Annotated in this window: 97 protein-coding genes, 9 tRNA genes, 3 rRNA genes, 2 pseudogenes and 3 riboswitches (2 of these 114 cut by a window edge); of the genes and pseudogenes, 93 read left to right on the top strand and 18 right to left on the bottom strand. The window is 31.6% G+C overall.

The window, feature by feature from the left end; genetic code table 11:
- Positions 1-292, bottom strand: partial view of a tRNA 2-thiocytidine biosynthesis TtcA family protein gene (locus tag CC89_RS16350; protein WP_035293983.1) — the start only. 425 nt of this gene lie to the left of the window's left edge; the window shows 292 of its 717 coding nt (coding positions 1-292); it begins with the start codon at positions 290-292; its stop codon lies beyond the left edge, outside the window.
- Between the two features lie 274 nt (positions 293-566).
- Between CC89_RS16350 and CC89_RS16345 the strand changes: the two genes are divergently transcribed.
- The 12 genes from CC89_RS16345 to prfB all read left to right on the top strand — a co-directional run bounded on the left by CC89_RS16345 (position 567) and on the right by prfB (position 12,148).
- A tRNA-Thr gene (locus tag CC89_RS16345) sits at positions 567-642 on the top strand.
- A gap of 5 nt (positions 643-647) precedes the next feature.
- A tRNA-Tyr gene (locus CC89_RS16340) sits at positions 648-732 on the top strand.
- Positions 733-751: 19 nt separating this feature from the next.
- Positions 752-827: transfer RNA gene (locus CC89_RS16335), tRNA-Val, on the top strand.
- A gap of 6 nt (positions 828-833) precedes the next feature.
- Positions 834-909 (top strand) — tRNA-Thr (locus CC89_RS16330).
- A gap of 5 nt (positions 910-914) precedes the next feature.
- Positions 915-999 (top strand) — tRNA-Tyr (locus tag CC89_RS16325).
- 147 nt (positions 1,000-1,146) lie between these two features.
- A riboswitch (SAM riboswitch) is annotated at positions 1,147-1,257 on the top strand.
- 251 nt (positions 1,258-1,508) lie between these two features.
- On the top strand, positions 1,509-2,684 hold the full coding sequence (metK, locus tag CC89_RS16320; protein WP_035293982.1) for a methionine adenosyltransferase: 1,176 nt from the start codon (positions 1,509-1,511) through the stop codon (positions 2,682-2,684).
- A gap of 326 nt (positions 2,685-3,010) precedes the next feature.
- Positions 3,011-5,218 (top strand): SF1B family DNA helicase RecD2, encoded by a 2,208-nt coding sequence (recD2, locus tag CC89_RS16315; RefSeq protein WP_035293981.1) that lies wholly within the window; start codon positions 3,011-3,013, stop codon positions 5,216-5,218.
- Between the two features lie 264 nt (positions 5,219-5,482).
- Entirely contained in the window at positions 5,483-6,505 is a 1,023-nt protein-coding gene (locus CC89_RS16310; protein WP_051931918.1) for a hypothetical protein, read from the top strand.
- Entirely contained in the window at positions 6,478-7,158 is a 681-nt protein-coding gene (locus CC89_RS16305; protein WP_035293980.1) for a ComF family protein, read from the top strand. Before CC89_RS16310 ends, CC89_RS16305 begins: the two co-directional genes overlap by 28 nt.
- 484 nt (positions 7,159-7,642) lie before the next feature.
- Complete coding sequence (hpf, locus tag CC89_RS16300) at positions 7,643-8,179, top strand: ribosome hibernation-promoting factor, HPF/YfiA family (protein WP_035293979.1); 537 nt, start codon at positions 7,643-7,645, stop codon at positions 8,177-8,179.
- A 191-nt stretch (positions 8,180-8,370) separates the two neighbouring features.
- Positions 8,371-10,905: a preprotein translocase subunit SecA gene (secA, locus tag CC89_RS16295; RefSeq protein ID WP_035293978.1), complete on the top strand. Its 2,535-nt coding sequence runs from the start codon at positions 8,371-8,373 to the stop codon at positions 10,903-10,905.
- Between the two features lie 141 nt (positions 10,906-11,046).
- Positions 11,047-12,148 (top strand): peptide chain release factor 2 gene (gene prfB / locus CC89_RS16290; protein ID WP_185750790.1). Its coding sequence is split into 2 segments (ribosomal slippage): positions 11,047-11,124 and positions 11,126-12,148, totalling 1,101 coding nucleotides; the frame shifts between segments, so codons are not numbered across the junction.
- 69 nt (positions 12,149-12,217) lie between these two features.
- Here the strand turns inward: prfB and CC89_RS16285 are convergent.
- Positions 12,218-13,594, bottom strand: coding sequence for a M28 family metallopeptidase (locus CC89_RS16285; protein ID WP_035293977.1), 1,377 nt, complete (start codon positions 13,592-13,594; stop codon positions 12,218-12,220).
- Positions 13,595-13,766: 172 nt separating this feature from the next.
- Here CC89_RS16285 and CC89_RS16280 point away from each other — a divergent pair, with 172 nt between their 5' ends.
- Positions 13,767-15,923, top strand: coding sequence for a Tex family protein (locus CC89_RS16280; RefSeq protein WP_035293976.1), 2,157 nt, complete (start codon positions 13,767-13,769; stop codon positions 15,921-15,923).
- Between the two features lie 51 nt (positions 15,924-15,974).
- Here the strand turns inward: CC89_RS16280 and CC89_RS16275 are convergent, their stop codons facing one another.
- Entirely contained in the window at positions 15,975-16,820 is an 846-nt protein-coding gene (locus CC89_RS16275; RefSeq protein WP_035293975.1) for a YitT family protein, read from the bottom strand.
- A 453-nt stretch (positions 16,821-17,273) separates the two neighbouring features.
- On the opposite strand from CC89_RS16275, the gene pckA reads away from it, so the two are divergent.
- The 10 genes from pckA to CC89_RS16225 all read left to right on the top strand — a co-directional run bounded on the left by pckA (position 17,274) and on the right by CC89_RS16225 (position 30,072).
- Positions 17,274-18,848 (top strand): phosphoenolpyruvate carboxykinase (ATP), encoded by a 1,575-nt coding sequence (pckA, locus tag CC89_RS16270; protein ID WP_035293974.1) that lies wholly within the window; start codon positions 17,274-17,276, stop codon positions 18,846-18,848.
- A gap of 86 nt (positions 18,849-18,934) precedes the next feature.
- The gene (locus CC89_RS16265; RefSeq protein WP_051931916.1) at positions 18,935-20,074 is read left to right on the top strand and encodes a transglutaminase domain-containing protein; all 1,140 of its coding nucleotides are present in this window, start codon (positions 18,935-18,937) and stop codon (positions 20,072-20,074) included.
- A gap of 189 nt (positions 20,075-20,263) precedes the next feature.
- Positions 20,264-21,082, top strand: coding sequence for an undecaprenyl-diphosphate phosphatase (locus CC89_RS16260; protein WP_035293973.1), 819 nt, complete (start codon positions 20,264-20,266; stop codon positions 21,080-21,082).
- A gap of 969 nt (positions 21,083-22,051) precedes the next feature.
- Positions 22,052-23,562 (top strand): 16S ribosomal RNA (locus tag CC89_RS16255).
- 271 nt (positions 23,563-23,833) lie between these two features.
- A tRNA-Ala gene (locus CC89_RS16250) sits at positions 23,834-23,909 on the top strand.
- Positions 23,910-23,912: 3 nt separating this feature from the next.
- Positions 23,913-23,989: transfer RNA gene (locus tag CC89_RS16245), tRNA-Ile, on the top strand.
- Positions 23,990-24,204: 215 nt separating this feature from the next.
- Positions 24,205-27,109 (top strand): 23S ribosomal RNA (locus CC89_RS16240).
- Positions 27,110-27,264: 155 nt separating this feature from the next.
- Positions 27,265-27,381, top strand: a 5S ribosomal RNA gene (rrf, locus tag CC89_RS16235).
- Together the 16S, 23S and 5S rRNA genes with 3 tRNA genes alongside form the textbook arrangement of a ribosomal RNA operon.
- Before the next feature lie 7 nt (positions 27,382-27,388).
- A tRNA-Asn gene (locus CC89_RS16230) sits at positions 27,389-27,463 on the top strand.
- Between the two features lie 155 nt (positions 27,464-27,618).
- Complete coding sequence (locus tag CC89_RS16225; RefSeq protein WP_035293971.1) at positions 27,619-30,072, top strand: ABC transporter substrate-binding protein; 2,454 nt, start codon at positions 27,619-27,621, stop codon at positions 30,070-30,072.
- Between the two features lie 397 nt (positions 30,073-30,469).
- On the opposite strand, the gene CC89_RS16220 is transcribed toward CC89_RS16225, so the two are convergent.
- Complete coding sequence (locus CC89_RS16220; protein ID WP_035293970.1) at positions 30,470-31,384, bottom strand: ComEC/Rec2 family competence protein; 915 nt, start codon at positions 31,382-31,384, stop codon at positions 30,470-30,472.
- A 269-nt stretch (positions 31,385-31,653) separates the two neighbouring features.
- On the opposite strand from CC89_RS16220, the gene CC89_RS16215 reads away from it, so the two are divergent.
- Both CC89_RS16215 and CC89_RS16210 read left to right on the top strand, forming a co-directional pair.
- Positions 31,654-32,370 carry a lysophospholipid acyltransferase family protein gene (locus tag CC89_RS16215; RefSeq protein ID WP_035293968.1) on the top strand — a complete coding sequence of 239 codons (717 nt, stop codon included), beginning with the start codon at positions 31,654-31,656 and terminating at the stop codon, positions 32,368-32,370.
- A 333-nt stretch (positions 32,371-32,703) separates the two neighbouring features.
- Positions 32,704-32,819, top strand: a riboswitch (FMN riboswitch).
- Between the two features lie 85 nt (positions 32,820-32,904).
- The gene (locus tag CC89_RS16210; RefSeq protein WP_051931914.1) at positions 32,905-33,546 is read left to right on the top strand and encodes an ECF transporter S component; all 642 of its coding nucleotides are present in this window, start codon (positions 32,905-32,907) and stop codon (positions 33,544-33,546) included.
- A 348-nt stretch (positions 33,547-33,894) separates the two neighbouring features.
- On the opposite strand, the gene rimI is transcribed toward CC89_RS16210, so the two are convergent.
- From rimI to CC89_RS16190, 4 genes are all read right to left on the bottom strand, one after another.
- On the bottom strand, positions 33,895-34,338 hold the full coding sequence (gene rimI / locus CC89_RS16205; RefSeq protein WP_035293965.1) for a ribosomal protein S18-alanine N-acetyltransferase: 444 nt from the start codon (positions 34,336-34,338) through the stop codon (positions 33,895-33,897).
- Position 34,339: 1 nt separating this feature from the next.
- Entirely contained in the window at positions 34,340-35,038 is a 699-nt protein-coding gene (tsaB, locus tag CC89_RS16200; protein ID WP_035293962.1) for a tRNA (adenosine(37)-N6)-threonylcarbamoyltransferase complex dimerization subunit type 1 TsaB, read from the bottom strand.
- The gene (tsaE, locus tag CC89_RS16195; protein WP_035293959.1) at positions 35,035-35,493 is read right to left on the bottom strand and encodes a tRNA (adenosine(37)-N6)-threonylcarbamoyltransferase complex ATPase subunit type 1 TsaE; all 459 of its coding nucleotides are present in this window, start codon (positions 35,491-35,493) and stop codon (positions 35,035-35,037) included. Before tsaE ends, tsaB begins: the two co-directional genes overlap by 4 nt.
- An 89-nt stretch (positions 35,494-35,582) precedes the next feature.
- A complete protein-coding gene (locus CC89_RS16190) occupies positions 35,583-36,836 on the bottom strand; it encodes an HD domain-containing phosphohydrolase (protein WP_035293957.1) in 1,254 nt (417 codons plus the stop codon).
- A gap of 301 nt (positions 36,837-37,137) precedes the next feature.
- On the opposite strand from CC89_RS16190, the gene CC89_RS16185 reads away from it, so the two are divergent.
- The 25 genes from CC89_RS16185 (at position 37,138) to CC89_RS16065 (ending at position 58,126) form a co-directional block, all read left to right on the top strand.
- Positions 37,138-38,082 carry a metal ABC transporter substrate-binding protein gene (locus CC89_RS16185; protein WP_035293954.1) on the top strand — a complete coding sequence of 315 codons (945 nt, stop codon included), beginning with the start codon at positions 37,138-37,140 and terminating at the stop codon, positions 38,080-38,082.
- Between the two features lie 47 nt (positions 38,083-38,129).
- Positions 38,130-38,756, top strand: a complete 627-nt coding sequence (locus CC89_RS16180) for a CBS domain-containing protein (protein ID WP_035293951.1) — start codon at positions 38,130-38,132, stop codon at positions 38,754-38,756.
- A gap of 268 nt (positions 38,757-39,024) precedes the next feature.
- The gene (locus CC89_RS16175) at positions 39,025-40,167 is read left to right on the top strand and encodes a 1-propanol dehydrogenase PduQ (RefSeq protein ID WP_035293947.1); all 1,143 of its coding nucleotides are present in this window, start codon (positions 39,025-39,027) and stop codon (positions 40,165-40,167) included.
- 121 nt (positions 40,168-40,288) lie between these two features.
- Positions 40,289-41,119: a MerR family transcriptional regulator gene (locus tag CC89_RS16170; RefSeq protein WP_035293945.1), complete on the top strand. Its 831-nt coding sequence runs from the start codon at positions 40,289-40,291 to the stop codon at positions 41,117-41,119.
- Between the two features lie 485 nt (positions 41,120-41,604).
- Positions 41,605-42,714 carry a DMT family transporter gene (locus tag CC89_RS16165; protein ID WP_035293943.1) on the top strand — a complete coding sequence of 370 codons (1,110 nt, stop codon included), beginning with the start codon at positions 41,605-41,607 and terminating at the stop codon, positions 42,712-42,714.
- Positions 42,701-42,967 carry a hypothetical protein gene (locus tag CC89_RS16160; RefSeq protein ID WP_035293940.1) on the top strand — a complete coding sequence of 89 codons (267 nt, stop codon included), beginning with the start codon at positions 42,701-42,703 and terminating at the stop codon, positions 42,965-42,967. Before CC89_RS16165 ends, CC89_RS16160 begins: the two co-directional genes overlap by 14 nt.
- A gap of 126 nt (positions 42,968-43,093) precedes the next feature.
- Entirely contained in the window at positions 43,094-44,191 is a 1,098-nt protein-coding gene (locus tag CC89_RS16155; RefSeq protein ID WP_035293939.1) for a DMT family transporter, read from the top strand.
- 3 nt (positions 44,192-44,194) lie between these two features.
- Positions 44,195-44,461 carry a hypothetical protein gene (locus CC89_RS16150; RefSeq protein WP_035293937.1) on the top strand — a complete coding sequence of 89 codons (267 nt, stop codon included), beginning with the start codon at positions 44,195-44,197 and terminating at the stop codon, positions 44,459-44,461.
- Positions 44,462-44,779: 318 nt separating this feature from the next.
- Positions 44,780-45,076 (top strand): BMC domain-containing protein, encoded by a 297-nt coding sequence (locus tag CC89_RS16145; RefSeq protein ID WP_035293935.1) that lies wholly within the window; start codon positions 44,780-44,782, stop codon positions 45,074-45,076.
- Between the two features lie 24 nt (positions 45,077-45,100).
- Positions 45,101-45,409, top strand: a complete 309-nt coding sequence (locus CC89_RS16140; protein WP_035293933.1) for a BMC domain-containing protein — start codon at positions 45,101-45,103, stop codon at positions 45,407-45,409.
- A gap of 35 nt (positions 45,410-45,444) precedes the next feature.
- Positions 45,445-46,935, top strand: a complete 1,491-nt coding sequence (locus CC89_RS16135; protein ID WP_051931912.1) for an aldehyde dehydrogenase family protein — start codon at positions 45,445-45,447, stop codon at positions 46,933-46,935.
- A gap of 49 nt (positions 46,936-46,984) precedes the next feature.
- Positions 46,985-49,525, top strand: a complete 2,541-nt coding sequence (cutC, locus tag CC89_RS16130) for a choline trimethylamine-lyase (protein WP_035293931.1) — start codon at positions 46,985-46,987, stop codon at positions 49,523-49,525.
- A gap of 130 nt (positions 49,526-49,655) precedes the next feature.
- Positions 49,656-50,609 carry a choline TMA-lyase-activating enzyme gene (cutD, locus tag CC89_RS16125; protein WP_035293929.1) on the top strand — a complete coding sequence of 318 codons (954 nt, stop codon included), beginning with the start codon at positions 49,656-49,658 and terminating at the stop codon, positions 50,607-50,609.
- Between the two features lie 39 nt (positions 50,610-50,648).
- Entirely contained in the window at positions 50,649-51,002 is a 354-nt protein-coding gene (locus CC89_RS16120) for a BMC domain-containing protein (protein WP_035293928.1), read from the top strand.
- Positions 50,999-51,445 (top strand): EutP/PduV family microcompartment system protein, encoded by a 447-nt coding sequence (locus CC89_RS16115; RefSeq protein WP_035293926.1) that lies wholly within the window; start codon positions 50,999-51,001, stop codon positions 51,443-51,445. Before CC89_RS16120 ends, CC89_RS16115 begins: the two co-directional genes overlap by 4 nt.
- 6 nt (positions 51,446-51,451) lie before the next feature.
- Positions 51,452-52,135 carry an ATP--cob(I)alamin adenosyltransferase gene (locus CC89_RS16110; RefSeq protein WP_035293924.1) on the top strand — a complete coding sequence of 228 codons (684 nt, stop codon included), beginning with the start codon at positions 51,452-51,454 and terminating at the stop codon, positions 52,133-52,135.
- Positions 52,117-52,962 (top strand): ethanolamine utilization protein EutJ, encoded by an 846-nt coding sequence (eutJ, locus tag CC89_RS16105; RefSeq protein ID WP_035293922.1) that lies wholly within the window; start codon positions 52,117-52,119, stop codon positions 52,960-52,962. The genes CC89_RS16110 and eutJ overlap by 19 nt, the downstream gene beginning before the upstream one ends.
- A gap of 18 nt (positions 52,963-52,980) precedes the next feature.
- Positions 52,981-53,283, top strand: a complete 303-nt coding sequence (locus CC89_RS16100; protein ID WP_035293920.1) for a BMC domain-containing protein — start codon at positions 52,981-52,983, stop codon at positions 53,281-53,283.
- Positions 53,280-53,543, top strand: a complete 264-nt coding sequence (locus CC89_RS16095) for a EutN/CcmL family microcompartment protein (RefSeq protein WP_035293918.1) — start codon at positions 53,280-53,282, stop codon at positions 53,541-53,543. Before CC89_RS16100 ends, CC89_RS16095 begins: the two co-directional genes overlap by 4 nt.
- A gap of 79 nt (positions 53,544-53,622) precedes the next feature.
- On the top strand, positions 53,623-54,285 hold the full coding sequence (locus CC89_RS16090) for a cupin domain-containing protein (RefSeq protein WP_035293916.1): 663 nt from the start codon (positions 53,623-53,625) through the stop codon (positions 54,283-54,285).
- Between the two features lie 20 nt (positions 54,286-54,305).
- Positions 54,306-55,001, top strand: a complete 696-nt coding sequence (locus CC89_RS16085) for a BMC domain-containing protein (protein ID WP_035293914.1) — start codon at positions 54,306-54,308, stop codon at positions 54,999-55,001.
- A 40-nt stretch (positions 55,002-55,041) separates the two neighbouring features.
- A complete protein-coding gene (locus CC89_RS16080; protein WP_035293912.1) occupies positions 55,042-56,649 on the top strand; it encodes an acetaldehyde dehydrogenase (acetylating) in 1,608 nt (535 codons plus the stop codon).
- On the top strand, positions 56,649-57,299 hold the full coding sequence (locus CC89_RS16075) for a phosphate propanoyltransferase (RefSeq protein WP_035293910.1): 651 nt from the start codon (positions 56,649-56,651) through the stop codon (positions 57,297-57,299). The genes CC89_RS16080 and CC89_RS16075 overlap by 1 nt, the downstream gene beginning before the upstream one ends.
- A 105-nt stretch (positions 57,300-57,404) precedes the next feature.
- A complete protein-coding gene (gene eutM / locus CC89_RS16070) occupies positions 57,405-57,695 on the top strand; it encodes an ethanolamine utilization microcompartment protein EutM (RefSeq protein WP_035293908.1) in 291 nt (96 codons plus the stop codon).
- A 355-nt stretch (positions 57,696-58,050) separates the two neighbouring features.
- A tRNA-Trp gene (locus CC89_RS16065) sits at positions 58,051-58,126 on the top strand.
- 154 nt (positions 58,127-58,280) lie between these two features.
- Here the strand turns inward: CC89_RS16065 and CC89_RS20095 are convergent.
- A complete protein-coding gene (locus tag CC89_RS20095; protein WP_286161397.1) occupies positions 58,281-58,430 on the bottom strand; it encodes a DUF3955 domain-containing protein in 150 nt (49 codons plus the stop codon).
- A 480-nt stretch (positions 58,431-58,910) separates the two neighbouring features.
- Between CC89_RS20095 and lplA the strand changes: the two genes are divergently transcribed.
- The 3 genes from lplA (at position 58,911) to CC89_RS16050 (ending at position 61,947) form a co-directional block, all read left to right on the top strand.
- Positions 58,911-59,897 (top strand): lipoate--protein ligase, encoded by a 987-nt coding sequence (gene lplA, locus CC89_RS16060; protein WP_035293906.1) that lies wholly within the window; start codon positions 58,911-58,913, stop codon positions 59,895-59,897.
- A gap of 99 nt (positions 59,898-59,996) precedes the next feature.
- The gene (gene lipA, locus CC89_RS16055) at positions 59,997-60,860 is read left to right on the top strand and encodes a lipoyl synthase (RefSeq protein WP_035293904.1); all 864 of its coding nucleotides are present in this window, start codon (positions 59,997-59,999) and stop codon (positions 60,858-60,860) included.
- Between the two features lie 100 nt (positions 60,861-60,960).
- Positions 60,961-61,947: an NAD(P)/FAD-dependent oxidoreductase gene (locus CC89_RS16050; RefSeq protein WP_051931910.1), complete on the top strand. Its 987-nt coding sequence runs from the start codon at positions 60,961-60,963 to the stop codon at positions 61,945-61,947.
- A gap of 36 nt (positions 61,948-61,983) precedes the next feature.
- Here the strand turns inward: CC89_RS16050 and CC89_RS16045 are convergent, their stop codons facing one another.
- Positions 61,984-62,616, bottom strand: a complete 633-nt coding sequence (locus CC89_RS16045) for a RusA family crossover junction endodeoxyribonuclease (RefSeq protein WP_035293902.1) — start codon at positions 62,614-62,616, stop codon at positions 61,984-61,986.
- Between the two features lie 448 nt (positions 62,617-63,064).
- Here CC89_RS16045 and tsaD point away from each other — a divergent pair, with 448 nt between their 5' ends.
- From tsaD to CC89_RS16000, 10 genes and pseudogenes are all read left to right on the top strand, one after another.
- Positions 63,065-64,087, top strand: coding sequence for a tRNA (adenosine(37)-N6)-threonylcarbamoyltransferase complex transferase subunit TsaD (tsaD, locus tag CC89_RS16040; protein WP_035293900.1), 1,023 nt, complete (start codon positions 63,065-63,067; stop codon positions 64,085-64,087).
- Positions 64,088-64,114: 27 nt separating this feature from the next.
- Positions 64,115-65,353: an MDR family MFS transporter gene (locus CC89_RS16035; RefSeq protein ID WP_081897092.1), complete on the top strand. Its 1,239-nt coding sequence runs from the start codon at positions 64,115-64,117 to the stop codon at positions 65,351-65,353.
- A 419-nt stretch (positions 65,354-65,772) separates the two neighbouring features.
- The gene (locus CC89_RS16030; protein WP_035293898.1) at positions 65,773-66,363 is read left to right on the top strand and encodes a GrpB family protein; all 591 of its coding nucleotides are present in this window, start codon (positions 65,773-65,775) and stop codon (positions 66,361-66,363) included.
- 130 nt (positions 66,364-66,493) lie between these two features.
- A complete protein-coding gene (locus CC89_RS16025; RefSeq protein ID WP_035293897.1) occupies positions 66,494-66,688 on the top strand; it encodes a glycine zipper domain-containing protein in 195 nt (64 codons plus the stop codon).
- Positions 66,689-66,898: 210 nt separating this feature from the next.
- Positions 66,899-67,522, top strand: a pseudogene (locus CC89_RS21250) (HAD-IA family hydrolase).
- Positions 67,523-67,705: 183 nt separating this feature from the next.
- Positions 67,706-68,164, top strand: a complete 459-nt coding sequence (locus tag CC89_RS16015) for a hypothetical protein (RefSeq protein ID WP_286161380.1) — start codon at positions 67,706-67,708, stop codon at positions 68,162-68,164.
- Positions 68,165-68,627: 463 nt separating this feature from the next.
- The gene (locus CC89_RS21455; protein ID WP_035293895.1) at positions 68,628-68,879 is read left to right on the top strand and encodes a tetratricopeptide repeat protein; all 252 of its coding nucleotides are present in this window, start codon (positions 68,628-68,630) and stop codon (positions 68,877-68,879) included.
- Positions 68,875-69,087, top strand: a pseudogene (locus CC89_RS16005) (VOC family protein); the annotation flags it as partial. The gene CC89_RS21455 and the pseudogene CC89_RS16005, both read left to right, overlap by 5 nt.
- A 64-nt stretch (positions 69,088-69,151) precedes the next feature.
- Positions 69,152-69,277: a hypothetical protein gene (locus tag CC89_RS21240; RefSeq protein WP_286161379.1), complete on the top strand. Its 126-nt coding sequence runs from the start codon at positions 69,152-69,154 to the stop codon at positions 69,275-69,277.
- A 169-nt stretch (positions 69,278-69,446) separates the two neighbouring features.
- Positions 69,447-69,920 carry a hypothetical protein gene (locus CC89_RS16000; protein WP_035293893.1) on the top strand — a complete coding sequence of 158 codons (474 nt, stop codon included), beginning with the start codon at positions 69,447-69,449 and terminating at the stop codon, positions 69,918-69,920.
- Positions 69,921-70,410: 490 nt separating this feature from the next.
- Here the strand turns inward: CC89_RS16000 and CC89_RS15995 are convergent, their stop codons facing one another.
- The 4 genes from CC89_RS15995 to CC89_RS15980 form a co-directional block, all read right to left on the bottom strand.
- Entirely contained in the window at positions 70,411-71,496 is a 1,086-nt protein-coding gene (locus CC89_RS15995; RefSeq protein WP_035293892.1) for an AI-2E family transporter, read from the bottom strand.
- A gap of 117 nt (positions 71,497-71,613) precedes the next feature.
- The gene (locus CC89_RS15990; RefSeq protein WP_051931904.1) at positions 71,614-72,432 is read right to left on the bottom strand and encodes an ABC transporter ATP-binding protein; all 819 of its coding nucleotides are present in this window, start codon (positions 72,430-72,432) and stop codon (positions 71,614-71,616) included.
- Positions 72,433-72,434: 2 nt separating this feature from the next.
- The gene (locus CC89_RS15985; protein ID WP_051931902.1) at positions 72,435-73,484 is read right to left on the bottom strand and encodes a FecCD family ABC transporter permease; all 1,050 of its coding nucleotides are present in this window, start codon (positions 73,482-73,484) and stop codon (positions 72,435-72,437) included.
- An 87-nt stretch (positions 73,485-73,571) separates the two neighbouring features.
- Positions 73,572-74,507 carry an ABC transporter substrate-binding protein gene (locus CC89_RS15980; RefSeq protein WP_035293890.1) on the bottom strand — a complete coding sequence of 312 codons (936 nt, stop codon included), beginning with the start codon at positions 74,505-74,507 and terminating at the stop codon, positions 73,572-73,574.
- A gap of 110 nt (positions 74,508-74,617) precedes the next feature.
- Positions 74,618-74,793: riboswitch (cobalamin riboswitch) on the bottom strand.
- Between the two features lie 278 nt (positions 74,794-75,071).
- Between CC89_RS15980 and CC89_RS15975 the strand changes: the two genes are divergently transcribed.
- From CC89_RS15975 to CC89_RS19645, 8 genes are all read left to right on the top strand, one after another.
- Complete coding sequence (locus CC89_RS15975) at positions 75,072-75,743, top strand: TetR/AcrR family transcriptional regulator (RefSeq protein ID WP_081897090.1); 672 nt, start codon at positions 75,072-75,074, stop codon at positions 75,741-75,743.
- Between the two features lie 366 nt (positions 75,744-76,109).
- Positions 76,110-77,462: a sodium-dependent transporter gene (locus tag CC89_RS15970; RefSeq protein WP_185750789.1), complete on the top strand. Its 1,353-nt coding sequence runs from the start codon at positions 76,110-76,112 to the stop codon at positions 77,460-77,462.
- 163 nt (positions 77,463-77,625) lie between these two features.
- A complete protein-coding gene (locus tag CC89_RS15965) occupies positions 77,626-78,645 on the top strand; it encodes a CehA/McbA family metallohydrolase (protein ID WP_051931900.1) in 1,020 nt (339 codons plus the stop codon).
- A gap of 678 nt (positions 78,646-79,323) precedes the next feature.
- Positions 79,324-80,454, top strand: coding sequence for an RNA-guided endonuclease InsQ/TnpB family protein (locus tag CC89_RS15960; RefSeq protein ID WP_035293888.1), 1,131 nt, complete (start codon positions 79,324-79,326; stop codon positions 80,452-80,454).
- A gap of 295 nt (positions 80,455-80,749) precedes the next feature.
- Positions 80,750-80,872 carry a hypothetical protein gene (locus CC89_RS21235; RefSeq protein WP_286161377.1) on the top strand — a complete coding sequence of 41 codons (123 nt, stop codon included), beginning with the start codon at positions 80,750-80,752 and terminating at the stop codon, positions 80,870-80,872.
- A 277-nt stretch (positions 80,873-81,149) separates the two neighbouring features.
- On the top strand, positions 81,150-81,329 hold the full coding sequence (locus CC89_RS21230; protein ID WP_286161376.1) for a hypothetical protein: 180 nt from the start codon (positions 81,150-81,152) through the stop codon (positions 81,327-81,329).
- A gap of 955 nt (positions 81,330-82,284) precedes the next feature.
- On the top strand, positions 82,285-83,268 hold the full coding sequence (locus CC89_RS15950) for an effector binding domain-containing protein (RefSeq protein WP_035293886.1): 984 nt from the start codon (positions 82,285-82,287) through the stop codon (positions 83,266-83,268).
- Between the two features lie 66 nt (positions 83,269-83,334).
- Positions 83,335-83,838 (top strand): GNAT family N-acetyltransferase, encoded by a 504-nt coding sequence (locus CC89_RS19645; protein WP_051931898.1) that lies wholly within the window; start codon positions 83,335-83,337, stop codon positions 83,836-83,838.
- Positions 83,839-84,099: 261 nt separating this feature from the next.
- Here the strand turns inward: CC89_RS19645 and abc-f are convergent, their stop codons facing one another.
- Complete coding sequence (gene abc-f / locus CC89_RS15940; protein WP_035293884.1) at positions 84,100-86,019, bottom strand: ribosomal protection-like ABC-F family protein; 1,920 nt, start codon at positions 86,017-86,019, stop codon at positions 84,100-84,102.
- Between the two features lie 311 nt (positions 86,020-86,330).
- Between abc-f and CC89_RS15935 the strand changes: the two genes are divergently transcribed.
- The 16 genes from CC89_RS15935 (at position 86,331) to lepB (ending at position 103,756) form a co-directional block, all read left to right on the top strand.
- Complete coding sequence (locus tag CC89_RS15935; RefSeq protein ID WP_035293883.1) at positions 86,331-89,369, top strand: sigma 54-interacting transcriptional regulator; 3,039 nt, start codon at positions 86,331-86,333, stop codon at positions 89,367-89,369.
- 134 nt (positions 89,370-89,503) lie between these two features.
- Positions 89,504-89,968: a PTS sugar transporter subunit IIA gene (locus CC89_RS15930; RefSeq protein ID WP_035293881.1), complete on the top strand. Its 465-nt coding sequence runs from the start codon at positions 89,504-89,506 to the stop codon at positions 89,966-89,968.
- A 94-nt stretch (positions 89,969-90,062) separates the two neighbouring features.
- Entirely contained in the window at positions 90,063-90,350 is a 288-nt protein-coding gene (locus CC89_RS15925; protein WP_035293880.1) for a PTS sugar transporter subunit IIB, read from the top strand.
- Positions 90,351-90,438: 88 nt separating this feature from the next.
- Positions 90,439-91,716, top strand: coding sequence for a PTS galactitol transporter subunit IIC (locus CC89_RS15920; RefSeq protein ID WP_035293878.1), 1,278 nt, complete (start codon positions 90,439-90,441; stop codon positions 91,714-91,716).
- Positions 91,717-91,911: 195 nt separating this feature from the next.
- Positions 91,912-92,961: a galactitol-1-phosphate 5-dehydrogenase gene (locus tag CC89_RS15915; protein WP_035293876.1), complete on the top strand. Its 1,050-nt coding sequence runs from the start codon at positions 91,912-91,914 to the stop codon at positions 92,959-92,961.
- Positions 92,962-93,124: 163 nt separating this feature from the next.
- Positions 93,125-94,156, top strand: coding sequence for a zinc-binding dehydrogenase (locus tag CC89_RS15910; protein ID WP_035293873.1), 1,032 nt, complete (start codon positions 93,125-93,127; stop codon positions 94,154-94,156).
- 24 nt (positions 94,157-94,180) lie between these two features.
- On the top strand, positions 94,181-94,999 hold the full coding sequence (locus CC89_RS15905) for a transketolase (RefSeq protein ID WP_035293870.1): 819 nt from the start codon (positions 94,181-94,183) through the stop codon (positions 94,997-94,999).
- Position 95,000: 1 nt separating this feature from the next.
- Entirely contained in the window at positions 95,001-95,921 is a 921-nt protein-coding gene (locus tag CC89_RS15900) for a transketolase family protein (RefSeq protein WP_035293867.1), read from the top strand.
- Positions 95,922-96,301: 380 nt separating this feature from the next.
- A complete protein-coding gene (locus CC89_RS15895) occupies positions 96,302-96,943 on the top strand; it encodes a redox-sensing transcriptional repressor Rex (protein WP_035293866.1) in 642 nt (213 codons plus the stop codon).
- Between the two features lie 336 nt (positions 96,944-97,279).
- Positions 97,280-98,059, top strand: a complete 780-nt coding sequence (locus CC89_RS15890) for a short-chain-enoyl-CoA hydratase (RefSeq protein ID WP_035293863.1) — start codon at positions 97,280-97,282, stop codon at positions 98,057-98,059.
- A 30-nt stretch (positions 98,060-98,089) separates the two neighbouring features.
- On the top strand, positions 98,090-99,229 hold the full coding sequence (locus CC89_RS15885; protein WP_035293861.1) for an acyl-CoA dehydrogenase: 1,140 nt from the start codon (positions 98,090-98,092) through the stop codon (positions 99,227-99,229).
- 12 nt (positions 99,230-99,241) lie between these two features.
- Positions 99,242-100,021, top strand: coding sequence for an electron transfer flavoprotein subunit beta/FixA family protein (locus CC89_RS15880; RefSeq protein WP_035293859.1), 780 nt, complete (start codon positions 99,242-99,244; stop codon positions 100,019-100,021).
- Positions 100,022-100,041: 20 nt separating this feature from the next.
- A complete protein-coding gene (locus CC89_RS15875; protein WP_035293856.1) occupies positions 100,042-101,043 on the top strand; it encodes an electron transfer flavoprotein subunit alpha/FixB family protein in 1,002 nt (333 codons plus the stop codon).
- Positions 101,044-101,537: 494 nt separating this feature from the next.
- Positions 101,538-102,383 (top strand): 3-hydroxybutyryl-CoA dehydrogenase, encoded by an 846-nt coding sequence (locus tag CC89_RS15870; protein WP_035293854.1) that lies wholly within the window; start codon positions 101,538-101,540, stop codon positions 102,381-102,383.
- A 455-nt stretch (positions 102,384-102,838) separates the two neighbouring features.
- Entirely contained in the window at positions 102,839-103,084 is a 246-nt protein-coding gene (locus CC89_RS15865; RefSeq protein ID WP_035293851.1) for a hypothetical protein, read from the top strand.
- 153 nt (positions 103,085-103,237) lie between these two features.
- Positions 103,238-103,756 carry a signal peptidase I gene (lepB, locus tag CC89_RS15860; protein ID WP_035293850.1) on the top strand — a complete coding sequence of 173 codons (519 nt, stop codon included), beginning with the start codon at positions 103,238-103,240 and terminating at the stop codon, positions 103,754-103,756.
- Positions 103,757-103,880: 124 nt separating this feature from the next.
- Here lepB and CC89_RS15855 read toward each other — a convergent pair whose 3' ends face one another.
- Both CC89_RS15855 and CC89_RS15850 read right to left on the bottom strand, forming a co-directional pair.
- Positions 103,881-104,825 (bottom strand): anti-sigma factor domain-containing protein, encoded by a 945-nt coding sequence (locus CC89_RS15855; protein WP_051931896.1) that lies wholly within the window; start codon positions 104,823-104,825, stop codon positions 103,881-103,883.
- Positions 104,818-105,501, bottom strand: a complete 684-nt coding sequence (locus tag CC89_RS15850) for a sigma-70 family RNA polymerase sigma factor (RefSeq protein WP_035293847.1) — start codon at positions 105,499-105,501, stop codon at positions 104,818-104,820. The genes CC89_RS15855 and CC89_RS15850 overlap by 8 nt, the downstream gene beginning before the upstream one ends.
- A 161-nt stretch (positions 105,502-105,662) precedes the next feature.
- On the opposite strand from CC89_RS15850, the gene CC89_RS15845 reads away from it, so the two are divergent.
- The 6 genes from CC89_RS15845 to CC89_RS15820 all read left to right on the top strand — a co-directional run bounded on the left by CC89_RS15845 (position 105,663) and on the right by CC89_RS15820 (position 115,272).
- Entirely contained in the window at positions 105,663-106,754 is a 1,092-nt protein-coding gene (locus CC89_RS15845; RefSeq protein WP_051931894.1) for a DUF5667 domain-containing protein, read from the top strand.
- A gap of 217 nt (positions 106,755-106,971) precedes the next feature.
- Entirely contained in the window at positions 106,972-107,760 is a 789-nt protein-coding gene (locus CC89_RS15840) for an ADP-ribosylglycohydrolase family protein (protein ID WP_035293845.1), read from the top strand.
- Positions 107,761-107,797: 37 nt separating this feature from the next.
- Positions 107,798-108,835 (top strand): M42 family metallopeptidase, encoded by a 1,038-nt coding sequence (locus CC89_RS15835; RefSeq protein WP_035293842.1) that lies wholly within the window; start codon positions 107,798-107,800, stop codon positions 108,833-108,835.
- A gap of 298 nt (positions 108,836-109,133) precedes the next feature.
- Entirely contained in the window at positions 109,134-111,050 is a 1,917-nt protein-coding gene (locus CC89_RS15830) for a sigma-54-dependent Fis family transcriptional regulator (protein WP_035293840.1), read from the top strand.
- A 356-nt stretch (positions 111,051-111,406) separates the two neighbouring features.
- Positions 111,407-112,573 carry an iron-containing alcohol dehydrogenase gene (locus CC89_RS15825; RefSeq protein WP_035293837.1) on the top strand — a complete coding sequence of 389 codons (1,167 nt, stop codon included), beginning with the start codon at positions 111,407-111,409 and terminating at the stop codon, positions 112,571-112,573.
- 446 nt (positions 112,574-113,019) lie between these two features.
- Positions 113,020-115,272 (top strand): bifunctional dihydroorotate dehydrogenase B NAD binding subunit/NADPH-dependent glutamate synthase, encoded by a 2,253-nt coding sequence (locus tag CC89_RS15820; RefSeq protein WP_035293836.1) that lies wholly within the window; start codon positions 113,020-113,022, stop codon positions 115,270-115,272.
- A 55-nt stretch (positions 115,273-115,327) separates the two neighbouring features.
- On the opposite strand, the gene CC89_RS15815 is transcribed toward CC89_RS15820, so the two are convergent.
- A protein-coding gene (locus CC89_RS15815; RefSeq protein WP_051931892.1) for a hypothetical protein crosses the window boundary here: on the bottom strand, positions 115,328-115,343 show its end. Its footprint extends 383 nt past the window's final position; only the last 16 of its 399 coding nucleotides appear in the window; its start codon lies off the right edge, out of view; the stop codon is at positions 115,328-115,330.

Genomic DNA, 115,343 nt, shown 5'->3' with positions numbered 1-115,343 from the left:
CTTTTCTTATATTAAATACGATTTCATTTATATCAGTTTTAATTATATGATAAGGAACATCTATTTTCTCGCAAAGCTTCACAACGTTTTGAAAATTACATCCTCCACCTGTATCTAAGGTCACAGCAATTAAATTAAACTTTTCTGGAGAAAATCTCTTATAGGCTTTAAGAAGGCTTAATAAAGTTAGACTATCTTTCCCTCCCGAAACCCCTATACATATGTTGTCGCCGTCATCTATAAGTTTAAAATCATTAACACATTTTCTGAATTTACCTAATAACTTTTGCATAAAATTCCTCCTTATGAAAATAAAAATCCACTAGGATATATTGTATTATATATACTTGTACAATACAATTATTTTTACTTGGGGAAAACATTAATGAATTATATAGAAAAAATAACTTCATGGTTAATTTAAAGAATCATAGAGCATAAAAGAGTATGACAACTCTTATTTAGTATAATGACTCAATATTAAGATTGAAATGTTAAGAGTCACCGTATATAATAAAACATGTCAACGGCGCAGGAACAGAGCGCTGAAGATAAAAATTAAAAATGCTGGCATGGCTCAATTGGCAGAGCAGCTGACTTGTAATCAGCAGGTTGTAGGTTCGATTCCTATTGCCAGCTCCAAATGTGGAGGAATTCCCGAGTGGCTAAAGGGGGCAGACTGTAAATCTGTTGCGATTCGCTTCGATGGTTCGAATCCATCTTCCTCCACCACATTTAAAATACATTTTATGGGCGCATAGCTCAGCTGGGAGAGCATCTGCCTTACAAGCAGAGGGTCACAGGTTCGAGCCCTGTTGTGCCCACCATAAAATGCTGGCATGGCTCAATTGGCAGAGCAGCTGACTTGTAATCAGCAGGTTGTAGGTTCGATTCCTATTGCCAGCTCCAAATATGGAGGAGTTCCCGAGTGGCCAAAGGGGGCAGACTGTAAATCTGTTGCGATTCGCTTCGATGGTTCGAATCCATCTTCCTCCACCAAAATAAGACGCACTATGCGTCTTATTTTTATGCTATGTGTATAAATATTTAACTAACTGTTAAAAAAGTGTAAACTAATTATAATATATTGACAGTAAATTTTTGTTGTGATATCATCAAGTTATCGAAAATTATATATGTTTTCTAGTCTTATCAAGAGAGGTGGAGGGAATAGGCCCTATGAAGCCCGGCAACCGGCAATTTTTGCAATGGTGCCAATTCCTGCAGGTTAATATATTTAACACTGCAAGATAAGAGAAGGTGAATATTACCTCTTCTTATCGAAGAGGTTTTTTATTTTATTTTTTTATTTTATATTAAGGTACATTCAAATAAATAACAAGTCAGTATGCTAGTCTATTTTGCGTCATACTGCGTTATAAGAAACCACTGATAGGGAATTATGATCCCTTGTCTAAAACAAAATATACCAGAATCTTTTGAATTAGCTTGACTTGTTATCTATTTTTATGTACCTTATTGGAATTTTGAAAGGAGTATAAATCATTATGAGAACTTTGTTTACTTCAGAATCAGTAACAGAAGGACATCCAGATAAAATTTGTGATCAAATTTCTGATTCAATATTAGATGCCATACTAGAAAAGGATCCTTATGCAAGAGTAGCTTGCGAAACAGCTACTACTACTGGAATGGTTTTAGTTATGGGGGAAATATCAACTAACTGCTATGTTGATATTCCTAAGGTTGTTAGAGAAACTGTAAGAGAAATAGGATATACTAGAGCAAAATATGGTTTTGATGCGGATACTTGTTCTGTTTTAACTTCTATAGACGAGCAATCTGGAGATATTGCTATGGGAGTTAATGAAGCTTTAGAATCTAAAGCGGGACAAATGCAAAAGGATGATGCTATTGGAGCAGGAGACCAAGGTATGATGTTTGGTTTTGCAACAAACGAAACAGAAGAATATATGCCTCTTCCTATATCTATGGCACACAAACTTTCTAGAAGACTTTCAGAAGTTAGAAAGAATGGTACTTTAAAATACTTAAGACCAGATGGAAAAACTCAAGTTACTGTTGAATACGAAAATGGAAAACCAGTTAGAATAGATACTATAGTTATATCTACTCAACATGGTTCAAAAGTAACACGTGAAGAAATAGAAAGAGATTTAAGAGAACATGTAATAAAACCAATAGTTCCAACTGAACTTTTAGATGCAAACACTAAGTACTACATAAATCCAACAGGAAGATTTGTTGTGGGTGGACCACAAGGAGACTCAGGTTTAACAGGAAGAAAAATCATAGTAGATACTTACGGTGGAGCAGGTAGACATGGTGGCGGAGCTTTCTCTGGAAAAGATCCAACAAAGGTTGATAGATCAGCTGCTTATGCTGCTAGATGGGTAGCTAAGAACTTAGTAGCTGCTGGTGTAGCTGATAAAATAGAAATTCAATTAGCTTATGCTATAGGAGTTGCTAGACCGGTATCAATTGTAGTGGATACTTTTGGTACAGGAAAAATGTCAGATGATAAAATAATAGATATAATAAATAGAGTATTTGACTTAAGACCAGCTGTTATAATAAGAGATTTAGATTTAAGAAGACCTATATACAAACAAGTAGCAGCTTATGGACACTTTGGAAGACTTGACTTAGACTTACCTTGGGAAAGATTAAATGCAGTAGAAGAAATAAAGAAATATATGTAATGTAAACTAATTAAGTTTACGGATAGGGCTGATTAAATCGGCCCTATTGCTTTTTGAAGATTTGATTATGTTTTTGAAAAGTTGAATTTAGGATAAAATAATATATGATGATTAACCCACAAAAAGGTATAATGTGATGGAATTATGAAATTTCTCCTCTAAGACTTGCATAAGAGCTGGGAACAATAAATTTAAATAGTTCCTTTGCTTCTTATGCAAGTCATTCTAGAGAAATTTCATAATTCAGGTAATGTAATGCTTTTGTGGGATAATCATATGATATAATGTTATGTAGATTATTAATAAATTTTATTAGGAGAGGCTTTATGGTGGAAATAAAGGGAATAGTTGAAGATATAGTATTTAAAAATGAAGAAAATGGCTATGTGGTAGCTAAAATAGAAAATGAAAAGGAAGATATAACTATAGTAGGGTGTATACCATACATAACAGAGGGACAGACTTTGTGTATGCAGGGTGAGTGGGTTAAGCATCCTAAATTTGGTCAACAATTTAAAGTTAAAACGTGTGAAGAAATAATACCGAATTCTCTTGCGGGAATAGAGAAATACTTAGCATCAGGTATAATTTCAGGCATAGGTTCAGTTACAGCCAAGAAGATAGTAGGTAGATTTGGAGAAGAAACTTTGGAGGTATTGGATAATAAGATTGAAAGATTAAAAGAAATTGAGGGCATAGGGGATAAAAAAATTAGTTTGATTCAAGAATCCTACAGCAAACATAAGGATGTAAGAAATATAATGGTGTTTTTACAAACTTATGGGGTTACAGCTAATCAATGCGTTAAGATATATAAAAGATATGGAAAAGATTCTATAAATGTAGTTAAAAACAATCCTTATGTTCTTACAGAAGATATAACTGGCATAGGGTTTAAAACGGCGGATAAAATCGCTAGAAGTATTGGAATAGATAAAGAATCTCCTTTTAGAATACAGAGCGGTATAAACTATGTAATAAATGAATTTTGTGCTATGGGAAATACATATATGCCAAGGAATAATTTAATTGCAGAAGCTAAAAAAATACTTCAGGTAGAAAAGGATGTAATAGAAAAAAACATATATGATTCTGCGCTGGAAGGTAAAATTAAAATTGAAGATATACAGGGATGTTTGTGTGTGTTTACTATTCCTTTTTATTATTCAGAATTAAGTGTTACTAAAAAGATATTAACGTTATCTCTTGTAAGTCAAGAAGATATAAAAGTGGATGTGCAAAAGGAGATTAAAAAATTTGAAAAAGAAAATGACATTAAGTTCTCTCCTTCACAAAATGAAGCTATAGAAGGGGCTTTAACCTCAGGGATTGAAGTGATTACAGGTGGGCCAGGTACAGGAAAAACTACCATAATAAATTGCATAACTGAAATATTTCAAAGTCAAGGTATGACAGTATTTATGGCTGCTCCTACGGGAAGAGCTGCTAAAAGAATGGAAGAGGCCACTGGACATGAAGCTAAGACAATACATAGATTATTGGAACTGGGATATGGAGATTCTGATGAGGCATTTTTTTCGAAGGATGAGGATAGTCAATTAGAATGTGATGTAGTAATAGTAGACGAAGCATCTATGATTGATATAGTACTAATGAATAGTTTATTAAAGGCAGTGGGTTTAGGCACAAGAGTTATTATAGTAGGTGATGTGGATCAATTGCCTTCAGTAGGACCGGGAAATGTACTAAGGGATATAATAGATAGTAAGTGTGTTAAAGTGGTTAGGCTAAAGGAAATATTTAGACAGGGAAAAGAAAGTATGATTGTAGTAAATGCCCATAAAATAAATGAAGGACAAATGCCGATTTTAAATAAAAAAGATAAGGATTTTTATTTTATAAAAGAAGAAGATACTAATAAGATAATGGACACTATAGTAGAACTTATATATAAAAGGTTGCCTAAGTTTAATAGTAATTGGAACAAGATGGAGCATATACAAATATTATCTCCTAGTAGAAGGGGAATGCTTGGGGTAGAAAATTTAAATTTTAAGCTTCAAGAGGTTTTAAATTCCCCTGCTAAATATAAAAATGAAAGAGAATTTAGAAATATGGTTTTTAGAGTAGGGGATAAAGTAATGCAAATTAAAAATAACTATACCTTAAAGTGGAATAAGATAAATAGCGAGGAAGAAGGGATAGGGGTATTTAACGGAGATGTAGGTTTTATAGAGGATATAAGTAGTGAAGATAATACTATTACTGTTATATTTGATGATGAAAGAAGAGTGGTTTATGATTCGGTGTATTTAGATGAAATTACACTAGCTTATGCTATGACTATACATAAAAGTCAGGGCAGTGAATTCCCAGTAGTTATAATGCCAATGTTTATGGGACCGCCGCTTCTTATGAATAAAAATTTACTTTACACAGGTATAACTAGGGCGAAAAAGTTAGTGGTGCTTGTGGGAAAAGTAAAAGCTCTTCATTTTATGATAAATAATGATAGGAGTTTCGAAAGATATTCTTCATTATCTTGGAGGATAAGTAATTTAATAGAGGAGTAAGGCGCGTTCAAATAAATAACAACTCAGTATGCTAGTTTATTTTGCGTCATACTGCGTCATCAGAACCCGCCGATAGTCCTACTAGCGACGGAACCTGCTTCCTTGTCTGACATAAAATATACCAGCGTCTTTAATTTGTTGTTTCTTTTCATGTACCTAATTATGGTATTATTGATGAAGTGTAATTTTTAGATGATAAAATTATAAAGGAAATAAAGTTTTTGTAGTATAGATAAACTTATTGCCATATTGGAGGTGAATGTATTGATTATAATGGATATGGTTAAGTTTACATATGAAATAGATAGAATAAAAAGGGATATTGTCAGCTGGTATAGTGGAAAAGATAAATACTTAAATATAATTTCTCCACCATATAATTCCTGTAAAATATTTTTAGATATCATTGAATATGTTGCTAAAGAACATGGTAAAATTTTATATATATCTACTAACATTGGGTGTATGCAAATTATTAATAATATAAAAAATTATACTGATTTTAGGGATTATACATTTATTAGAAGTGAACGTTCTAAACATCACTCCAGTTTGGTTATTTGGGATTTATCATCAAATAACTATATAGATGGAGAATTTGATTTAGTTATATACGACAATATAAGCGGCATATGTGCTGTTGATTATAAATTTATAAAAAATATATGTGATAAACACTGTGCAACTAATGGGAAGATAATAATCTTTGCTATAGAGACATTAATACAAGGCAGCAAAGAAATAAATATGCCCTTGCGAGATAATGGTAAACCGGTAATAGAACCTACTTTATTGTTTACAAGGTTAAATATTAATAAAAACATCCCGTATGTTGTATATGAATATTTAAATTGGTCAATAAATATAAATAAGAAAATAATAATATATGTTCCGGATAAGGATAAAGTGAATAACTTATATAAGTATTTATTAAAACTTAGAGGTAAATTAAATACTAATATTGATTTTTTTATAGAAGACATTAGCGATGTAAAAGTTTTAATGAATTTTTCTAAAAAAAAGAAGTCCATATTAATTACAAATTATTTAGGAGAAAAATATCTAAATTTTAATGATATAAATATAATGATTTATTTTGCAGATGATGATAAGTTTGATTATAAAAAGCTTGTTTATTTAACGGGTAGGTCAGGATTAATGGAACAATTTGAGAAAGGAGAGGTTATATTTTTAGCAAAAAAAGAAACGGATGCTATGGCAAAGGCTAAAAATATAACTCGTAGTTTTAATAAAGAGGCATGGGAAATGGGATTGTTAAGTACTTAAAAAAACTCATTAGATGTTTTTTAGATATAATATATTACAGTGAACAAGAATGTGTAGTTTGTGGGAAAAAATTATTTGAGGAGTTATATTTATGTAGTACTTGCAGAGAAAAAATTGTAAGTTGTGAAGAAAGTATGAAAATTAAAATTTGTAATAAAGAAACTAGAATTTACAGTGCTTTATATTATTCATCTGCTGTTAAGAAAATAGTATTAGGCTTAAAGTATAAAAATGATTTTAGGTGTGGAGATGTGTTAGCAGATTATATGATGAAAACTATAAAGAATGAAAAAATATATTTTGATATGGTTACTTATGTTCCTCTCAGTAAAGAAAATGAAAAGAAGAGAGGATATAACCAAAGTAAATATTTAGCTAAATGTATAGGAGATAAATTTAATAAAAAAGTTATAGGTTGCATAAGAAAATCCAAAGATACTAAAGACCAAATAGGACTTAATGGAAAAGAAAGATGGAAAAATTTAAAAGATAGTTTTAGTTTTATAAAGGGAAGAAATATAAAAAATAAAAAAATATTGTTGGTGGATGATGTTATAACTACAGGTGCCACTACTTACTATTGTGTTTTAGAATTATTAAAAAATAATTCTAATGAAATTATTGTATTGACTGCAGCAAAAAGTAAGATATAATATTATTGTTGGGTTAGGTTTGTGGTTGAAAGTCGATGCCAGTCGCAGGCAAAACGATCCACGTAAGTTAAACAAAGTTTTAATGAGCATGGTGCGGCTTAGAAGTAAGTCCTGCCGCTTTAAAGCGAGAGGGTTAGTAGTGAGGGGATAATGCCTAGTAGCAAAAGCTCCAGCAGGCGAGTGTGGGGTCAAAGACCAGGTCAACTAATTCAGTAAAAATAGGGATGAATTTATTTATCTCTATTTTATTTTTTTTAAAGCCCAACAATTTTATTCTAACATAAAAACAATTTTTATGCATCTATGAGATATATGTGAAATACTTAGCAATAATAAGAATAAATAACCTAGTAAAGGCAAAGAAAGTGCAATATTTAATTAATTCTGAAAATATAATTTGAGTTATTGTCCCATAAGAGTTAAGATGATAATACAAACAAAATTTAGTATTAATTTCTAGCTAATTAAGAGAGGGGCTGGTTTCATGGTAGTAAGATTTATTGGAAAAAATATAGAAATGACTGAGGCATTAAAAAATATTGTGGAGAAAAAAATATCTAGATTGGATAGATATTTTGAACCTAACGTACCAGCTAATGTAACTTTAAGTGTACAAAAAAACAATCAAATTATAGAAATTACTATACCTTTTAATGGAATAGTATTGAGAGGTGAAGAAACCAATTCAGATATGTATGCAGCTATAGATTTAGTAGTAGATAAAATAGAAAGACAAATAAGAAAACAAAAAACAAAATTAGCAAGAAGAAAAGGTAGTCTAGATTCTGTAAGATTTAGTTCTATACCAGACTACGAATGGAAGGAAGATGAACGTAGAGATCCTAAGGTAGTAAAAACAAAGAAATTTGCAATAAAGCCAATGTCATCAGAGGAGGCTATTTTGCAGATGGAGCTTTTGGGACATAGTTTCTTTGTATATCAAGATGCAGAAACTTCAGATGTAAATGTAGTTTACAAAAGAAATGATGGTAACTATGGATTGATTGAACCAGAATTTTAATATAAAGTAAAAAATGCGGTAGATTCTACCGTATTTTTTTGTTTTTATATAAAATTCAATAAAATTTAAAGCAAATTTATATCATGTAATAAAATGGTTAAAAGTGTATTTGTAAAGTTGAATATATTTTAAGTAGATGATATAATTTATAGATATTAGAATAAAAAAATATAAGAATGGTGAGGTTTAAAATGGGACTATTAGATAAAGTATTTGGAACTTATAGTGAAAAACAGTTAAAGAAAATAAAACCTTTGGTAGATAGAATTGAAAGTTATGATGAAAAAATGCAAAAGCTAAATGACGAAGAACTTAAAGCTAAAACTGAGGAATTCAAGAAAAGATTAGCAAAGGGTGAAACCTTAGAGGATATATTGCCAGAAGCTTTTGCTGTGGTAAGAGAGGCATCTGTAAGAACTTTGGGGCTTAAACACTTTAGAGAACAGTTAATGGGCGGTATTATACTTCATCAAGGAAGAATATCTGAAATGAAAACTGGTGAAGGAAAAACTTTAGTTGCAACATTACCAGCATATTTAAATGCATTAACAGGTGAGGGAGTTCACATAGTTACAGTAAATGATTATCTTGCTAAAAGAGACGCTGAAAGTATGGGTAAAATACATAAGTTTTTAGGCTTATCTGTGGGAGTAATTGTTCATGATTTAGACAATGAAGAAAGAAGAGAAGCCTATAATTCAGATATAACTTATGGTACTAATAACGAATTAGGTTTTGACTACTTAAGAGATAACATGGTGGTATATAGGGAAGAAAGAGTACAAAGAAAGTTGAATTTCTGTATAGTTGACGAAGTGGACTCTATACTTATAGATGAAGCTAGAACGCCTCTTATAATTTCAGGTGAAGGTGAAAAATCTACGGATCTTTATAAAATAGCTCAATTTTTTGTAGCCACTTTAACTAAAGGTGAGAAGAGCGAAGATGGAGAAGAAACTGGAGACTTTATTGTAGATGAAAAAGCTAATTCAGTTATCCTAACTCAAGAAGGAGTGAAAAAAGCTGAAGCCTTCTTTAAATTAGAAAACTATGCGGATCCTAGCAACATGGAAATTCAGCATCATGTAATACAAGGTTTGAAAGCTAACTATATGATGAAAAAAGATAAAGATTATATGGTTAAAGACGGAGAAGTTATAATAGTTGATGAGTTTACAGGAAGACTTATGGAGGGAAGAAGGTATAGTGATGGGCTTCATCAAGCTATAGAAGCGAAAGAAAAAGTTAAGATTCAAAAGGAATCCAAAACACTTGCAACTATAACATTCCAAAATTACTTTAGAATGTATAATAAATTATCTGGTATGACTGGTACTGCTGCTACTGAAGAAAATGAATTTAGGGAAATATATGGACTGGACGTAGTGGTAATTCCAACCCATGAACCGATTATAAGAATTGATAGACCAGATAAAGTATATAAATCAGTAAAAGCTAAATATAAGGCTATAGTAGACGAAATTGTAGAAACATATAAGAAAGGTCAGCCAATGCTTGTAGGTACAGTAAGCATAGAAAAATCTGAGATTTTATCTAGCATGTTAAAGAAAAAAGGAGTTCCACACCAGGTATTAAATGCTAAGTATCATGAAAAAGAAGCAGAAATAGTATCTCATGCGGGAGAAAAAGGCATGGTTACAATTGCTACTAATATGGCTGGACGTGGTACGGACATAAAATTAGGAGAAGAAGTGGCATCACTAGGTGGATTGAAGGTAATAGGAACAGAGAGACATGAATCTAGACGTATAGATAACCAGTTAAGAGGACGTTCAGGACGTCTAGGAGACCCAGGTGAATCAACATTTTATGCATCTTTCGAAGATGATCTTATGAGAATATTTGCTTCCGATAGATTTAGAGCTGTAATGGATAAGTTTGGATTAGAAGATGATGACGCTATAGAAAGTAAAATGGTAACTAATGCTATAGAAAGTGCTCAAAAGAAAGTTGAAGGAAACAACTTTGATGTGAGAAAAAATGTACTTCAATATGATGATGTTATGAATAAACAAAGAGAAGTTATATATAAGCAAAGAGCAGAAGTTCTAGAAGGTGAAGATTTAAAAGAACAAATTCAGGTAATGATAAAAAGTGTTATATATAGCGCTGTAGATTCTCATGTATCTGGTGTTGAGGATAATTTTGATGAGGAAATATCTAAATTAATAAAATATTTAGAAGATATATATCTTCCAATAGGCTTTATAAAAGTGGATGAGCTAAAAAATCTTAGTAATGAAGAAATGAAGGAAAAATTATTAAATTTAGCTGAAGAAATGTATAAGCAAAAAGAAGAAGAATTTAGTCCAGAAGCTATGAGAGAAGTAGAAAGAGTTTTACTTTTAAGAGTTGTTGATACTAAATGGATGGATCATATAGATAATATGGAACATTTAAAACAGGGAATAGGACTTAGAGCATACAAGCAGCAAGACCCAGCCCAAGCATATCAAATGGAAGGAAGCGATATGTTTGATGAAATGATAGAAAGCATTAAAGTAGATACTGTAAAATATTTATATCATGTAAGATTAGAAAATGTTCCTGAAAGGGAAAGAGTAGCTAAGATAACCTCTACAAATCAAGAGTCTTCAGGCAAAAGAGAGCCAGTGAGGAAAGAAGAAAAGATAGGAAGAAATGACCCTTGTCCATGTGGCTCTGGTAAGAAATATAAAAACTGTTGCGGTAGAGGGGTAGTTTAAATAAAATTGAGTTAGAAATGGTTTCATTTCTAACTCAATTTTGATTAAGTGAACCGCATAACTACATGATATAGAAATGTCATGTTAATTTTGAAAAACAGCTATTTAAAATAAATTTATTTAAAGAAAGAGGTTAGAAATATGTTAATACAATATGAAGAGTTTATAGAAGAAGTGAAAGAGATGAGAAAAATAATAGATGAAGTGAGTGTTTCTCTTTGACCTAGCAGAACTTAAAAATCAATTATCAGAATGTGAAAGTAAGATGCAGGAACCAGATTTCTGGAGCAACATGGAACATGCACAAGAAATAACTCAAAAGTGCAAAGGAATAAAAGATAAAATAGAGTGGTATAATTCTGTAACAATTAAAATTGAAGATTTAGATACACTGATACAATTATCTGTAGAAGAAGAGGATAATTCTACTTGTGAAGAAATAAAATCTGAAATTAAAGAGCTAAAAAACAATATAGATAATATGAAAATACAGACCCTATTATCCGGGGAATACGATAGGAATAATGCTATTTTAACATTACATGTAGGAGTTGGGGGAAATGACGCTCAGGATTGGACTGAAATGTTATACAGAATGTATAAAAGATGGTGTGAAGCAAGAGGGTTTAAAATAGAAGTGCTAGATTTTATACCTGCAGATGAAGCAGGCATAAAGGGAGTTACAGTTAAGGTTATAGGAGAGTTTGCTTATGGATATTTAAATGCAGAAAAAGGAATACACAGGTTGGTTAGGATATCTCCTTATAATGCTAATGGTAAAAGGCAAACTTCATTTGCATCTGTAGAAGTACTTCCAGAGTTAAGTGAAAGTCAGGATATAGAAATCAGAAGTGAGGATTTAAGAATAGATACTTATCGCTCTGGAGGAGCTGGTGGACAGCATGTTAATAAGACTGAAAGTGCTATAAGAATAACCCATTTGCCTACAGGTATAGTAGTTCAATGTCAAAATGAAAGAAGTCAACATACTAATAAAGAAACAGCTATGAAGATATTAAAGGCTAAATTAGTAGCACTTAAAGAGAGAGAACATAAAGAAAGAATAGAAGATTTAACGGGAGAATTAAAGGATAATGGATGGGGAAGTCAAATAAGATCTTATGTATTTCATCCCTATAATTTAGTAAAAGATCATAGAACAGGTGTGGAAACAGGAAATATAAATGCCGTAATGGATGGAGAAATTGATGAATTTATAATAGGATATTTAGCTCAAAAATAGAGTAAACCCTATACAGGTTTACTCTATTTTTAATATTCATTTTAAGTAAACTTCAATTTAAGATTAGAATTACTTGATATTTTGTTTATGCTTAGATGATGACTTTTTTCTTCCATAGATAAAATAGCATGTGACAACAATTATTCCAGTGAAAGATACTATCATAAATACTTTGTAGTAAATTATAAATGGATTATTTCTAAATGAATATTTTAAAACTTCTTTAGAAGCCACGCTAAAGCATCTTGTAATAGAATCCTCTTTTATAAATTCAACATTGTCCTTTGGAGTGTGAATTTTTGATGTGTCATTATCACAAAAGGTTATTGCATCTATATTATGATCTCTAAAAGGTTTGTGATCACTAGCATCTTCAAACATTCTATTAAAATTAATTTTTTCATTAGAGCAGGTGGTGGAAATAGAGTTTAAAAATTCATTGTTATAGGAATCTTTCTTACTTCCCATTATACAAAGGGGGACAGAGGTATCTCCTCCTATCATATCAAAATTGAATACCTTACTTCCTTTAAGTTCTGTAGAATACTTTTCTACAAAAGCTGTAGAGCCCACAAAACCAAATTCCTCACCATTAAATGCAGTAAAAATTATATCTCTATTAGGTTTGCCCAAAGATTGTATAACTTTACTCATTTCTATAATAAAAGCTACTCCAGATGCATTGTCTAAGGCTCCGTTATATACAGTGCCAGATAAATCCGCTCCTACATGATCAAAATGAGCAGATAAAACTAATGGAGGTAGATTTCTGTCCTTGCCTTCTATTTTGGCAGTGACATTATTTACATAGGTATCTTTAATAGTATAGGGAATGTAGCAGTTTAAAGCGTAGCCACTTTTAATGTAATTATAAATTTCTGATAAGGTGTCTTTTGTTATCATTATATACATACTAGCAGGAGCATCTATCATAAAGGAGCTTCTGAAATCTAAATTTTTTGAGGTACAATAAAAAACAACTGACGACTCTTTAGCAGTTGCTCTTACACCGTCGCTACTAAAATTACAATTGTCTTTAGTAAAGGTTATATTATTTTCTTTGAAATTAAGCATATCTTCTTTATAGTCTTTTCCATACTTAAACTCTTTAACTACACGGTTATTTTTATCAACTACATTTAAATATGGAGTTTTATTGTAAATTTTTGAAGGGTATTTAATTTTAAATGATTGTAAGTAGTTTTTATCTAAAGGTTGAAGTTTATAATTTTTAAACTGAGACTTCACATATTGTTCTGCTATGCGGTTTTCTAATGTACCAGGTAGCCTACCTTGCAATCGGTCAGAAGATAAGTAATCTATATGTTTTATGACTTTATTAGTATTAAATTTATTAATGCATATATAAGTTTTAAAACTAAATAAGAAGGATATAGTAAATAGAAATAATAAGAATATACTAAGAATATTTTTTAATTTTTTCATAGTAACCTCTCTATATTAATGTTTGTATATGAATATGTATATAATTTTAAAAATATGATATAACTATGGCTAAAGTGCTAGTTTTTTCTATTGCAATGTTGTAAAAATCATTAAATTAATTTAAACTTATATAGTAGCTTAGGTACATGAAAATAAATAACTGGAGGTAACTATGGAGAATATAAATAATAAATTAGGCAAAGAATTTAATATAAATCTCAATATAGTTGAGAATATAATTGGCATGTTGGATGAAGGCAATACAGTGCCATTTATAGCGAGATATAGAAAAGAAAGAACTGGCGGTTTAGATGATCAAGTGCTTAGAAAATTTTATGAGAGACTCCTTTATTTAAGAAATTTAGAGGAAAGAAAAGAAGTGGTAATAAAAAGTATAGATGAGCAAGGAAAGTTAACGGATGAAATAAAAGGGTATATTTTAAAATGTGATACATTAACTGAAGTAGAAGATTTGTACAGACCATATAAACCTAAAAAAAGAACAAGAGCTATTATTGCCCAGGAAAAAGGATTAAAACCTCTTGCGGAAGCTATTTTAAATGGAAAAATTACAGGAGGTATATTAGAATATGCCAGAGAATTTGTAAACGAAGAAAAGGACGTAAAAAATGAAGATGAAGCACTAAAAGGTTCCATGGATATAATAAGTGAAATAATATCTGATGAAGCAGATTATAGAAAATGGATAAGAAATTTTGTGAATAGACATGGCTTTATAGTAACTAAAGGAGAAAGTGAAGAAAACACTCCTTTTGAAATGTACTATGATTATAAAGAAGATGTTTCTAAAATACCTCCTCATAGAATATTAGCTATAAATAGAGGAGAAAATGAAAAAATATTGTCAGTTAAAATACAGTGTGATGAAGAAAAAATAGTAGGTTTTTTAAAGGAACAATGTTTAAAAGGAAATAGCGTTACAGATCCATATATTGAAAATAGCATAAGAGATTCATTGAAAAGACTTATATATCCTTCCATTGAAAGGGAAATAAGAAGTGAACTGAAGGATAAAGGAGAGGTATCTGCAATAAATATATTTAAAGCTAATTTGAAATCCCTTTTAATGCAACCACCTATAAAGGGCAAGGTAGTTTTAGGATATGACCCAGGGTTTAGAACAGGATGCAAAATTGCATTATTAGATGATACAGGTAAAATGTTAGACCTGGCTACAATATATCCTACAGCACCTGCAAATGATATAAAGGGTTCTATTAAAAAACTTAAGGATTTAGTTTACAAATACAATGTGGACGTAATATCCTTAGGAAATGGAACTGCCAGCAGAGAATCAGAAGAAGTTATAGTACAGCTTATTAAAGAAGTTAATGAGGAGAAAGGAAAGGATTTATACTATGTTATAGTTTCTGAAGCTGGAGCTTCTGTATATTCAGCATCTAAGCTTGCAGCTAAAGAGTATCCAGATATAGATGTATCTTTAAGAGGTGCTATATCTATAGGAAGAAGACTTCAGGATCCTTTATCAGAACTAGTAAAAATAGATCCTAAATACATAGGAATAGGTCAATATCAACATGATGTAACACCTAAGAAATTAGATGAATCCTTAAAGGGAGTAGTAGAAGATTGTGTTAATAATGTGGGGGTAGACTTAAATATAGCCACTCCATCGTTATTATCATATATTTCTGGAATAAGTGCATCTATAGCAGAAAATATAGTAAAATATAGAGAAGAAAATGGTAAATTCAGCAGCAGAAAAGAACTTTTAAAGGTAAAAAGACTTGGACCTAAGGTTTTTGAACAATGTGCAGGTTTTTTAAGAGTTATGGAAAGTAATGAACCTCTTGATAATACCGCAGTGCATCCAGAGTCATATAAGGCTGCTAAAAATCTACTTAAAATATTAGAACTTAATTTGTTGGAATTAAAAAAAGGTGGATTAAAAGAAGTTGATGAAAAATTAAAGAATAAAAATATGAGAAGCTTAGCAGAAGAGTTGGAAATAGGCGTTCTAACATTACAAGATATAATAAATGAACTTAAAAAGCCTGGAAGAGATCCAAGAGAGAAAATGCCAAAGCCAATTTTAAAATCAGGTGTAATAGACATGAATCAGCTAAAGCCAGGCATGATTTTAACTGGAACTGTAAGAAATGTTTCTGATTTTGGAGCTTTTGTGGATATAGGAGTTCATCAAGATGGATTAGTTCACATAAGTCAAATGTCAGATAAATTTGTGAAACATCCACTGGATGTAGTAAAGGTTGGGGATATAGTTGAAGTTAAAATTTTAGATGTGGATGAAAAGAGAAAAAGAATTTCTTTGACAATGAAAAAATAAAAGAGATTGTACGGCTCTAGAAATTAATTTCTAGAGTCGAATAATCTCTTTTTAAACTTCATTTTGATTTCTGTATTTTCCAAGAATATCTGTTACTGGGGAAACTGTAGTAAATGCAGCTGGATCCACGGAACGCACAATTTCTTTAAGTTGTGATAATTCATTCTTTTGAATTACTACATAAATAAATTTCTTATTCGTGTTAGAATAGCTTCCTTTAGCTTCTAGTACAGTAACTCCTCTTAAAAGTTTTATTTGAATTTCTTTTACTAAGTTATCCGCTTTGTCGCAGATTATTATACATTGTTTAGTTGAGGAGATACCTTCTTGAATGATATCCATAGTTTTAGTTCTAGTAAAACTTAATATAAATGCATATAGTACTGAATTTAATCCAAATACATAGGCAACTAGTAAATAAACTAATATATCTTCCACTAACAATATGGTGGATAATTGAAGGCTTGGGAACTTTGCGTTTATTATTTTAGCAGATATATCTAGTCCTCCGGTAGAACCGCCAGCCATAAATATAAGAGCTATAGCTACACCTATTAGTATTCCGCAAAATACTGAGCCTAGTAATACATCATCAAATGGTTTGAATTTATAATGTAAATTTAAAAAATCTATAAGTACAGAGGAAAGAAAAACTATGAATCCACTTCGTATAGCAAATTTTCTTCCTAATAATTTAAAACCAAATAGAAATAAAGGCACATTTACTAATAAGGATGCCATACCAACTTTAAGTCCAAATAACTGGTTTAAGGAAGTAGCAATACCTGTTACTCCTCCAGCACCTATTTTACTGGGGATTAATATGGCTGATATAGCTATTGCAAATAAAATACATCCAGCTGTTAAAAGAATATAATCTTTAATTGTTTTCTTCATATGAATCATCTCCAATCGATTTTCCATTAAGTATTAGAAATATAAAATATCAATATCATAAAATATATTCATAGCGAATACTATACTAGCATAAAAAGTATTACATAACAATATGGTTTTGCTTTTTTTCTTGAAATTGAAGGAGATATTGCAAAAAAAATAACAATGTAATTAAATTATATTTCGTTTTTAGATACAAATAAATGAAAATATATTTAATATGTAATATAAATTTATAAAGATATATTTTTGCATAAAAAGTATAGCATAAAAGTAGAAAATACATCATAAATAAAGAAAAAAGTATATTCTAATAATATAAGAGGTTTTTTTATGAATAAAAGGGTATTTTGAATATTGCACTTTTTCCTGCATGATGGTAAAGTAAAAGAGTGTAAATGTTTAAAAATACAATTCTTGGATCCAAGATTCATTTGATAAGGAGGCTATGAAATGAGTTTCGTAGATGAGTTAAAAGAATTAAAAATACAGACAACAAAAAATGTTTTTAGAAATTTATCAGTACCAAAGTTAGTAGAGAAAGCACTAGAAAGAGGCGAAGGAAAACTTTCAAACAAGGGTTGCTTAGTTATTGAGACAGGAAAATACACAGGAAGATCTCCTAAAGACAGATTTATAGTTAGACAAAAAAGTACAGAAGATAAAATTAATTGGGGAGAAGTTAATTTACCAACAACTGAAGATGTTTTTGATAATTTATATAATAAAGTTATGGATTATTTAAAAGACAAAGATTTATTTGTTTTTGATGGATACGTAGGAGCTATGAAAGAATATAGCCTTCCAATAAGAGTTGTAAATGAATTGGCATCTCAAGCTTTATTCTCAAATCAATTATTTAGAAGATTAAATAAGGACGAGCTTAAAAATCATAAACCAGAATTTACAATAATATCTGTACCAGAATTTAAAGCTAATGCAAAAGAAGATAAAGTAAATTCAGAAGCATTTATCTTAGTAAATTTTGATAAAAAAATAGTGCTAATTGGTGGAACAAAGTACAGTGGAGAAATAAAGAAATCAGTATTCTCAGTAATGAATTTCTTAATGCCCGACAAAGGTGTATTCCCAATGCACTGTTCAGCTAATATAGGAGAAGCTGGAGATACTTCTATATTCTTTGGATTATCTGGTACAGGAAAGACTACTTTATCAGCAGATCCAGAAAGATTATTAATTGGCGATGATGAACATGGATGGTGTGATAAGGGAACATTTAATTTTGAAGGTGGATGTTATGCTAAAACTATAAGATTAGATAAGGAAAAAGAATGCGAAATATATGAAGCATTAAAATTTGGTTCTGTTCTAGAAAATGTTATATTAGATGAAGATGGAAACCCAGACTATGATAATGGATCTCTTACAGAAAATACAAGAGGTGCATATCCTGTAGATTATATAAAAAATACAAAGTTAGACGGCATAGGTGGACAACCTAACACAGTTATATTTTTAACAGCTGATGCTTTTGGTGTTATACCTCCTATATCAAAGTTATCTAAAGAAGCTGCTATGTATCACTTTATGTCAGGTTATACAAGCAAAGTTGCCGGTACTGAAAGAGGAATAACAGAACCAAAGGCTACTTTCTCAGCTTGCTTTGGAGAGCCATTTATGCTTATGAATCCAGCAGTATATGCTGAACTTCTAGGAGAAAAAATTGAGAAATACAATACGGATGTATATTTAGTTAACACAGGATGGATAGCAGGTGGTTATGGAGTAGGACCAAGAATGAATTTAAAATATACCAGAGCCATGGTTAAAGCTGCTATTCAAGGAAAATTGAAAAATGCAGAATATGAGGAGCATCCAGTACTAAAAGTTCTTATGCCAAAAGAATGTCCAAATGTTCCTTCAGAATTATTAAATCCTAGAAATACATGGGAAGATAAAGTGGCATATGATAAAAAAGCTAAAGAATTAGCTGAAAAATTCCAAAATAACTTTAAAAAATTTAAAAATGTACCAGATGAAATAAAAAAAGCGGCTCCTAGAGTATAAAACTTTTTAAAGTAATGAAGCCTTTACACCGAAAATATAGTATAGATATATTTTCGGTGTTTATTTTTATATAAGGAGGGGCAAGAATGAAGAATAAGTTTTTAAAAATTTTACTTATGGGTTTATTAGTGGCCATAGTAGCAGTAGCTTTTAATAAATATGGATTTGTAAAGTCTAATCAGAATAAAGTCAGTGTAGAAAAGTGGGACAATTTATACTCTGAAGGTAACATTAAATTTTATTACCAAGATAAAGCAGATATGAATATTCAAAATTTAAAAGAAACTTTTAAACTTAAGGAGTTAGTTAAAAATGAAAAAGATGATTTGAAAAAAGCGTTAGTTATTATGAAATGGTTGGGTGAAAAAGTGAAATATAATCCAAATAGTATGAGCAATGAAGATTTTGCTATTGAAACAATAAAAAAAGCTGAAGAAAATACAATAACTATAAATGATCAGGATTATTGCTCAATATATACAGAAGTAGCCACAGCGGCTGGGTTAAATGTTAGAAAGGGAGAATTAAGAGTTAAAGAAGCTAATAAAGATAAGAAGAAGTATAATCATTTTGTATGTGAAGTATGGAGTGATAAATACAATAAGTGGATAATGTTAGATCCTTCAAATTTACACTATATAACTAATAAGGGGGAACCTATAAGTGTAATGGAAGTTATAAGTAAGAGAGATGATAATATAGAAATATTGGGTGGAAGTGACTCTAAAAAATATATAAAGAATCTAAAAAAATATTTATATTCTTATACTATTCCTATAGATAATAGTATATATGGCATAAGAAAAAGTAATTCATTTATAACTTATATAAATAAAGGAGATTTACCAGAGATTTATATAAAAGATTCTTTAATAAAGCCTACTATTTTTACTGATAAACAGGTTCTATTTAATATTTCTCCTAAAATAAAATATCAGTCTGAAAAAGCAGTGAAAAAAGATACTGTTCCAACATTGATATTTTCAGAAAGAAAAAGTGAAAAGGATAAAGAAAAGGATAAAGAAAAAGTGCATTTGTATGGAGGAGTATTTAAGGATAGCGTAATGGAAGAAAAATACTATATAAGTATAAATGGTGGTCAGTGGAAAGAAGTAAATAAATACTTTGAAATGACTTTATTAGAAGGGAAAAATACAATAAAGCTTTCGATGGATAAGGAAAAGGTTCAAAGAGAAGTAGTTATAAATTATAATTTACACAAATAACAAAAAAATATATGATAGCCTTTAAATTGTTAGATAAACACTGCTACGTTCCTAGGTAGTAAAATGGAGGTAAAATTTCATGTGGAGGTTAGAATTCTATTTATAAATTGGTTGAATTGTTTTAGCTATGTATTGTATAATTATTAAAGTATTACAAGAAGAGCTTTTAAAATATTGGAGGTAAATAATATGGACTTAATACTTATATTAAAGGCTATTATAACAGGAATAGTTGAGGGGATAACAGAGTTTTTACCTGTATCATCTACTGGACATATGATAATAGTACAAAATTTTATAAATTTTAATAATGATTTTTCTAAAATGTTTGCTGAAGTAATTCAGTTAGGAGCTATACTAGCTATAGTAGTTTTGTATTGGAATAAAATATGGAAGTCACTCAAGAATCTTGCACCAGGAAAATGGGGATTTAAGCTTTGGGTAAACATTGTAGTTGCTTGTGTTCCGTCGGGAGTACTGGGAATTCTTTTTCATAAGAAAATAGAAGAACATTTATTTAGTATTCCAACTGTAGCAGCAGCATTAGTAGTTGGTGGAATATGGATGGTATATGCTGAGAATAAACATAGAAAAAATTACTATACTAGGGATATGGATGATGTGACATTAGTGCAAGCACTTAAAATTGGTTGTTTTCAATGTTTAGCACTTTGGCCGGGAATGTCTAGATCTGCATCTACTATAATAGGAGCTTGGATTAGTGGACTTTCTACGGTGGCAGCAGCAGAATTTTCTTTTTTCCTTGCTATACCTACCATGATAGGCATGTCAGGAATAAGTTTATTAAAATATAAAGCTGTATTAAGTATTTCGGAGATAGTGGCTTTAGCTGTAGGATTCTTGGTATCTTTTATAGTGGCATTAATTGTAGTGGACAAGTTTATAGAATATTTACAGAAAAAACCTATGAAAGTTTTTGCTATTTATAGAATAATAGTTGGAGTTTTACTATTAGGATTATCATTTGCACATATTATTACAGTTTAGAATTATGTTGCTTTAAGTTTAATTGATAAAACAAAGAAAAATTACAATTATAATAGAATATTAAAAGAATTAAAAAGTATTTGGAGGATTCCATTGGAATTCTATTTAAAATTTAGAATGTAAAATAGGAATTTGAAGAGTAGGTAAAAAGTAATAAGTAATAGTGAAAAGGTAAGAACTAATAGGTAAAAGGTAAGAGTTTTTAAAAAAATTCAGCAAAGCTGAATTTTCACCACAACTATTACTTATTACCTGTTACTTACAAATTAATTATAAAAAACTCCTTGAGTTTTATCCTTAACTCTTACTTCTTAGATATTACCTATTACTTACCTGCAAATTTCAAATTATAGTTAGTTTCTAAAAGAATTTTATTCTTTATTTTAAATTTTATATTTTTATTTTATAACTGCGAAAGTTGAATAATTAAATGAATATTATAGATAAAAATAATTGTTTAGAGAAGATAATTGTAAGTAATAAATATGATTAACCCACAATAAGGTAGAATGTAATGGAATTATGAAATTTCTCCTCCATGACTTGCATAAGAGCTAGGAACAATAAATTTAATTTAAGAAATTCTAATCTTTTAGCCATATAAAATTATCTAACGCTCACATTCAGCGTCCTGCCTCAGGTTCGCTAGCCTGGCGTCCTTTTAAGGGTTACGATAATTTTATCTGTCTAAAAGAAGAATTTCTAAAATTAAATTTAAATAGTTCCTTCGCTTCTTATGCAAGTCATTCCAGAGAAATTTCATAATTCAAGCAATGTAATACTTATTGTGGGATAATCATAAATATGCTATAAAATAAATATAAAAAAATATTTTAATTTTGTTGACAAAGTATATCTAAGATGATAGAATATTATTCGTTGAAGGACACAAATTGGTCTTTGAAAATTAAACAGAGATAAAGATGTAAATCATAAAGTCAGTGAATTTGAGTTTGAGATTAAATTCTTAAAATTGAGAGTTTGATCCTGGCTCAGGACGAACGCTGGCGGCGTGCCTAACACATGCAAGTCGAGCGATGAAATCCCTTCGGGGATGGATTAGCGGCGGACGGGTGAGTAACACGTGGGCAACCTGCCTCAAAGAGGGGAATAGCCTCCCGAAAGGGAGATTAATACCGCATAAAATTATGGAATCGCATGGTTCTGTAATCAAAGGAGCAATCCGCTTTGAGATGGGCCCGCGGCGCATTAGCTAGTTGGTAAGGTAAAGGCTTACCAAGGCGACGATGCGTAGCCGACCTGAGAGGGTGATCGGCCACATTGGAACTGAGACACGGTCCAGACTCCTACGGGAGGCAGCAGTGGGGAATATTGCGCAATGGGGGAAACCCTGACGCAGCAACGCCGCGTGAGTGATGAAGGCCTTAGGGTTGTAAAGCTCTGTTATCTGGGACGATAATGACGGTACCAGAGGAGGAAGCCACGGCTAACTACGTGCCAGCAGCCGCGGTAATACGTAGGTGGCGAGCGTTGTCCGGATTTACTGGGCGTAAAGAGTGCGTAGGCGGATGTTTAAGTGAGATGTGAAATACCCGAGCTCAACTTGGGTGCTGCATTTCAAACTGGGCATCTAGAGTGCAGGAGAGGAAAGCGGAATTCCTAGTGTAGCGGTGAAATGCGTAGAGATTAGGAAGAACACCAGTGGCGAAGGCGGCTTTCTGGACTGTAACTGACGCTGAGGCACGAAAGCGTGGGGAGCAAACAGGATTAGATACCCTGGTAGTCCACGCCGTAAACGATGGGTACTAGGTGTCGGGGGTCCAACCTCGGTGCCGCAGTAAACACATTAAGTACCCCGCCTGGGGAGTACGGTCGCAAGATTAAAACTCAAAGGAATTGACGGGGGCCCGCACAAGCAGCGGAGCATGTGGTTTAATTCGAAGCAACGCGAAGAACCTTACCTAGACTTGACATCCCAAGAATACTGTGGAAACACGGTAGTGCCCTTCGGGGAACTTGGAGACAGGTGGTGCATGGTTGTCGTCAGCTCGTGTCGTGAGATGTTGGGTTAAGTCCCGCAACGAGCGCAACCCCTATTGTTAGTTGCTACCATTAAGTTGAGCACTCTAGCAAGACTGCCTGGGTTAACCAGGAGGAAGGTGGGGATGACGTCAAATCATCATGCCCCTTATGTCTAGGGCTACACACGTGCTACAATGGTCGGTACAAAGAGACGCAAGACCGTGAGGTGGAGCAAATCTCAAAAACCGATCTCAGTTCGGATTGTAGGCTGCAACTCGCCTACATGAAGCTGGAGTTGCTAGTAATCGCGAATCAGAATGTCGCGGTGAATACGTTCCCGGGCCTTGTACACACCGCCCGTCACACCATGAGAGCTGGTAACACCCGAAGTCCGTGAGGTAACCGTAAGGAGCCAGCGGCCGAAGGTGGGATTAGTGATTGGGGTGAAGTCGTAACAAGGTAGCCGTAGGAGAACCTGCGGCTGGATCACCTCCTTTCTAAGGAGAACATGAAAAGGAAGTCACCTTTTCATAAATTATGACAAATTCACTGATATCTCTGTTTAATTTTGAGAGACCAAAATGCAATGATCAATAATTACTTATTGGTTATTAATGAATAAACATAGTTAAGAATTAACAATTAAAGATTAATGGTTAATTCTTAAGTTATCTATTGGATAAATTCAATCTCTCTAATATATAATAAAAATTTCAATTAGATACTGTACACGGTAATAGATTATTGTGTATTGTAAAATGAAAATATGGGGGATTAGCTCAGCTGGGAGAGCACCTGCCTTGCACGCAGGGGGTCAAGGGTTCGAATCCCTTATTCTCCACCATATGGGTCTATAGCTCAGCTGGTTAGAGCGCACGCCTGATAAGCGTGAGGTCGATGGTTCGAGTCCATTTAGACCCACCACTTTGTTCTTTGAAAATTGCACAGTGAAGAAAAGTAGAAATTATTACAATTGTGATGATTTCACTGGAGAATCAATTAAAATAAACAATCAGTAACTAGTAGCTAGACAACTAGCACACTAGAAAACTGATAAAAAGTAGTTTCTAGAAGGTTACTAAACTAGCAAGCTAAACACTAGCACGCTAGCACACTGGCCAACTAGCAAACTAACGAAAGGTCAAGCTACAAAGGGCGCATGGCGGATGCCTTGGCACTAGGAGCCGACGAAGGACGTGATAAGCTGCGATAAGCTGTGGGTAGGCGCAAATAGCCTGTGAGCCACAGATTTCCGAATGGGGTAACCTGCTCAGCTACGCTGAGTACTGTATGCTGAATTCATAGGTATACAGAGGCAAACCCGGGGAACTGAAACATCTAAGTACCCGGAGGAAGAGAAAGAAAAATCGATTTCCTAAGTAGCGGCGAGCGAACGGGAAAGAGCCCAAACCTAAGTCTTCGGATTTAGGGGTTGAGGATAGATCATAATGTCTTAGATTTTCTAATCGAAGAGAGCTGGAACGCTCCACCACAGAAGGTAATAGTCCTGTAGGTAAAAGAAATATAAGTAAGATCTACTCCAGAGTACCACGAGACACGTGAAACCTTGTGGGAAGCTGGGAGGACCACCTCCCAAGGCTAAATACTACCTAGTGACCGATAGTGAAGAAGTACCGTGAGGGAAAGGTGAAAAGAACCCCGGGAGGGGAGTGAAATAGAACCTGAAACCGTGTGCCTACAAACTGTCGAAGCACTTTACATGTGTGACGGCGTGCTTTTTGTAGAACGAGCCAGCGAGTTATGGTATGTAGCAAGGTTAAGCACTTTTGGTGCGGAGCCGCAGGGAAACCGAGTCTGAATAGGGCGATTAGTTGCATGCTGTAGACCCGAAACCGGGTGACCTATCCATGGCCAGGTTGAAACGGAAGTAAAATTCCGCGGAGGACCGAACCGCGTTGGTGTTGAAAAACCATGGGATGAGCTGTGGATAGCGGAGAAATTCCAATCGAACTCGGAGATAGCTGGTTCTCCCCGAAATAGCTTTAGGGCTAGCGTCAGGTAATGAGTAATGGAGGTAGAGCACTGAATAGGCTAGGGGGCATATCGCTTACCGAACCTTATCAAACTCCGAATGCCATTTACTTTTATCCTGGCAGTCAGACTACGAATGATAAGATCCGTGGTCAAAAGGGAAACAGCCCAGACCATCAGCTAAGGTCCCAAAGTGTAAGTTAAGTGGTAAAGGATGTGGGATTTCTAAGACAACTAGGATGTTGGCTTAGAAGCAGCCACTCATTTAAAGAGTGCGTAATAGCTCACTAGTCAAGAGATCCTGCGCCGAAGATGTCCGGGGCTCAAACTTACCACCGAAGCTATGGATATACAATGTATATGGTAGGGGAGCTTTCTGTACGGGTTGAAGTCGTACCGTAAGGAGCGGTGGACTGTACAGAAGTGAGAATGCTGGCATAAGTAGCGAGAAATGAGTGAGAATCTCATTGGCCGAAAATCTAAGGTTTCCTGAGGAAGGCTCGTCCGCTCAGGGTTAGTCGGGACCTAAGCCGAGGCCGAAAGGCGTAGGTGATGGACAATCGGTTGATATTCCGATACCACCATGATCCGTTTGAGAAATGGGGTGACGCAGTAGGATAGGATGTGCGCACTGATGGATGTGCGTCTAAGCACTTAGGATGATTGAACAGGCAAATCCGTTCAGTCTTAAGTCTGAGGTGTGATGGGGAGTGAAATTTTAGTAGCGAAGTATCCGATTCCACACTGCCAAGAAAAGCCTCTATCGAGGAAAATGGTGCCCGTACCGCAAACCGACACAGGTAGATGAGGAGAGAATCCTAAGGCCAGCGGAAGAATTGTTGTCAAGGAACTCGGCAAATTAACCCCGTAACTTCGGGAGAAGGGGTGCCTACGAGAGTAGGCCGCAGTGAATAGGCCCAAGCAACTGTTTAGCAAAAACACAGGTCTCTGCTAAAGCGAAAGCTGATGTATAGGGGCTGACGCCTGCCCGGTGCTGGAAGGTTAAGGGGATTGGTTAGCGTAAGCGAAGCCTTGAACTTAAGCCCCAGTAAACGGCGGCCGTAACTATAACGGTCCTAAGGTAGCGAAATTCCTTGTCGGGTAAGTTCCGACCCGCACGAATGGCGTAATGATTTGGGCACTGTCTCGACAACAAATCCGGTGAAATTGAATTGGAGGTGAAGATGCCTTCTACCCGCGATTGGACGGAAAGACCCCGTAGAGCTTTACTGTAGCTTAGCATTGAATTTCGGTATTGTCTGTACAGGATAGGTGGGAGACTTAGAAGCAGGGGCGTCAGCTTCTGTGGAGTCATCCTTGGGATACCACCCTGACAGTATTGAAATTCTAACCGGAGGCCATGAATCTGGTCACGGGACATTGTTAGGTGGGCAGTTTGACTGGGGCGGTCGCCTCCTAAAAAGTAACGGAGGCGCCCAAAGGTTCCCTCAGCGCAGTCGGAAATTGCGCGCAGAGTGTAAAGGCAGAAGGGAGCTTGACTGCGACACATACAGGTGGAGCAGGGACGAAAGTCGGGCTTAGTGATCCGGTGGTTCCTCGTGGGAGGGCCATCGCTCAACGGATAAAAGCTACCTCGGGGATAACAGGCTGATCTCCCCCAAGAGTCCACATCGACGGGGAGGTTTGGCACCTCGATGTCGGCTCGTCGCATCCTGGGGCTGAAGTCGGTCCCAAGGGTTGGGCTGTTCGCCCATTAAAGCGGCACGCGAGCTGGGTTCAGAACGTCGTGAGACAGTTCGGTCCCTTTCCGTCGCGGGCGTAGGAAATTTGAGAGGAGCTGTCCTTAGTACGAGAGGACCGGGATGGACCAACCTCTGGTGCACCAGTTGTCACGCCAGTGGCATAGCTGGGTAGCTATGTTGGGAAGGAATAAACGCTGAAAGCATCTAAGCGTGAAGTCCACCTCAAGATTAGATTTCCCATAGCGTAAGCTAGTAAGACTCCTGGAAGACTACCAGGTTGATAGGTCGGAGGTGTAAGCATGGTAACATGTTCAGCTGACCGATACTAATAAGTCGAGGGCTTGATCAAAATATAACTGACAATTGATAATTGACAGTTGATAATTAAAAGATTTTCCACACTGTGCAATTTTGAAAGAACAATAAGTTCTTTTAAAGGAAACTCGCTCAGCAAAGCTGAGGAGTACTATATGTCTAAGGTCTAAAGACCTAAGAACTATAGCATCTGGTGATTATGGCTTGAAGGTAACACCCCTTCCCATTCCGAACAGGACGGTTAAGCTTCAAAGCGCCGATGGTACTGCAGGGGAAGCCCTGTGGGAGAGTAGGTCGTCGCCAGGTTAAATATTCCGCGATAGCTCAACGGTGGAGCACTCGGCTGTTAACCGATAGGTTGAAGGTTCGAATCCTTTTCGCGGAGCCATTTTTTGGGGTTTAGGCCTCTTTTTTTTATTTTTTGAGGATTATTTTTGTTTAATAATATACTTTTTTGTTTTATTTTACATTTATACAATTAAATATGTTATAGTATTTATGTATGTTATTCATAAAGTGCAACTAAACTTGGAGGCGATTTAAATGTTATTTATGAAAAAAAACAGTGGAAAAATAGAAGTACCTAAAGAACATAAAAGTGATAATAGTGAAGTATTAGAAAAAATATATAAAATTAATGCTAGACAAAAGTATCAAGGTATACTTAATGAAAAGGTTTACATTAGGTCGGAGGGTACTTTAGATATTACAGAGCAATTAATTAAGTCTGTAGAGGCAATAAATACTCAATTAGACATAAATTCTAGTAATATAGCTAAAACGGTAGATGTATCCTCAGAGGTAGGAGCTTTTTCAGAAGAAGTAAATGCTAGTGTACAGGAAACCTTAAATGTCGTTGGAGATATGATGCAGAAAGCTGATTTAGGTCAGGAATCAGTGGATAATTTAATAAAAAGTATAGATATAATAAAAAATACTGTTTTTAATATGGAAGAGGCGTTACTTCAGTTATCTGAAAAATACAGTAAAATAAAGGGCATAGTAGATACTATAAAGGGAATAGCTAAAACAACTCATTTATTATCGTTAAATGCTAATATAGAAGCTGCTAGAGCTGGTGAAGCAGGAAAGGGTTTTGTAGTAGTAGCTGGAGAAGTTAAAAAATTAGCAGAAAATAGCTCTGTATCAGCAGATGAGATAGATAAAATAATAGAAGAAATCACAGATGTTACAGATAAAACATTGGAGATTATAAAAGAAGGGGCTGAAAAAGTTTCGCAAAGTACCAGTATTGCTGGGGAAAGTAAAAAATCTATAGATGAGTTAATTGAATCAGTAGATAGAACAAAGACTATTTCAGAGCAAATAGCAAATGCCGTTAAAGAGCAAACAGAAAAGAATGAATATATGATTTCTGTTATAAGTGAAATGGTGGAGGGAAGTGAGAGAGTAAAATTCTTCAATGAAGGCATATCAATAAATGCTGAAAGGCAGAGAGCTGCATTAAATGTTTTAAAAGAAACTATAACTAATTTAAATGAACTATCCAGGAATAAAGATAATGAATTCAATGAAAAAGTAAAATTCAATATATGTTTTGATAAAGTGCAGTCCTATGATCCATTAAAAGCTACTGATCTGAATACAATGTCAGTGTTATCTTTAATTAATATTGGATTAGTTCAATTTGGAACTGGTACAGATGTAATAGGAGCAATAGCTAAAAATTGGCATTTAGAAGAAGATAATGTTACTTGGGATTTTCAGTTAAGAAGAGGATTAAAGTTTCATAATGGAAGAGAAGTAACTGCTAGAGATGTGAAGTTTTCTTTTGAAAGACTATTAAGTAGATTAGAGGATTCACCTAATAGATGGTTATTAAGTGCAATTAAGGGATCAAAGGATTTCTATGAGGGAAGGATTCATGATGTTAATGGTATAATTGTTAATGGAGATTATAACTTAAAAATAGTATTGGAGCATCCTTATAGTTCTTTTGTAAATAATTTAGCTCATGGATCATGTGTGATACTTCCTAAGGAAGAAATAAATAGTATAGATAGAAAACCTATTGGCGCTGGTTCTTTTAAATTTAAAGAATATAGAAATGAAGAGAAAATATTGGTATTAGAGAAAGTTAAGGGACATGCATTAGGTGAAGCTATGATAGATGAAGTAAACATAATGTATGCACTTGAAGATACTACTAATGCATTTTTAGAAGGAGAGTTAGATTATATAACAGTTTCTCCTGAAAATATAGAAAAAATAAGCAATGAAGGATTTAATATAAATAAGAAGCCCTGTTTAGGTTCAAGATTTATAACTTTGAACTTTCAGAGAAACAATCCACTGATAAATAGCAGGAAAGCTAGACAAGCTATTAATTACTGTGTTGATAGAGAAAAAATAGTTAGAGAAGCTATGGGAGGATTAGAAATAGAAAACAGTGGTTTAATACCACCTATAATATTAAATGGAAGTAAGTCTGTAGGATATAAAAGAAATATGGAAATGGCAAAACAACTTATGGCTGAAAGTGGGATTAAAAATGGAAAGTTATCTTTATTAGTATCAAGTGATGGAAATACTAAGTATGTTCATTCTGCTATAGCTAGAATTTTTAAAAAAAATTTACAAGATATAGGGATAAAATTAAGTGTGAATGAGGTAAAAGGCTCTGAATACTATAATAAAAATAATGCAGACAAGTGTGATATGCTAATTTATGGCTGGTTAGGGGATTCAGGTACTGCGGATAACTTTATGGAACCATTGATAGATTTAGAAAATCCGGCAAATAGAAGTAGATATAATAATCCTAAATTAATGGAAATGATAAATGAAACTAAAAAAATAAATAATCCTTATAAATATAGAGATATGATTGAAAAAATAGAAAAAACCATAGTAGGGGATGCTCCATATATATTTTTAAGTAGCATATGTAATAATTATGCTTTTAGTAAAAATGTAAAAGGCTTAAAAGTAACACCTGTAAGTTTAATCAATTTACAGGATGTTTGGAAGGAATAGTTAAAAATTAATCAAGAGTTTATATTGTAAAAACAATTGTTATTGCAATATAAACTCTTTTAATTATAAGTATGATTATCCCACAATAAGTATTACATTGCTTGAATTATGAAATTTCTCTGGAATGACTTGCATAAGAAGCGAAGGAACTATTTAAATTTAATTTTAGAAATTCTTCTTTTAGACAGATAAAATTATCGTAACCCTTAAAAGGACGCCAGGCTAGCGAACCTGAGGCAGGACGCTGAATGTGAGCGTTAGATAATTTTATATGGCTAAAAGATTAGAATTTCTTAAATTAAATTTATTGTTCCTAGCTCTTATGCAAGTCATGGAGGAGAAATTTCATAATTCCATTACATTCTACCTTATTGTGGGTTAATCATAAGTATATTTTTTAATTTTTTGTAATGACTTCTATGTTTTTACCATCTCCAGATACTAATATATTTCCATCTAAATCTGACCTATATAATTTGCAATTGATTTTTTTTAATTTAGATACAGTTTCTCTGTGAGGATGTCCATATTTATTGTCTTTCCCAGAAGTAGCTATAGTTATTTTAGGGTTTACGTTTTTTAGAAAGTCTGCAGAGGTAGAAGAAACGCTACCATGGTGACCAAGCTTTAAAACATCAGCTGATACATCATATTTTTTAGATAACACATCTTTTTCTACTAAAGTTTCAGCATCTCCTGTAAAGAGAAATTTATTATCCTTATATTTTAGTTTTATTATAGGTGAATAGTCGTTTAAATCTTCATAATTACTTCTATTTGGTGATAACATTTCACATACTACATCCTTGCCTAAGTCTAAGATTACCCCCTCCTTTGCTACATGGATTTTTAAGTTTTTAGATTTTAGTGAGTTAATCATATCTCTGTAGGTTTTAGTAGTATGGGTTTTCTTAGGAGCATAAAAATTAGCTATGTTTAGGGATTTTATAACATAACTAGCTCCACCAATATGATCCTCATGAGGATGAGTAGTTATAAAATAATCTAATCTTTTCACATTAATCTTATTTAAATATGAAAGAAGTTTATCTTTACTATCTTTAGGACCAGCATCTATTAACATATTTTTGTTATTCACTTGAATTAGTATACTATCACCTTGTCCTACATTTATATAGTGTACAAGGATATTATCTTTCGATTTTTTATAAGTTTCTTCTGTGTTATTGTTATTATTTCTAGTATCTTTGTTAGAAGGATTATTAGTGCTAGAATTAGTACATCCAACTAACAAGAAAGCAGAAATCATAATTGATAAGAATAGAAAAATAGATTTTTTAAATATTTTCATAAAGTACCTCCAGTTTAAATATTAAATGCATATCTTCATTATATATGTAACTGACACTTAGTAAAAGAAATTTATTAATGTTATACAAAAAAATTTAATATTTAATATCTAATATCTAATTTAAAAATACGTTTTAAATTAAAAAGTATTCTAAATTAAAATTGCAGCAATTTAAATTTAGAATGGAATGCTTACACTGTATAGTTGAAAATAAAAATAAGCATTAGTATAATATAATTAGCTAAAAAAGTAAAAGGAAGGTATGGGACATGAGAACTTTTTTAAAAATAACAGTTTTTATATTTTATATGATAGGAGCAATTTTTAAAACAATTAAACTTAGTTTTTTAAAGAAATTTTCTTCTAAGGACAAGTATAACAAGTATTTAAATAAATCAGTTTACAAATGGGCAAAATTTTCAGTGGATTTAGTTGGAGTTAAACTTCATTTAGAGGGAGAAGAAAATATACCAAATGAAACATGTTTATTTGTTTCTAACCATCAGAGCAATTTAGATGTACCTTGTCTAATTGCGGCACTCAATAGACCTATGGGTTTTATATCCAAAAAAGAGCTAATAAAGGCACCAGTTATATCTACATGGATGAAAGCAATACATTGTGTATTTATGGATAGAAAAAATGTTAGAGAGTCTTTGAAGTCCATAAAAGAGGGTGCAGATATATTAAAAAGTGGAAATAACATGGTTATATTTCCCGAGGGGACCAGAAGTAAAAGCAATGCTGTAGGAGAATTTAAAAAGGGAAGTATGAAGTTGGCTACTAAAGCAGAGGTTCGGGTAGTTCCTATTACAATTGACGGTACATATAAAGCATGGGAAGGAAATGGAGGAAAAGGGCTTATTCCAGCAGATGTTACAATTAAAATACATAAAGGGATAGAAGTTAAAGAACTGGATAGAGAAAAAAAATCTACTTTGGCTGAAGACGTTAGAGATATTATATTATGTGGAATAGAAAAATAGCAATATAATGATTAACCCACAATAAGGTAGAATGTAATGGAATTATGAAATTTCATAATTCAAGCAATGTAATACTTATTGTGGGATAATCATATAATAATTTTTCATAGGAAATATAAAGATTAAAATTTAAAATTAATGATAAAATTCTTTTAGAAATTTTTAAAATATGAATTGAAAAAATTTTTTAAGAATTTCAATCTTTATTTTACGTTTTTAATTTAAAAGTATTATTCTAAATTTAAAGTAGTAATGTAAATTATATATAGTAAAATATATTGAAATCTTATGAAATATCATATATAATATGAATGTAAAATTAATTATATTATAATATATCTTCGGGGCAGGGTGAAAATCCCTACCGGCGGTTATAGCCCGCGAGCCGTAAGGCAGATTCGGTGTAATTCCGAAGCCGACAGTTAGAGTCTGGATGGGAGAGGAGAAATTCTTGTTTTGTTTTTTGAGCCCTGAATTATTTCAGGGCTTTTAATTTCCCCAAAACATTCCCCGATAAACCTGGGAGGGGTTTTTATGAAAAATTCAAAATTAAACAAAAACATCAAAATATCATTATTAGCAGTTATAGCTTTTTTACTTATGTTTATTGAAATATCTATACCCATATTTCCTGAATTTCTAAAAATAGATATAAGTGATTTGCCAGCGTTAATAGGAACCTTTGCCTTTGGACCTGTGTCAGGGGTTATAATTGAATTTATAAAAAATTTACTGCATGGACTATTTGCAAGCAAAACGGCTTTTGTGGGTGAGCTTGCAAACTTTTTAGTAGGTTCAATGATGGTAATAACTGCTGGAACTATTTACAATAGGAAAAAAGATAAATTAGGAGCAATTATAGCGTTGATTGCAGGTACGGTAGTTATGAGTTTAGGAGCTGCTATAGTAAATATTTTTGTATTGTTACCGCTTTATGAAAAAGTATTAGGATTTCCTATAAGTTCAGTAGTGGGTATAAGTTCTAAAGTAAACCCAAAGGTTGTAAATTTAGGTACACTTATAATTTGGGCCATAATTCCTTTTAATCTTATAAAGGGAGCTGTAGTATGTATTATGACTAGATTAGTATATAAGAGTGTTTCACCAATATTACACATAGAACAAATGAAAATAGGAAATGATAATTTAGAAAAAAATATCAGCAATAGTAAATAGAAAACACGAAATAGCTCAGCTTTTGCACATAATTTTCAATTATAATTTTATAACTGCAAAGTTGAACAAATAACAAATGTTAAATATCGAATAACAAATAATCCTCAATAGTAATTAATAATATGATTAAACTACAAAAAGGTACAATGAGGTGGAATTTCATTCTAGATAAATTTTATAATTGAAGTAATTTAATACTTTTTATGGGATAATCATAATATATAATCACTAAAAAATGGCGCTGTGACACTAAGAATAAATCCTACGATATATTGTGTTAACTTTAAACTTGCAAAACAATATATTGCATGTGAATTCCTTAATGTGACAGCCCTTTGGGGATTTAATTTATATATTTCTATTCCACATTATTAAACCGTCTTCTCCATCGGAATAGTATTTTTTTCTAATCCCCTCTTCTTTAAAGTCAAACTTCTTATATAAGTTTTGAGCGGCAACATTAGATGTTCTAACTTCTAATGTTAGTTCTTTTACCCCAAGATTTCTACATAAATCAAAAATACCATTCATTAAGTGAAATGAAATACCTAAACCGCGATAATTAGGGTGCACTGCTATGCTTATGATATGAGCTTCATCAAGTATGGCCCATATACCAACATAGCCCACCACTAAGTCATCTATAAGGGCTACTATGTAGTGAGCAAATTTATTCTCTAATTCTTTTGTAAATGAGCTTTTAGACCAAGGGTCTTTAAAACTAAGTAAATTTATTTTAAGAACTGTGTCAATATATTCATCTGAGATATTTTTTATTATTATATCATTCATATTATTCCTTCTTTTTTTCATATTCTCTTTCAGCTTGTGATTTTCTTAAATAGACGGGACTAGCAGTTAATATATCATCAGTCTTATTTTCTTTAAAAAGTTCCATACCTAACTGGCCTAATGATGCAGAATTCATTATATTCAAATGCGTAGGAGCAAAAAAGCACTGATCCAAAGAGTTCCTTAACTTAGATGAAAATTTGTAAGTGCCGTCTCCTATAAAAGTAACTGTAGAATTTTTTTCTTTTATAATATTTATTAATTCATCAATATGGATAGCCATGTAATCAGTTATTCTGCACAATTTCCCGTTATGGAATGTAAATAGGGCGGTATAAACATTGTCTCTTAAAGCGTCTAAAATAGGGCATATTAAGCCAGAGGTATAGGCTAAATTGTTAGCAAGAGAATCTAAAGAAGATACGCTCACTAAAGGTTTATTTAATCCTTGGCAAAGGCCCTTTATAGTTGCCATTCCAATTCTTAAGCCAGTAAATGAGCCAGGTCCCTTTGAACAAACAAATCCATCTATAGAGTTTATATTTAAACCTATATTTTGTAATAGATTTTCTATCATAGGCATAAGAATTACTGAATGTTGTTTTTTATAATTAAAAGTTATTTCTCCTAAAACTTTAGCATCTTCAAGTACAGCGCAACTTGCTACTTCTGTTGAAGAGTCTATACTTAAAATTCTCATATTTTAATCTCCTTTACGTAATTATATCTATCTCCAGTGTAATTAATAATTATTTTCCTAAAATTTTCTCCTAGTTCAGGGAGCTTATATATGCTTATTTCCATATGAGACTCTGGAATAAGTTCTTCTATGTAATTTGCCCATTCTATAACACTTACTGCAGGGCTAAATATATATTCATCAAAACCAATAGCATTTATTTCATCTGGATCATTTACCCTATAAACGTCAAAGTGGTAAAATTTTAATCTGCCATTATACTCATTAACTATATTGAATGTAGGACTTGTTATATAATCTGTAACACCCAATCCTTTAGCAATTCCTTTGGTAAGATGAGTTTTACCAGTACCTAAATCTCCAATTAGACATATAACATCTCCTGGCAAGGCTGATTTCCCTATTTGCTCTCCTACACATAAGGTTTTTTCAATACTATCTACTATAAATTCCATAAAATCCTCTCCTAGTTATTCAATAGTTTACACTATAAATATTCTATACTAAAAATACAAAAAATAAAAGGTAATCCTCTAATTTAGAATTACCTAATGTTATAATATAATTTAAGTGTATCTTTTAAATAGCACACAGCTGTAGGACATATTTCTCCCTCAGATGCCATATTGTCTATTATGCTGAATGCCTTTTCATTATCTAAACCTTTTCTATAAGGCCTGTCTTCTGTTAAAGCTTGATATATGTCACAAACAGATAGTATTCTAGATTCCTCACAAAGCTCAGAAGAATTTAATCCCCTTGGATATCCCTTAGAATTTAATTTTTCATGATGATTAGAAGCCCAATTTTTTATGTCATCTATATTTTTTATTCTGCTCAATATCATATTTGTATAGTAGGAGTGAGATTTTATAATAGCAAATTCATCTGAAGTGAGTGCACCATTTTTATCTAATATATCTGATGGAATAGCTAATTTACCTATATCATGTAATAAGCCTGCTATTTTCATTTTAATACATTTTTCATGAGGATAATTTAAATATTTAGATACATTAAATGCTAAATTAGAAATACCTCTAGAATGCATAGCAGTAAACTTACTTTTATTATCTATGACTTTAGAAAAGATGTATGCTATACTTTCAAATTGATTTATATCCATATAAATGTCTAGTTTAGGAGAGATGTTATCTAAAATAAAATCCATGTACTGTATATTATCCATGTTAAACCAAAACATATCTATAGAGCTTACTTTGAGAAATGCATTTACAATTTCTTTTGAAAAAATTTTATCCTCTTGTGAGATTACCCAGTTTACTATGGAGTGTTTTTGTAAATACGAAGGTAATACAGGATTGTGATAGGATTCAACTAAATCAGAAATTCTAATAATTTGACTTTCAATAGGAATTTCTGAACATTTTAAGCCGTTAGGACCGCTGCCGTCAACATTTTCATGGTGGTGAAGTATTATATTACATAAATCATCGAATATAGGAAAAGCATCTACTATGGAAGCTCCAATTAAGCAGTGCTGTTTTACAAAATTATTTGTGTCATCACTTTTTAATAAACTGTTTAAAGAGCCAATATCGTGTAGAAGAGAAGATACATATAATTCAACTGTAGAAGAGGTATCTAAAGAAAGAGTTTTACTAATTTCTAGAGCAATATATGTTGTTCTTTTAGAATGATGTATAAAAGTATGATTGTAAAAATTTGTATTTACATTTGAATTACTTTCAACAATTTTATTTTCACTTAAGCTTATTTGAGTTAAGTCTAAAGCTATGGATAAAGCCCTAACTACTTCTTCTAAATTAATTTTCATAGTGAAACCTCGCTTTACAATTATGGATTATTTTAGAAACTTAAGAATTTTGTATGAATATATTATACAATAATTTATTGCATAAAACAGTTATATTTTATAAAATATATATAAACATGTTTCTTAGTTTAAGATGGGAGGTATTTAAAGCTACCCCTAGAGATTTTTATCTAAGGGTAGAAAGTGTTATACAATGGAGTGGATGACATTATATTCTACTTCCATAAAATATGAAGTATTACAATAGGTAGCCATGGGGTAAAAACGTATTTGATTATATAAAATTTAGAGGTGTAATATAATGAAAAAATATATAATAGCTATGTTACTTATATTAGCAGTTACTATTTCAGGGTGTAACAGTGGAAAAATTAATATAAGTAATAATAAAAACAAGGTAGAAGATGTAAACACGAATAATGCGAAAAAGGACAAAGAACAAGTTAAATTAGATATATTAGTTAGCAATAAATTTTTATACAGTTGCGTGAAAAAGATAGATGGAGGAAGACACAAGGTTGATTATATTTTTGATAAAAAAGGAAATGAAATAAATGTAAGTCATTATTATGATATAAGCTATGTACCAGATATTTTTATATATGATGAATTTAATTTTTCAAAACTTAATAATAATTATATAGGCAAGATAGAAGGAAATAGAGTGGGGATAATAAATAGTTCGCGAGGAGCAAATCCTTTGTCTTATTATAAAAATGTAGACAAGTATGGTAATGGAGATGAATGTATATTTTGGAATAGTATTGATAATTACAAGGTGGTTTTAGTAAATGTCAAAAATGCAATAGTAGAAAGAGACCCTCTAAATAGAAGTTATTATGAGAAGAACTTCAAGGAGAGTTTAAAACAGTTAGAAGAATATGAAAAGATATTTAGAAAAGAAGGAGATAAAATTAAAGATAAACTATTCATAATAGAAGGCAATAGTTTGGACTATATAATGGCTTATAGTGGGTTAAAAACCATAAGCATAGATGAAAACATCCAAAGTAGTAAATCATTAGATTTAAATAAGATTATAGAAGAAAAATATGAAAAAAATAAAGATAAGATGGTATTAATATATTTTAGTGATGATTTTTTTAGCAAACATAAAGAGCTTATTAGTAAGAATCAAATAAAATGTGTGAAAGTAAGTAATTTTAATATAAATACTGAATATGATAAAGTGTTGGATTATGAAAAAAAATTATTTAGTACTCTTGTAAATATTTGTACTAAATAATAAATATGATGTATAATTGTTATAAGTAACTATAAGGAGGGGGATTTATGTTTGTCAATAATTTGATGTTATCAAAAGAAAAATTAATTACGGTGACAACGAAAGATACTATTAAAAAGGCTCTAGATTTAATGGAGAAAAATAATTTTTTATCAATTCCAGTATGTGATGGGGATAAATTCTATGGAAGTATATCTAAAGAAATGATATATACTTTTTATTATGAAAAATGTCCTGACAAAAAGTGTCTTTTAGAAGATTTTCAAGTAGAAAAGGTTATGAGAACAGATGTACCAACTATAGAGCCATTACAACAAATAGAAAAAGCTGCACATTTCTTAGAAACAAAGAATGTTTCTTTTGTAGCTGTAGTGGATAATTATGGAGAGTTTAAGGGTATTGTAACTCATCATGCTATATTCCACCAGTTTACAGAATTATTTGGATTAAATCAGGGAAAGAGATTAGCAGTTATAGCTTATGATATACAAGGGCAAATATCTAGATTATCAAAGATAATAACTGAAAATAATGGTGACATTATTAGTTTTGTTGTAGTTGATCCTAAGAGCTTAACTGAAGTAAAAGAGGTAGTTGTAAGAATAAAGGCTTCCGATGAGGTATTTAATAAAATAGAGCAACAAGTTAAAGAAAGTGGTTTTAAAGTTCAGTAAATATAATGGAAGATTTTTAAGGTGACTTATGATTTTATAGGTCACCTTTTTAATTGATTGCTGCTCATTCGTACATTGCTCATTACATAAATTTCAGATCATGTTGCAATGGTATTGTATTATTAATATAATATTGATATAATAAATCAAGTAAAGTTTAGGATAAACTTGTTTCGATTGTTATAATTGTGGGTTGATTTTATTTTTAAGTTAAAGAATAACTAATTCATTTATATCTTAAATCTTTTTAAAATGGGAGAAGATATATATGAAAGAATTTAGTATTAACACAAATGTCTATTTTGGAGAAGGTTCATTAGGTAGACTAAACGAAATCAAAAATAAAAGAGTACTGATTGTATGCGATAAATTTATGGAAACTTCAGGTATGGCTGCAAAGGTACAACAAAACCTTGTTGATTGTGAAGTAGCTATATACAGTGATATTGTACCTGATCCATCTGTAGAGGTTATTGCTGCTGGCATTCAAAAGCTCCAAAGTTGTAATGCGCAGGTTATAGTAGCTCTTGGTGGAGGGTCATCAATTGATGGAGCTAAAGCTATAAGAGAATATACAAAGAAAATTACTGGAGGAACTTCTACTATAGAGGAGTTCTACGCTATACCTACTACAAGTGGTACAGGCTCTGAGGTAACTGAATATGCAGTAATTACAAACAAACAAGAAGGATTAAAATATGCGCTTGCAGACAAATCACTTCTTCCAACAGTTGCTATTCTTGATCCAGAACTAGTAAAATCTGTACCTAAATCTATAACTGCTGATACGGGAATGGATGTAATAACACATGCTTTGGAGGCATATGTTTCAAAGAATGCTACTGACTTTTCAGATGCTCTTGCAGAAAAGGCTGTTACTTTAGCTTTTAGATTTTTACCGCAGGCTTATGCTGATGGAAATGATATAGTAGCAAGAGAAAAACTTCACAATGCATCATGTCTTGCTGGTATGGCGTTTAATGCATCAGGACTTGGAATTACTCATAGTTTGGCTCATGCTATAGGTGGTAAGTTACATATTTCTCATGGAAGAAGTAATGCAATTATACTTCCTCATGTAATAGAATATAATGCTAATTTGAATAAAGAAGGTTTTAATGCTGAATATGATTTAGCGGCTAAAAAATATCAAAGAATTGCGAAATTATTGAAGTTACATGCACCAAACGTAAATATTGGCGTTAATAATTTAATAAGAAGCATTGTAGAACTTCAAAAGATTTTGATGATCCCAACAACATTTAAAGAGCAAGGTGCTGATATGGAATTAGCTCAAGCATCAATGGGAGAAATTATTAATGCAGCTCTTAAGGATATCTGTACAACTGCAAATCCTAGAGAAGCAACAGGTGAAGATTTATTGAAAATTTTAGATAAAGTTTTAGGATAAAATATTGGATTTTATACCACTCATTAATGGGTGGTTTTTTTATGTGATTTTTCAAAAAAAAGTTGAGAAAATATCTTAAATAAAATATAATTTAAAATATAACAAAAAAGGAGGGGCTAATATGGAAGAAGAATTATATTCAATAGGGAAAGTTGAAGAAATATGTAAAATAACGAAAAAAGCACTGAGATATTATGATAAAATGGGCATATTATCTCCTGACAAAGTAGCTGATGAAAGTGGTTATAGATATTATAGCAAGAAAAACTTATTATCTGTGCCAGTAATAAAATATTATAAGCAAAGTGGATTTAAACTAGAGGAAATGAGAGTTTTTTTAGAAGGAACAACCTATGATTTTATTGATAAAAGTTTTAGAAAGAAAATTGATGAATTAAAAGAACTTGAGAGTGAAATAAATTTAAAAAAAAGATCCGTTAAAGATTGGCATGATTTAATAGTTGAAGCACAGATGGTAATTGAAAATAATGTCTGTGATGTTGCTATAAAATATATAGATAATCGCAGATTAATCTTTTTAGATCAAGATTTTAATTATGATTATATGGATTCTATAATTAATATAGAGTTTAATAATTACATTGATAGTATACACAATGCAATAACAGGTCCCGTGATTATATGTTTTCCATCTTTTGAAGATAAAATTAATGGGAAATGTAGTGGAATGAAAATAATGCAGGAGACGATTTTAAAGTGCAAGGAAGAAGAAAGTGTTCAATTTGGGGGTTGGATGGCAGCAGCTTGTTATCATATAGGAGCACATGAAACAATTAATGAAACATATAAAAAAATACAGGATTGGACAAAAAAACATGGTTATATATGTTCAGAGGAATCTTATGAAAGATATGTAACTGATTATTGGACAACTAAAAATATAGATAAGTTTGTAACAGAAATTTTAATTAGAATAAAAAGAAAAAAGTAATTTTATTATTTAGAAACGTTGACCATAGGGGAAAGGATAAATGGTTCATAAGACTCAACTTGTGAAAAAAATACCAATGTTATTGAATAAAGAAATGAATTTATTGTTTTTAAAAAATTCATTTCTTATTAATTATTAGTGATGACTCTTTGCATTTATAATCTAAAAAAAATTGATGTAACTAACTTAATAAACCACTTTAGGTTGTTTATTAGGTTAGTTATTTTTTTATAATTATAGCATTTTTGATTTTATTTAAATATTCTTGATAAATATATATTGACCTTACCCCATAGGGAAAGGCATATAATTTACTTGGAAATAAAACACCTACAAGATACAAAATGAAAAGTTTTTCAATAACTTAAAAATTGAATATTCAAAATTATAACAATCCTAAAATATTCTCACTAAAAATTTTTATTTAATAATATAAAGATGAATTAAAAAACTTATTATGTAATAAGCGAAAGGGGCTTTATTTTATGAAGGAAGTTTCAAAATCGGTAAGCTTAGAAGCAATTGCTGCAAAAGACAAATTATCATCTGATTTTCTTAAAAAAGGCATTTCAATTGCTCTTTTTTCAGGTCTAATGTATGGATTTTATTCAGCGTTTTTAACAATGGGAATGACAAAAGGAGTATGGGGTGACTGGTATGGTGCTAATAAAGCAGGTTTATCCGCAGTGGCTATTACATATGTACTTGGCGCCCTTGGTAGTGCTGTAAACGATACGTGCAGTGCTGTTTGGGCAATACTTTATGCAACTGTTAAAGGTAAACTAGGAGATTTCTTTAGATGTCTTAAAACTAAGCCAGGTGCTGTAATGATATTGGCAGCTCTTATAGGAGGACCTATTTCAAGTACAGCTTTTGTTGTAGCTTTACAGATGGCTGGATCAATTGTTATTCCGATTACTGCCCTTTGCCCAGCTATTGGTGCCATTTTAGGAAGAATATTATTTAAACAAAAGTTAGACAAACGTATGATGCTTGGTATTCTTATCTGTGTAGTATCTAGCTTTATGATTGGTAGCACTAGTATTGGCGGAGATGCTCCAAAGGGAATGTTCCTTGGAATTTGTATTGCATTTATAGCAGCCCTTGGGTGGGGATTTGAAGGATGTGTAGCTGGATATGGTACATCTATGATTGACTCAGAAATTGGTATTACAATTCGTCAAGCTACATCTGGACTTTCAAACCTAATAATATTAGTGCCTGTATTTGGTATGATATTTGGCGGTGGAATTAAATTTTCCAGTAATTTAACTGTTCAAGCATTTACAAGTGGTTCTGCAATGTTATGGTTTGCTTTAAGTGGTCTTTGTGCTTTTGTTTCATACATGAGCTGGTATAACGGTAACAGTATGTGTGGTGCTGCACTTGGTATGGCTTGCAATGGTACATATTCTTTCTGGGGTCCATTCTGTTGCTGGATAGTTCTAGGAGTAATAGGTGGCATGGAAGGATGGGCATTACCTCCAATAGTTTGGATTTCTGCTATATTAATGATGTTTGGTATTCTTGTAATAGCTATGAATCCAATGGATTTATTCAAAAATAAGGAGGTAACAGGAAATGAAGCCGCTTAATTATGCGATTTTGAAATATTTCACAAAAGTCCAAGAGGCCTGCGCTGATGATGTGATAAATGCTTTAAATGATGAATATGCTAGCTTTAAGGCTTTAACAAAGAAAGCTGTTATAACAGCTTTAATGACAGCAGAAGCCAATGGCCTTATTGAAGAAACAAGATTTAAATTAGATAAAAATGGTGAGTTAAAGGTTTATTATCATGCACACGAGGATGGTGCTGCTACGATTAATAAATACATAAAAGACTGATAAGAATTTGTAAATTGACTTTTAAACTAGTTTATTAGGCTCATCACTATAATATAAAATTCATAGGGGTGAGTCATAATTATTTATTAATATATAAGAAATAGTTAATTGAAAGGAGTTTATTTTATGAAGGAAGTTTCAAAGGCAGTAAGTGCAGAAGCTATTGCTGCAAAGAAGAAATTATCAAGTGATTTCTTCAAAAAAGGTATATCCCTAGCTTTATTTTCAGGAATTACCTACGGAATGTATACTGCATGTCTAACAATGGGAATGACAAAAGGAGTATGGGGTGACTGGTATGGTGCTAATAAAGCTGGTTTATCAGCATTTGCCTTAGCATACTTAGTTGCAGCACTAGGAAATGCAATAAACGACACATGTAGTGCTGTTTGGGCAATTTTATATTCATTAGTTAAAGGTAAATTTGGCGATTTCTTAAGATGCATCAATTCGGCTCCAGGGCGTGTAATGATATTAGCAGCTCTTATTGGAGGACCTATCGCTGGTACAGCTTATGTTATAGCACTTCAAATGGCTGGTTCAATAGTTGTTCCGATATCAGCTCTTTGCCCTGCTATTGCAGCTATCTTAGGAAGAGTTTTGTATAAGCAGGAATTAAATAAACGTATGGCATTTGGTATTGTAATATGCGTATTTGCCAGCTTTTTAATTGGTAGTACAAGCCTTAGTGGTGGTACCGCTTCAGCAAAAACTATTATTGGATTTATTATAGCTATTGTTGCAGCTCTTGGATGGGGTTTCGAAGGTTGTGTAGCTGGATATGGTACAGCAATGATTGACCCTGAAATTGGTATTTGTATTCGTCAAGTAACATCAGGTATAGCAAACCTATTTATAGTAGTTCCAGTATTAGCAGTTTTATCTGGCAAAATTGGTCTTTCGGTTGAGCTTGCTACTAAAGCATTTACAAGTGGTCCAGCAATGATTTGGTTCGCGTTAAGTAGTTGTTTAACAGTTTTTACATTTATGACATGGTACGCTGGAAACAGTATGTGCGGAGCAGGACTTGGTACTGCATGTAATGGTACATATTCATTCTTTGGTCCATTATTCTGCTTATTATTACTAGGAGTATATGGTGGAATGGATGGTTACTCATTACCTTCAGTTGCTTGGATTGGAGCAGTAATAATGATGTTTGGTATTCTTACAGTATCTATGAATCCGTTGGATCTTTTTAGAAGCAAAAAACAGGAGGTATAATAGATGAAGCCGCTTAATTATGCAATTTTAAAATATTTTACTAAAGTTGAAGAAGCTTGTGCTGAAGATGTTATAGAAGCATTAAGAGGAGAATATGGAAATTTTAAGGCTTTAACAAAGAAAGCTGTAACAACGGCTTTAATGACAGCAGAAGCCAATGGTCTTATTGAAGAAACAAGATTTGAATTAGATAAAAACGGTGAGCTAAAAGTTTATTATCATGCTCATGAAGATGGAGCTGCTACAATTAATAAATATATAAGAGATTAATTTTTAGTATTGATTAATTTTTAACATTACCCTATGGGGAATGCTTATATACAAAAAAAGCTTTTATGAATTTATTAAAATAATTATTTTTGTAAATATTAGGAGCAAATTTTGCTCCTAATAACATGCTCCATAGTGAAATATTTAGAAAATTTTATTAAAAGAAATATATTGACTTTCCCCCAAAGGGTAAGGGATATAATCAATATATAAATAAATAACAATAAACAAAAGATAAATGAGAACATAAAATAATAATAATATTTGTGCAGTCAAACAAGAATATATTGGGTTAAAAACAGGAAGGAGGAATTATCAATGAGATATTATGGAGAAGAGGCTTTAGGACTTGTAGAAACAATAGGATTAGTTCCTGCACTTGAAGCTGCAGATAAAATGCTTAAGGCAGCTAATGTTGAATTAATTTCATATGAAAATATTGGTTCAACTCTTGTAACTATTATGGTAAAAGGTGATGTGGGAGCAGTAAAATCTGCCGTAGAAGCAGGTGCCGCAGCAGCTGCAGCTATTGGTAAATTAACAGCACACAATGTTATGCCACGTCCTATTAAAGAAGTTGGAGATATTGTTTCAGTACACGATATAGATGCATAAAACGCAGAAAGGAAATGATTACATATGTCAAGATATAAAGCTTTAGGATTAATCGAAACTTTTGGTCTGGTTTTTGCTTTAGAAGCAGCAGATGCTATGTGCAAAGCAGCAGATGTTGAACTTATTGGATATGAAAACGTTGCGTCAGGTTATATATCTGTATTAGTTCGTGGCGATGTTGGTGCTTGTAAAGCAGCGGTAGAAGCTGGAGCTGCAGCAGTTAATGCAATGGAGGATGGAAATCTTTATAGTTCAATAGTTATTCCAAGTCCACATGAAGATCTTGAGAAAATAATAAACCGTTATGCTATTCCAAATCCTATAACTGAATAGTAAAGTGAACTTTTTTAAGAAAAGGAGAGAGGAAAATGAATATTATCGATAATGATTTACTCTCCATGCAGGAATCTAGAATTCTTGTTGAAAATGCTCGTGAGGCGCAAAAAAAATTAGCAACCTTTCCACAAGAAAAGCTTGATGAAATAGTTGAACGTATGACGGAAGAGATTGAAAAACACTTAAAGGAACTTGCAAAGATGTCTAATGAGGAAACTGAATATGGAAAGTGGGAAGATAAATACACTAAAAACCGCTTTGTATGTGAGTATCTGAATAATAGACTTAAAAACATGAATTGTGTAGGTATCATTAATGAAGATAAAATGAACAAGACAATGGATGTTGGAGTACCAATGGGTGTTATTATAGCTTTTTGTCCATCAACGAGTCCTGTTTCTACAACTATATATAAGGCGCTAATTGCAATTAAATCTGGAAATGCAATTATATTTTCACCTCATCCAAGAGCTAAAAATACGATTTCTAAAACAGTTGATATTTTGATTCGAGCTGCAGAGGGTGTAGGACTTCCGGAAGGTGCTATTGCATATCTGCATACAGTAACCAAAAGTGGTTCATTGGAGCTTATGAATCATAGGGATACTTCTCTTATAATGAATACAGGAGTTTCAGAAATGCTCCATGCAGCTTATAAATCTGGTAAGCCAGTAATTTATGGCGGCAATGGAAATGGTCCAGCATTTATAGAACGCACAGCTGATATAGAGAAGGCTGCCAAAGATATTATTATCAGTAAGAACTTTGATTATGGGGTTGTTTCTGCCGCTGAACAGTCAATTGTTGTGGATAGCTGTATTGTAGCAGAAGTAACACAAGAGATTCAAAAAAATGGTGGATACTTTATGACAGATGAGGAAGCTGAAAAGTTAGGAAATATCTTTTTTTACAAAGATGGAAGTCCTGACTTAGAGATGATTGGTAAATCACCGCAATTTTTAGCTAAGAAAGCTGGTTTTAGTATACCAGAGGATGTGAAAGTTCTTATTTCTAAGCAAAAGTTTGTTTCTCAAAAGAACCCTTATTCAAAAGAAAAGCTTTGTCCAGTATTAGCATTTTACATTGAAGATGATTGGATGCATGCTTGTGAAAAGTGTATAGAATTGTTGCTTAGTGAAAGGCAGGGACATACACTTATTATACATTCAAAAGATGAAGAAGTTATTCGTCAATTTGCATTAAAGAAACCAGTTGGAAGAGTACTTGTTAACACTCCGGGAACTTTTGGAAGCATGGGAGCAACTACGAATTTGTTTCCTTCAATGACTTTAGGCAGTGGTTCTGCAGGTCAAGGTATGACTTCTGATAATGTTTCACCTATGAATTTAATATATGTACGTAAAGTTGGATATGGAGTTCGTAGTGTAGATGAAATTGTTAATTCAGTAAATCATAAAGAAGATTCCAATGAGGTCTTAAACCATAAGGCAAATGCAAATGAAATAGATAACTTTAAATTACTAGAAAGTATTTTAAAAAAAGTTATGAATGACTTAAGATAAAAAATCATATTTAAAATATGAAATACACTATAGAATGTGAGGGAATGAATTGGATATTCGTGAATTTTCAAATAAATTTATGGAAGCTACTCAAAACATGTCTGAAGAAGAACGTGCTAGTTTAATGAAAATGTTTGAGAGTGTTTCTAAAGAAATAACAAAAGAAGAACCAACAACTTGTCATGTTGCATGTGACAATAATGGACAAATCCCAGATGGAATGACAGAGCGTTTAGTTAAGTTAAAAGAAAATTACTTAAAACATGTTCCATCAATAACAACTCACCGTGCAAGAGCTATAACTAAAATAGCTAAAGAAAACCCAGGTATGCCTAAGTCAGTTCTACGTGGTAAATGTTTCAAGCATTGCTGTGAAACTGCACCACTAGTAATTCAAGACCATGAGCTTATCGTTGGAGCACCAAACGGAAAACCTCGTGCAGGAGCATTTTCTCCTGATATAGCTTGGAGATGGATGGAAGATGAATTAGATACAATATCAACTCGTCCACAAGACCCATTCTATATATCAGATGAAGATAAGAAAATAATGCGTGAAGAGTTATTCCCATTCTGGAAAGGTCAATCAGTTGATGAATACTGTGAAAGTCAGTATCGTGAAGCTGGTGTATGGGAACTTTCAGGAGAATCTTTTGTTTCAGACTGTTCATACCACGCATTAAATGGTGGAGGAGATTCTAACCCGGGATATGACGTTATTCTAATGAAAAAAGGTATGCTTGACATAAAAAGAGAAGCAGAAGAAAAATTAGCTGAACTTGACTACGAAAGACCAGAAGATATTGAAAAAATATACTTCTACAAATCATTAATGGATACTGCTGAAGGTGTTATGATATATGCTAAACGTATGTCAGATTATGCTGCAGAGCTTGCTGCAAAAGAAACTGACCCTAAGCGTAAAGCAGAACTTTTAAAAATTTCTGAAATAAATGCTAGAGTTCCAGCACATAAACCAAGCAATTTCTGGGAAGCAATTCAAGCAGTTTGGACTATAGAATCATTACTTGTAGTTGAAGAAAACCAAACAGGTATGTCTATAGGACGTGTTGACCAATACATGTACCCATTCTACAAAGCTGATATCGAGTCAGGACGTATGAATGATTGTGAAGCATTTGAATTAGCAGGTTGTATGCTTATAAAAATGTCTGAAATGATGTGGTTAACAAGTGAAGCAGCTTCTAAGTTCTTCGCAGGTTATCAGCCATTTGTTAACATGTGTTTAGGTGGTGTTACTAGAGAGGGACGTGATGCTACAAACGAATTAACTTATCTATTAATGGATGCAGTTCGTCACGTTAAAATATATCAACCATCTTTAGCTTGTCGTATACATAAAGGATCACCACAAAAATATCTTAAGAAGATAGTTGACGTTATTCGTTCAGGTATGGGATTCCCAGCATGTCACTTTGATGACGTTCATATAAAAATGATGTTAGCTAAAGGATGTTCTATAGAAGACGCAAGAGATTACTGCTTAATGGGATGCGTTGAGCCACAGAAAGCAGGAAGATTATATCAATGGACTTCTACAGGATACACTCAATGGCCTATATGTATAGAACTTGTTCTTAATCATGGTGTACCACTATGGTATGGTAAGCAAGTATGTCCAGATTTGGGAGATTTAAGCCAGTTTAAAACTTATGAGCAATTTGATGCAGCTGTTAAAGAGCAAATCAAATACATCACTAAATGGACAAGTGTTGCTACAGTAATTTCTCAACGTGTTCATAAAGAACTTGCACCAAAGCCACTTATGTCTATGATGTATGAAGGATGTATGGAAAAAGGTAGAGGAGTAGAAGCAGGTGGAGCTATGTATAACTTCGGACCAGGAGTTGTATGGAGTGGTCTTGCTACTTACACAGACTCTATGGCAGCTATAAAGAAATTAGTATTTGATGATAAGAAATACACTTTAGAGCAATTAAATGAAGCTTTAAAGGCTGATTTTGTTGGATACGAGCAATTAAGAAAAGATTGTTTAGAAGCACCTAAATATGGTAATGATGATGATTATGCAGATTTAATTGCTGCAGATTTAATTCAATTTACTGAACAAGAGCACCGTAAATATAAGACATTATATTCAGTGCTTAGCCATGGTACTTTATCAATCTCTAACAACACTCCATTTGGACAGCTTACTGGAGCTACATCAAATGGACGTAGAGCTTGGATGCCTTTATCAGATGGTATAAGTCCAACACAAGGAGCAGACTTTAAAGGACCTACTGCTATAATTAAATCTGTTTCTAAAATGTGTTGTGAAAACATGAATATAGGTATGGTTCATAACTTCAAGTTAATATCAGGTCTTCTTGATACAAAAGAAGGTGAAAACGGAATAATTACATTATTACGTAGTGCATGTGCCCTTCAACTTGGAGAAATGCAATTCAACTATTTAGATAATAAGACTCTAATAGAGGCTCAAAAACATCCAGAGCAATATCGTGACTTAATTGTTCGTGTTGCTGGATATAGTGCATTCTTCGTTGAATTATGTAAAGACGTTCAGGATGAAATCATCAGTAGAACTGTACTTAACCATTTTTAATTAGAAGAATTTTTGAGATTACTTAAACTAAAACTTATAAATCTGTAATCTACAGAATACTTCTGTAGATTGCAGATTGCAATTAAGATATATATTAAAAATCAAGGTAATGAAACTGGAGAATGAAAATATGAGTAATGAAAATTTAGGTGTAATTGAACGTAAAGCGACGATTTTTAATATACAGAAATACAATATGTATGATGGAGATGGAGTAAGAACTTTAGTATTCTTTCAAGGTTGCCCTCTTCGCTGTAAGTGGTGTGCAAACCCCGAAGGAATGATTAAAAAACATAGAGTTATGTTTAAAAGTAATTTATGTGTTAATTGTGGGGCTTGTGTTTCAGCTTGTCCTGTGGGAATACACACTATCTCTAATGAAACTTTAAAGCATGAAGTTAATCGCGATATTGATTGTATTGGATGTGGTAAATGCAAAGAAGCATGTACTAAATCTGCTATATCAATAGTTGGAGAAGTAAAAACTATCTCTGAACTTTTGGAAATTATAGAAGAGGATAGAACTTTTTATGAAGTTTCTGGTGGCGGAGTTACATTAGGTGGTGGTGAAGTTCTAATGCAGCCTGAAGCAGCTTCTAGTTTATTAATGGCATGTAAGCAAGTAGGAATAAATACTGCAATTGAGACTTGCGGCTATGCAAAATTAGAGTCAGTACTTAAGGTAGCAGAGTTCACAGACTTATTCCTATTTGATATTAAGCATATTAATTCTGATAAACATTTTCAATTAACAGGTGTTAGGAATGAACAGATTTTAGAAAATCTCCAGGAACTACTTCGTCGCAAATATAATGTAAAGATTCGTATGCCTTTACTTAAAGGTGTAAATGATCAACAAGAGGATATTAAAAAAGTTATGGAGTTATTAACACCATACAAAGATTATAAAAACTTTAAAGGAATTGACTTGCTTCCATATCATAAGATGGGGGTAAATAAATACAACCAATTAGGAATTGAATATCCTATAAAGGATGATCCAAGTTTGAAAAATGAAGATTTAGATAGAATTGAAGGATGGATTAAAGAATATGATTTACCTGTAAAGGTAATCCGTCATTAAATAATTTTCAAATAGATAATAAGATAGAAGGTAAGGTTTATGGGAGATTTTCTTGATAGAAACATACAACGTGTTATACAAGAGTCAGTGCCAGGAAAGCAGATTACAATAGCTCATGTTATTGCATCACCCATGCCTGATATATATGAACGTCTTGGAATTGATGAAAAAGGAGCAATAGGTATTTTAACTCTTTCTCCTTATGAATCGGCTATTATTGCAGCAGATATTGCTACAAAGGCTTCCGATGTGCAAATTGGATTCCTTGACCGTTTTACAGGTTCTGTTGTAATAAATGGTGATGTACAAAGTGTTGAAACAGCACTTGGTGCAGTAAATGATATTTTAAAGGATATGCTTGGATTTACTCCGGCTCCCATTACAAGGACATGAGAAGAAAGCGCATAATGGTAATTGGGCCTTCAAAATCAGGCAAAACCACATTGGTTAATGCATTAAACAATTATGATGGTCCATTAAGAAGAACACCAGATTTGATTTATGGTAAAAACACCATTGATGTTCCAAGCTCTTATATAGAAAATGCATGGATGTATAAGCATGTAATAGCAGCAGCTCAGGATGCATCTCATGTGCTTATAGTGGTTGATCAGTCTAATAGCAGTGAAATATACTCCCATGGATTTGCAAAGTCCTTTAGATGCCCGGTAATCGGGGTTATAACAAAGTGTGACTTGGTACCTGAAAATGAAGAAAAATGTTTAAAACAGCTAAAGAACATAGGAGTGTCAGAGCCATATTTTCATATTAGTTTTAAAATTGGAACAGGAATTGATGCTTTGAAGAAGTATTTATTTGAAAAAGGTGAGGAGTAAAGGTCGATGATGAGATTTATTACTGAAGAGTACTTGAGAGACTTATTTAGAAAAGAACCTTTTGATACCTACAAGTTACAACAAGGACAGCGCCTTACACCTGGAGCAACTCAATATTTGTCTGATAAGAGAATAAAATTAAATGATGATGCTCCAAAAGCAAATAAGAATGTTTCTAAAAACAATAAGGCTGAAACAAAAGAACCAATGGTAAACAGCAATTTAAATTTCAATAAGAAACTTTGCTTAAAATTGAAATCTATGGAGGCAGTATTTCTTGTTACTAGTAGTGAAATATTAAAAGAGGATATTATCTTAGCACAAAACATTATAAATTTGGGTAGAAAAATATCAAATATCAGAAATGTTGTGGATGGAAAAGGTACTCTTGAGCCAATTTACTGCGGAGAGTGTGCTGGAATGAATTCATTAAATTTTATAACAGAGCTTGATGATTGTTTCGAGATAACAGAATTTCATATGCAGCTTGCAAAAAGCAATGCAATTTTAAAAATGCACACACTTCGCTGTGCTTTAAGGGAATTACAGTTTGAAATAATTGATACCTACAAAAATGATGATGACGGTTTAAAAGATAGCATTATAGGGAACGTTAACTCAATAATTAATTCGCTGTCTCAATTGATTTGTTCAGCAGTAGGAGGAAAAGAATGTCAAAGGAAAAATTAACTTTTGAATATTGTGATAATATGGTTCAAGAGTTTGAGGAAGTAATAGAAAGACCAATTGTTAATGGTTCTTCTGTTTATTATACAGGTGTAGACTTAGGTACTGCTTGTATAGTATTGGCTGTTTTAGATGAAAACTACAAGCCTGTTGCAGGTGCATATAGATATGCAGATGTAGTTCGTGACGGTATGGTTGTGGATTATATTGGAGCAGTAAGGATTGTTAGAGAACTTAAGCAGGAAATCGAGGAAAAATTGAATACAGAGCTTATTTATGCGGCGGCTGCAATTCCACCTGGAACTGATGCTTTAGATTCTGGAGCAATTAAAAATGTAGTTCAAGCAGCTGGCTTTGAATTGACAAATCTTTTAGATGAACCTACTGCTGCAAATGCTGTACTTAAAATTCAAAATGGTGCAGTTGTAGATATCGGTGGTGGAACAACTGGAATATCTGTTTTAAAGGATGGAAAAGTAGTTTATGTTGTGGACGAACCTACAGGTGGTACTCATTTTTCACTAGTTATTGCAGGTGCATATGGAATGCCTTTTAATGAGGCAGATAAATTTAAAAGAGATAATAAGAACCACAAGGAAATTTTACCAGTACTAAAGCCAGTAGTTGAAAAGGTGTCAACAATTATTAGTAAGTATATTAAAGATTATGATGTTAATGAAATTTCTTTAGTAGGTGGTACTTGTTGTTTGACAGGCATCGAAGAAATTATTCAAAAAAAGACTGGCGTGTATACACATAAACCTAAAAATCCTATGTTTGTTACACCACTTGGAATAGCATTAAGCTGTACACAAGATATTATGGAATAATAAGGAGAGTGTTTAAAAGTGGATTTTAGAATTATAAAATCACCTTCCCATAGCACTAAAGAAATTCTCATAAAACGTATCGGTGTAAAGTGCGAAACGGATTTAAACAGCGTTGATGCAATAGGACTTGTGCAAGGTAAGCTTATCGATATGATTTATGCTGCAGATATTGCCGAAAAAGCTGTTGGGGTTACTGTTGAAGAGATTAGGGGTACATGTCCCCAACACATGGTTTTAATTGGAATTTTTGGTGACACATCATCAGTTGAAGCCGCCATAAATGAAATTAAAATGAAAATGAAAGAGGGAAAAACAATATGATAGTAGCAAGACTTATTGATAATGTATGGGCCACTAGAAAGGCAGAATCACTTAGCGGACTTAAATTTATGCTTGCAGAAGAAATTGGTGGAATAGATGAAGGACGCAGATTTATTGTTGTGGATATTATAAGTGCAGGTATTGGTGATAGGGTTATCGTTAGTACTGGCTCCTCTGCCCGCAAAATGTTGGGTGACGACAATATTCCTGTGGATGCAGTTGTTATTGGAATAATTGATGATGATTGTCAGTTTGGTTAAATAAGATCTTTCTTAAAAATAATCACAGGATTTTAAGAGTTTTATGGACAGCAATATTATTTTGAAAGGAAGTGAAAATATGAAAAGATTAATTTGTGCAAAAGATGTTGAAGCATTAATACTAAAAAATGAAAAAGTATTTTATTTAGAAGGCAGTGAAATAATTACTCCATCAGCTAATGATCTTGCAAAAAATAGTGGAATAATATTCACTACAGAAGCACCAGCACCTAAAATTGAGCATGTAGAAGCTAAAAAAGCTCCAAACATAGAGGGTATGGATGTTGAAATGATGCTTAATTTCTTTAAAGCAATGATGGACAAGGGTCTTTTACAACAAATGCTTGAATGTTTAAAGCCAAAGAATGTTCTATTTGAAGCTGAGTCTGATCCTAGCGGACTTAAAGTTGTTAGAGGAAACACAGTAAAAATGGATGTATTTGACACTGGTAACCCAGATGCAAAAGTTTATTTTCAAGAGTTAGTAAACAAAGAAGAATCAAAAATGAGTGCTGGATTTTTAATTATTGAAAATTCAAAATTTGATTGGGAATTAACTTATGAAGAAATTGACTATGTTATCGAGGGAACTTTAACTGTTGAAGTTAATGGAAAGACATACACAGCTTATCCTGGAGATGTGTTATTCGTACCATCAGGTTCTAAAGTAGTTTGGGGTTCTCCAGACAAGGCTAGGGTATTCTATACAACATATCCAGCAAACTGGGCGGATCTTTTATAGAAGACTAGGAGGATTGACCTATGCAAGCGCTTGGTTTAATAGAAACAAAAGGATTACTTGCAGCTGTTGAGGCGGCTGATACAATGGTTAAATCCGCAGATGTAAGTATTATTGAAAAGACTTATGTAGGTGGCGGTCTTGTTACAATTTCAGTTACAGGTGATGTAGGTGCAGTAAAAGCAGCTATAGAAGCTGGGGTAGCGGCTGTTAAAAAACTTGATCAAGAATTTTTAGTTTCAGAGCATGTAATTCCACGTCCTCACGAAGAATTGGAGAATATAATTGGATCTAATACTACAGCAGAATGCATAGAAGAGCCATCATCTGATGAAAAGATGGAGGATGGAGAAAATGCAGATAAAGTAGAAGAACCAGAAAATCCAGAAGTTTTATCATCTGATAAGAAAGAGGATGTAGAAACTATAGAAGAAACTGAAGATGAGGCTAAGGAAAATCAAAATAAAGATGCTTCAGAAGCTGATTTAGATAAACTACATAAGGTGAATTTAGAGAATTTACATAAAGACGATGTAGATAATTTAGTAAGTAAAAATGGTATAGAAAAAACCATTTTGATATTATCTAAGTTAAAAGTAGTTAAGCTTAGAAATCTAGCTCGTGAATATAAAGATTTTGTAATTACAGGCAGAACAATTTCAAAAGCAGGTAAAAATTTATTACTTGCAAAATTCAAATTATATTACGAGAAAAATTAGATTTATATATTGTAAAGTTTACGAAAGGAAGTAAGGAATAATGGAAAACTTCGACAAGGATTTACGTTCAATACAAGAAGCAAGAGACCTTGCTAGACTAGGAAAAGTAGCAGCTAATAAAATTGCTGATTATACTGAAGAACAAATTGATAAAATTTTATGCAACATGGTTAGAGTTGCAGAAGAGCATGCTGCTTGTTTAGCACAGATGGCAGTTGAAGAGACAGGTTTTGGTAAAGTTGAAGATAAAACTTTTAAAAATCATTTAGCAGCTACTGTACTATATGATTCAATAAAAGATATGAAAACTATCGGTATAATTAAAGAAGACGAAGCAAATAAGCTTATAGAGATTGCTGAACCAGTTGGTTTAGTTATGGGTATAGTACCTTCAACAAACCCAACTTCTACTGCGATTTTCAAAGCTATGATTTCAATTAAATCTCGTAATGCTATAGTTTTCTCACCACATCCATCTGCTGCAAAATGTACAATTAAGGCAGCTGAATTAATGCGTGATGCAGCTATTGAAGCTGGTGCACCAGAAAATATTATAGGTTGCATAACTACTCCAACAATCGGAGCTACAAATGAATTAATGAAGAGCAAAGAAGTTGCTATAATAATAGCTACAGGTGGTCCAGGAATGGTTAAAGCTGCTTATAGTGCAGGAAAGCCAGCTCTTGGTGTTGGGGCAGGAAACTCTCCAGCGTACATAGAAAGAACTGCTAATGTAGAGAAAGCTGTTAGAAACATCATTGCAAGTAAGACTTTTGATAATGGTACAATTTGTGCTTCAGAACAATCAATAATTTGTGAAGAGTGCAATGAAGCTGTAGTTATTGAAGAACTTAAAAAGCAAGGTGGATATTTCATGACAGCAGAAGAAACTGATAAAGTTTGTAAGCTGTTATTCAAAAATGGTCATGCTATGAATGCTAAGTTTGTTGGAAGAAGTGCACAAGTTATTGCAACTGCTGCAGGATTTACAGTTCCATCAGAAACTAAAGTACTTATAGGAAGACAAAATGGAGTAGGTGAAGGCAATCCATTGTCATATGAAAAACTTACAACAGTTCTTGCATTCTATACAGTAAAAGATTGGCATGAAGCATGTGAGTTAAGTATTGAATTACTTCAAAATGGAATTGGTCATACAATGAGTATACATACTGAAGATAGAGATATAGTTATGAAGTTTGCTAAAAAGCCAGCTTCCCGTATACTTGTTAACACTGGTGGAGCACAAGGTGGAACAGGTGCAAGCACAGGTCTTAACCCTTCATTTACTTTAGGATGTGGTACATGGGGAGGAAGCTCAGTATCTGAGAATGTTACTCCAGAACATCTTATAAATATAAAGAGAGTTGCTTATGGTTTAAAAGATTGTGCAACATTAGCATCTAATGACCCAACCTTCAACTGTATAAAAACTGCTGAGAACTGTCATGGTGTTCAAAATGTTCAAAGTCAATTCATGAATATGAGCCCAGCTCAAATTGCAGCAGCTGCAGCAGCTTTAAATAAGGCTACTGAGTGTGTTAAAAATACTGATAACTGTACTGAGTGCGGTTGTGAGAGTGCAAAAAATGAGGAGCTTTTAAACTTAGTTAACCAAATAGTTGCCGCTATGAAGGGGGCAAACTAATGGATAATTTAGAGGCAGTATTAAAGCTTTTACTAGAAACTGTAAATGGCAAAAGTGAAAATACTGTATCTCAGGTAAATTCATCTGAGATTCCAGTAGGTATTTCTAATAGACACGTACATCTTTCACAAAGGGATTTAGAATGTCTTTTTGGAAAAAACTATCAACTTACTAAACTTAAAGATTTATCTCAGCCTGGACAATATGCGTGCAAAGAAGTTGTAACAGTATGTGGACCAAAGGGTGCAATTGAAAAAGTTAGAATTCTTGGACCAGTAAGAAGTAAGACTCAAGTTGAAGTATTAGCTGGAGATTGCATTAAACTTGGAGCAGTATCACACGTAAGACTATCTGGAGATTTAAGCAGAACGCCTGGAATTACATTAGTTGGACCAAAAGGTTCTGTTCAAATTGAAGAAGGCTTAGTAGTTGCACAAAGACATATTCATATGACACCTGAAGATGCTAAAAATTTAGGGGTCTGTGATGGAGATATAGTATCAATAAAATTTGATGATTTCAGAGGCGGAATATACAGCAACGTAGCTATCAGGGCTAATGATGCTTCAAAGCTTGAATGCCATCTTGATATCGAAGAAGCTAATGCAATGGGCATTAACTCAAAATCAAAAATAACAATAGTGAAATAGAAAAATAATCAATAACAATTAAAATAATAAAAAGTGGTAAAAAATAAATGATTATAATTAAAAATTATAATATACAAATAATAAGATAATTAGGAGGATTTTAAAATGAAATATGATGCATTAGGAATGATAGAAACTAAAGGATTAGTAGGATCAATAGAGGCAGCTGACGCTATGGTTAAGGCAGCAAACGTATATTTAATAGGTAAAGAATATGTTGGAGGCGGACTTGTAACTGTTATGGTTAGAGGAGATGTTGGAGCTGTTAAAGCTGCTACAGATGCTGGAGCTGCTGCTGCACAACGTGTTGGAGAATTAATATCAGTTCACGTTATACCACGTCCACATTCTGAAGTTGAAGTAATTCTTCCATCAACTAAAGAAGCTGCAAAATAGGATTTAATTAAATTGTAAGTAAAATGCCGCTAAAGTTATATTTAGCGGCATTTTTATTTCTGATTTTTTTATTAAATATCAATAATCATTTTCAGAATATTGATTTTATGATTATCCTACAAAAAGTATTACATTACTTGAATTATGAAATTTCTCCTCCATGACTTGCATAAGAGCTCGGAACAATAAATTTAAATAGTTCCTTCGCTTCTTATGCAACTCATTCCAGAGAAATTTCATAATTCCATTACATTGTACTTTTTTGTGGTTGAATCACTTTATTAGTTTTCAGCAAAATTTAATGCAAATATATGTTGACTTATATGCCATATCATGATACAATAATCTTCGTCAAAGGGGTATAGCTCAATTGGTAGAGTAGCGGTCTCCAAAACCGTTGGTTCCGGGTTCAAGTCCTCGTGCCCCTGCCAAAATGAAAGCCAGTAATCATAAAGGTTACTGGCTTTTTTTATATATATTAAATTTGTTTATTTTTAAGGGGTCGGTTGTCTTTTGGTTGTTAAATATCTATAAACCCCCAAAATAGATATTTATTTTAGAATTTGTTTCTAATAATTATAGTAATTAGATATCTTTACGAAATTTTTTGTGGTTCTTAGAGAATGAGATTATTAAACCAGAAACTATACCAATAATTATAAATAACCAACCTATTGGTATTAAGAAAAATGGTTCTATAAGAGTACCATCTGGAGCAATCTTTGCCCCAATGATGTTGTAAGCAACTATACAACTAATTGATATAATGAATGATATTAATGGTAAAAGATATTTTTTTATTAAAATTACCTCCTGCTAATTAATCTAAGTTTTTTATATTTTATTGAGTAATAATATAATATCACGTAATTTATCGTTTATCAATAAAAAAGTTATTTAATTCGATATATACTTGTTGCATTTCGATTTGCAAGGGTGAATTGTAACGCGAAATTATAACATATATGTGTGATTAATTATCTAAAATATACTTTTTTAAAAAATCATAAACGCCAGGTAAGGAGGCATATTTTAAATAAATTAGAATAGTTTAATTTATATTTAAAATATGATAATGTTAATAGGAATAATTGTAGTATAATGTTTATAGAATTTTGCGTAAAAACTTAGTTGTTTATTGCTGTGTAGTTCACATAGTATTTAGCTTGCATGAAAACCTTTAAATTGTACAGTAAGGGTACTGGAGGGATGGACTTGATATTTATAAATAGTAGTTGTAAGGATCCATATATTAATCACGCTGTAGAAGAGTATATACTTAAGTACAAGGATACAGATTGTTTTATACTGTGGCGAAATAGAAGATCTATACTTATAGGAAAAAATCAAAATACTCTAAGAGAAATAAATTTAGAATATGTTAAAGAAAAAGATATAGATGTAGTTAGAAGAGTATCTGGAGGGGGAACAGTTTTTTGCGATTTAGGTAATTTGAACTTTACTTTTATAACCAAAAAGGATTCTAACTTTGCAGATTTTAAAGGGTTTACTAAGCCAGTAATAAATGCTTTGAAGAAACTTGGAGTAGAAGCAGAGTTTACCGGTAGAAATGATTTAACAGTTGAAGGAAAAAAGTTTTGCGGAAACGCCCAATATTCATATAAAAATAAAGTTCTTCATCATGGAACCTTATTATTTGATGCGGATTTATCAGACTTAGTAAAAGCTTTAAAAAGCAATCCAGTAAAATTTAAGGACAAGGCTATTAAGTCTGTATCCAATAGAGTTACTAATATAAGAAAATATCTAGATGAAGATATGAATGTAGAAGAATTCAAAAATTGTCTTATAAGATTAGTGATGGAAGAATTTAATTGCAGGGAATTTTATGAACTAGATGAAGAAGAGATGCAGAAAATAAATGAAATATCTGAAGAAAAGTTTTCTACTTGGCAATGGACTTATGGGAACTCTCCTAAATTTCAATTTTTTAATGAAGATAAGTTTAAATGTGGAGTAGTTCAAATTAGTTTATCAATAAAAGATGGAAATATAAGTGGTATAGAAATAAATGGAGACTTTTTTGGAAAAAGAGAAATCGACCAATTAGAAAACATACTTTTGGGAAAGAAATATGAAGAGGAAAACATATTACAAGTTATTAAAGATGTAGATATTTCAGAATATATTTCTGATTTAACAAGAGAACAATTTATGGGGTTGATGTTTAATTATAAGTAAACATATGATTTATAAGTTGTATGTAGTTTATGCATAGAAAAATAGAATGTGTGTGTAGTATATTATATGCTGCATTGAATATTTTAAGGGGGAATTAAAATGTACGTAAGAAAACCAGAATGGTTAAAGGTAAAATTAGTTAGAAATCACAATTCTATAGAAGTAGAAAATTTATTAAAGGACTTAAATTTAAATACTGTATGTGAACATGCTTTATGTCCAAACAGGGGAGAATGTTTTCATAAAGGTACAGCTACTTTTATGATACTTGGAAGAAATTGCACAAGAAATTGTACATTTTGCAATGTAACTAAAAGTAAACCAGAGCCTGTAAATGAAAAGGAACCGGAAAATTTAGCTAAAGCTGTAGATAGACTTGGCTTAAAACATGTGGTTGTTACTTCTGTAACTAGAGATGATTTAGAAGATGGTGGAGCAGGACATTTTGCTAAGGTGATAAAGGAAGTTAAGAATTTAAATAAGAATGTAACCATTGAGGTTTTAATACCTGATTTCCAAGGAGATGAAAAAGCTCTTAAATTAGTAGCAGATGAGAAGCCAGATATAATAAATCATAATGTAGAAACAGTGCCAGATTTATATCCAGGAGTTAGACCAAGAGCGATTTATCAAAGATCTCTTAAGGTTTTAGAAAACGTGAAGAAAATGGATAGTTCTATTTTGACTAAGTCAGGAATAATGCTAGGCTTAGGAGAAACAAAAGAACAAGTGGTTAGTCTTATGAATGATCTTAGAAAAATAGATTGTGATATATTCACTATGGGACAATATTTACAACCATCTAAAAAACATCACGATGTAGTAGAATATGTTCACCCAGATGTTTTTGAGGAATATAGGAAAATTGGTGAAAGTTTAGGATTTAAATATGTTGCATCAGCTCCCTTAGTTAGAAGTTCCTATAATGCAGTAGAAGTATTTGATAAAATTAAAGGGAAATAAATAGGCCATTTTATAGTCTTCAATGTATACATACCTTACATAAACTGATAAAATATATTGTAGGTATTAGTTTAGTTGTTTTAAATTTGGAGGAGATTCTATGCAATTATATGACATTGTTGTAATAGGAGGAGGGCCTGGGGGCTTATCTGTCGCTATTTCTGCTAAAAAGCAAGGAGTAGATAAGGTTTGTATAATAGAAAGAGAAAGTTCTTTAGGTGGTATGCTAAACGAAAATATTCACAATGGATTTCGTTTAGGAGATTCTGAAGAATATGTTACTGGTCCTGAATATATACAAAAGCTTGTGGATGAAATAAATGAATATAAAATAGAAACCAAAACAAATTCTACAGTATTAAGACTTACTGAAGATAAGAAAATAACTTATGTAAGTGAAAAAGAAGGTATAAAAAATATAAAAGCTAAAGCTGTAGTTTTAGCCACTGGATGCAGAGAACAGTCTATAGGAGCTATAAATATACCAAGGAATAAGTGCGTTGGCATATATACTTGTGGAACAGCACATAAATTGGTGAATTTACACGGTTACTTACCAGGAAAAGAAGTTATAGTATATGGCTCAAGTAATTTAGCTTTATTAACCGCTAGAAGGCTGAAATTAGAAGGAGCAAATGTAAAAATGGTGGTAGAAAAAAATTCACAGCCTATAGGTAAAAAAGAATACTTTAATGAATGTATAGATGATTTTAATATACCCTTTAAAGAAAGTTGCTACATAGTTGATATAAAAGGAAAAGATAGAGTAGAAGGGGTAACGCTAGCTTCACTAGACAAAGATAAAAAAGTATTGAAGGATACTGAATGCTATGTGGAATGTGATACATTACTTTTATCTGTACAACTGTTTCCAGAGACTGATATAACAGTGAATGCTAAAATTTCCTTAAACAATTTATGGGGTGGGCCAGTAGTAGATGAGAATATGTGCACATCTGTAGATGGAATATTTGCCTGTGGAAACTTACTTAAGATCAACTATGATACTAATTATGTAGTTTCTGAAGGAAATAAAGCTGGTGAGGCTGTAGCTAGGTATATAAAAATATTAAAAAAGACTAATTAAATTTTTAGTGCTATACAAGATATGAAGTGTATAGCACTAAAAAAGTTTTTTAAAACAATTATTGCAGATAAATGAACTTCCTTTATTAATAGATATTCTTTCTTGGCTTTTTATAGGCTTGCCGCATATTTCACAGACTTCATTATTAGAACCATCAGATTCTTTTTTTAAGCTACATTGAGAAGAAGTTAGCTTATTTTTTTTATTTGCTGGTGGTGCGTAAACTATAGGTTTTTCAACTTTTTCTTTTTTTAGTATAGAGTATTCTATGGAATACTCGCTTTCAGGAAAAAGTTCTAATTCAAATCTAGGATTATCCTTATCGTAGAATTCTTCAATAATTAGTCTTCTTATTTGGGCATCATTTATAATCAATCCGCTTTTTTCTATTCCATCAAAAATACTTTTAGTTATATTTGTGGTATCTGGATGTCTTTTTTTACTTTTATAATATACCTTTAATATAGCTATTAATGATTCATTAAGTACTGTATTGGGATTTTGACATCTAGCTTCATAAGCTATTTGCTGCTCATATAAAGCGTATCTATCATGATATTTTCCTGAATTATAAGGCAGTATAGCTCGTCCTTGAATATTGGAAAGTTTAAAATTAGATTTAGTTATAGGAGAGCCCTTAATTATAACTTTAGCGTAATTACAAATCATATATAAACCCCTTTTCATAAAAGTGTGGCAAGGAAACAACCCTTACTTGTATGGGTGGTAATTGACAGTATAAAAAGAATTATATCATAATACTAATATAATACAAAATCAAAGAGAGTTAAAAGTTTTTAGGTTTTCCTTGATGATATATAAAGTTTTTTGTATTATAGAAGTTAAGGTATAAAATTAAATTCAGTAATATTTTAGGCTATATGAAAATATTGTATTACGATATTTTTTAAGTTAAGAACTAATAGGTGAAAAGTAAGAGCTATTGAAAAATTCAGCAAAGCTGAATTTTTACCACAACTATTACTTACAAATTAATTATAAAAAACTCCTAGAGTTTTATCCTTAACTCTTACTTCTTAGCTATTACCTATTATTTATTATACTTTGCATTTTAATATAGAGCTTAAATACTAAATAGTAAAGGAAGGAATTTATTATGAATAAAGATATAAAAATATTAGCCATAGAAAGTAGTTGTGATGAAACAGCAGCGGCAGTAGTTGTAAATGGCAGGGAAGTATTATCTAATATAATAGCTTCTCAAATAGATATACATACTAAATTTGGAGGAGTAGTTCCAGAGGTGGCTTCTAGAAAACATATAGAAGCTATAAGTGTAGTGGTTCAGGAGGCTTTAGATAAAGCTAATGTTACACTGCAGGATATAGATGCTATAGGAGTTACATATGGACCCGGATTAGTAGGTGCACTACTGGTAGGACTTCAATATGCAAAAGGACTTAGCTATGCGTTAAACAAGCCATTAATAGGTGTAAATCATATAGAAGGACATATAAGTGCCAATTTTATAGAATATAAAGAATTAGAGCCACCTTTTGTATGCCTTGTGGTATCTGGAGGACACACTTTCATAGTATATATGAAGGATTATGGTGAATTTGAAGTTTTAGGTGGAACTAGAGACGATGCAGCAGGAGAAGCTTTTGATAAAGTTGCAAGAGCTATAGGTCTTGGCTACCCAGGTGGACCTAAAATAGATAAAGTTTCAAAGAAAGGAAATGCTGATGCGATAAAATTTCCTAGAGCTAATTTTCATGATGATAGCTTGGATTTTTCCTTTAGTGGAGTTAAATCAGCAGTACTTAATTATTTAAATAATAAAGAAATGAAGAAGGAAGAGATAGTGAGGGAAGATGTGGCAGCATCTTTCCAAAAGGCAGTGGTAGACGTACTGGTAGACAATGCTATAGAAGCTTGTAAAAATCAAAATGTAGATAAAATAGCTATTGCAGGTGGAGTAGCTGCTAATTCATGCCTTAGAGAAACTATGATTAAAAGAGGAGAAAAAGAGGGAATAAAGGTATTGTTTCCTTCAATGATTTTATGCACAGATAATGCAGCCATGATAGGTAGTGCTGCTTACTTTGAATATAAGAAGGGAAACATAACTCCATTAACTTTAAATGCCATTCCAAATTTAAAATTAGGGGAAAGATAAAAAACTTAAAATAGTGGGGGTGAAAAATTGGGGATAAATAAAAAAGAAAGATTTAAATCTTTATTAGGAACTTATTCTGGATTGCCGAAGGAAATATATGTTTTATTTATAGCTAGAGTTATAAATTGTATTGGAAATTTTGTTTATCCATTTATGACATTCTTCTTGAAGGATAGATTGAATATGTCGCCTAAACAAATAGGTGTATTTATAACAATAACTGCAGTATGCGGTGGTATTGGAGCCTTAGCAGGTGGAAAGTTAGCTGATCATGCAGGAAGAAAACGTACAATAGTTATATCTCAGGGTCTAGCTGCTTTTTCATTAATTTTATGTGGCATATTAAATAATCCACATTTTATAATATGGCTTCTTATTTTATCAGGAATATTTAATGGTGCAGCTCAGCCTGCTAATAGTGCAATGCTTGCCGATGTCACCAATAAGCAAAATAGAAAAGCAGCATTCTCTCTTTTATATTTAGGTATAAATGTAGGATTTGCCATAGGACCATTAATTGCAGGGCTTTTATATAATAATCATATGAGAATTTTATTTATAGGTGATGGGATAACCACATTAATATCATTAATTTTGGTAGTGGTATTTGTAAAAGAGTCTATACCTGAAAAAAGTCAGGTAGAAACAATAGTTGATGATGATGAAAAAAGTGAAGAAGGTTCTACTATTTTAGCATTAATTAAGAGACCCAATTTAGTTATATTCACTTTTATTTCTATTATATATTCATTTATTTATGCTCAAGCTGGTTATATAATACCACTTCAAGTAAATGATATTTTTGGATCCGTAGCTTCTAAAAAGCTGTATGGATATTTAATGACTGTAAATGCTCTTACAGTAATATTTTTTACTACAGTTATAACCCATATTACAAAGAGGAATAAGTCAGTTTTAAATATTGCTTTGGCAGGAGTTTTTTATGCTATAGGCTTTGGAATGCTGTCTGTTATAAAAGCATATCCACTATTTATAGTCTCTACAGCAGTATGGACAGTAGGAGAGATTTTGTGCTCAACAAATTCAGGAGTGTACATAGCAAATCACAGTCCAATGTCGCATAGGGGTAGATTTAATGCCCTTATACCTATAATTTCTGGAGCAGGCTATGCTATAGCCCCATATGTAATGGGCGGAATTCTAGAAAAAAGTGGATTTAAATTATCGTGGACTTTAGTTTTAGGACTAGCTATCCTATCTGGAATCGCCATGTACGGTCTTTATCTAAACGAAAAGAGAAAATAAGAAAATTGTGACGGGGGTGCATAGGAAAAATCTGATTTTAATTCCGTGATAAATGTGAAATTTTGGACTGTGAACAATACGCCAAGAACTTCTAAATATATAAATATCAAATAATGTGGATTTTCTTCATTTTATTCAGAAAATCTTTAATTTATAAGAAAGAAAGCGCTCATATTATTTTTTAGGCGTAGCCTTAGTAAGCTCTAATTCATGGTTACTAATAATATTTTGACTAATTATAATAGCGTATGCTAGAGCAAATAATAAAATTATAAACATTTTCATGATAATCATTTCTAAAAGTATGATATAATTGAAAAATAAGTTAATTCACAATTGTAAATAACTGCGTATCTAATGAGATAAAACAAACCAGAGATTTATGAACAAGATTTTTTATATTATGGAGGATAACAAATATGGCGAAAGAATTATCGGAAATGACATTAGAGGAACTATGGGTACTATTTCCAATAATACTTAGGGAATATAATACTGCATATCCAAAATGGTATGAAATAGAGAAAGAAAAACTGGTGGAGAATTTTGATGATGGAACTATTGTAAGAATCAGCCATATAGGAAGTACAGCAGTTCCAGGAATCGTTTCAAAACCGACTATAGATATTCTCATGGAAATATCACTCAGAAGTAATATAAGCCAAATAACAGATATGTTAAAGTCAATGCAATGGGGTTTGATGAATTTTTCAGAAAAACCGACTTTCAAACAAACATACAGTAAAGGCTATACTAAATATGGGTTTGAAGAAAAGGTATATCATCTCCATGTACGTTATGCTGATAATTGGAGTGAATTATATTTTAGAGATTATTTGATTGAACATCCAGAGGTTGCTAAAGAATATGTAGATTTAAAAATGCAGTTAAAGGAAAAGTATGAACATAATAGAGATGCCTATACTGATGCAAAAGAAGAATTTGTTATTAAATATTCCGAAATAGCAAAAATACAGTACGGTGAACGATATAAGATAAACGCTGTTTAATTATTACTGTTATCAAAAGTATTATTAGATGAAGGTTCGTGTACTTTAGCAAAAGAGTCACAATACTCTTAATATTGTGATGTAGAGAGTACACGCGATTCAATAAATAGTAATTTGAAAGAGGTGTGATATGAAAAAAGATGCAAACAAGTATTTAACAATAGGTATATCACTTGGATTATGTTTTGGTGCTGGTATAGGAATTATTACTAGTATTATCATAGATGGGGCTAATTCTATATTTTCTATACCTTTAGGAGCCGGAGTAGGAATGCTTATTGGCATCGTCATTGGTTCTATTTTGGATAGTAATAACAAAATATAAAGTGGTTTACAAATTCCAATATGTAAACTAAATATAAAAATAGTAATTTATCGTTAAGTTAATTCGCAATTGCAAAAAAAGTGCGTATGAATCTATAAGAATTAAATAATTAAATTATAGACTAGATAATATATGTAGTCTATGTATAAATTCAGTAAAATAAGTGGGTGTAGTGCGTGCTACACCCACTTATTTTAAGGAGGAATAAATATGTATAAGCATATTATTTGGGACTTTGATGGTACTCTTTTTGATTCATACCCATATATGGTAAGTTCATTCCAAAGGGCTTTGCAAGATGATGGAATAGAAGAGAGTTATGAAAATATTTTGGATGTTATGAAAATATCTGTAACTAATGCTATTAATCATTATAAAAAAGTGCATAAAATAAATAATGAAATGATAAAACGATTTTGTAAATATGAAAAATAGATTAATTATGAATTGGTAAAGCCATATGAACATGTCCAAAATATTTGTAGAATGGTATATTATTCGGGAAGAAAAAACTATTTATTTACGCATAGAGATAAATCTGCATTAGAATACTTAGAACGCTATAATTTATTTGAATATTTTTGTGATTTTGTAACTAAAGAGAGTAAATTAAAGAAAAAGCCACAACCAGATGCAATCATGTATATTATTGAGAAATATAATCTTAAAAAAGAAGAAGTATTAATGATTGGAGATCGAGATATTGATATTCTAGCTGCTAGAAATGCCGGAGTAGATTCTTGTATATTTGCTCCAACTCTTATTCAAAATGCTGGCAATGCAGATTATAGTATAGGTTCAATAGAACAAGTTGCTAAAATAATAGGCTTATAATAGCCAATAGAAACATATAAACAAATATAATCCGATGATAAATACTATTATAAGTGAATGTATAAATATTTGTGGATTTCCATATATTAGGATGTGTAAAGGGTGTAAAAAATTGAAATGTTAGGCTTTAAGCTTAAGAAATATTAATGTTAAAGATTAGGTTTTAGAAAGAAGGTAATTTTTATGATGAAGGTTGAAATAAACGAATGCGAAAAATTTTTAAAGAAATGGCAGGACATTTTAAGGCTGCGTGATTGGGATATATTCATTCATATTGTAGAAACAGAATGGAGGAAGTCCGGGGATATTAAGATAGATGCTGATGACAGGAAGGCGGTATTGATGATAAATGGGTTCAATCCAAAACAGGAAAACCTTGAAGCTCTAATAATACATGAGTTACTTCATCTTAAACTCTGGGGAATGGATCAAATGATTGAAGAGCTTATCTATGCAACCTTTGGAGAGAATGAAAGTGATCCAAAGTTCCAGTTTGCTTATAACAAGTTTATGAGTGTACTTGAACCTACAACCGAGGATTTAGCAAAGTCGTTTTTAAACCTTGGAGGAGAGGACAAAAACATATCCTTTGGAAGGGTTAGAAAACAGGTTGAAGAGGAGTTAAAGAAAAACAGCAAGTAGACAAAGCTTAAAGAGGGGTACTACCATGAATTTATATATAGATATTTTTGATGACATTGAAATTAAGTAAGGAACAAGTGGATGAAATATGCAGGGGATAGGCATTCATGTTGATGATAAATCAGATTCCTGGCAAGAATTCATCCCTGGCTGTAAGTATAGGTGGCAGTGAAAATGTTCACAGATTTGAATTTTTCAGGAGGGACATCCATGTCTACAATGGATAAAATCGAAAATAATTCTTATATTGTGATACATGAAAGGTGTAAAAAATAACTAGATAGTAAATTTGTAGAGAAGATTATTTATCCGATGACTACCTGCCGTAACACTCCCACTTCTAACAAAGTGGGAGATAACGGTAGCTACGTCCATGGATAATGATCTCTAACCTTCAGTTGGAGTAAAAACTCCATCTGAAGCTAAGAGCTCTGTTTATAAACAGGAATTGGGAGGAGAAATAATGTCAGAAAATTATTACAAACCATGTAAAGAATTTGATGAGTGCAATGAACTGATTGAGAAATACTTCTTGACCAAACAGTATGGGAAATGCTTTGAAGGTCATATGAAACTGGCTGAAAAGGGTTATCCACTGGCTGAATGTCAAGTTGGATATTTCTATTATGATGGAATTGGTGTTGATAAGGACTTAGAAAAATCTTTCTATTGGACAGAACGTGCTGCAAAACACGGCGATAGAGACGCTCAGTGATGAATATAGGAAAAAAGCAGTTGGTCAGGCTTTTGAATTGGCTTTTCCATGTGAAAAACCCCATGACGTAGATGAAGCATTTAAAAAGTTAGTTGCAATGGGAGCAACTCCTATTCATGATCCACAAAATATGCCTTGGAATCAAAGAACAGCATTATTTGCGGACCCAGATGGAAACATACATGAAATTTTTGCCGAGATTAAATAAACCATAGCTTCTATAAATAGTAGATTTATATTCTGAAGGTTTATTATGGGTGTTTATTTTGGGAATGGAAAAGAAATGTTTCAGCAATAATTATAAACTAATTAAAATACTTTTTCAAAAGGATGATGAAGATCCAGAAAGTGAAGAATATACCTACTCTCTTGTAGAGCTTCCTAATTGTTCTTTATGATACAATAGATTTTATTTAAATGTTTTATTTTTTTCTTATTGGTAAATTATTGGATGTAAAACACTCATTTATAGGTTTAAAATGTATTTATAACAGTCTATTTAAGAAAAGGTTAAAAAGTAGTATTATAAAATAGTGACTGAAATAATAATAGATGGAGAGTGAGATAATGAAAAAATTAGTTTTAGCAATTATTATGGGAGCTATATTAATTTTAAGTGGTTGTGAGGAAGCACAATCAAAAGACGAAAAGTCTAAATTGTACAATGATAATGGGTCAATAGTAAAAGAGTGTGATTCATTTAATTATTTTTTTAGAGATAGTGAAGGAGAAGATTCTAATTTTAAAATGAGCTTTAAAACATTTTCTGGTACCGATACTATTATGAAGATTGATTCTGAAGGCAAAGAAGAATTAAATCTTACATATGATATAAAAGTCAATAAAGGTAAACTAAAATTAGTATTTATTAACCCAGAGGATAAAATTGAGGTAATAGTTGAGGGAAAAGGAAAAGGAAACTATAAAACTACACTAGAAAGCGGAAAGTACAGAGTTAAGGCGGTTGGTGCAGAAGCCAAGGGAAGTTTAGAAATTAAAGCTAATACTAATGCAAAAGTTGTAGTTAAAGGAGAAGAATAGAAGTGATAAAAATAAGCTAGGCGTAGCCGTTCGTTTAAGCCCTAATTCCCGGTTACTTATCTATAGATTTTCAATTTATCCAACAATTAAAGTTATATATTTTTATATATAAATCCTAATCATGCCTATGTATTTAGGCTGGCTGCCGCCAATAAAAGATTTTCCGTAACGTAGTGGAGAAAAATCATCCTTTAGTAGGCTTCTCCTCTCCAACCATAAACATATTAAACTAAAAATCTGATTTTAATGTAGTAATAAATGTGGAATTGGGGACTATTGAACTAGCCTTAGAACTTCTTATGTCTCACAGTTAAAGAACCGTTAAGAAGCTTTCATGTTTGAACGAGGAACGAGTGAGTTTGAAAGCTTTAGGGGCTTTAACTGTGAGACATTTAGAAGTTCTTGGCGTATTGTGAACAGTCCCCAATTCCACATTTATTACGGAATTAAAATCAGATTTTTCTTCAATGTATTATGTTACAATATATGCTTATTCAGAGAGTTTTTTAGATATAAAGTCATCTAAAAAAGTTTTTAATACTGCTATAACAGGAACACTTAAAAACATTCCTATAACACCAAAGGTGCCTCCGCCTACAACTATGGCTAAAATTATCCAGAAGGGACTTAAGCCCACCTTATCACCTAAAATTTTAGGTCCTAAATACAAACCATCAAATTGTTGAAGTGCAAATATAAATATAAGTACCCAAATAGCTTTTATAGGATTATAAAATAAAGTGATTACAAAAGCCGGTATCATACCTATAAAAGGTCCGAAATAAGGTATCATATTAGTTACTCCTACTATTAAACTTAAAAATAAAGCAAAAGGAGCTTTTAGTATACTTAAACCTATAAAACAAAGTATGCCTATTATAAAAGAATCTATGGCTTTTCCAATTATGTATTTAAGGAAAATATTGTCCACTTCTTTTGAAACATGTATAATTTTATCCACAGTTTCTTCTTTTAATGTTGCATATAGAAATCTTTTAAAGCCGTATTTGAATTTTTCCTTGTCTTTTAGTATGTATACAGAAATTATAAAGCCTAGAATAGCTTTAAAAAATGAGGATGTAATGGTAATTGCTTTTGCTAAAGCTATATTTAAGCCTTCTCCTATGGAAGTAGTGAATTTGCCAGCAAGATCAGTAATCTTTTCATCTAGATTTATTCCTAGCTTGTCTAAAAAATCTAAACTTAAATTAGAATTATCTATCCAATGTTTTGTCTTATCAATGTAATCAGGAATGTTTTTAACTAAGTCACTTATACTGTGAGTTATTTTAGGAGAAATCCTTGTTATTAATAGTACTATGCTACCTAGTACTATTGTATAAACTATTAATAGACTAATTGTTCTTTTTAGTTTAAATTTTTTTTCTAAGTAGTTAACAGCTGGACTTAAAATATAAGCTATGGAAAATGCCCATATGAAAGAACTAATTATGGAGAAAAATGTTTTGAGAGATTTTGCAAATAAATCGATGTTATCAATGAATTTAAATAGCAAAAAAGAGATAATCAATATGGGTATTAAATTTAAATACGGTATTTTTTTGTTTTTAATCAAAATATTCACTCCTTGTATAATAATAAATTAAGATGAACTTTTTAAAATAGTATATTTAAAATAATACCACAAATAATATGTAAACAATAAAACTTGTTGCTAGATTTTATAATGAAATTATAAGTAGGTAATATTGTTTTTATAGAAGTTATTTTTATTTTCTATTAATTTTTTACTTATAGGTATTATATGAGGTCTTAGGGTTATAGGATCTTTTATTATATTAACATCGATGTCATAGGCTAATTGTATATTATGTTTAGTTAATACCTGCTCTGGTGCACCTATGGATATTATTTTACCATCTTTTAAAAGTATTAGATAGTCACTGTATTGTGATGCCAAGTTTAAATCGTGTAGAACAGCCACGATGGTCATGTTGGAATTTACAAATTTTACAGTGTCAAGTAGTTCAATTTGATGGTGTATATCTAAATTAGAAGTTGGTTCATCTAGTAAGAGTATATCTGTCTTTTGTGCAAGAGCTCTGGCAATAATTACACGTTGGCGTTCTCCACCGCTTAATTCTTTAATATTTTTATTTTTCAAAATCCATGTGTTAGTTACTTTCATACATTCTTCTACAATTCTCAAGTCTTCAGTGCTTTCAGAGGAAAATCTACCTACATATGGATTTCTCCCCATAAGAACTATATCCATAACCGAAAAGTCAAAATCAATAGAAGTATTTTGTGGAACCCAGGATATTTTTTTAGCTAATTCTTTATTTTTAATAAAATATAAATCTTCATTTTCAATAAATATAGTATCCTTTAGTTGTTCAAGGGATTTATTAATATTTTTTAAAAGAGTAGTTTTACCAGAGCCATTTGGACCAAGTATGCTGTAAAATTTATTCTTTTGAATATTTAAGTTTATATCTTCTAATATGGTTTTTTCTCCATACTTAAAATTTAAATTTTTCACAGTTATCATAACTATAGCACCTTCTTTTTATTTTGGTATAGTAAATATAAAAAATATGGTGCACCAAATAGTGCGGTAATGACTCCAACTGGTATTTCCGAAGGGTTTATTAATGTTCGTGCTAATGTGTCTGTAATGGTTAGAAATATAGCACCAAATAGTGCGGAAAAAGGAAATAAGATTTTATGATTAGGACCCACTATTAACCTAGCTATATGGGGAATTATAAGTCCTACAAAGCCAATTATACCTGTAACTGATACACAGGAAGCAACTATTAATGAAGAGGTAAGGAGTATTATTTTCTTAATTTTTTCTACATTTACTCCAAGACTTTCAGCGGTACTATCTCCAGTTAGCATAATATTTAAGTCTTTAGATAAAGAGATTATTATTAAGGAACCTATTAATATTATTGGAACTATTATTTTCAGCTCCTGCCAGCTAGCAGAGGAAACACTGCCCATTGTCCACATGTATATATCTTCTAATTGATTTCTATTAAAGAGCATTAGTATTGATATTATAGAAGAAAGCAGAAAGTTCATGGTTACTCCAGAAAGAAGTAGTGTGTTTGTAGGAAGCTTCTTACCTACTCTTGCAATATTATAAACAAATAAAGTAGTTAAGGTGCCTCCTAAAAAAGCGAAAAAGGATACTCCTATAATACTGTTCCAAAAGGAGAAATTTAATATTATACCTATAGTAGCACCTAAAGCAGAGCCAGATGAAATGCCTAATATATAAGGATCTGCCATGGGATTTTTAAATATAGCTTGAAAAGAACATCCTACTATAGATAAACCTATACCTATTATCATAGACATTAGTATTCTAGGTAAACGTATATTTAATACTATTAAGCTTTCTGAAGCTTTAATAGTAGAAGTATCTATTAAGTTATTTATAAAGGGAAGTTTAGAAAATAAAATTTTCATAGATTTAAAAAAGTTTATATCAGCAGCACCTAATGTGGCACAAAATATTATAAGCAAAAATAAAATAACAGTAAGAATAATGAATAATATGTTATAGTGTCTTTTTTTTTCTGTAAAATGCATGATTTTTCCTCATTTCAAATTATTCTTTAAAGGACTATCGACAACACAATCATTTGTATTAAGTGTCAATAGTCCTCTAGAGCTGTTTTATTTAAATAATTCAGGATGTATAATTTTTGCTAATGCTTCAAGACCATCTGCAAGTCTAGGGCCTTGTCTATCTAAAAGATTATTATCTATTTCATATAGCTTGTTATTTTTAATAGCTGCTAAATCCTTATATCCATTTGTATTTTGGATTCCTTTTTTAGCATCAAAATATTTAGAACATATTACCATATATGGATTTTTTTCTATAACCTTTTCTATACTATATTGCCAGCCTTTAACGTCAGAAGCTATATTCTTTCCACCAGCAGTTTCTATAAGTTCATTTATAAAAGTATCCCCACCAGCAGTGTAATCACCAAATTTACCATAAGAGATTACATAATATACAGAAGGTGTAGATTTACCTTTAACTTTTTCTCTTATAGAGTTCACTTTCTTTTTCATATTTGAAACTATTTCATTTGATTTTCCTTTTGAATTTAATATTGTTCCTAATTTTTCTATAGTACTATATGCTCCATCTAGATTATCTTTACCGTAAAGCACTACGGTTTTAATATTTAAAGCTTCTAGTTTTTGTAAAACTTTCTTATCAAAATGAGTAGAAGCAATAACTAAATCTGGTTTTAATTCAGCTATTTTTTCTATATTAGGATTTTTAAGGCCACCCACAGATTGAATTTTTTTAGAAGCTTCTGGATAGTCGCAGTAATCTGTTTTTCCAACTAATTTATCTCCTTTTCCAAGAGCAAAAATAGTTTCAGTTATATTTGGAGCAAGGGAAACTATTTTTTCAGGTTCTTTTTCTATAGTAACCTCTCTATTATATGAATCCTTTATATTTAAAGGATAAGAAATCTTTGTATCATTTTTAGCCTTAGAAGAGTTAGCATTTTTATTACTGCAGGCTGATAGGGAGAATAACATTGTTAAAAACAAGCAACTTACTATAAACTTTTTAAAAATTTTCATACAAATCCTCCTAATATTTTTAATTTTAGCAATATAAAAAACCATTATCTTGCGTAATAAAAGATAATGGTTACAAAAACAAACCAATGTCAGCTTTATCCGCGCAAGCTAATATTAAACCATTATAGGCAGGTCTCCTGACTTAGAATCATCATCTACTAACGCCTTCCCTAATTAAATTAAGTGGCATAAAGTCAATAGACTCCTCATTACAGTGGCGGGACCGTATGAGCTTTTCACCCATTTCCCTTTTAAACATTATAGTACCTATAATATGAACTATTTTATAAATTTACAAAATGATTATAGCACTTATATATTTATTAATCAAATGATTTAAATGCTTTAAGTTTACTGAGTATAAAAAGACAGCTTTTTTTAAATAATAGTATAAATAATAGTTAAAGCGTGTTTATAATATTAAAAATAATAAATTTTAGAGTTTTTGGTTACTAATAATTTTATATTAATGTTATACTAGATATTAGTTAGTAAATATAATACTATTACTTGGAAAGGAGGTAACGTTATAAGTTTCTAAACTTTTTGAGCAAATATTAAAACATGCTAAACTTTAAAAGATTAAAGGAGACTTTTAACGGTAAATCAGAAGTGGGAGAAAAACCTTCGTTAAAGCGAAATAAAAGAAAAGAAAATAAAACCATTAAGAGGAATAGTTTGTATGATGCAGCATATGAATTATTTATAACTAAAGGCATAAATAATACAGCCATAGATGATATAGTAAAAAAAGCTGGAGTGGCTAAGGGAACTTTTTATTTGTATTTTAAGGATAAATATGACATATTTGATAAAATAATTTTAAAAAAGAGCTCCGTAGTAATTAAAGAAGCTATGTCAGAAACTGAAAAAAATAAAGAAAAATTTGATGATTTCATAGAGGCTATAATATTTTTTATAAACTATTTAATTGAATACTTTAAGAATAACAAAATGCTTCTAAAATTGATACATAAAAACTTATCTTGGGGCATATATAGAAAAGCTGTGTATGATATAGATACTAATGAGGATATGAAGAGGCTAGTAGATATATTTATGAGGAATATAAATTCTGGTGAATATGATATAGAAGACTCAGGAAAGACTCTATTTATAATATTAGAGTTAACAAGTTCCATATGTTATAGTGGCATAATATTAGAAGAACCTGATAATATAGATAATATGAAACCGGTACTCTTTAAGAGTATAAGAAAGATATTAACAAAATAAAATATTAACAAAATAAAAACAATTATGGTACATTTTAAGTTCCTATAATTGTTTTTTATTTTTTACTTTTCATTAGAGATTTACAATAGTTATGGAATTGTTGAAATGTTAGTGAAATAAAATGAATTTGTGTATATATAAATTTAATCATACATTTAAGAAAGTTAATGAATGAATAACTTGCAAAATATACGTAAAAACATATTCCCTTTAAAAGTTAAAAAAGTCATAACACACTATATAATCTAGTATACAACTATTACTTTGTTAAAAAAATAATAAAAAGTTTTCTGAAAAAAGATATTTTAAATTTGATAAAATTCATATATAATAGTATGTAATATTTTAAAGGAAGGGAGTATATTTATGAGCAAAGAAGTGCAGGTTAAAGAAAGAGAACAATGGGGTTCCAAACTTGGATTTATATTAGCAGCTGCAGGATCAGCAGTGGGACTTGGAAACTTATGGAAGTTCCCTTATAAGGCAGGAACTAACGGAGGGGGAGCCTTTGTACTGGTATATGTAATTATAGTTTTATTATTAGGATTTAGCTTAATGATAGCTGAAATTGCTTTAGGCAGGCATACTCAGTTAAATGCCATAGGTGCATATGCAAAAATAAATAAAAAATGGGGCTGGGTAGGAGCTCTTGGGGTTTTTGCGGCTTTCCTTATATTGTCTTTTTACAGTGTCGTAGGTGGATGGGTTATCAACTACTTAGTAAAGTCAGCAACTGGAGCTTTAAAAGTAAGTGATCCAGAAATTTTGAAGGAGATATTTGGAGGATTTGTGTCTTCTACAACTATGCCCATAGTATATCATGGTATTTTTATGATAATTACTCTTGCTATAGTATTTATAGGTATTGGTAAGGGAATAGAAAAAGCTAGTAAAATAATGATGCCATCTTTATTTATAATAATTATTATTTTAGCAATACGATCTGTTACATTACCCGGAGCTATGGAAGGGGTGAAGTATTTTATAATTCCTGATTTTTCAAAAATAACAATGGATGTAGTTTTGGATGCACTTGGACAAGTATTTTTCTCTCTTAGCTTAGGTATGGGTTGTATGATAACTTACGGAAGTTATCTTGGAAAAGATACTAATATACCTAAAAGTGGAATCATAATTCCTTTAATAGATACAGCAGTGGCTTTATTGGCAGGTTTCGCTATTTTACCAGCAGTTTTTGCTTTCGGATTTAAACCTGATCAAGGACCAGGGCTTATGTTTGTGACATTACCAGCGGTATTTTCTAAGATGCCTTTTGGAACAATATTTGCAGTACTATTTTTCATACTTGTATTATTTGCAGCACTTACATCATCTATTTCATTGCTAGAGGTAGTAGTTGCTTATATAGTTGATAAGTGGGGGTTTTCAAGGCAGAGAAGTTCAATATGTTTAGCTTCAATTATATTTTTAATAGGAATTCCAGCGTCATTATCACAAGGTATATGGAGTAATATTCACTTATTAGGCAATAGGGGATTCTTTGATACTTATGACTTTATAGCAAGTAATATATTGTTACCATTAGGAGGTTTTCTTTTATGCATATTTGTAGGATGGATTTGGAAAAGAGAAGTATGCACAGATGAGATAACTAATGGTGGACAAATAAGATTTACATTGAAAAATGTTTGGTTCTTCTTAATAAGATATATATGTCCAGTAGCTATATTTATAGTATTTCTTAGAGCTATAAGATAATAAAAAAGGAGTAAATACCAGTGCTAAATCTTCAAATTAATATAGGAATTGAATTAGACACTGGGAATTAAATTCTTTATGGACTTAAGCACATTAATTGTTTAAATAAATATTATAAAATTATAGATGATATTTGTTTATAATGTGCTAAGAGGGTGAAGAAATGTTTAAACAAGAAAAAATAATAAAAAGAGTAGAGCCTTTAGAAGATGAAAAAATAGAAAATAGAAAACCTAAAATACAGATTTACTTAAATTGTAATAGTGTAAAAAAAGATTTTTTGAATATAAAAATGTATTTAGATGGTGAGAACATTAAGCATAAAATCAGTGATAAAAAAATAAAATATACACCTAAAAATAAACTGAAAATTGGGAGTCATATTATAAAAATTTCAGTAGTGATTTCTAGTGGAGAAACATATGATTATTCATGGAATTTTACTATAGCTGAAAAGGAAATCTTAAAATGTTATTTTGGAAATCTTCATTCGCATACTTCGTATTCGAGTGGGCAAGGCACTCCCACAGAAGCTTTTGATAGTGCAAAAAACATGGGAATGGATTTTTTGGCTTTAACGGACCACTCTAGAGCTTTAAATAGTGATGAGAAATGGAAAGGATACAAAAGTGCTTCTAATAAATTTAACAAAAAACATAAAAAAAATTTAGCTATTTATGGAAAAGAAATAAGTATAAAGGGAATAGGACACTTAAATTTATTTAATTGTGATAACATGGATAAATTAAAAATAAATAGGCTGGATAAATTAGAAAGCGTAATTGATAAATATGATGATGCAATATTATGTATAAATCATCCAGGAAAATCTGTGTATAATCTAAAAGATAAAAAACACCTAAATAAAAATATATGCATTATGGAAGTAGGAAATGGTAGTTTTGGAGAAAAATATAATAGATATGAAAAATATTATTATGGTATGTTAGATGAAGATTGGCACTTGGGGGCTGTAAATGGTCAAGATAATCATAAAAAAGATTGGGGTAAATGGGAAAATCTAACAGTGATTTTAGCTCCTAAGTTAAAGGAAAAGTATATTTTTGAAGCTATTAGAAACAGAAGAATTTACTCTACAGAAAGTGGTACCATGAAGCTTAGATTTAAGTTGGGAGATATCTGGATGGGCAGTGTTGTAAAGGGATATAAAAGAGGTAACTAACAGTTACAAATAAGTTATAAAAAGTTATAATTCACTGAGGAGTTTTATAACTTTTAACTTAGAAAATTGTTGACAGCCTCCCATGTTCATAAAGAGCATGGAGTGGTGTATTATATACATCCAAAATCCTTTGAATTGCTGGAAACCCCTAAAGCTAACTAAACTACAACGTAAGGATGAAAAAAACCTAGGCGTGATAGTTGTGAAAGCAGAAAAAATTAGTTGGATAGCATAAGGTTAAATCCTAAGTGCACCAATCTTATGGTTAAAAACCGTTAGGTTGCGATAATGGGCAATCAGCAGGTAAGCCTCGAAAAGAGGAAACTTCAACGACTATCCTGTGATGGGAGTACACTACAAGCTATTGGTAGTGGAAGTGGAGGACACCTTATATTAATTGACAATTGACAATTTAATTGAGGTGATGATATAGTCTACGCTCATATGAAAGTATGAGAAGTTCATGAGTTTTACAAGACTTTGAGAACTGCTTAGTATTAGCGATATTAGGTGAATATGCGTAAAACTTGTAAGAAGTTATAAATATATAATGCAATCATTAATTTCAATACAGTATAAATTTTTAACTTTAAAATCTAAAATCTTGCCACCTTTATAGTATTAGTCTATAAACCTAGCAATATAGGAGATAATAATACTAGAAGGTGAGGTGAGAAAATGATTAAGGCAATAAAAATAAGATTAAAACCCATTAATGACCAGGAAATATTAATGTTTAAATCCGTAGGATGCGCAAGATTTGCTTACAACTGGGGACTTTCAAAATGGGAAGAGATGAACAAAAATGGGCTTAAACCTTCAAAGGCAAAAGTAAGAACAGATTTTAATAATAGCATTAAAAAGAATAAGGATTATAAGTGGGTAAATGAAGTATCTGCTCAAGTTACACAATATGCCTTTGAAGATTTAAATAGTGCCTATGATAATTTCTTTAAAGGATTATCAAAACATCCTAAATTTAAAACTAAAAGACATTCTAAAAAATCCTTTTATGTTAGATATGATGCCATTAAATTTAACCATGGAAAAGTCAATATAGAGAAAATAGGTAAAGTTAAGTATAAGACTAATTATAATATACCCAATTTGCCTAAATACAATAATCCAAGATGCTATTTTGACGGTAAGTACTGGTATTTAACATTAGGATTTGAGCACAATGAAAACCAAGTTGAGATTAATAAAGATTTATCTTTAGGTATTGATTTGGGATTAATGAATTTAGCCATTGTAAACTGTTTAGAAAAGCCCATTAAAAACATTAATAAATCCTTAAGGGTTAGAAAGTTAAAAAAGAAATTAAAAAGATTGCAAAGAAAGGTATCAAGAAAATATGAAGCGAATAGACAGGAAAATAAATTTATAAAAACTAAAAATATATTAGAAATGGAAAGACAAATCAAATTAGTCCATAGAAAGCTAAACTATATAAGACTAAATCATATTCATCAGGCTACTAATAAAATAGTTAAGTTAAGACCTTATAGAATTGTCATGGAAGATTTAAATATAAGTGGAATGATGAAAAATAAACACTTAGCAAAGGCAATTCAAGAGCAATGTTTTTATGAATTTATAAGACAAATAAAATACAAATGTGAATTTAATGGAATAGAATTTTTCATGGCAGATAGATTTTATCCAAGTTCTAAAACTTGTAGCTCTTGTAGGAATATTAAAGAAAATTTAAGGCTAAAAGATAGAATTTATGTATGCCCTAAATGTGGACTAAAAATAGACAGAGATAAAAATGCTTCAATTAATCTTGGTAACTATAAATTAGCATAATATCACCTAAAAGATAATGCTAATGTGTACCCTGCGTTGTGGGGGAATTCAAGTCCTAGGAGAGTTACACAAACTAGAGTAGAATAATTAATTATTCAAAATAGAACTCTATGAACAGGAAATGTTATTTGGTAACAAATAACGCAAATAAAATTTATATATTTATAACTTTTTATAAGTTTTATGCAACGGAGAAGTTATACAGTTTACTGTAGAATGTGAAGATGAAAAAATACCTATAGAAAAACTTCAAATAATAACTAATGGCGCGATTGTTTTAGAGGAAAAGGATGTCTTGGATTATAAGTGTTTATGGAGACCTAAAATTGAATTAGAAAGTGATAATGCTTGGTATGTGGTTAAGGTTATTCAAAATGGAGAAAGAATAGGGATATCTTCCCCTATAATAGTAAAATAGGACAAAACTTCAAGAATTCCAACTTAAACTTTAAATTCTACATTAGATGAATAAACGTTCTTAATTTAAAATTTAGTCAGATAACATAGCAGCTTTTGCTAAAATCAAACTACCTACAATTTATTATCATTTAGATAAATTTGCTGAAAAAGGTTATATAAATTTTGTTGTTGAAAAAGATGCCAATAGGCCTGAAAAAACAGTATATTCTATCACCGATTTAGGAGTTACTTATTTTAAATGTCTAATTAATAAAACTTCAGCTGAAAATTATAGTGTGGAATTTGATTTTGATGGAGTGTTATATTTTTCAGATATTACTAATAAGAATGCTATAATTAAAAACTTAAATAGAAAAAAAGAGTATATAGAAAATAAGCTAAAAGAATTAATAGGTGTTAATATTATTTCAGAATTTCGCTTTAAATGTGATGAATTGTTTTCTAGTGAAATGTGATATGATAATGTTAGAATGCTTCTTGGAATTTCCGTGCATGGGGTAATCTTTAATTATTTTCCGCATCAAATTAAAATAGAAAATATGACAGAAAATCAATGGTGGGATTTTTGCAAAGAAAAACTTCCCAAGGCATGTATAGCTCACTCAATAATAAGTAATAATGCCTAAAATTATTATATTTTCTTGTTTAGTATAGTTATGAGGTAATGTCTAAATATTAAGCAAGAAATTTTAAATATTTTTATTTATTATATATTGATTGTATATGAAAATCTAAGCTTAATTGAGTATTAGTAATAAGAAATTTCAATTAGAGTTGAAGTAATATAATAATAGCTTGGGGGATAGCGTATCCTTCTTAAGTTATAATATTAATCTAAAGCAAAAGGGCCTTATCACGAGACCCTTTAAATTTTTATAATAAGAAGTTATCTATATTTTAATAACTTCAAACCCATAATCCCTATCAATAATCCTATACCTATTACAATATCCTAAGATTTTAATATCCATATAAATATACTCAAAGGTTCCTATGAAATTTATTAAAAACATCAGGACTTAAGTAAGATTAAAAGCGTTAAATATAATAGAAATCATTAAGCGGAGTATCAGTAAGGCTATGGTTTTACCTAGTGCCTTTCATATTGGAGCCTCTACCAAGGAGTCCCTCTCTTATATAGGTATTTTATGAATTGAGTTGTGTTAATAGCGATTGAAATATGTACAGTTATAGGAAATAATGGTATTATGTTTATGAAGAATGCTACAGATTAGTAAAAACTATAAAGTAAAAATATTTATATAATCAACATATAAATAGTAATTTATAGAGCTGTTTATTTGTGATTATATTATGAAGTTTTATATAATACCTAGAAAATACTTTGAAAGTCTCTTGACTTTGACGTCGTGTCGTCCATTATTCTGATTATAGAAAGGAGATGAGCGTATGAAGTTGATGACTATCAGCGAGGTAACCAAAGCCTTTAATGTTTCTACTCGAATGCTTTGGTACTATGAACAAATCGGGCTGTTACCCAGTCAACGCAAAGAAGACTACGCCTATCGGGTTTATGATGAAAATGCTGTAAGACGCTTACAGTACATCATTATATTACGCAAGCTACGGATTCCACTAAAGCAAATTGCATTGATTTGCAAAGCTCCCGAACAAATTCGGATTATCGAAATATTCCAAAAAAATATTGCCGAGCTTAATGATGAGATAACTGCACTTATTACTATTCGTGATGTGTTGAGGATATTTGTATCACGATTGAACGAAAGTACTGAAATAACCATTAAACTTGATCTGTTGCAAGATGCTGATATCATAAAAATCATTGAACCTCTAACCCTTTCCAAAATTAATTTTAAGGAGGAACGATCAATGGAAGAACTAAATAAGGCAAATGAGACACTGGGGAAGTTACGGAATGTTCGTGTTGTTTTGCTACCACCCTGTACTGTTGCTTCGTATCATTTTGTTGGTGAAAACCCGGAAGAAACCGTTGGAGGTGTGGTAGACAAATTTGTTCGTGAGAGTAAGCTGTACGAAAAGAAACCCGACGCAAGAATGTTTGGATTTAATCATCCAAATCCATCTTCTAGTAGACCGCATCACGGATATGAGGACTGGGTGACCATTCCTTACGACATGGAAGTCCCGGAACCGCTGGTAAAAAAGAGGTTTGAGGGCGGAATGTACGCAGTGCATACTATTGTATTCCCTGATTTCCACGAATGGAAGCTTTTGAGCAAATGGGTAGAAGAAAGTGATAAGTATGCTCACAATTACAGTGAGCAGGGAGACGAGATTATGGGTGGATGCCTTGAAGAACATTTGAATTGGATTTATTGTTGTAATATGGGTTGGCCAGAAAACGGAATAGATGGGCAGATAGATTTACTTTTGCCAATAAAGTTAAAATAACATCTATGTTGAGTAAATTGAGCATACCCTGCACCATGACAAGTTGTAATTTGAGGAGGTCAAAATATGAAGATTGAAACTGATAGATTACAGATTATGGAGTTTACTATGGATATGATAGAAGATGTTCATAAGAATTCTTTAGATGAAGATAACAGACGATTTGTTCCAGATGAGGCATTTGAGACTATTGAGGATGCAAAAGAGACAGTTGAGTACCTAATGGCACAGTATAATGGTGGAGAAGGACCATTTGTATATCCTGTTATTACAAAAGAAGGACAAAACATTGGGTATGTCCAGCTGGTAGAAGTTAAAGAAGGATGGGAATTAGGATATCATATAGCAAAAGCATATACTGGAAAAGGGTATGCAACAGAAGCTGTATGTGCATTTTTACCATATATAGTTAAGAAAAGAAATTTAGAACAAATTTTAGGAATCTGTTTAGAAGAAAATGTAGCTTCGACGAAAGTTATGGAAAAATGTGGGTTTCGAAATATCTTTGTTGGCGAAGGGATGTACCAAGGTAAAACACACCGTATTGTTAAGAATGTTTGGAAACGATAAATTGGAATTTGTAGAGTAGTTAAGAATTAAGAAGTAAAAAAATAAGAGTGAAAAGGTAAGAAATAATAGGTAAAAGGTAAGAGTTTCTTTAAAAAACTCAGCAAGGCTTAATTTCACCACAACTCTTATTTTTTACCTATTACTTACAAATTAATTATAAAAAACTCCTTGAGTTTTATCCTTAACTCTTACTTACTGGCTATTACCTACTCTATTATCTATTAATCTGCAAATTTAATATTTGCACTTATAGTTTAACATTTACAAATTGGACAATTCCTCCCAGTTTTCATAAAGTATGTCTATTTCAGCTTGTAGAGCTATAATTTCTTTGTTTACATTTTCGCTTTTTTCTGGGTTTGAGTATATTTCTTCTTTGCACAGTTCCTTTTGCAACTCTTCTAGCAGAGTTTCTTTATTGGATATATCATCTTCTATTTTTTTGATTTCTAATTTTTTTTGTTTTTCAAGTTTTTTCTCTTCTCTTTTCTTCTTCTTTTCAAGTTTTATTTGAGTTTTTGTTTTTCCCTCATTTTCTTCTTCTTGCTCAAATCTTAAGGGATTTTTTTTCTTTTCTATATAGTAAGAATAGTCCCCTAAGTATTCTTTTAATTCATCTTCTTTTAGTTCGTATATTTTATGTACTACTTTATTTAAGAAGTATCTATCATGTGAGATTAATAATACAGTACCATCATAATTTAGTATAGCGTCTTCTAAAGCTTCTCTAGACATAATATCTAAATGGTTAGTAGGCTCGTCTAGAAGAAGAAAGTTGGATTTAGATAACATAAGTTTTAAAAGGTTTATCTTGCATTTTTCTCCCCCGCTAAGAGTGTGGATTTCTTTAAAAACATCATCTCCGGTGAAAAGAAAAGCAGCTAAATAATTTCGTATTTCTGTTTGAGTTAGATTTGGAAAGGTGTCCCAAACCTCATCAATAACTGTTTTATATAAGTTTAAATCAGATTGTTCTTGATCATAGTATCCTAGGAATACATTTTTACCTAAAACTTTAATGCCGGAGTCTGGGCTTAATCTGTCCATTACTATTTTAAATAGCGTGGTTTTACCTCTTCCATTTTCACCTATTAGAGCTGACACGTCCCCGCTTTTAATATCTAAATTTAAATTACTAAAAAGATGTTTTTCTCCAAAACTTTTACTCAAGTTTTCTATATGAAGCACGTCGTTGCCGCTTTTTATAGCAGTTTCAAAGGTGATTCTAGCTGATTTTGTATCTTCAGTGGGTTTTTCTAAACGGTCAATTTTATCCAATGCCTTTTGTCTGCTTTCGGCAGCTCTAATGCTTTTTTCTCTATTAAAAGATCTGTATTTCTTTATTATGTCTTCTTGTCTTTTTATTTCTTGCTGTTGAAGGTTATATGCTTTTAGCTGAACTTCATAATCTTTTTTTCTTAAATCTAATGATTTGGAGTAATTTCCAGTATACATGTTCATACATCCATTTACTAATTGAAAAGTTTTATGAGTGACTGCATCGAGAAAGTATCTATCATGAGAAATTATAAGTACAGATCCTTTATAATCCCTTAAATATTCCTCCAGCCATTCTATAGCATCTAAATCTAAATGGTTGGTAGGTTCATCGAGTAATAGAATATCAGGCTTTACAAGAAGTAATTTACACAAAGCTACTCTAGTTTTCTGACCACCGCTTAATATGTTTATAGGTTTATTAAAATCACTTTCCAAGAAACCTAATCCGGTTAATACTCTGTTAATTTCACCCTTATATACGTAGCCACCTCTATGATTGTAAACCTCTGTCAATGTTGTGTAGTCCTTTATTGCCTTTTCGTGGTAATGAGCATTATCTTCACTATAGGGTTCGTTCATTTTTATTTCTAGTTCCTTTAGTTTGGATTCTATATCCGTTAAATCACTAAATACAGTGAGCATTTCTTCATATATGTTAAGAGAGGATTCTAGAGATAGATGTTGAGATAAATATCCTATTTTTTTACTTTTATCTATAAAAAGTTCACCGCTATCTTGTTCAATATCGTTAGTAAGTATTTTAAACAAGGTGGATTTTCCAGCTCCATTTACTCCGATTAATCCAATTTTGTCTCCTTCACTTATATTGAAAGATACTTTATTCAAAATAACATCTATTCCATAACTCTTATGTATATCTTTACAACTTAAAATAATCATTTAATCACCTTCTAAAATTCTTTAGTTATCCTAGGGCTCTACCATAATACTCTCTTCTTTTATAAAAATACAAAAGAATAGTGGCTAAAGCTCTAGATAAAAATTCATAAGCATTGAAAAGAAATTTGATTTTATGGTATATTTTTAAATATGCAACTTAAAAATATGAAATAGTAATGGATACTAATTAATCATTGATCATTGGTACATTTAGCATTATTGGAATACCTTTAATAATTATATCAGAAATTTTGGCTAATATAAATGTAATAGTTAATAAAGTAAAATTGTTTTGTGAAAGGAGAATAAGTATGAATGAACTAAATATTATCCAAATAATAAAAGGAGAAGATAAGAGAAATCCTTTTACAGATAAAGAGATAGGTGAAAAACTTAATATAGCAAGAGAGGCAGTAACTGAAATGCGAATTCAAGAGGGGATACCTAACTCTAGGGAGAGAAGAGAAAAGTTTATATATGAGGATATTAAAAAAATACTTTTGGAGGATGCAAATATATCTGATAGAAAATTAGCAGGTCGACTAAAAGAAATGGGATATGAAATTTCTAGATACTCTGCAGTTCAAATGAAGAAAGATATTTTTGAAAGGCATAAAGAAGTTTTAATAGATAGTGATAAAAATGAGCATGAAGCAAAAGAAAATGCAAAAGAAAATGTAAAAGAAAATGTAAAAATGGATGAAAGGGTGGATGAAAATGTGGATGAAAAGGTGGAATCGAATGTGAAAAAGTATATGAAACATCAATCGGGGGCACCTTTTGAAAAAATAGTAGGATATAATAAATCATTAAAGGTTCAAGTTAGTCAGGCAGAAGCTGCTATATTATATCCTCCACATGGACTGCATACTTTGCTTTTAGGGGAATCCGGAGTGGGAAAAACTTTTTTTGCTCAAGCTATGTATGATTTTGCTATAAAGTCAGGAAATTTTAAAAAGGATGCACCTTTTGTAATTTTTAACTGTGCAGATTACTCAGATAATCCACAGCTTTTATTATCCCAACTTTTTGGATATGCAAAAGGAGCTTTTACAGGAGCAATTGGAGACAAGAAGGGACTCGTAGAAAAGGCTCATGGAGGAATTTTGTTTCTAGATGAAGTTCATAGATTGCCGAGTGAAGGTCAAGAAATACTATTTTATTTATTAGATAAGGGCATGTATAGAAGGCTTGGAGAAGCTGAAAGTACTAGGAAAGTTGATGTTATGATTATTGCTGCCACCACAGAGGAACCAAAAACATCTCTACTACTTACCTTTACAAGAAGGATTCCTATGGTAATTGAACTTCCTTCTATAAAAGATAAGCCTTTAGAAGAAAGATATGAGCTTATAAGTGATTTTTTCTCTAAGGAATCCTTTAGAGTTGGAAAAGAAATTACTATTACTTATGAAGCTGTTAAAGCTCTAATGCTATATGAGTGTCCAGGAAACGTAGGACAGTTAAGAAGTGATATTCAAGTAGCTTGTGCTAGAGGTCTTCTTCATGCTAAGGTTAATAATTTAAATAGAATAATAGTTGGAATAAATGAATTACCTGCGCATGTTAAAAAGGAAATACTAGAAATACACAAAAGAGAGCCTAAAATTGAAAATTTATTTAATAGTAATATAAATGTAAGTCCTAATATGTTAAATAAAGAAACAAAGGAAAAGGATAGATATGTTCTGCCACAAAATATATACCAATTTATAGAAGAAAAATTTAGTGAACTTCAAAATGAAGGATTAGATAAAAAAACAATAAATAAAATAGTCAGTGAAAAAGTTGAATTTCAATTAAATAATTTTGTGAAAAATAATGAACTAGAGTCTATGGATGTAAATAAAAAATTAAGTGCTGTGGTAGGAAGTGAAATAATAAATGCTGTAGAAAAAACCGTAGAGATAGCTAGAAACTTCTATGATAATGTACAGAAAAACTTCTATTATTGTGTGGCTATACATCTGAGTTCTACATGTGAAAGGTTAAGAAATGGTAAGAAAATAAAAAATCCTCAACTGGACTATATAAAATCTGAATATACACTGGAGTATAAAGTGGCAAAGATTATGGCTAATCAAATAAATGAAGATTTAAATATAGAGTTGCCAGAAGATGAAATAGGATTTTTAGCTATGTATTTGAAAACATTTACTAATGATAAAAAAAGCAAGGAAAGCAGGGTGGCTGTAATCGTGCTAACTCACGGCAGGGTGGCTGGGGCTATGGCGGAGGTTGCCAATAAACTTTTGGGCGTAAATCATGCTGTGGGTATAGAAATGTCTTTAGACGAAAGTCCTAAGGAAGCCTTAAAGAGAACAATAGAAGTTGTTAAGAAAATAGATGAAGGTAAAGGGTGCTTGATATTAGTTGATATGGGTTCTTTGGTTACTTTTGGTGAAATTATAACTAAAGACACAGACATTCCTACTAGAGTTATAGGAAGAGTTGATACGGTAATGGTATTAGAAGCTGTGAGGCGTGCTATGATACCTGATAGTAATCTTTATGAAATTGTAGAGGCATTAGATGGTGATAAAAGCTATGTAGGAATAGTTGAGGGAGTACAAAAAGCTAGTGGAAATCCTAAAACTATAATAGCTCTTTGTATAACAGGGCATGGAACAGCTTTGAAAATAAAAAAATATATTGAGGATTTAACAGAGAGTTTTGATGATGATATAAATGTAGTGTCTTTGGGACTTATAGGCGAAGATGCTGTGGAAGAAGAAATTAAAAAGTTATCCTCCAAAAGTAATGTAGTTGCAGTGGTTGGAACTATAAATCCTAAAATAGATAATATACCTTTTGTTTCATTTGAAGAAGTGTTGAATGGCATAGGCCTTAATAAAATAAAAAAGATTATAGGTGTAGATGACATCAGTGAAAAAGAAAAAATACAATATAAAAAGGTTACACATTTAGAAAAATTATTAGATAAAGAAATTATATTATTAGAAGAAAATTGTACTACTAAAAATGAAGCCATAGATAAATTATGTAGTTTACTTCAAGAAAAAGGATATGTATCATCAGAATTTACATTAAGTGTGTATAAAAGAGAAATAGTGGGGGCTACATTTATAGGTAATGGTGTGGCAATCCCTCATGGAGAACCAGAATGTGTTATAAAACCAGCAATTGCTATAATGAAACTAGAAAAAAGCATAAGGTGGGAGGAAGAGAGAAAAGTAGACTTCATATGTATGTTGGCTATAAATGAAAATGAAAAAGAAGGAATATTAGAGCTTCACAGTGTTATATCTGTTCCAAGCAAGCTTAATAAAATAAAAGAAATTAAAGATGCTGCAGAAATGAAAGAAAAAATAATTGATGAAATCATGTAAGTTGGCATGCAAATTGCTGTAAATATTGTCGAAGATGTATATATAATAAAGCTTCATAAAAAATTACACAACTAGCCACAAAAGTGGCACGAGATTTGCTATAGAAAATAATATGCAGGAGGTTAAACGATAACATGAACTTAAATGATTATTTTAAGAAGGAATTAATTATATGCAATTTGGAAGCAGAAAATAGAGATGAAGTTTTTGAGAAGATGTCCAATGTATTGTTAAAAGAAGGATATGTAAAAGAAAGTTTTTTTAATGGGCTAGTCCAAAGAGAAAAAGTATTTCCTACAGGATTGACTTTAACAAGATACAATGTAGCAATTCCCCATACGGATGCTGAACATGTAAATACTCCAGCTGTAGCTTTGGCAACATTAAAAAAACCAGTAGTGTTCAGTAATATGTGTGATATGGATGAAAAGGTAAGTGTAAACGTTGTTTTTATGATGGCATTAAATGAACCACACAGTCAAGTTATGATGCTTCAACAATTAATGGGATTAATTCAAGATCAAGATACCCTTGAAAAAATGGTTAGTGCAGAAAATGTGGATGAAATAGTAAAGATTATTGAAGAAATAAATAAATAAATAAAGAGCTGACTAACTAAAGATGAAGTATAAATTAAATTAAATTATTTTATAGATAAATTATTAAAATATAAACAGTAAGGGAGAGAGTAAAATGAGTATAAAAACAAAATTAGTTTTAGTAGCATGTGGAACAGGAATAGCTACATCAACTGTAGTAGCAAACAGAGTAGAGCAGTTAATAAAGGACAATGGTTTAAACGCAAGAGTTATTCAATGTAAAATGGGTGAGGTAGCATCTAAAGAAGACGAGGCTGATTTGCTTGTTACAACAACAATTCCTCCAAGACAATACAAATTTCCAGTAATTAAAGCTATGAATTATCTAACAAACATTAATACAGCAAAAATTGATCAAGAAATAATTAACTACTTAAAGTAATATTACTTTAAGTTTAGTTTGGAATGTAAACCAATACATTAATGTTAATCCAATTGTTTTAAAAAATAAATATTAAGGGGGAAAAAACATGGATGGATTATTATCGGTAGTACAATATATTTTAAATCTGGGGCCAACAGTTATATTACCACTTACAATAACAATAGTAGGAATGGCTTTTGGACAAGGATTTAAAAAAGCTTTTAAATCAGGTATTACTATTGGAGTAGGTTTCGTAGGTATTAATTTAGTAGTAGGATTACTTGTTAATAACTTAGGACCAGCTGCTCAACAAATGGTTCAAAGATTTGGATTGCAACTTAACATAATTGATATGGGTTGGCCAGCAGCTGCTGCTATAAGCTGGGCATCACCAGTAGCAGCTATTATGATACCAATAGCTATGGCAGTTAACATAGTAATGTTACTTACAAAAACAACAAAATGTATGGATATAGATATTTGGAATTATTGGCATTTTACTGCAGCGGCAGCTAGTGTATTTGTTTTAACAAATGGTAACTATTTGTTAGCTATACTAGGTGGAATCATATATGAAATAGCAGTTTTAAAGATTGCAGACAAGACTCAGCCAATGGTAGAAAATTTCTTTGAATTAGAAGGTGTTTCACTACCAACAGGTTCAACTACAGCTTTTGGATTAATAGGTATTCCAATAGCTAAAGTTGTAAACAAAATTCCAGGAATCAAGAATTTGAAAGCAGACCCAGAGACTATACAAAAGAGATTTGGAATATTTGGTGAGCCAATGATGATGGGCTTAATACTAGGTTTAGGATTAGGTGCACTTGCAGGATATGATTTTGGTAAGATACTACAAATGGGTATTTCAATGGCTGGTGTTATGCTATTGATGCCTCGTATGGTTAAGATACTTATGGAAGGATTAATACCAGTATCAGAATCAGTAAGAGAATTTTTACAAAAGAAATTTGGCGAAAAGGTTGATATTACTATAGGTCTTGACGCTGCAGTTGCTGTTGGACATCCAGCAGTAATGGCAACAGCATTAATATTAGTTCCTATAACATTGTTATTAGCAGTTATATTACCAGGAAATCAGGTATTACCATTTGGTGATTTAGCAACAATACCATTTTATATAGCCTTCGTTGTTGGTGCTCATAAGGGAAACATAGTTCACTCAGTTATAACTGGAACTATAATCATGGCATTATCATTATTGATGGCAACTAATATAGCATCATTCCACACAATGATGGCACAGCAAGCACATTTTGCTATACCAAAAGGAACCACTTTAGTATCAAGTTTAGATATGGGTGGAAACTTCTTAAACTGGATAGTTATAAAAATATTCCAAGTTATAGGTGGATTATTCTAAATTAAATAATAAAAAAATAAGGGTGTTTATATAAACACCCTTAAAAATAAAATAAATTAATAAAAATGGCATGAAAATTGCTACTATAAATTATTGAAATACAAAATTAGTACAAATTCAACCATTAATATTAAAAAATAAACCATTATTATTATAACACAAAATAAGAACAGATAATTGAATGGAGATGATTAAATGAAAGCATCAGTATTATATGGGGTAGGAGATATGCGCTATGAAGAAGTGCCCAAGCCTCAATGTGATGATGATTCTGTAATTGTAAAGGTCAAAGCCAGTGGAATTTGTGGTTCAGATCCTCCAAGAGTACTAAAAAACTGGAAATATGATTTGCCAGCTATAATAGGTCATGAGTTTTCAGGTGAAATAGTTGAAATTGGCAGCAATGTTAAAGGTTTTGAAATAGGAGATAGAGTAGCTGCTATACCATTCATACCATGTAATGAATGCTATTATTGCAAATCAGGCTTATACTCTATGTGTGAAAATCATGGAATGCTTGGAGCTAAATCTTATGGAGGATTTGCAGAATATGCAAAAGTTCCAGGAACAAATTTAATAAAAGTATATGATATGGATTTTGAAAGTGCAGCAATGATAGAGCCATTAGCAGTTTCATTGCATGGAGTTTTAGGTCTTCAGCCAGGTGTTGGAGATGCAGTTGCTGTTATGGGAGCTGGAACCATAGGACAGCTAGTTATTCAATGGTTAAAAATATATGGAGTAGAAAAAATTATAGCAGTAGACATATCGGAAGTTAAATTAGGAGAGGCAAAAGCTTTAGGAGCGGATTTCTGTATAAATGCAAAAGAATGTGATCCAGTAGAAAAAATTAATGAAATAACAGAGGGTATGGGTGTAGACATATCTATAGAGTGTGCAGGTTCTAAAATAACTGAAGAACAGTGTCTTTTAATAACTAAAAAACGTGGAAAGGTAGGCTATCTAGGAATTGCTTATACAGACGTTTTATTAAGAGAAAAAGCTTTTGAAAATATATTTAGAAGAGAATTAACTGTACAGGGATTTTGGAATTCATATTCAGCGCCATTCCCAGGAAAAGAGTGGACAAAGAGTGTGGAATACGTTAAAAATGGAAAAATAAAATTGAAAGAAATGATTTCACATAGATATAAATTAAGTGAAGCTAGCAAAGCTTTTGAAATGATAGGTTCTAGAAAAGAAGAATATAACAAAGTAATGATATTAACTGATGAAAATAAATAAACAAAGTTCTTTATTTCGGGTAGAGTGTTCTCCGTCTGAGAGTTGGAATTTGTTATACAGGGACGTAGCTAGTGTTATGTCCCATTTTCATAGAGTATAGATAAACGGTAGTAGGTATTCATGGGATAGTAAGTAATAACTAAATTATTGAGGGTGATGAAGAATGAAAGCTTTATTAAAATATGAAAAAGGTTACGGAAATATGGAGTTAAGAAATATAGAGGAACCAGATTTTAATGAAGAACAAGTTAAAATAAAGGTAAAATATTCTGGCATATGTGGCTCTGACATACACACATATAAGGGAGAATATAAAAATCCTAAAGTTCCTGTGGTTTTAGGACATGAATTTTCTGGACAGGTGGTAGGTGTAGGTAAAAATGTACAGGGTATAAAAATTGGAGATAATGTAACTAGCGAAACTACATTTTATATATGTGGAGAATGTGACTACTGTAAAAGTAAAGATTACAACTTATGCTCTAGCAGAAAGGGATTAGGTACTCAGCAAAATGGAAGTTTTGCAGAATACGTTATTGCCAGAAAAGAAAGTGTGCATGTGCTTCCAGAAGGAGTAGATTTATTATCGGCTTCCCTAACTGAACCACTAGCATGTACAACACATGCTGTAATGGAAAAGACATCAATAAAAGAGGGCGAAAAGGTATTAATTTTTGGACCTGGACCTATAGGTAATTTGGCAGCTCAAGTAGCTAAGGCTAATGGTGCTTATGTAATATTAGCAGGCATAGATAAGGACGAAGATAGATTAGAATTTGCCAAAGGTTTAGGTATAGACAAAACCGTAAATATTCAAAAGGAAAACTTGAAAGATATTATTAAAGAATTAACAAATGGATATGGAGTGGACAAGGCTTTTGAATGTTCAGGAGCGGTACCAGCAGTTAACTCTGCTTTGGATTTACTAATGAAAAAAGGTACTTTGGTGCAAGTGGGATTATTTGCTAAGTCACTAAATGAATTAGATCAAGAGAAAATAATACAAAAGGAAATTAACTATATAGGTTGTAGAAGTCAAAAGCCAAGTTCATGGGTTAAGGCATTAGATTTACTTAAAGCAGGTAAAGTAGATGCTAAAGCTTTAGTTACAGATATTTATAGTTTAGATAATTGGAAAGTAGCTTTTGAAAAAGTTATGAGCGGAGAGGCCATGAAAGTTGTTATTGAATCTTAACTAAATTATAGGAGTGATAAAATAATGAATAATGAAAAATTAAGAGAAGTAGCTACTCAGATTAGAATAGATATAATAGAAATGATAGCTCAGTCTAAATCCGGACATCCAGGTGGTTCTTTATCTTGTACAGATATATTAACGACTTTATATTTCGATAAAATGAATATAGAGCCAGAAAACCCTCATTGGGAAGGAAGAGATAGATTAGTATTGTCAAAAGGTCACGCTGCTCCAGCTTTGTATGCAACACTTGCAGAGAGAGGATATTTTGATAAAAAGCATTTAAGCACATTGAGAAAATACGGTTCTATTTTACAAGGGCATCCTGATATACACTCAACACCAGGAATTGATATGACCACAGGTTCTTTGGGACAAGGACTGTCTGCAGCAAATGGAATAGCTTTAGCTGGAAAGTTAAATAAAATAGATTATAAAGTTTATGCAATTCTTGGAGATGGAGAGATACAAGAAGGACAAATATGGGAAGCAGCTATGACTTCTTCACACTATGATTTAGATAATTTAGTAGTATTTATAGATAACAATGGACTTCAAATAGATGGAAGAAATGAAGACGTTAAAAATATTTATCCAATAGATAAAAAGTTTGAAGCTTTCGGATGGCATGTAATAAACATAGATGGACATAACTTTGATGAAATAAAAAATGCATTAGATGAAGCAAAAGCTGCAAAAGGAAAGCCTACAGTAATAGTAGCTAAGACAGTAAAAGGTAAAGGAGTGTCTTTCATGGAGAACCAAGCATCATGGCATGGTGTAGCTCCAAAGCCTGAAGAAAAAGAAAAAGCTTTAGCTCAATTGAAAGGAGATAAATAGCATGAACGTAGCAACCAGAGAAGCATATGGAAAAGCTTTAATTAAACTAGGTGAAATTAATAAAGATGTAGTAGTTATGGATGCTGATCTTGCAAAATCTACAAAGAGCATAGAGTTTACAAAGTCAGCACCAGAGAGATTCTTTGACATGGGAATAGCTGAACAGGACATGATAGGCACAGCAGCAGGACTTGCTGTTAGTGGTAAAACTGTTTTTGCAAGCACATTTGCTATGTTTGCTACAGGAAGAGCTTTTGAGCAAATAAGAAATTCTGTAGCATATCCAAACTTAAATGTGAAAATAGCGGCAACTCACGCAGGTTTAACTGTAGGTGAAGATGGAGCAACTCATCAAGCTATAGAGGACATATCCTTGATGAGAAGTATACCTAATATGGTAGTAATAAATCCTTCAGATGCTGTTGAAACAGAACAAGCTATTTTTGCCGCTGTAGAGCATCAGGGGCCTGTGTATATAAGACTTGGAAGAATGGCAGTTCCTATAGTACATGATGAAAACTACAAATTCCAAATAGGAAAAGGTGAAGTATTAAGAAATGGAAAATACGCAACTATAATAGCAACGGGTATAATGGTGTCTGTAGCTTTGGAAGCTGCAGAAGAGTTAAAAAAGCAAGGAATTGAAGTAAATGTTGTAAACATGCCAAGTATTAAACCTATAGACAAAGAACTTATTGTTAAGGTGGCTGAGGAAACAGGCAAAATAGTTACAGTAGAAGAACATAGTGTTATAGGTGGGTTAGGATCTGCCGTAGCTGAAGTGTTGGTACAAGAATATCCAACAAAAGTTAAAATGGTTGGAGTAAAGGATAAGTTTGGTCATTCTGGAACTCCCGCTGAATTATTAGAGCACTACGGATTAACAGCAAAAGATGTTGTAAATGCAGTTAAGACAGTATAATTTATAGATGACCTCGAAAACTATTAGCTGTTTATATAGTAAGGCGAAGGAAATTTAATTTAAGGTGAACATGATTGGGTATTGTATAAATGCCGGTCTTGTTCACCTTTAAACATATTTTAGAGTTTTGGGCTAAAGGAATATTTTAACTTGAAAAAACCCTATTAAAAATACTATAATTAATATAGTCTAATTAGGATGCTATTAGAATAGGGGATGTGTACAAAAAAACGTAATTATATAAAATAATATTAGGATTAACTATTGACAGGGTATATAATAAGATAATAGTATTATAATTGCGGTATAAATTATGTGATTATACAAATACTGTAGTAAAGCAAGTATAAGATAAGCTGCGAGGTAGGGAGGTGTAGAAATTGGATAAGAAAAAAAATATATCTATGGCAGTAATAAAAAGGCTGCCTAAGTATCATAGATATTTAAGAGAACTTATGGAAAATGATATAGATAGAATATCTTCAAAAGAACTTAGTGAAAAAATAGGTTTTACTGCTTCTCAAATAAGACAGGATTTAAATAATTTTGGTGATTTTGGACAACAAGGGTATGGATATAATGTAAAAGAGCTTTACAGTGAAATCAGTGCCATTTTAGGATTAACTAAAATTTATAAAACTATAATAATAGGTGCAGGGAATATAGGGCAGGCTATTGCTAACTATACTTATTTTGATAAAGTTGGTTTTAGTGTACAGGGTATGTTTGATATAAATCCTAAAATAATAGGTTTGAAAATAAACGATGTAGAAGTTTTAGATATTGATTTTTTAGATGATTTTTTAAGAAAAAATAGTATTGACATAGGAGTAATATGCGTACCTAAAAATAGTGCTCAAAAGGTTTGTGATATACTAGTCAGAAACAGAGTAAAAGGAATATGGAATTTTGCTCCTGTGGATTTGCAGATATCTGAGGATGTTGAAATAGTGGTAGAAAATGTTCATTTAAGTGAAAGTTTACTTACTCTTAGTTGTTTAATGAACGATGATATTAATTAAATTTAAAATTCTAGTATTATGTATACTTTCGCACGGTAAAATAGCCAAGAAATGCTTGTTTCAGTTGAAATTAGCACATGGTGGGGATATAATAATAATTGGAGCGTAGCTTCAATTATTTTTTTATATAGTATTGTTAATAAAATAACGAAAAAAAATAGTACATGTTAAAAATTTCACTTTAAGGTGCTTTATTAGTGTTTAAATGATAAATTTGCAAAATTATGTTATGAAATTTTCTTATTTATAGTATACAATTAATTTTTAAAAAACATATAATAATATAATATATATTTTTTTTAAAAATATGTTAATATAGATATGGGGAGGAGTAATATGGAACTTAAAAATGTTGTTTTTGAAAAGAGAGAAAATATAGGGATAATTACTATGAATAGGCCGAAGGTTCTCAATGCTATAAATACTGAAACCTTAAATGAGCTCCAAAAGGTCATAAGTTATGTTGAAAGAGACGATGATATATATGTACTTATAATAACTGGAGCAGGCAAAGCTTTTGTAGCTGGAGCAGATATTAATGAAATGAAAGATATGACAACCATGGAAGCAAGGAAATTTAGTATACTTGGAAATAGAATTTTTAGAAAATTAGAAATATTGGAAAAGCCGATTATAGCAGCTATAAATGGTTTTGCTATTGGAGGAGGTTGCGAACTTTCTATGGCTTGTGATATTAGAATAGCTTCTTCTAAGGCTAAATTTGCACAATCAGAAGTAGCGCTAGGAATAACTCCAGGTTTTGGGGGGACTCAAAGACTTGTAAGATATGTGGGACTAACTAAGGGAAAGGAATTGATATTTACAGGTAGATTTTTCAAGGCAGAAGAGGCATTGAGTATGGGACTTGTGAACGCAGTATACGAGCCAGAAGAACTTATGAATGAGGCTATGAAATTGGCTGAAGCTATAGCTAAAAATGCACCAATAGCGGTTAAATTATGTAAGGAAGCTATAAATAGAGGCATGCAGATGGATATGGATACTGCTATAAAATACGAGTCAGAAATGTTTGGGGAGTGCTTTTCAACAGAAGACCAAAAGGAAGGTATGAATGCTTTTGTTGAAAAAAGAAATAAAAATTTTAAAAATAAATAAAAAACAAAAATAAATAAGGGGGTAAAGTAAATGAATTTTGCATTGACAAAAGAACAAGAATTAGTAAAACAAATGGTAAGAGAATTCACAGAAAATGAAGTTAAGCCATTAGCAGCAGAAATTGATGAAACAGAAGAATTTCCTATGGAAAATGTAAAGAAAATGGCTAAATACAAAATGATGGGAATACCTTTTGCTAAGGAATATGGGGGAGCTGGTGGAGATACTTTATCATACATTATAGCTGTAGAAGAACTTTCTAAAGCTTGTGCTTCTACAGGTGTTATTCTTTCAGCACACACATCTTTATGTGCTTCTTTAATAGAACAATTTGGCACAGAAGAACAAAAACAAAAGTATTTGATACCTCTTGCTAAAGGAGAAAAAATAGGTGCATTTGGACTTACGGAGCCTAATGCAGGTACAGACGCAGCAGGACAACAAACTGTAGCAGTGGATATGGGAGATCATTATTTAGTCAATGGTTCAAAAATATTTATAACCAATGGAGGAGTAGCAGATGTTTTCTGTATATTTGCTATGACAGACAAGAGTAAAGGAACTAGAGGTATATCTTGTTTTATAATAGAAAAAGGATATAAGGGATTTTCCATAGGAAAACTTGAAAATAAAATGGGCATAAGAGCATCTTCAACTACTGAACTTATATTTGAAGATTGTATAGTTCCTAAGGAAAATTTAGTTGGAAAAGAAGGAAAAGGTTTCTCAATAGCTATGAAAACTCTAGATGGGGGAAGAATAGGTATTGCAGCGCAAGCGCTTGGTATAGCAGAAGGTGCATTTGATGAAGCTGTTAAATATACAAAAGAAAGAAAACAATTTGGAAGATCCATATCTTCATTCCAGGGATTACAATGGATGATAGCAGATATGGACACTAAGATACAAGCAGCTAAATTTTTGGTTTATAATGCTGCATGGAAGAAAGACAATGGACTTCCATACAGTGTGGATGCAGCAAGAGCAAAATTATATGCTGCCGAGGTAGCTATGGAAGTTACTACAAAGGCGGTTCAGCTATTTGGGGGATATGGATATACTAAGGAATATCCAATGGAAAGAATGATGAGAGATGCAAAAATAACCGAGATATATGAAGGAACTTCAGAGGTTCAAAGAATGGTTATAGCAGGCAGTATATTGAGATAGGGGGGCATTGAGATGAATATTGTTGTTTGTTTAAAACAAGTACCAGATACAAATGAAGTTAAAATAGATCCAAAAACAGGAACACTTATAAGGGAAGGAGTTCCATCCATAATAAATCCAGATGATAAAAATGCTTTAGAGGAAGCTTTAAATTTAAAAGATTCAGTAGGTGCTAAAGTTACTGTTATAAGTATGGGACCTCCACAAGCTGAAAAGGCTTTAAGAGAGGCTTTAGCCATGGGAGCAGATGAAGCTATATTAATATCAGACAGAGCTTTTGCAGGGGCAGATACATTAGCTACTTCTCGTGCACTAGCAGGAACACTTAAAAAATTAGACTATGATATAGTATTTGCTGGTAGACAAGCTATTGACGGAGATACAGCTCAAGTTGGGCCAGAAATAGCAGAACACCTAGACCTTCCACAAATAACATATGTTGAAAAAGTGGAAGTAAATGGAAATGAATTAAAAGTTAGAAGAGCTTTAGAAGATGGATATGAAACTATAAAAGTTAAAATGCCAGTGCTTTTAACAGCTATAAAAGAATTAAATCAGCCAAGATATATGAACATAGGAAATATATTTGGAGGTTATGATAAAGAAGTAAAAGTATGGAATGCAGATTATATAGAGGTAGACAAATCCCTTCTAGGATTATCAGGTTCACCAACAAAGGTTAAGAAGTCAGCTACCAAGGAAACAAAAGGAGCAGGAGAAGTAATTAACTTGCCACCAAAAGAAGCTGCAGCTTACGCAATTGGAAAATTAAAAGAGAAACATTATATTTAATGGAATCGGAGGGGTAATAAATGAACATAGCAGATTATAAAGGTGTTTGGGTTTTTGCTGAACAAAGAGATGGGGAAATACAAAAGGTTGCATTAGAGCTATTGGGAAAAGGTAGAGATATTGCAGATAAATTAGGAGTAGAATTAACAGCTGTATTGTTAGGTGAAAATACAGATTCTATGGCGAGGGATTTAGCAAGTCATGGTGCAGATAAGGTTTTAGTAGTAGATAGTCCATTACTAAAAAATTATACTACTGATGGATATACAAAGGTTATATGTGATTTAATTAAGGAAAGAAAACCAGAAATATTATTTATAGGAGCAAGCTATATAGGCAGAGATCTAGGACCAAGAGTGGCAGCTAGATTAAAAACAGGACTTACTGCAGATTGTACAGCTTTAGATATAGATAAGGAAAATAACAATCTTTTAATGACAAGACCAGCTTTTGGTGGAAACTTAATGGCTACTATAGTATGTGGAGATCACAGACCACAAATGGCTACTGTAAGGCCAGGTGTTTTTGAAAGATTACCAAAAGACGAGAATAACAAATGCAAAATAGAAAAGGCTACTGCTAAATTGGAAGAAAGTCATATTAGAACAAAGGTAGAGGAAGTAGTTAAACTTGCTAAAGAAACAGTAGATATTAGTGAAGCACAAATCATCGTATCTGGTGGCAGAGGCGTGGGTGCTGGTGAAAACTTTAAATTATTAAAAGAGTTAGCAGATGCACTAGGTGGAGAAGTTGGTGGGTCAAGAGCAGCAGTAGAAAGTGGCTGGGTAGATAAAGCTGTTCAAGTAGGTCAAACAGGAAAAACTGTAAGACCAAAGATATACATTGCTTGTGGTATTTCAGGAGCTATACAGCATTTAGCTGGAATGCAAGACAGTGATTTTATAATAGCTATAAATAAAGATGGAGACGCTCCAATTATGAAGGTAGCTGATATTGGAATAGTAGGAGATCTAAATAAAGTTATACCAGAAATGATAGCTAAGGCTAAAGAAATAGCTTAAAAAGACTGATAATTTTAAATAATGTAAAATTTCATCCAATGGCTATTTGACGTAATGAAAGCTCGTTATATATGGATTGTGAATAGTTTGCTCTAAGGCTGTATTAATATTAGAGCAAATTATTCTATATAATGATTAACCCACAATAAGGTAGAATGTAATGGAATTATGAAATTTCTCCTCCATGACTTGCATAAGAGCTAGGAACAATAAATTTAATTTAAGAAATTCTAATCTTTTAGCCATATAAAATTATCTAACGCTCACATTCAGCGTCCTGCCTCAGGTTCGCTAGCCTGGCGTCCTTGCCAGGCTTACGATAATTTTATCTGTCTAAAAGAAGAATTTCTAAAATTAAATTTAAATAGTTCCTTCGCTTCTTATGCAAGTCATTCCAGAGAAATTTCATAATTCAAGCAATGTAATACTTATTGTGGGATAATCATATAATAAAAATTATTTTGGGGTTTTAATATTAAAGGAGGGCGTAAAATATGAAAATATGTGTACTTGGTGCTGGAACTATGGGTTCAGGAATAGTGCAGGCTTTTGCCATGAATGGTCATGAGGTTTTAGTAAGAGATATAAAGGATGAATTTGTTGATAGAGGATTGCAAAACATAAATAAAAACCTTTCTAAATTAGTTCAAAAGGGAAAAATGGATGAGTCATCTAAGGAAGAAATACTTACAAGAATTTCAGGAACTACTGATTTAAATCTAGCAGAAGATTGTGATTTAGTGGTAGAAGCAGCTATAGAAAATATGGAAATAAAGAAAAAAATATTTGCTGAATTAGATGGAATATGTAAAGAAGATGCAATACTAGCTTCCAATACTTCATCACTTTCCATAACAGAGATAGCTTCAGCTACAAAAAGACCAGATAAAGTAATAGGAATGCACTTCTTTAATCCAGCTCCTATTATGAAATTAGTAGAAGTAATAAGGGGAATGACTACATCCCAAGAGACCTTTGAAAAAATTAAAGAATTAGCTATAAATATAGGCAAGGAACCTGTAGAAGTGGCGGAAGCTCCGGGATTTGTGGTAAATAGAATACTTATACCAATGATTAATGAAGCTATAGGTATATACGCTGAAGGCGTAGCTTCAGTTGAAGATATAGACAAGGCTATGAAATATGGCGCAAACCATCCAATGGGACCTCTAGCATTAGGGGATCTTATAGGACTTGATGTATGTCTTGCTATAATGGATGTTCTATATAATGAGACAGGAGACACTAAATACAGAGCTCATTCATTACTTAGAAAATATGTTAGAGCTGGCTTACTTGGAAGAAAAACATCAAAAGGATTTTACGACTACTCTAAATAAAAAAAGTTATGACGTAAGTTTAATAAGAAAAATCTGATTTTAATTCCGTAATAAATGTGTAATTTGGGACTGTTCACAATACGCCAAGGACTTCTAAATGCCTCACAGTTAAAGCCCCTAAAGCTTTTAAACTCGCTTCTGACGGCGCTCAAACATGAAAGCTTCTTAACGGGTCTTTAACTGTGAGGCATAAGAAGTTCTAAGGCTAGTTCAATAGTCCCCCAATCTACATCTATTACTACATTAAAATCAGATTTTTAGTTTAATATGTATGTGGTTTGAGAGGAGAAGCCTACTAAAGGATGATTTTCCTTCGCTATGCTACGAAAAATCTTTGATTAAATAAAAAATATAATAAACAAAGTTTAAAGTTTAAAAAGCTTTATCGGGGAATAAGCAAGGAGATAGAATATATAATATTTTATAGGAGAGCCTTTTTCAATATATAGTGAATAATGTCTAGTAAAGAAAATAAAAGAGATTTTCAAACGTGGATATATTTGGGTGGAGATGAGGGTGTTGATGATGCTCTTTATTTTCATACTGAAAATCCAGGATGTGATTTCCCTTGTTGGTTAGATAATATTGAATGGGATGTAGAAATTCCTCATATACTTATAGGAATATTAGATTTATCAAAGTTCCATATTGGTATGCTTAAAAAAATGTACATTCATATATCGTTCAAAAAAAAGGATTAGGATTGAAGATAAATAAAGGATAGATATTCATGTTATAATGTTCTTATAAAAGTATTTAACAACTCATAGACGTTGAAAAGTGTATAAAATGAAAGGAGGGTAGATTTAGTGAGAGTAGATACTTATAGTATACTTTCTCACTAATGATAAATCGTGAAACAAAAATTTAAGGATTTATTACAATTTGGGGTTATATTTTTATTTGCAATATTAATTCAAACCTGTGTAATAGGAATAAATGAGGTACAGGGAGTATCTATGCAGCCTACATTAAATATTAAAAATGACAGTGATAGAGTTATAGTTGAAAAAATAAGTAAGTTTACTAAGGATTATAAAAGAGGTCAAGTAATTATATTTAAGCCTCATGAAGATGAAAGAGTATTTTATATTAAAAGGATTATAGGGCTTCCAGGAGATGTAGTGGAAATATCAAAAGGAAAGGTTTATGTTAATAATAATGAATTGGAGGAAAATTACTTATCTAATAATACTATAACTGAACCAGAAATGAAGGTAAAAGTACCCAAGGGAGAAGTGTTCGTACTAGGGGATAATAGAGGAAATAGTGAAGATAGTAGAAATATAGGAACTATTTCTATATGCAATATAAAAGGACATGCTATTTATAGGGTGAATATTTGGAAGTTGGATGTAAATAAATTAAAATAGTATATTTTTCCTCGCATCGTCCATGAACTTTTTATATTATACGTATCCTATTAGTATAGGAATGAAACCCAAAATCACACTTTTTATGGACTTAAAGTGTGATTTTTCTTACTGAAGTTACCTTTTAAGGGTTTTCAGTTTCTTTATTATCTTTTTTTGTGTTGTTTTTATTTTCATTTTTGTTTTGAGAAGGATTTGGCTTTGTGTTTTTAAGTGGAATTTTATTATTTTTCCTATTCGTTAAGTTTTTATTACCGTTATTGCTATTATTTTTTCCTCTAGAATTCGTGTCATTTTGAATCTTCTTTGTTGGTGAATTACTTTTATTTTCATTGAATGAATTGTTAGTTTTTTTGTTAGAATTATTGTTTTCAATCTTGGAGTTATTAACTCCTTTGTTTGTTTTATTTTTAGAATTTATATCTTTGGAGTTAATATCATTAGAATTATTATTTTTTATGTCACCATTAAGTGTTTTATGTTTCTTAGAATTAGTTTTATTGCCTTTTGAAGTTTCGATATTATAGTTTACTTTTAAATTTTTAAGTTCATTTTCTATATTACTAAGGTTTAATTTTGCTGTATCACCTTTAAAGCTTAAATTTATAGATTTAGTGCCACTTCTGTAATTATCATTTATATAATTTTCACTTTGGGCTTCATTAAGTATTAGCTGAATTCCCTGTTCTAAGTTTTTATTTTTTAACTTTAAATTGTTTAGTACATTGATGCCATCATCGTTTAAAGCTGTAATTTTGATTATTTTGTTCCATATATTCGCTTCTAATTTAATGGATGGATTTATGTCTATAGTTACTGCATAAGCAGAGGTGTTGTAAAATCTAAAAAATGCTGTACATAGAAATATAATAAGCAAGGAGGCTGCAATTATAGAAAGTTTTTTTGTGCTTTTGTAAATGGAGGATTTTTTAATAAATTCTTCTGATTCATATATTTCTCCAATAGAAGGAGAAGGATTTGAATTTTTTACATAAACAAATTCTCCACCAGGGGTTAAGACTCCAATTTTATCTTTATTAAGTTCCATTACTATTCCTCTTTTAATCATTATTATCACCTGCCTTTTCAATATTGAGGTATCCTTTGATATAAGGGTAGTCATTGCTAGATAGTATTATAATTAGTGCTATTAGATATTTTCTCCAAGTTTCTATTAATTTTCTTTTGCTGTTTGTAATTAAGCATATTTCTTTAATTGGTAGTTGCTTTTTAATTTTCAAACTAGAAACTATAGTTTGGGCATGTACACAAGATAAAGCTATGTTTAGAAGGTTATTCCTAGTGTCTTTATGTTTGGGGCAATTCTTAGCAATGTCCATAAAAGATAATTTATATTTTTTTAAATCATCATTTAGTAATTTTATTTCCTCCATTCTTATAGAATTTTCAGAAGCTATGTTAAAATTATTTATAGATATATCATTGTCAATAGATTTAAAGGTATCCTCGTCATTCCATGTTAAGAGAGGAACCTTACTTGATTTTTTAAAAAAATCTATTAACGAATTTTTTATTATTATAGAAGCGTAGTTAAAAAAACTTCCTTTTTTGTGATTATAAGTATCGCAAGCTTTATTAAAAGCTATAAGAGCTATACTTATTTCATCATCATTTTTATTATCTAAACTTCTTTTACAGATTCTATTTGTTGTTTTATATATAAAATTCATACTTTCCTTTATAAAGTTATCCCTATTTTCTTTTTTTAAGAAATCCAGCTCCATATAAAATCACCTCGAATCATAGAAAATAGTATACATTATTATATACGAATTAACCATAAAATTTTTAAGTGGTACTATACCCCTTTAAAAAAATATTTTTAATCGTAAAAACAATTGTAGGATATGATTAAGATAAATTTTCATATGAGGAGGGGAAAAACATGAAAAAAATATGTATATTAACAATTTCAGCTTTGCTGGCTTTAGGAGGAGTTGCAAAGGCAGAGGGAGCGGTATCATTCAAAGATAAGGCAGGTATAGCTCCAAATAGTGTGTTTTATAAAGCTGATAGGGCATTAGAAAAAATAAGTTTAAAATTAACTTCCGATAAAAAGAAAACGGACAAGCTAATAAGTATTTCAGAAGAAAGACTTGGAGAAGTAGAAGTTATGGGAGAGAAGGAAGAAAGTGAGTTAGTAGAACAAACTTTACAAGATTATAATAATACTATAGAAGATATTCAAGATACAGTAGATGAATTAAAAGAAGAAAATGAAAATAATGTTAGTGAAGAAGAAAATAAGGAAACTCAAGATGAAATAGAAAAAGTTGAAGATGCTATTGTTAAAAATACAGAAAACTCTATAAAGGTTTTGGAAGTTGTAAAAGAAAAGTTGCCAGAAAAGGCTAAAGAAAATATAGAAGCTGTAATAGAAATGCAAAAAAATAAAAAAGAAGCCGTAAGACTTATGGTGGAAAAAAGACATGAATTTAACAATGCTAAAGAGGTATATAATAAAGCAAAGATTGCATTAGAAAATGCACAAGCTTCAGGGGATGAAAAAGCTGTAAAAATAGCAGAAGAAGAGCTTAAGAAAGCAGAGGAAGCTCTTGATTTGAAAAAGCAAGAATTAAAGGAAGCAATTGCAAAAAAAGCAGAAGCAGTTAAAGCAAAGAAAGTATCTAAAAAAGATAAAGATAAGAAAGGTGAAAATAAAGTAGAAAACCAAGTAAAAGATAAGAAAAATGAAAATAAAGTAGAAAACCAAATAAAAAATAAGGAAGAAAATAAATCACAAAAGAAAGAGCAAATTAAAATAGATAAAAATGAAATTGAACAAGGAGAAAATAGTAAAAATACACAACCGCAAAAGGGTAAATTAGGAGAGAAAAAAGTTAATAGCAATAGGGGACAAGATAATAAGATAAAAAATGATAATGTCAAATCCAGTGAAGCTTCAAAGAAAAATGTAAATAATAAATCAAATGTAAATAAAGAAAATCCTCAAGAAAAAAAAGATAAATCTAATTAGTAAAAAGGATGCACCCGATTTTAGGGTGCATTTTTGAATTGAAAATAATTTTGGAGTGTTAACAAAATGTTAACAGTTATTCTTGCTATGTGGACAATAAATTTCCAGTGTACCAATTATAATAAATATAAATGAAAGAAAAATGTAAATTCCAATGGAGTTTATCAGAAAAACTATTTGAGAAAAATAAATATTATAAGGGGAGAGGGTTGTAAAAGTGATTGGTTCAATAGCAGGGGATATAATAGGTTCAGTTTTTGAAAGAAAAAATATAAAAAGTAAGGAGTTTCAATTGTTTAATCATTGTTCAAGGTTTACAGACGATACGGTATTGACAATTGCAACTATGGATTCCATAATTAATAATAAAACTTTTACTAAAAGTTATAAAGAATGGTTTAGGAAGTATCCTGATGCAGGTTTTGGAGGGAATTTTTACAGATGGGCATTTTCGGAAGATACAAAGCCATATAATAGCTGGGGGAATGGCTCAGCTATGAGAGTAAGTCCTGTAGGATACATGTATAATTCTCTTGAGGAGGTTATGTTAAAAGCAAAGGAAAGTGCAGAAGTGACTCATAATCATGTAGAAGGTATTAAAGGAGCCCAAGCTGTGGCTGCGTCTGTATATTTAGCAAAGTCAGGAAGTGACAAGGAAGATATAAAAAAATTTATAGAGAACACATTTAAGTACGATTTAGATGAAAGTTTATATAGCATCAGAAAATGGTATGCATTCGATGTTTCCTGTGAAGGTAGTGTGCCACAGGCCATAAGAGCATTTTTAGAAGCTAAAAACTATGAAGATGCTATAAGAAATGCAATTTCAATTGGAGGGGACAGTGATACCATTGCTTGTATAGCAGGAGGCATTGCAGAAGCTTATTACAAGAAAGTTCCACAATATATTATTAGTGAAGCATATGGGATGTTATCGGAGGAAATGGTTAATATAGTTAAAAAATTTTATGAATCTGCTATCCCAGAGGGGGGGAAAGTGTTATAATTACAATTGGAATAATGAAGATCAGGAGGGGAATAGGATGGAGTTATCAATTAATAAAGAATATGTTTTAAACACAGCAAAAGAGTTGCTTCAGTTTAATAGTCCAAGTGGTTTCTGTTTTGATATTATGAAAACAATTGCAAAAAGAGCAGAAAGATTTGGTTATGCCTTTGAAACTAATAATAAGGGCTGTGGAATTATTACTGTGCCAGGTAAGAGTAATGATAAAGTAATAGGTTTATCTGCCCATGTGGATACTTTAGGTGCTATGGTTAGATCTATTACTTCTCATGGTACATTGAAATTCACTTTAGTTGGAGGGCCTATAGTTCCTACGTTAGATAGTGAATATTGCCAAATTAGAACTAGAGAGGGCAAAATATACAATGGTACATTTTTAAGTACAAGCCCAGCTATTCATGTTTTTGCTGATAGTAGCTCCAAAAAACGTGATCCAGAAAATATGGAAATAAGAATTGATGAGGTAGTTAAATCTAAAGAAGATGTAGAAAAGCTAGGAATCTGTGCAGGAGACTATATATTTATAGATCCTAAAACTACAATAACAGAAAGTGGATTTATAAAATCTAGATTTATAGATGATAAAGGTAGTGTTGCTTGTTTAATGGGATTACTAGAATTGATGAGCAGAGAAAAAATCACTCCAAATTATACAACTAAGATAATTATTTCTGTATATGAAGAAGTTGGACATGGTGCATCTAATATACCATCAGATATAACAGAAATGATGTCTGTAGACATGGGATGTATAGGTGATGACCTTAATTGTACAGAATATGATGTTTCTATATGTGCAAAGGATTCGGGCGGACCTTATGACTACAACATGGTAACTCGCTTAGTTGAATTAAGCAAGGAGAATAAACTTGACTATGTAGTAGATATTTACCCTATGTATGGTTCAGACGTAGGAGCAGCACTTCATGGTGGTAATAATATAAGAGGAGCGCTTATTGGACCTGGAGTTCATGCATCACATGGTATGGAAAGAACTCACTATAAAGCTTTTGAAAATACAATTAAATTAGTATACTTATATTTAACTAAATAGAATGTGGCTAAAAATACTTTAGCTAAATATACTTGAAGGAATGTGTACAAAACCTGTCTTTATTGCAAACTTAAAGACAGGTTTTTATTATTTTCTTTTTCATGTACCTTATAGATTTATGTAAGGAAACCATATTTGTTTGCCTGGGTGACAGGGGGCTATGTTATAATTAATTAGCAATTCAACTTTCGCAGTTATAAAATAAAAATGTAAAATTTAGAACCTTTATTCATATAATACAGAGCTTAAAATTTATGTGCAAAAGTTGAGTTAATAATTTATAAGTGAGGTATTAAATATGAATTATATAAAACAGTATGATAAAGATAACATAAATAAAATAATAGAACGTTCGCACATGAGAAGTGAAGAATATGGAATAGAAAAAGAAAGGGTTAGCCCTAGAAAGATGTTAAAGGGAGAGCAGATTTCCAATAACATAAGAAATAATAGAGGGCTATTAAAAATAGCTGCTCCTTTTATAAAAAAAATATATGAAATTGTAGCTGGTTCTGGTTTTTTATTAATATTGACGGATAGAGACGGCTGCATATTAAACATAATAGGCGATAAGGATATGTTAAGAGCAGCTAAGGATGTGGATATGATAATAGGGGCTTATATGGATGAAAAGAGCATTGGAACTAATGCTATGGGGACAGCTATTAGTGAAGATGTGGCTATTCAAATTTCTGCAAAGGAACACTTCATAAATGCTTATCATAGATGGACTTGCTCCGCAGCTCCAATCCACGATGAAGAAGGAGAAATTATTGGAACTTTAAATTTAACTGGGAAAAGTAGCGAAGTACATTCTCATACTTTGGGATTAGTTGTGGCATCAGTAAATTCCATAGAGAATGAGCTTAATAATAGAATTATAAATAATAAATTAGTAGAGGCGTATAACTACATGAATGCCATAATGGATGCCATGACTTATGGTGTAATAGCAGTAAATAATCATGGCATAATACAGAATTTAAATAAATTTGCTTGCAGAATATTTAACGTTAGAGAAAAAGAGTGTCAAGATAAACCTGTAAGTACTATCTTAGATAACTGGGAAGATATACTGAAAAAATGTCACGCTAAAGAAGTGTATAAGGAAAATGATGTAATTATAAGGGTTGGAGAAAAGAAAGAGCGATACAGTGAAGATATTCATCCAATTGAAAATGAAAATGGTGAACTTATAGGAGTTGTAATAACTATAAAAGAAATTCAAAAAGTTTTTAATTTAGTTAATAAATATAGCGGAATGAATGCTAGATATACTTTTGATGATTTGATTTGTGAAGATAAAGAAATAAAAAGAATAATACAATTTGCTAAAACTGTATCCTTAAGCCCATCTACAGTATTGATACAAGGAGAAAGCGGTACTGGAAAAGAGGTGTTAGCCCAATCAATACATAATTACAGTACTAGAAGAGAAGGGCCTTTTGTAGCTATAAATTGTGGTGCTATACCTAAAAACCTAATTGAGAGTGAATTATTTGGATATGAAGAGGGGAGTTTTACAGGAGGAAAAAAAGGGGGAAGGCCTGGTAAATTTGAACTAGCCAATGGAGGAACTTTGTTTTTAGATGAAATAGGGGAGATGCCATTAGATATGCAAGTTAACCTTCTTAGAGTTCTTCAAGAAAGGTGTGTAACCAGAGTAGGTGGCAGTAGATATATACCTATAGATGTAAGAATAATAGTTGCTACTAATAAGGAATTGAAGAAGGAGATAGAAAAAGGAACCTTTCGAAGTGATCTTTACTATAGAATAAGTGTAATTCCTATTGAAATACCTCCTTTGAGAGAAAGAAGGGCAGATTTGGATATTTTACTTAAACACTTTTTGAAAATTAAATCTTTTAAATTAAAAAGAGAGATTCCTAATATAAATGAAAATTTATACAGAGATATAATGTCTTATAGTTGGCCAGGAAATGTTAGGGAGTTGGAGAATTTTGTAGAGAATATAGTTAATTTGGGGGGCAATACATCATTTAATATAAAGCAAGAACCTACCATAAAGCAATCAAAAAATGACTTTGTATTTGATAATTTGGATTATGCATGTTCATTGGAAGAATTAGAAAGAAGAGCTATAATAGCTTGTTTGGAGAAGTTTAAAGGTAATGTGTCTAAATCAGCACATACGCTGGGAATAAGTAGAAACACTTTATATACAAAGATGAAAAAATATAAAATAATTTCATAATTCAAGTAATGTAATACTTTTGTGGTATAATCATGTTATAAGTTTGATTTTTTTATAAGAAAAAATGCGTTTAATTTAACATAAATGTATATGAAAAAGTGTTAATAAAAATGACAGTGTAATGAAATTTAACAATAAATAAAATAAAAGTGTGAGATTTTCTTACACTTTTATTTTATTTGCTTTTTAGATAATGATTAAAAATTAACAAAATAGGGGCTTTCATTGATATTTTTATGACAAAACAATTTTGGCATGATAATTGCTGAGAATATAAGTATAAAAAATAAGCATAATAAACTATGCATTATGTAAGGTAGTCATCGTATAAAATTATATAGGTAGGAGGAATGAAAATGAGTAGATTTACATTGCCAAGAGACATATATTTTGGAAAGGGTACATTAGAAACATTAAAAACTTTAAAGGGAAAGAGAGCCGTTGTAGTTGTAGGCGGAGGCTCAATGAAGAGATTTGGATTTTTAGATAAAGTAGAAGCTTACTTAAAGGAAGCTGGAATGGAAGTTAAATTAATAGAAGGTGTAGAACCAGATCCATCTGTTGAAACAGTTATGAATGGTGCTGCAGTTATGAGAGAATTCCAGCCAGATTGGATAGTTTCTATAGGTGGAGGCTCACCAATAGATGCAGCTAAGGCTATGTGGATATTTTATGAATACCCAGAATTTACTTTTGAACAAGCAGTTGTTCCATTTGGATTACCAGAATTAAGACAAAAAGCTAAATTTGTAGCCATACCTTCAACTAGTGGAACTGCTACAGAAGTTACAGCTTTTTCAGTTATAACTAATTATACAGAAAAAATAAAATATCCTTTAGCGGACTTTAACTTAACACCAGACATAGCTATAGTAGATCCAGATTTAGCTCAAACAATGCCAGCTAAATTAGTTGCACATACTGGAATGGATGCTTTAACACATGCGATAGAAGCATATGTTGCTACATTGAGATCATCTTTCTCAGATCCATTAGCTATGGAAGCTATAGAAATGATAAAGAAAACTTTATTAAAATCATATGAAGGTGACACTGAAGCAAGGGATGAAATGCACATTGCTCAATGTTTAGCAGGAATGGCATTCTCTAATGCATTGCTTGGAATAACTCATAGTATGGCACATAAAACAGGTGCTGTATTCCACATACCACACGGATGTGCAAATGCTATATTCTTACCATATGTAATAGATTTCAACAAGAAAGCATGTGGAGAAAGATATGCTAAAATAGCTAAGAGACTAGGTCTTGGTGGAACTACTCAAGATGAGTTAATAGATTCATTAACAGATATGATAAGAGAAATGAATAAGAAGATGAATATACCATTAACTATGAAAGAATATGGTGTAACTGAAGCAGATTTTAAAGCTAACTTAGAATTTATATCAGAAAATGCAGTTGCAGATGCTTGTACATCATCAAATCCAAGAGCTATATCAGTAGATGAGATGAAAAAAGTATTCGAAGCTACTTTCTACGGAAATAAAGTTGAGTTTTAGTTTGAAATAAAAGAAAACCTCCCAAGTGGAGGATTTCTTTTTATATAATTCAATATATAAATAAACAAAATAGCACCTATTTGAAAAATCTATAATGAATTTTTTTATGTAGAAAGGATTAAAAATTAGATAAAATATTAACTAAATGTTAACAAAATTTTAGTAATCCTTAGTTCACAGTCATGAAATTTCATACTATTGTGGTAAAGGTAGTTTAAGTGAAATGTTAAAAAGTTATCGAAAAAACATTGTTTTTGTACATAATATGAAAAAAGAAATTAAAAATAATTTAGAGTAGTTAAAGAAAAGTCTAAAAATTCAAATTTTAGAATTAACATTACAATAAAAATAACTTTATTAATGAAAAAATTGTGATATAATAAAACTAGTGTGTTTTTTTAATAAAAAATTTTAATAAAATTATAATAAAATATGGAGGAATTACCATGTTTAAGATAGTAGAGAAAAAATTATTAGCACCTCAAATTTATCTTATGAAGATACATGCACCAAGAGTTGCTAAAGCAGCACAGCCAGGACAATTTATAATCGTAAGAATGGATGAAAAGGGAGAAAGAATACCTCTTACTATTTGTGATTACGATGTACAAGCAGGAACTGTAACTATAGTATTTCAATCAATTGGTTGCTCAACTACAAGAATGGCTCAATACGAAGAAGGGGATAGTTTCGCAGATTTTGTAGGACCATTAGGTCAGCCTTCAGAATACGTTCATGAGAATTTAGAAGAATTAAAAGGAAAGAAAATAGTATTCATAGCTGGCGGAGTTGGAACAGCTCCAGTTTATCCACAAGCTAAATGGTTACATGAGCGCGGAGTAGAAGTAGATGTAATCATAGGAGCTAAATCTAAGGATTATATGATTCTTGAAGATGAAATGAAAACAGTTGCAAACGTATATCCAGCAACAGATGATGGTTCTTATGGATATAAGGGATTAGTTACTAATTTACTAAAAGATTTAGTAGAGAATCAAGGTAAGAAATATGATTTAGTTATAGCTATTGGACCTATGATAATGATGAAATTTGTATGTAAATTAACTGAAGAATTAGGAATCAGAACAATAGTAAGCTTAAACTCTATAATGGTTGACGGAACAGGAATGTGTGGAGCATGTAGAGTTACTGTAGACGGAAAAACTAGATTTGCTTGTGTTGAAGGACCTGAATTTGATGGACATAAAGTTGACTTTGCAGAAGCAATGAAAAGACAAGGTATGTATAAATCACAAGAATGTGAAAAAACTGAAGAATTTAATAAAAATTGTAAGCTTTTAGATGAGAAAAAAGTAGATAGAATGAAAAGAACTCCAGTAAAGGAGCAAGATCCAAAAGTAAGAGCTACTAATTTTGACGAAGTATGTCTTGGATACGATGAAGAGGATGCAGTAAAGGAAGCATCAAGATGTTTAAATTGTAAAAATCCTCTATGTAGACCTAAATGTCCAGTTTCAATAGATATACCAGGATTCATTCAACATGTTAAAAATAGAGAATTTGCTGAAGCTGCAAAAGTAATAGCTAAATATAGTGCGCTTCCAGCTGTTTGCGGAAGAGTTTGTCCTCAAGAATTACAATGTGAAGGAAAGTGTGTTCTTGGAATTAAAGGTGAGCCTGTAGCTATAGGAAAGCTAGAGAGATTTGTAGCTGATTGGTCAAGAGAGCATAATGTAGATTTATCAGAAACAGCTCCAAAAAATGGTAAAAAAGTAGCAGTAATAGGTAGTGGTCCTTCAGGATTAACTTGTGCTGGAGATCTTGCTAAAATGGGCTATGATGTTACTATATTTGAAGCTTTACATGAAGCTGGTGGAGTTTTAGTATACGGAATTCCAGAATTCAGATTACCAAAAGAAAAAGTTGTTAAAGCTGAAGTTGAAAATGTTAAAAAGCTAGGTGTTAAAATAGAAACAGATGTAATAGTAGGAAGAACTATTACTATAGATCAGTTATTTGAAGAAGAAGACTTCCAAGCAGTATTTATAGGCTCAGGAGCAGGTCTTCCAAAATTCATGGGAATACCAGGAGAAAACTTAAACGGAGTTTTATCTGCTAATGAATTCTTAACAAGAAACAACTTAATGAAAGCTTTCAAGGAAGGATATGATACTCCAATTAGAGTTGGACAAAAAGTTGCAGTAGTAGGTGGCGGAAACGTTGCTATGGACGCAGCAAGAACAGCTTTAAGATTAGGAGCAGAAGTTCATGTAGTTTACAGAAGATCTGAATCAGAACTTCCAGCAAGAGTTGAAGAAGTTCATCACGCTAAAGAAGAAGGAATAATCTTTGACCTACTTACAAATCCAGTAGAAATAAGTGGAGATGAAAATAACTGGGTTCAAGGAATGAAATGTATAAAGATGGAACTAGGTGAACCAGATGCATCAGGAAGAAGAAAACCAGTAGAAATACCAGGCTCTGAATTCGTAATGGATGTAGACACTGTAATAATGTCGCTAGGTACAGCTCCAAACTCATTAATTCCTTCAACAACAAAAGGATTAGAAATTAACAAGAGAAGATGTATTGTTGCAGAAGAAGAAACTGGCGCTACTTCAAGAGAAGCAGTATATGCTGGTGGAGATGCTGTAACAGGTGCAGCTACAGTTATACTTGCTATGGGAGCAGGTAAAAATGCAGCAGCAGCTATAGATAAATATTTAAGCGGAAAATAAATTATATAATAAAACCCTAGGTTATGCATAATCTAGGGTTTTATATATAATTTTATTAGTACCAATATCCG

The sequence above is a fragment of the Clostridium sp. KNHs214 genome, from assembly GCF_000744935.1.
Taxonomy (GTDB): Bacteria; Bacillota; Clostridia; order Clostridiales; family Clostridiaceae; genus Haloimpatiens.
The sequence above is the reverse complement of the archived record's forward strand: the minus strand, read 5'-3'. Positions and strand labels throughout refer to the sequence as shown.

Bases quoted from the DNA above. Each gene is read 5' to 3' on its own strand.
- metK (WP_035293982.1), top strand. From the start codon at position 1,509: ATGAGAACTTTGTTTACTTCAGAATCAGTAACAGAAGGACATCCAGAT.
- recD2 (WP_035293981.1), top strand. From the start codon at position 3,011: ATGGTGGAAATAAAGGGAATAGTTGAAGATATAGTATTTAAAAATGAA.
- CC89_RS16305 (WP_035293980.1), top strand. From the start codon at position 6,478: ATGGGAAATGGGATTGTTAAGTACTTAAAAAAACTCATTAGATGTTTT.
- hpf (WP_035293979.1), top strand. From the start codon at position 7,643: ATGGTAGTAAGATTTATTGGAAAAAATATAGAAATGACTGAGGCATTA.
- secA (WP_035293978.1), top strand. From the start codon at position 8,371: ATGGGACTATTAGATAAAGTATTTGGAACTTATAGTGAAAAACAGTTA.
- CC89_RS16285 (WP_035293977.1), bottom strand. From the start codon at position 13,594: ATGAAAAAATTAAAAAATATTCTTAGTATATTCTTATTATTTCTATTT.
- CC89_RS16280 (WP_035293976.1), top strand. From the start codon at position 13,767: ATGGAGAATATAAATAATAAATTAGGCAAAGAATTTAATATAAATCTC.
- CC89_RS16275 (WP_035293975.1), bottom strand. From the start codon at position 16,820: ATGAAGAAAACAATTAAAGATTATATTCTTTTAACAGCTGGATGTATT.
- pckA (WP_035293974.1), top strand. From the start codon at position 17,274: ATGAGTTTCGTAGATGAGTTAAAAGAATTAAAAATACAGACAACAAAA.
- CC89_RS16265 (WP_051931916.1), top strand. From the start codon at position 18,935: ATGAAGAATAAGTTTTTAAAAATTTTACTTATGGGTTTATTAGTGGCC.
- CC89_RS16260 (WP_035293973.1), top strand. From the start codon at position 20,264: ATGGACTTAATACTTATATTAAAGGCTATTATAACAGGAATAGTTGAG.
- CC89_RS16225 (WP_035293971.1), top strand. From the start codon at position 27,619: ATGTTATTTATGAAAAAAAACAGTGGAAAAATAGAAGTACCTAAAGAA.
- CC89_RS16220 (WP_035293970.1), bottom strand. From the start codon at position 31,384: ATGAAAATATTTAAAAAATCTATTTTTCTATTCTTATCAATTATGATT.
- CC89_RS16215 (WP_035293968.1), top strand. From the start codon at position 31,654: ATGAGAACTTTTTTAAAAATAACAGTTTTTATATTTTATATGATAGGA.
- CC89_RS16210 (WP_051931914.1), top strand. From the start codon at position 32,905: ATGAAAAATTCAAAATTAAACAAAAACATCAAAATATCATTATTAGCA.
- rimI (WP_035293965.1), bottom strand. From the start codon at position 34,338: ATGAATGATATAATAATAAAAAATATCTCAGATGAATATATTGACACA.
- tsaB (WP_035293962.1), bottom strand. From the start codon at position 35,038: ATGAGAATTTTAAGTATAGACTCTTCAACAGAAGTAGCAAGTTGCGCT.
- tsaE (WP_035293959.1), bottom strand. From the start codon at position 35,493: ATGGAATTTATAGTAGATAGTATTGAAAAAACCTTATGTGTAGGAGAG.
- CC89_RS16190 (WP_035293957.1), bottom strand. From the start codon at position 36,836: ATGAAAATTAATTTAGAAGAAGTAGTTAGGGCTTTATCCATAGCTTTA.
- CC89_RS16185 (WP_035293954.1), top strand. From the start codon at position 37,138: ATGAAAAAATATATAATAGCTATGTTACTTATATTAGCAGTTACTATT.
- CC89_RS16180 (WP_035293951.1), top strand. From the start codon at position 38,130: ATGTTTGTCAATAATTTGATGTTATCAAAAGAAAAATTAATTACGGTG.
- CC89_RS16175 (WP_035293947.1), top strand. From the start codon at position 39,025: ATGAAAGAATTTAGTATTAACACAAATGTCTATTTTGGAGAAGGTTCA.
- CC89_RS16170 (WP_035293945.1), top strand. From the start codon at position 40,289: ATGGAAGAAGAATTATATTCAATAGGGAAAGTTGAAGAAATATGTAAA.
- CC89_RS16165 (WP_035293943.1), top strand. From the start codon at position 41,605: ATGAAGGAAGTTTCAAAATCGGTAAGCTTAGAAGCAATTGCTGCAAAA.
- CC89_RS16160 (WP_035293940.1), top strand. From the start codon at position 42,701: ATGAAGCCGCTTAATTATGCGATTTTGAAATATTTCACAAAAGTCCAA.
- CC89_RS16155 (WP_035293939.1), top strand. From the start codon at position 43,094: ATGAAGGAAGTTTCAAAGGCAGTAAGTGCAGAAGCTATTGCTGCAAAG.
- CC89_RS16150 (WP_035293937.1), top strand. From the start codon at position 44,195: ATGAAGCCGCTTAATTATGCAATTTTAAAATATTTTACTAAAGTTGAA.
- CC89_RS16145 (WP_035293935.1), top strand. From the start codon at position 44,780: ATGAGATATTATGGAGAAGAGGCTTTAGGACTTGTAGAAACAATAGGA.
- CC89_RS16140 (WP_035293933.1), top strand. From the start codon at position 45,101: ATGTCAAGATATAAAGCTTTAGGATTAATCGAAACTTTTGGTCTGGTT.
- CC89_RS16135 (WP_051931912.1), top strand. From the start codon at position 45,445: ATGAATATTATCGATAATGATTTACTCTCCATGCAGGAATCTAGAATT.
- cutD (WP_035293929.1), top strand. From the start codon at position 49,656: ATGAGTAATGAAAATTTAGGTGTAATTGAACGTAAAGCGACGATTTTT.
- CC89_RS16120 (WP_035293928.1), top strand. From the start codon at position 50,649: ATGGGAGATTTTCTTGATAGAAACATACAACGTGTTATACAAGAGTCA.
- CC89_RS16115 (WP_035293926.1), top strand. From the start codon at position 50,999: ATGAGAAGAAAGCGCATAATGGTAATTGGGCCTTCAAAATCAGGCAAA.
- CC89_RS16110 (WP_035293924.1), top strand. From the start codon at position 51,452: ATGATGAGATTTATTACTGAAGAGTACTTGAGAGACTTATTTAGAAAA.
- eutJ (WP_035293922.1), top strand. From the start codon at position 52,117: ATGTCAAAGGAAAAATTAACTTTTGAATATTGTGATAATATGGTTCAA.
- CC89_RS16095 (WP_035293918.1), top strand. From the start codon at position 53,280: ATGATAGTAGCAAGACTTATTGATAATGTATGGGCCACTAGAAAGGCA.
- CC89_RS16090 (WP_035293916.1), top strand. From the start codon at position 53,623: ATGAAAAGATTAATTTGTGCAAAAGATGTTGAAGCATTAATACTAAAA.
- CC89_RS16085 (WP_035293914.1), top strand. From the start codon at position 54,306: ATGCAAGCGCTTGGTTTAATAGAAACAAAAGGATTACTTGCAGCTGTT.
- CC89_RS16080 (WP_035293912.1), top strand. From the start codon at position 55,042: ATGGAAAACTTCGACAAGGATTTACGTTCAATACAAGAAGCAAGAGAC.
- CC89_RS16075 (WP_035293910.1), top strand. From the start codon at position 56,649: ATGGATAATTTAGAGGCAGTATTAAAGCTTTTACTAGAAACTGTAAAT.
- eutM (WP_035293908.1), top strand. From the start codon at position 57,405: ATGAAATATGATGCATTAGGAATGATAGAAACTAAAGGATTAGTAGGA.
- lipA (WP_035293904.1), top strand. From the start codon at position 59,997: ATGTACGTAAGAAAACCAGAATGGTTAAAGGTAAAATTAGTTAGAAAT.
- CC89_RS16050 (WP_051931910.1), top strand. From the start codon at position 60,961: ATGCAATTATATGACATTGTTGTAATAGGAGGAGGGCCTGGGGGCTTA.
- CC89_RS16045 (WP_035293902.1), bottom strand. From the start codon at position 62,616: ATGATTTGTAATTACGCTAAAGTTATAATTAAGGGCTCTCCTATAACT.
- tsaD (WP_035293900.1), top strand. From the start codon at position 63,065: ATGAATAAAGATATAAAAATATTAGCCATAGAAAGTAGTTGTGATGAA.
- CC89_RS16030 (WP_035293898.1), top strand. From the start codon at position 65,773: ATGGCGAAAGAATTATCGGAAATGACATTAGAGGAACTATGGGTACTA.
- CC89_RS16025 (WP_035293897.1), top strand. From the start codon at position 66,494: ATGAAAAAAGATGCAAACAAGTATTTAACAATAGGTATATCACTTGGA.
- CC89_RS16015 (WP_286161380.1), top strand. From the start codon at position 67,706: ATGATGAAGGTTGAAATAAACGAATGCGAAAAATTTTTAAAGAAATGG.
- CC89_RS21455 (WP_035293895.1), top strand. From the start codon at position 68,628: ATGTCAGAAAATTATTACAAACCATGTAAAGAATTTGATGAGTGCAAT.
- CC89_RS21240 (WP_286161379.1), top strand. From the start codon at position 69,152: ATGGAAAAGAAATGTTTCAGCAATAATTATAAACTAATTAAAATACTT.
- CC89_RS16000 (WP_035293893.1), top strand. From the start codon at position 69,447: ATGAAAAAATTAGTTTTAGCAATTATTATGGGAGCTATATTAATTTTA.
- CC89_RS15990 (WP_051931904.1), bottom strand. From the start codon at position 72,432: ATGATAACTGTGAAAAATTTAAATTTTAAGTATGGAGAAAAAACCATA.
- CC89_RS15985 (WP_051931902.1), bottom strand. From the start codon at position 73,484: ATGCATTTTACAGAAAAAAAAAGACACTATAACATATTATTCATTATT.
- CC89_RS15980 (WP_035293890.1), bottom strand. From the start codon at position 74,507: ATGAAAATTTTTAAAAAGTTTATAGTAAGTTGCTTGTTTTTAACAATG.
- CC89_RS15975 (WP_081897090.1), top strand. From the start codon at position 75,072: ATGCTAAACTTTAAAAGATTAAAGGAGACTTTTAACGGTAAATCAGAA.
- CC89_RS15970 (WP_185750789.1), top strand. From the start codon at position 76,110: ATGAGCAAAGAAGTGCAGGTTAAAGAAAGAGAACAATGGGGTTCCAAA.
- CC89_RS15965 (WP_051931900.1), top strand. From the start codon at position 77,626: ATGTTTAAACAAGAAAAAATAATAAAAAGAGTAGAGCCTTTAGAAGAT.
- CC89_RS15960 (WP_035293888.1), top strand. From the start codon at position 79,324: ATGATTAAGGCAATAAAAATAAGATTAAAACCCATTAATGACCAGGAA.
- CC89_RS15950 (WP_035293886.1), top strand. From the start codon at position 82,285: ATGAAGTTGATGACTATCAGCGAGGTAACCAAAGCCTTTAATGTTTCT.
- CC89_RS19645 (WP_051931898.1), top strand. From the start codon at position 83,335: ATGAAGATTGAAACTGATAGATTACAGATTATGGAGTTTACTATGGAT.
- abc-f (WP_035293884.1), bottom strand. From the start codon at position 86,019: ATGATTATTTTAAGTTGTAAAGATATACATAAGAGTTATGGAATAGAT.
- CC89_RS15935 (WP_035293883.1), top strand. From the start codon at position 86,331: ATGAATGAACTAAATATTATCCAAATAATAAAAGGAGAAGATAAGAGA.
- CC89_RS15930 (WP_035293881.1), top strand. From the start codon at position 89,504: ATGAACTTAAATGATTATTTTAAGAAGGAATTAATTATATGCAATTTG.
- CC89_RS15925 (WP_035293880.1), top strand. From the start codon at position 90,063: ATGAGTATAAAAACAAAATTAGTTTTAGTAGCATGTGGAACAGGAATA.
- CC89_RS15920 (WP_035293878.1), top strand. From the start codon at position 90,439: ATGGATGGATTATTATCGGTAGTACAATATATTTTAAATCTGGGGCCA.
- CC89_RS15915 (WP_035293876.1), top strand. From the start codon at position 91,912: ATGAAAGCATCAGTATTATATGGGGTAGGAGATATGCGCTATGAAGAA.
- CC89_RS15910 (WP_035293873.1), top strand. From the start codon at position 93,125: ATGAAAGCTTTATTAAAATATGAAAAAGGTTACGGAAATATGGAGTTA.
- CC89_RS15905 (WP_035293870.1), top strand. From the start codon at position 94,181: ATGAATAATGAAAAATTAAGAGAAGTAGCTACTCAGATTAGAATAGAT.
- CC89_RS15900 (WP_035293867.1), top strand. From the start codon at position 95,001: ATGAACGTAGCAACCAGAGAAGCATATGGAAAAGCTTTAATTAAACTA.
- CC89_RS15890 (WP_035293863.1), top strand. From the start codon at position 97,280: ATGGAACTTAAAAATGTTGTTTTTGAAAAGAGAGAAAATATAGGGATA.
- CC89_RS15885 (WP_035293861.1), top strand. From the start codon at position 98,090: ATGAATTTTGCATTGACAAAAGAACAAGAATTAGTAAAACAAATGGTA.
- CC89_RS15880 (WP_035293859.1), top strand. From the start codon at position 99,242: ATGAATATTGTTGTTTGTTTAAAACAAGTACCAGATACAAATGAAGTT.
- CC89_RS15875 (WP_035293856.1), top strand. From the start codon at position 100,042: ATGAACATAGCAGATTATAAAGGTGTTTGGGTTTTTGCTGAACAAAGA.
- CC89_RS15870 (WP_035293854.1), top strand. From the start codon at position 101,538: ATGAAAATATGTGTACTTGGTGCTGGAACTATGGGTTCAGGAATAGTG.
- CC89_RS15865 (WP_035293851.1), top strand. From the start codon at position 102,839: ATGTCTAGTAAAGAAAATAAAAGAGATTTTCAAACGTGGATATATTTG.
- CC89_RS15855 (WP_051931896.1), bottom strand. From the start codon at position 104,825: ATGATTAAAAGAGGAATAGTAATGGAACTTAATAAAGATAAAATTGGA.
- CC89_RS15850 (WP_035293847.1), bottom strand. From the start codon at position 105,501: ATGGAGCTGGATTTCTTAAAAAAAGAAAATAGGGATAACTTTATAAAG.
- CC89_RS15845 (WP_051931894.1), top strand. From the start codon at position 105,663: ATGAAAAAAATATGTATATTAACAATTTCAGCTTTGCTGGCTTTAGGA.
- CC89_RS15835 (WP_035293842.1), top strand. From the start codon at position 107,798: ATGGAGTTATCAATTAATAAAGAATATGTTTTAAACACAGCAAAAGAG.
- CC89_RS15830 (WP_035293840.1), top strand. From the start codon at position 109,134: ATGAATTATATAAAACAGTATGATAAAGATAACATAAATAAAATAATA.
- CC89_RS15825 (WP_035293837.1), top strand. From the start codon at position 111,407: ATGAGTAGATTTACATTGCCAAGAGACATATATTTTGGAAAGGGTACA.
- CC89_RS15820 (WP_035293836.1), top strand. From the start codon at position 113,020: ATGTTTAAGATAGTAGAGAAAAAATTATTAGCACCTCAAATTTATCTT.